A 109,715-nucleotide genomic window follows, 5' to 3' on the forward strand; every position below is an offset into this window, starting at 1 on the left:
GATCAGAGCGCGGCCGTCCACCTCCACCCGCAGCCGCCCGTTGGCCAGCACGTACCCGCCGCCCGGCCGCTCGGCGAGGGTGACCGGCTCCCCGGCCCGCTCCGGCACCCCGGCCCCGCCTGCCGGGATCCCGCGCCGGGCGTGCGGGGCGCAATTGAAGACCAGCCCCCGCGTCCCCTCCCCCGCCAGCGCGAGCTGGGCGGCCAAAGTGATCCCGCTGAGCTCCTCTCGTACCCGGCGGTACGTCTCGCGGGCCTCGCGGTGCACCCAGGCGATGGAGGAGCCGGGCAGGATGTCGTGGAACTGGTGGAGCAGCACGGTCTTCCAGATCCGCTCCAGGTCCTCGTACGGGTACGCGTACCCGGCGACCCGGACCGCGGCGGTCGTCGCCCACAACTCGGCCTCGCGCAGCAGTGATTCGGCGCGCCGATTGCCCTGCTTGGTCTTGGCCTGCGAGGTGTAGGTGCCCCGGTGCAGCTCCAGGTACAGCTCCCCGGCCCAGACCGGTGCGTCCGGGTACTCCGCGTGGGCCTTCTCGAAGAAGGCGTCGGGCCGCTCGATCTCCAGCCGGGGCGAGCCCTCCAGGTCGCGCAGCCGCCGGGCCCTCGCCAGGTGCTCACGGGTGGGGCCGCCACCGCCGTCACCCCAGCCGAAGGGCACCATGGAACGCGAACCGCGCCCCTTCTCGCGGTAGTTGCGGGCGGCGTGGGCCAGTTGCGCACCACCGAGATCGCTGTTGTAGGTGTCGACGGGCGGGAAGTGGGTGAAGACGCGCGTGCCGTCGATGCCCTCCCACCAGAAGGTGTGGTGGGGGAACGCGTTGACCTGGGACCAGGAGATCTTCTGGGTCAGGAACCAGGTGGAGCCGGTGAGTTTGACGATCTGCGGCAGGGCGGCGGTGTAGCCGAAGGAGTCGGGCAGCCAGACGTTGCGGGTCTCGATCCCGAACTCGTCCAGGAAGAACTTCTTGCCGTGGAGGAACTGGCGGACCATGGCCTCGCCGCCCACCATGTTGGTGTCGGACTCCACCCACATCCCGCCGACCGGCACGAACTGCCCGTCGGCGATCTTCTTCTTGATGCGCTCGAAGAGTTCGGGCCGGTAAGTCTTGATCCAGTCGAGTTGTTGGGCCTGCGACATGGCGAAGACGAACTCCGGGTGTTCGTCCATCAGGTTCACCACGTTCGACGCCGTCCGCGCCACCTTGCGGACCGTCTCGCGCAGCGGCCACAGCCACGCGGAGTCGATGTGCGCGTGCCCGACGGCGCTGATCCGGTGCGCGGAGGCGTGGGCGGGGGTGGCGAGCACCCCGGCCAGTCGGGCCCGGGCGGCGGCCGCCGTGCCGGGGACGTCGTCGACGTCCAGGGTGTCCAGCGCGCGGTCGACGGCGCGCAGGATCGCGTACCGCCGGGCGTCGCCCTCGTCCAGCTGCGTCATGAGGCCGTCAAGGACGTCGAGGTCCTGTACGAGTTCCCACACCTCGCTCTCGAAGACGGTGAGGTCCATGCGGGCGAGCCGGTAGAGGGGCCGGTCCCCGCTGGTCTGCAAGTCCCCCTCGTAGGTGGGCCGGTGCTCTACGAGGACGGGGTTGGCGGCGGCCTCGACGTACCACTCGATCCGCTCGCCGCCCTCGGCGCGGTCGGCGACGCGCACCCAGTCGTTGTACGGGTTGAGCGCCTTGATCTCGGCGCCGTTCGCGTCGTGGACCAGGCCCTCGCACTGGAAGCCCGGCATCATGCGGTCGAACCCGAGGTCGAGGACGGCTTCGACCGTGCGGCCGGCCCAGTCGGCCGGGACGGTGCCGGTGACCTTGAACCAGGTAGTGCCCCAGGCCGGCCCCCACGGGTCCCCGACCTCGCAGGGCTCGTAGCGGGCCGCGAGCCCCTCCCCCACCGGGACGGGCTCGCCCGGTGCGTCCCAGCGCTCGATGGTCAGCGGCAGGAAACGGGAGTGGACGGCGGGCGTGACGCGCTCCTTGAGGACCCGGCGGAGGCGGTGTTCGGCAACGCTGCGGTCGTCGTGCATGACGGCTGCTCCAGGAGGGGGAAGGGCGGGTGGTGGGGCCGGTGGTGGGGCGGGCGGCTCAGAGTTTGACGGCTCCCTCGCCCACGCCCTTGAAGAAGAAACGCTGCAGGGCGAAGAAGAGGAGCACCATCGGGATCAGCGCGGCCATCGCGCCGGCGGCGATGATCCGCTGGTCGTTGACGGTGGTGGCGCCGGCCAGGGTCTTCAATCCGAGTTGCAGGGTGTAGTGCTCGCTGTCGGTGAGGACCAGCAGCGGCCACAGGAAGTCGTCCCAGGCGCCCATGAAACTGGTGACGCAGACGACGGCGAGCGCGCCTTTGGCGGATGGCAGGAACACCCGGGCGAACCGGGTCCACTCGCCCGCGCCGTCCAACAGTGCGGCCTCCTCGATCTCCCGGGGGACGGCGAGGAAGGCCGCCCGCATGACCATGATGTTCAGGACGGAGACGGCGCCCGGCAGCCACACCCCGATGAGCGTGTCGACCAGCCCCATCCCGCGCACGGTGAGGAACATCGAGATCATGACGGACTCGAAGGGGAACATCAGGGTCGCCACCAGCAGGGTGAAGACGCTCCGGCGGCCCTTCCAGCCGGTGCGGGAGAGCGCGTAGCCGCCCATCGATGCGCAGACGACGTTCGAGGTGACGGCGAGGGCCGCCACCACCAGCGTGTTGCCGGTGTACTGGAGGAGCGGGAACGATTCGGCGACCCGGACGTAGTTGTCGAGGGTCGGCCGGGACGGCAGGACGCCGTCGTACACGTTCTCCGTGCGGCCGCGCAGCGAGGTCAGGAACTGCCAGACGATCGGCCCGAGCATGACCACGAGCATCAGGGTCAAGGTGGCGTACCGGCCGGTCAGACCGGCCAGGCGGCGCCTGCGTCCCGTGCGCCGGCTTGCGTCGGCCCGGTCCGCGGCCCGCGCGCTCACCTCTCGTCCCCCTTCGAGAGGCGGCGACCGAGCAGGCTGAAGACCAGCGTCAGGAGGAACAGCAGGAGGGATACGGCGGAGGCGTAACCGGTCTCGCCCGCGAAGCCGAGCCCGACCTGCCGGATCAGGAAGGGGAGCGTACGGGCTCCGCCGCCGGGGCCTCCGCCCTCGCCGCCCAGGATGTAGATCTCGGTGAACACGCGCAGCGCGGAGATCGCCGAGAGGGTACCGACGAGGAGCATCATCGGTTTCACCTGGGGGACGGTGACGCTGAAGAAGCGTCGGACGGCGCCGGCGCCGTCGAGGGCGGCCGCCTCGTAGAGGGAGACGGAGACGTTACCGAGGGCCGCGAGGTAGAAGACCATGTAATAGCCGAGGCCCTTCCAGACGGTCACGATCATGGCGGACACCAGCAGCAGGCCGCTGTCCGTCAGGAACGGGACGGGCTCCGAGACGATACGGAGCCCCCGCAGGACCGTGTTGAGCAGGCCGTCGCTGCGCAGCACCCACTGCCACATCAGGCCGACGACCACCGCGGAGGCGATCACCGGGGTGTAGAAGGCCGACCGGAAGAACCCGATGCCGGGAATCTCGGCGCGTACGAGGACGGCGAGGGCCAGCGGGAGCAGGACCAGGCAGGGGACGACGACCAGCAGGTACAGGACGCTGTTGCCGGTCGCGAGCCAGAAGTCGGGATCGGTGAGGGCCCGGCGGTAGTTGGCGAAGCCGACGAAGTGACCACCGCGCAGGATCCGCGCGTCGGTGAAGGAGAGGATCACGGTGTTCAGGAACGGCCAGACGCCGAAAAGGAGCACCGGCAGCAGCCCGGGGGCGAGGAAGAGGTACGGGGCCCACCGCGCGCGGCGGCGTGCCGCCGTGGGAGTCACGGCTTCTGTCGTGCGATTCGGCGATGCGGCTACGGGGGTCGGGGCTTCGTCCCCGGCGGTCGCGGCCGAACGGCCGGCCCTCATGGCCTGGCCGCTTGGGCGAGCAGCCTGTTCGCCTCCTCCCTCGCCTTGCGCACCGCCGTCCCGGCGTCCTGCTCACCCTTGATGGCCTTCTGCACCTCGCGGACGACGGCGTCGCCGACCTGGTTGGTCCACTGCACGGGGGTGTTGGCGTCGAGGTCGGCGGTCTCCAACTCCTCGGCGCCCACCGCCCGGGCCAGCGTCTCGGCGTCCTTGCCGTCGCCCCGGTCGGAGAAGTAGGGGTCCGTCAAGCCCTTGGCGTTGGACGGGTAGATGGTGGCCCTCTTGGCGAACGCGACCTGGTTGGGGCCGTTGGTGACCCACTTGGCGAATTCCGCCGCCGCGTCCGGGTGGGGCGTGTCCTTGCGGATGCCGAGCGACTGGGCGTAGACACCGATGTGGCCGAGCCGTCCGGTGACGGCGCCCGAGACCCGGGTGGTGGCGTAGACCTGGGGGGCGTTCTGCTTGATGTCCTTGACGAAACCCGGTGAGCCGGGGCCGAAGACGAGTTTGCCCGCTCCGTAGAGCTGGTTGATGTCGTCGGCCTTGAGGAGGGACTCCTTGGGCATGGCGCCCTTGGCGTAGAGGGACTTCATCCGCTCGACCCACTCGACGGCCTTGGGTGTGTCGAAGACGAACCCGTCCTTCGCCGGGTTCAGGATCGGGATGCCCATCTTCTGCCAGTCCCCGGGGAGCCGTCCCTTGGGATCGGCCATGAAGGCGGAGTACCGCCCGCCGGACGCCGCCGCGATCCGCTCGGCATAGTCGAAGAACTCCTCGACGTCAACGGGTGGTTTGTCCGGGTCGAGTCCGGCCTGCCGGAAGAGGTCGGTGTTGTACGTGAGGATCTCCGGAGTCACGTACCAGGGGTAGGCGTACACGCTGTCGCCCTTGCCGGGCAGTTTGAACTGCTCCCAGGCCCCGGGGACGTACTCCCGGGCCACCCCCGGGTCGAGCCGGGTGACGTCGGCGAGCATGCCGCGGTCACCGAGGAGTTGGAAGGAGTCGGTGGAGAGGTTGACGACATCGGGGAGCGCGCCCGCCTGGGCGTCGGCCACGAGTTTCTCGTTGTACCCCTCGCCCGGCACGTCCTCCCACTCCACCTTCACGTCGGGATGTGTCCGTCGGAAGGAGTCGATGACCGACTGGACGTACGTCGTGAACACCGGTTTCAACTGAAGGGTGCGGAAGGTGATCTCCCCCGCCACCTTGCCGGTCCTCGCCGCTTCCCTCGTGTCTCCCGGGCCACCACCGACCCCGCACGCGGCGGACGACAAGAAGGCGCCCACCGCGAGCGCGGCGAGGACCGTACGGGGCAGGGGGGAACGGGGCAGGGGGGAACGGGGCATCGTGGCGGCCTCCAGGGGGGATTCCGGCGGCGCTGCCGGAGAGCGGTGACCACGCTCGCCCGGATTCGGGGGTCCGTCAATGCGGCCCGGAACGCACTGGCCGGGCCGCTGTGGTGACGGCGTTTCGAAGTCGAACTCCAGGCAGAACCACGCCCTTTCGTCAACACCGCGACCACCTGGCCCCATGGGCTTCGGCCGGCGATCGTGCGGTCCCGGGCCCATTGCGAAACGCGGTGCCTTTCCCCGACGGAGTTGGCTCTTTGTGGCCGTTTCCCCGCCGGGGCCCGGGGCCGTGCGCTAATGCGCTTTAGCGGAGGGTCGGCGAAAGGTCGACCGGGTCCGTGTTGGCGCCACAGAGAATGACGGCGACCCGCCCCCCGGGCGCCCGCGGAATTCGGCGGAGCGCCGCCAAGGCCGTCGCGGCACCCGGCTCGACCACGATCCGATGGTCCTCCCAGAGGCCGCGGCGGGCCGCGGTGATCTCCGCGTCCGGTACGAGCACCGAGTCGACGCCTTCGTGCCGGGCCGCGGCCAGCGCGTCGACGGAGACCCGGGGCGCCCCGAGCGAGTCGGCCGCCACCGAGTCCACCGGCACGTCGACCGGCCGGCCCGCCTCCAGCGCCGCGTTGAGCGCCCGGCAGTGCTCCGGTTCGGCGGCGACGACCCGTACGCCGTGCTCGCGCGCGGCGGTCGCCACGCCCGCGAACAACCCGCCCCCGCCGACCGCCACGACGACCGTGTCCAGGGCGGGCAGGGCGATCCGGATCTCGTCGAGCAGGGTTCCCGCGCCCGCCGCGATCAGCGGATGGTCGTAGGCGTGGCTGCTCAGGGCGCCGCTGTCGGCCGCGAACTGCCGGCAGGCGGCCAGGGCTTCGGCGTACCGGTCGCCGACGAGGCGTACGTCGGCCCCGTAGCCGCGCAGCCGGTCCACCTTCACCAGGGGCGCGTTGACGGGCAGGAACACCGTGGCGGGCACGGACTGGGCGCGCGCCGCCCAGGCGCAGGCCAGACCGGCGTTGCCGCCGGAGGCGATGGTGACACCGGCGGGCGGGAGGGCGCCGGCGGCGCGGTGGGCGGCGAGGAAGTTGTGGGCGCCGCGCGCTTTGAAGGAGCCGGTGTGCTGGAGGTGTTCCAGCGCGTACCAGACGCCGTCGGCGGCGGGCACCACGGCGACGGGCCGGGTCACCCCCGCTATCCGGCCGGCGGCGGCGCGTACGGCGGCGTAGTCGAGCTGCTGTTCCATGGGGTCGGCCCTTCGGGAGGCGGCGGTTCAGGGGTGGCGGGCTCAGGAGGCTGCCGGTTCGGGGGGCGGCCGGCTCAGGAGGCCGCGGGACGGGAGGCTGCGGGACGGGAGGCTGCGGGACGGGAGGCTGCGGGACGGGAGGCTGCGGGACGGGACGCCTCGATGAGCCGGCGCAGGGCGCCGTAGTACACCTCGTGGTCGGTCAGGGCGGGCAGCACGTCGGCGATGCCCGCGGAGAGCACCGGGAACTCGCCCGGGTCCAGGGCGGCCAGCGCGGCGCGGGACGCCGCGGTGGCCCCCGCCGGGTCACGGTGGTCCACGAAGGCGGCACTGCCGAGGGTGAGCAGGTACAAGCGGCGGTACGCGGTCATCGCCTCGGCGACGGTCATGCCCGCGGCGACGCTGTCGGCGAGGGCCGGCTCGACGAGCCGGGCCAGCAACTGACGGCCGAGCCACGGCCGGCCGCCGCGCAGCACCAGCAGCCCGGGGTGCGCGACGAGCAACCGGTAGAGGGCGCTGAAGCGCGACTCGGTGGCCTCGGCCCAGTCGGTCCCGGCGGGGATCTCCGGCAGCCGGGCGGCCAGGTGTTCGGTGCACAGGTCCAGCAGGCCCGCGAGGTCGACGCAGCGCCGTTGGACGGTGGCGTGCGAGACGTCGAGCCGGTCGGCGAGGGCGCGGAAACTCAGGGCGCCGGGGCCCTGCTCGTCCAGGATCGCCAGGGCAGCCTCGGCGATCGCCCCGGGGGTGGCACGGTCGAGGGCTACTGATCTGCGCGGCATTGATACACCGTAACAGACACCGTCACACACAGCCCCCTGCCCTTCGGTCCGCCTCGATCGTGTGACGCGACTGCGCCCAAATTGCTGGTCATCGGGACGAAAGCCCCGAAGGCCGTTGACAGGGCGTAGGCGCACCGCTGCACTGAGCGCTCGACAGCCCGTCGGTACCTCCCCCACTCAAGGAGATCCCGTGCCGCCTCGCCTTCGCGCGTCGCTCCCCTGTCTGACCGCGGCCGCCCTGCTGGCGCTCGTCCTCGGCGCCGCCCCGGCGGCCGGCGAGCCCACCGCCACCTCCGACACCCCGCTCGCGCTGACCCCGCCGATGGGCTGGAACAACTGGGCGCACTACATGTGCGACATCGACGAGGCCAAGGTCGTCGCGAACGCCGACGCGCTCGTGTCCACCGGCCTCGCCGCCAAGGGCTACGACACCGTGACCGTCGACGACTGCTGGATGACGAAATCCCGCGACGCGCACGGCGACCTGGTCACCGACACGCGGAAGTTCCCGCACGGCATGGCCTGGCTCGGAGACCACCTCCACGCCAAGGGGCTGAAGTTCGGCATCTACCAGGACGCCGGCTCCCTCACCTGCGAGCGCTACCCCGGCAGCGGCGCCCCCGCGGGTGGCGGCCCCGACCACTACGCCGGCGACGCCCGGCTGTTCGCGTCCTGGCACGTGGACTACGTCAAGATGGACGGCTGCAACCTGTACGTGCCGCCCGGCGCCACCAAGGAACGGGCCTACCGCGACGCCTACCACGCCGTCGCCCGGGCCCTGCGCGACAGCGGACGCGACATGGTGCTGTCCGCGTCCGCGCCCGCCTACTTCCAGCAGGGCGAATGGGGCGGATCCGACTGGCACAAGGTGCTCCACTGGGTCGGCGAGACCGGCCAACTGTGGCGCGAGGGCAAGGACATCAAGGTCTACGACCCGAAGGCACCGAACGCCTCCCGCTGGAGCGCGGTCCTCGGCAACTACGGCTACAACCGCTGGCTCGGCCGGTACGCGGGTCCCGGCAACTGGAACGACCCGGACTTCCTCATCGCGGGCGCCCCGGGACTGAGCGACGCGGAGAGCCGCAGCCAGGTCGGCCTGTGGGCCATGATGGCGGCCCCCTTCATCCTCTCCTCGCAGGTCTCCGAGCTGACCCCGGGCGGACTCGCCGCCCTCGGCAACACCGATCTGATCGCGCTCGACCAGGACCCGATGGGCCGGCAGGGCGCCGTGGTGTCCTCCAACGCCACCTTCGACATCCTGGTGCGCCCGCTCGCCGACGGCGACCGGGCGGTGGCCGTCCTCAACCGCTCGGGTGCCGCCCGTGACATCAACGTGCCGCTCGGCGAAGTCGGGCTGCCCGGGTGCACCGCCGACGCCAAGAACCTGTGGAGCGGTCAACGGCAGCGGATCGAGAGCGCGTTGACCGGAAGGGTGGGAGCGCACGACACCGGCGTCTGGCGGCTCACCCCGCGCGACTGCGCGGGGGCGGTGCCGACCGGGCAGATCGCCGGCGCGGGCGCCAAGTGCGCCGACGGGGCCAACACCAGCGGGCCCGGCGCCGTCGTACTGGCGGCCTGCACCGGCGCCCCCGACCAGCGGTGGAGCCTCGACGACGGAGCGACGCTGAGGCTGGCCGGCGCCTGCCTGTCGGCGGGCGACGCGGGCCTGGTGGAACTGGCCCGGTGCGCGCCCGGCCGGCCGGGGCAGCGCTGGGAGCACGACCGCGCCGGGACGCTGACGGAGACCGCGAGCGGGATGTGCCTGACCGCCCCCACCACGACGACCGCCCCGGACGCCCCGGCCGAGCGGCTGCGCCTCACCGCGTGCGGTGACCACCGGGTCGACCAGACCTGGGCCCTGCCGGTCTGACGGGCGCCCCGCAGACCCCGCCCTCCTCGCAGACCCCGCCCGTCACAGGCCCCCTCACCGGACCCGACACAGAGGACGACGCACACCCGATGCCACGCGTTCCGCGCCCCCGCACGCGCCGCTCCGTCGCGCTCGCGACGCTTCCCACCGCGCTGCTGACCCTGACCCTCGCCGCCACCGTCCCCGGGGCCGCCACCCCCGCCGCGGCCTCGCCCCCACCGGCCCAATCCCCCGCGGCACGGGCCGGCGTACGCGAGCACCCGCGCCGCGCACCCCGCCCCCGCACCTTCGACACCGGCCCGGCGCGGGACGCCCTGCGGCGGCTGCTGCCCCGACACGCGGGCCAGTTCACCCTGGTCCCCGACACCTCCGCCGGGAGCGACGCCTTCACCGTCTCCGGCAGGCCGGGCGCGATCACCGTGCGTGCTTCCACCGGGGCGTCCCTGCTCACCGGCGTCGGCTGGTACCTGCAGCACGTCGCCGGCGTCGACATCGGCTGGCCCGGCGACAGCATCGGCATGCTGCCCGCCACCCTGCCGGCGGTACCCGCCCCGGTCACGCGTACCGCACGGGTCCCGCACCGGTACGCGCTCAACGACACCGACGACGGGTACTCGGGCCCGTACCGCACCTTCGAGGAACACCAGCGGCAGATCGACCTGCTCGCGCTGCACGGCGTCAACGAGGTGTTCGTACAGACCGGCGCCGAGTACCCGTACTACCGGGCGCTCCAACGGTTCGGCTACTCCCCCGACGAGCTGCGCAAGTGGATCCCCGCCCCCGGCCACCAGAGCTGGTGGCTGTTGCAGAACCTCAGCGGCTTCGGCGGCCCGGTCACGGAGCGGCTGATGCGCGAGCGCGCCGACGTGGGCGCGCGGATCGCCGACCAGTTGCGCGGCCTCGGCATGACACCGGTCCTGCCCGGCTACTTCGGCACGGTCCCGCCGGACTTCGCCACGCGCCACGAGGGCGCCTCCACGGTGCCGCAGGGCGACTGGGCCGGCTTCGACCGGCCGGACTGGCTCGACCCGGCCTCCCCGGTGTTCGGGGAGCTGGCGGCCGCGTACTACGCCGAGCAGCGGGCCGTCTTCGGCGACAGCGCCATGTACCGGATGAGCCCCCTGCACGAGGGCGGGCGGACGGGCTCGGTGGACGTCCGGGCCGCCGCCGGAGCCATCCAGCGCGCGCTGTGGGCGGCCCACCCGGGCGCCCTGTGGGCGGTGCTCGGCTGGCAGGACGACCCGACGAAGGAACTGCTGGCAGGGGTGGACACCTCGAAGCTGCTGATCCTGGACGGCCTGTCCGACCGGTACAACCGCCTGGACCGCGAAGCCCGTTGGGGCGGCACGCCGTACGCGATGGGCACCATCTACAACTTCGGCGGCCACACCACGATCGGCGCCAACACCTCGGTGTGGATCGACCGGTTCGGCGCCTGGCGCGACAAGCCGGACAGCGCGCTCCAGGGCACCGCGTACCTGCCCGAGGCCACCGGTACCAACCCGGCCGCCTTCGACCTCTTCACCGACCTGGCCTGGGAGCCCGGGCCGGTCGACCAGCGCCGGTGGTTCGCCGACTTCGCGGCCCGCCGCTACGGGCGTCCGGACGCCCACGCGGCGGCGGCGTGGGAGGAGTTGCGCAAAGGCCCGTACAGCACCTCCTCGGGGCTGTGGTCGGAGTCGCAGGACAGCCTCTTCACCGCCCGGCCGAGCCTGACGGCGACGGGCGCCGCGCACTGGAGCCCCAAGTCCATGCGCTACCAGGCGGATTCGGTACGCCGGGCGCTCGACCAGCTGCTGGCGGTGCCCCCGGCGCTCAGGTCGTCCAGCGCCTACCGCTTCGACCTGGTGGACACCGCCCGCCAGGCCCTCGCCAACCACTCCCGGGTGCTGCTGCCGAAGATCAAGGCCGCCTACGAGGCGAAGGACCTGACCGGGCTGCGCCGGCTGACGGCCCAATGGCGCGACGAAGAAGGAAAGTTGGACGCCGTGACGGGCTCCGACCCCAACTTCCTGCTGGGCCGCTGGCTGTCCGCCGCCCGCTCGCACGGCGCGGACCGGGCCGAGCAGGACCGGTACGAGTACGACGCGCGCTCGATCCTGAGCGTGTGGGGGCAGCGGAGCACCAGTGAGGGCGGCTTCCTGCACGACTACGCGAACCGCGAATGGAGCGGGCTGGTGTCGGAGTTGTACGCCGCCCGCTGGGACCGGTACTTCGCCTCGCTGGAGGAGGCTCTGGTCAAGCGCGCCGCCCCGAAGGAGATCGACTGGCACGCCTTCGAGGAGGCGTGGGCCCGGCGCACCACCCACCACCCGGCCGGCCCGAGCGGGGACCCGCACGCGCTGGCCGCCGCGGTGGCGGCGGCCCTGCCCAAGGCCCGCTCCTGAACCGCACCGGCCCCGGCGGTGACCGCCGGGGCGGAGGGGCAACCGTCACCCTCCCGTGGGAAATTCGGCACTCGTGCGAGGGAGAGGGCGCACAGCACGGCGACGTACGGCCCGGGTCGTCGGTTCACTGACCCGGACCCGACCGGGGCGGCCGTCGGGGAACTCCCGCCGGTCGCCCCTTCCTACGCCGTCAGGAGTGCATGGGGCATGTCCGAGACCGAACCGGAGCGGCCCTCCGCGACGCTGGAGCTGCTGGCGCTGCTCACGGCCGGCGCCGGCGACCCGGCCGTCGACGCGTCGGGCCAGGCCGGTGACCGGGCGCAGGGGGCGCTCCGGCGCTCCGATCCGCGCGACGTGATCACCGACGGGGTGGTGGAGCTGCGCAAGCGGGCCGCGCCGGCCGCGCGCCGGACCGCCGCCGACTCCGAGAACTGTCTGGAGACCATGGCGAGGCGGGCCGCCGAGCGGGCCGGTCACCCCCGGGCGTGACCACGTCGCCCCGCGCCCCGATGCGCCGGCCGCCCCGATGCGCCGCGCGCCCGAGCCCCGGCGGGCCGGGGCTCGTACAGTCGGAGGGGGGACGGTGCGAGCCCGGGCGGACGGTGACCCCTGATGAGCGGTGTGCAGACGGCTTCCGGGCGTCCGCGGGCCGGGGCGGCGTGGGGCGCGCTCTGCGGGGTGCTCGCCGCCTTCGCCGGGCTGGCCGCGGCGCAGCTGGCGACCGCGGCCGTACGGCCCGAGGCGTCCCCGGTGACCGCGGTCGGCGGGGCGGTGGTGGACCGTACCCCGCCGGCCGTCAAGGAGTGGGCGGTCCGCGACCTCGGAACGGCCGACAAGCCGGTCCTGACCCTCGGCATCGTCGTGGTGCTGGGTCTGGTCGCCGTGGCGGCGGGGGTGCTCGCCGTACGCCGGCCGCGCGCCGGAATAGCGGTCGCCGCGTGTTTCGGCCTCGTCGGCGCCGTGGCCGCGCTCAGTCGCCCCGAGGCGACCTGGAAGGACGCGCTGCCCTCGCTGGTGGGTGGTCTGGTAGCGGCCGGGGTGCTGTTCTTCCTGGTCAGGGCTTTGCGCCGGTCGCGTCCGCAGGGCGCCCCGGCCGGCGGGACGGGGTCGCTGGACCGGCGCGGCTTCGGGCGGCTGGTGCTGGCCACCGCGGCCGTCTCGGCGGGCGCCTGGTACGCCGGGCGGCGCCTGGGCGCGTACGGGTCGGCGGGCGCGACGGCCTCCCGAGCGGACCTGGTCCTGCCGCCGCCCGCGGTGCCGGCCCCGCCAGTGCCGGCGGGGGCTCAGGCGCGGGTGCCGGGGGTGTCGCCGTTCCTCACGCCCGCCCGGGACTTCTACCGGGTGGACACCGCGCTGGTCGTGCCGCGCGTGGACGCCGCCGACTGGCGGCTGCGGATCCACGGGGACGGGGTGACGAAGCCGCTGACCCTGGACCTGCGGGAGCTGCTCGCGCGCCCCCTGGTCGAGCACGACATCACCCTCACCTGTGTCTCGAACGAGGTGGGCGGCCCGTACGCGGGCAACGCCCGCTGGCTCGGCGTCCGGCTGGCCGACCTGCTGCGGGAGGCGGGGGTGCGGCCGCCGTCGCGGGGCGGCCCGGCCGACCAGTTGGTGGCGCGGTCGGTGGACGGGATGACGATCGGCACGCCGGTCGAGGCCGTGATGGACGGCCGGGAGGCGCTGCTCGCGGTCGGGATGAACGGCGAGCCGCTGCCCTTCGCGCACGGCTTCCCGGTGCGGATGGTGGTGCCGGGCCTGTACGGATACGTATCGGCGTGCAAGTGGTTGAGCGAGCTGCGGCTGACGACCTTCGCCGCGTACGACGCGTACTGGGTGCGCCGGTCCTGGGCCCAGCGGGCGCCCGTCAAGACGCAGTCGCGGATCGACACGCCGCGTCCGCTCGCGGAACCGGCGGCGGGCCGGGTGATGGTCGCCGGGGTGGCCTGGGCGCTGCACCGGGGCGTCTCCCGGGTCGAGGTACGGGTCGACGGCGGCCCGTGGCAGGAGACCCGGTTGGCGGACGCCGACGGCGACGACACCTGGCGCCAGTGGTCGTGGCCGTGGCAGGCGGCTCCCGGCCGGCACACCCTGGAGGTCCGGGCCACGGACGGCGCGGGCGCCTTGCAGACGGGCGAACGGCAGGGGACGGTCCCGGACGGGGCGACGGGGTGGCACTCGGTGACGGTGCGGGTGCGGGCGGGCGACACGTAGCGGTCCGCCGCCGACTCGGGCGGGGCGCGCCGTACATTGAGGCGGTGGAGCTGACCGGTACGGCGTTCCTGGTGACACTGGTCGTGGTCACCGCGCTCGCCATGCTCGCGGCGCTGCTGCTCTGGAACCGGCTGCCGGGACCCGGCTGGCTGCGCTGGATCGCCCGGGTGCTGATGATCGGGTTGTGCCAGTTGACCGCCATCTGTGTGGTGGCGACGTGGATCAACGGGAGCTACGGGCTCTACGCCTCCTGGGACGACCTGCTGGGCACCCCCGGCGACAACGGCTCCTCGATGACGGGCCCGCCGGTGGGGCGGGCCACCTTCACGCTCGGCGAGGACGGCACCCGCAGCACCTATTTCCGTGGCTCGCACTCCAAGCTGGCCGGGCAGGTCGTCGTCTGGACCCCTCCGGAGTACAGCGCCGCCGGCGCGGCGAAGACCCGCTTCCCGGTGCTGACGCTGCTGCACGGGTATCCGGGCTCGCCCCGGTCCTGGATGGAGCTGGGCGACATGCCGGGCGCGCTGGAGGACCTGGTCCGGCTCGGCGCGGCGCACCCCTTCATCCTGGTGATCCCGGAGATCTATCCGGGCGGGGTGAACACCGACTGCAGCGACGTGGCGGGGCACAAGGTGGCGACCTGGTTGGCGGACGACGTGCCGGCGCTGGTCGCGCGGCACTTCCGTACGCTGCCGCAGCCCAAGGGGTGGGCGCTGATGGGGATTTCGACGGGGGCGTTCTGCGCGGCGAAGCTGCCGCTCCAGTACCCGAAGGTGTTCGGCGCCGGGGCGGCCTTGGACCCGGACGCGCTGACGGGCGATCCGGGAGTGCTGGCGGACCGGGCCCTGCGGGAGCGCAACAGCCCGATGTGGCTGGTCACGCACGCGAGGAAGGCGGACGTCGCGCTGTTCCTCGCCACGTCCGCCCAGGACAAGGACAGCCCGCCGCGGCAGTTGGACGCCTTCGCCAAGGCCGCCGCGGGGACCGGCGTCCGGGTCAAGACGCTGGTCCGCCCGGCCGGCGGTCACAACTTCCAGACGTGGACGGGGATGTACCCGGACGCGCTGGGCTGGCTGAGCTCCGAGGTCCCGGCCCCGGCCGCTCCCACCAGATGACCCCGGCGGGATGACCGGGGACCGGGGCGTCCCCTCCTGGCCGGCCGGTTCAAGCCCGTGTGCCACCGGGGGCGAAGGTCAGCTCCCGGCCCTCGCCGAGGGGGGCGAAACAGCGCTCCACGTCCGCCCGGTCCACCTCGGGCAGGGTCGCGGGCCGCCAGCGCGGCGTACGGTCCTTGTCTACGACCTGGGCCCGGATGCCCTCGATCAGGTCCGGCGAGCGCAGCACGTGCGAGGAGACTCGGAACTCCTGCGCCAAGACCTTTTCCAGAGTGCCCAGTTCGCGTGCGCGGCGGACCGCTTCCAAGGTGACCTTGAGGGAGGTCGGGGACTTGGTCAAGATCGTCTCGGCGGTCTCCTTGGCGGCCGGTTCGCCCGACGCCAGCAGCCGTTCCACGATCTCCTCCACCGTGTCCGCGGCGTAGCAGTGGTCGATCCACCCGCGGTGGGCGGCGAGTTCGCCGGGCGGTGGGGCGTGACCGGCGTGGCGCGACAGTACCCGCGCCACGGGCGCGCCCGCGAGGTCGGCGGTCAGTTCGGGCAGCAGGCCCGCGGGGACGAAGTGGTCGGCGAGCCCGCACAGCAGCGCGTCGGCGGCCCCCACGGCCGCACCGGTGAGGGCGAGGTGGGTGCCGAGCAGGCCGGGGGCCCGCGCGAGCAGGTGCGTACCGCCCACGTCGGGGACGAAGCCGATGCCGGTCTCCGGCATGGCGACGCGGGAGCGTTCGGTGACGATACGGACCGCACCGTGCGCCGAGAGGCCGACGCCGCCGCCCATCACGATGCCGTCCATCAGGGCCACGTACGGCTTGGGGTAGCCGGCGATCCGTGCGTTGAGGCGGTACTCGTCCCGCCAGAAGTCGATCGAAGCGTTCCCGCCGGCCTTCGCGTCGTCGTGGATGGCGCGGATGTCGCCGCCCGCGCAGAGGCCGCGTTCCCCGGCGCCGCGGAGGAGGACCTGGGTGACGGCGGGGTCCTGCTCCCAGGCCGCCAGCGCCTCCGTGATCCGCAGCACCATGGGGTGGGTGAGGGCGTTGAGGGCCCGGGGGCGGTTGAGGGTGATCACCCCGGTGTGGCCCTCGACGGTGAACAGGGCGGTGGCGTCGGTGGCGGCGTCGGATTTCGTGGCGTCGTCGGTCTTCACATCGGCCAGTATGTAACGTGCGGGGGCATGCGAAAGATCATCCTGATGATGTCCATGTCCCTGGACGGCTTCATCGAGGGGCCCGAGCGGCAGATCGACTGGCACCTCGTCGACGACGAACTGCACCGGCACTTCAACGACGAGATCCGGCGGCTGGGCGGCTTCCTGACCGGCCGCGTCACCTACGAGCTGATGGCCGGCTTCTGGCCGACCGCCGACGCCGACCCCGCCGCGAGCGGCCCGGTGGCAGAGTTCGCCGGGATCTGGCGGGACATGCCGAAGTACGTCTACTCGCGCACCCTGCGCCGGGCCGACTGGAACTCCACGATCGTGCGCGACGTGGTCCCGGCGGAGGTAGCGGCCCTCAAGTCCGCGCCGGGCGGAGACCTGAGCGTGGGCGGCGCCGATCTCGCAGCCGCGTTCCTGCGCCACGACCTCGTGGACGCGTACCGGATCTACGTGCACCCGGTGCGCATCGGCGGCGGCACACCGCTCTTCCCACCCGGCTACGCGCCGACGCCGCTGCGCCTGGAGGGGACGCGGACCTTCGGCAACGGCGTCGTACAGCTCAGGTACGAGCGCCCCTGACCCTGCGCGAGAGGACGGGACCGAGACAATCGATAATCGCCGAACGGCTCAGCCCGGCGGAGCAGCGCCTGCCGGCCGAGGCCGTCCCCCTGCTGCGACGCCTGGCCGAGAACTGAACGTCCACCGATCCGAGGAGTTGCCATGACGTCCCCCGCGCCCGCCCTCACCCTGGACCGCGCGACCGCGCTGGTCCTCATCGACCTCCAGCAGGGCATCTTGGCCCTCCCCACCGCCACGCCCTCGTCGCGCGTCCTGGAGAACGGCATCGCCCTCGCCGAGGCGTTCCGGGCCCGCCGGCTGCCCGTGGTGCTGGTCAAGGTCGCCTGGTCCCCCGACGGCGGCGACCTGCCCAGCGTCAATGTCGACCGGCCCGGCCCCGCCTCCGCTCCGCCCGCCGCCTTCTCCGAGCTCCCGGAGCGGCTCGCGGCGCTCGCGGACGTGGTGGTCACCAAACGGCACTGGGGCGCCTTCACCGGCACGGAACTCGACCTCCAGTTGCGCCGCCGCGGTGTCCGCCGGATCGTGCTGGGCGGCATCTCGACCAGCATCGGCGTCGAGTCCACCGCGCGCACGGCCTGGGAGCACAGCTATGAGCTGGTCTTCGCCGAGGACGCCACCACCGACATGGACGCCGACTCGCACGCGCACAGCTTCGGGAAGATCTTCCCGCGCATCGGCAAGGTGAGTGCGACGGACGAGATCATCACGGCCGCCAAGGCCCTGGACGAGGGGCCCGTCACCCGGGACTGACCCGCTACCCCGGACCGACCTCCAGCCAGACGCACTTCCCGCCGTTGCCGGGGCGCGAACCCCAACTGCGGGACAGCCGGTCCACGATGAGCAGCCCGTGGCCGCCCGGCCGCCCCGGCTCGGGGGCCCGGGCGCGCACCGGCGGCGCGGGGTTGCCGTCGGTCACCTCGATCCGCAGCCGCTCGGGCGTCCAGTGCAGGAGCAGCGTGCCGGGCCCTCCGCCGTGCATACAGGCATTGGACACCACCTCGGACACCAGCAACAGGACGTCCTCGGCGGCCTCGGGAAGCCATTTCCAGGACGCGAGGGCCCGGCGGGCGAAGTCACGACTGCGGGTCACCGGGTCGGCCGCGCCCTCCAACAGCAGCAGCCGCACCCGGCCGGGGGACCCTCGCTGCTGCATGGCTCGTCTCCTCGTATCGCCTCGACCCTACGGGCCCCACGCGCCGTCCGCCCGCGGTCAGCGGGGCTGCCGCTCCAACGCTTCCGCCACGTCCGCGTACACCGGGAACACCCCGTCCGCCCCGGTGATGCGGAACATACGTGCCACCGGTCCGCTCAGACCGGCCAACTCCAGCGTGCCGCCGGCCTCCTGGACCGTGATCCTGCCGTGCAGCAGCACGTTGAGCCCGGTGGAGTCGCAGAACCCCAGCCCGGACACGTCGACCACCAACCGGCCACCCGGGGTGACCGCCGCGTCCAAGGCGTCCCGCAGGGGCTGGGCCGTGTCGTGGTCCAGCTCCCCGGCGAGGGCGAGGACGACGGTTCCGTCCACGGCCCGCACATCGACCGTGAACCGCTCATTGCCCGCTCCCGGCACCATCCGGCATCACCTTCCGTCCAGCTGTGGGTGCGCCTGCCCGCATCCCGCCGGGATACGCGTGCGCGGCTCCGGGCCGGGGCCACGGCAGGCCGACCTGGGCGTCTGACCCGGCGCGTGCCGGTCCGCCCTGATCACCGGACCCTACGCGCCGGTCCCCCGCCTGTCGCGGGCCCCCGGCCGTGTCGGCGGCAGTCGCACCCGACCCGACCGCCGCGCCCTCCGGGTCGCAAAACACTCAGGGACCGTTTCAGATTGCTCTGAAACGGCCCCTGAGCTGCGACTCTTTCGAGTCGGGACGACAGGATTTGAACCTGCGACCCCTTGACCCCCAGTCAAGTGCGCTACCAAGCTGCGCCACGTCCCGTTGTGCCTGGGCACTGTGCCCCCCACCAGGGGTTTCCCCTTCGCAGCGGGCACATGCAGAACATTACCGCACGCCGGGGGGTGTATGTGCACGGGTGATCCACGGGCGGCACGATGGACGGATGAAGGCACGGGATCGCGATGACGAGGGGCGGGCGCGCAGCGCGCGGCCGCGTGACGGCCTGGGGCGGCCGTTGCCGTACGGGGCGCCGGGGGTCGGACGGCAGCCCGAGGGGGTGGTGCGGAGGCCGGCCGAGACGGTGGCGGAGGCGCAGCGGCTCCTTGACGACGGGATGCCCTTCCACGCTCACGAGGTGTTCGAGGACGCCTGGAAGTCGGGGCCGGCGGTCGAGGCCCCGCTGTGGCGGGGGCTCGCGCAACTGGCGGTGGGGCTGACGCACGCCGCGCGGGGGAACACGGTGGGCGGGGCCCGGCTGCTGCGGCGCGGCGCCGTGGGCCTGGCCGGGGTGGACCCGGCCCACGGGATCGATGTCGCCGCACTGGTCCGGTGGGCCCGAGAGCTGGCCGACCGGGTGGAGGCCGGGGCGGTGGTGGACGCCGCCCGGGAAGCCCCCGTACTAGGCGGTGGCGGGCGCGGACGCCGGCTGGAGTAGGTCCCAGCGGTTGCCGTAGAGGTCCTCGAAGACGGCCACGCTGCCGTACGTCTCGTGGCGCGGCTCTTCCAGGAAACGGACGCCCTCGGCGGTCATCCGGGCGTGGTCGCCGGCGAAGTCGTCGGTGTAGAGGAAGAAGCCGACCCGGCCGCCCGTCTGGTCGCCGACCCGCGAGCGCTGCGCGTCGTCCTTGGCGCGGGCGAGCAGCAGCGCGGACTCGGTGGCGCCGGGCGGCCGGACCACGACCCACCGCGAGCAGTCGGGCCGGGCGGTGTCCTCGACGAGGGTGAAGCCGAGGGCGCGGGTGTAGAAGTCGATGGCCTCGTCGTAGTCGTGGACGACGAGCGCGGTGAGGGCGATGTGTGCGGACATGGCCCTCATTGTGCGGGCGCGTCGAGCAGGACCACTTCCAGGGTACGGGGGCCGTGGACGCCCTCCACCCGGTCGAGCTCGATGTCGCTGGTGGCGGAGGGTCCGGAGATCCAGGTCAGCGGGCGGGTGGGGTCGAGGCGTTCGAGCGCCTGCGGAACGGAGTCCACCACCTGCCCGGGGACGCGGACCACGCAGATGTGGTGGTCCGGGATCAGGGTGATCCGGCGCCGCCCCTGGTCGGGGCCGCCGTCCAGGACGATCGTGCCGGTCTCCGCGACGGCCAGCGCGCAGCCCGTGACCACGCTGTCCACGGCGTCGAGTTCGTACGGGGTGGAGTCGGCCCGGTCCGGGACCCGGGTCGCGCGCGCCGCGGCGAGCCAGGAGGCGGGCAGGCCGGGCGGTACGAGCACGGTCCGCGCGCCCCGGGCGGCGAGCAGCCGGGCCAGGAGCGGCGCGAGGCCGTCCGCGCCGGTGCGGTGGACCGTCGCGCGGTACTCGGCGAGATGGGCGGCGAGCATGTCCGCGGATTCGGCGGGCGTACGGGAGCCGTGGACGCGGAGGTAGCCGCGCGGGATCGCGGCCTCGGGGCCCGGGCCCGGCTCCCCCAGCGCCCGCCGAATCCGGCCCAGCACGCGGTCCTTGCCGCTCACGCGCGTCCTCCCCGCTCGCGGGCCCACCAGTCGCGGAAGGGCTCCGCCGGGGGCACGGGCAGCTCGCGGCTGTCGGTCCACGCGCCGCCGGGGCCGGGCAGCCGGCGCGGTCGCAGCCGCCGTGCCCGGGACAGCAGCCGCTCCCCCGCGCGCAGCGCGCCGGGGCGTTCCAGCAACAGCCGGGCGGCGCGCATCGCGGCCCGTTCGACGGTGTGGCCGCGCGCGGGGCGGATGCGTACGCGGATGCCCTCGCGTGTCGCCGGGCCGCCTTGGGCGACGCGTTCGCGCAGGTGGAGGAGGACCTCCGGGATGTCGATGGCGACCGGGCAGACCTCATAGCACGCGCCGCACAGGGTGGAGGCGTAGGGCAGCGAGGCGTCGATCTCGCTCCCGGTGCCGCGCAGTTGGGGGCTGAGGATCGCGCCGATGGGGCCGGGGTAGACGGAGCCGTAGGCGTGGCCGCCGGCGCGTTCGTAGACGGGGCAGACGTTCAGGCAGGCGGAGCAGCGGATGCAGCGCAGCGCCTGGCGACCCACCTCGTCGGCGAGGGTGTCGGTGCGGCCGTTGTCGAGGAGGACGAGGTGGAAGGCGGCGGGCCCGTCCTCGTCGGCCCCTTTCGACGGACCCAGCCCGGTCCACATCGTGGTGTACGGGTTCATCCGCTCGGCGGTGGAGGAGCGCGGCAGCGTCTGGAGGAAGATCTCCAGGTCCCGGAAGGTCGGCACGACCTTCTCGATGCCGACGACGGAGATGAGGGTTTCGGGCAGGGTCAGGCACATCCGGCCGTTGCCCTCGGACTCGAAGACGACCATCGTGCCCGTCTCGGCGACCATGAAGTTGGCGCCCGAGACGGCGACTTTGGCGCGCAGGAACTTCTCGCGCAGGTGCAGCCGGGCCGTTTCGGCCAGTTCGCGCGGGTCGTCGCCGAGACCCTCGGGAGCCGGCCGCCCCCACCGGCCCATCTCGGCGCGGAAGACGTCGCGGATCTCGGCGCGGTTGCGGTGGATGGCCGGGACCAGGATGTGCGAGGGCCGGTCGTGGCCGAGCTGCACGATCAGTTCGGCCAGGTCGGTCTCGTAGGCGGCGATCCCGGCCGCCTCCAGGGCCTCGTTCAGGCCGATCTCCTGGGTGGCCATCGACTTGACCTTGACGACTTCCCGCTCGCCGGTGGCCAGCACCAGCGCGGTCACGATCCGGTTGGCCTCGGCCGCGTCCGCCGCCCAGTGCACGGTGCCGCCGGCGGCGGTCACCGCCTCCTCCAGCCGCAACAGGTAGTGGTCGAGCCGGCGCAGGGTGTGGTCCTTGACGGCCTTGCCCGCCGCGCGCAGCCGGTCCCAGTCGGCGAGTTCGGTGACCGCTCGGGCCCGTTTGTCGCGGATGGTGTGCGTGGCGCGGCGGAGGTTGGCGCGCAGCACGTCGTCCCGTACGGCCTTCCCCGCGGCCGCGGGGAAGGCGGGCATGCCGAGGTGGGTGGCCGTCATCGTGGGCGTTCCTCCTGTGTCGCGGTGCCGTCCGTCACGCCTCCTCCGTCGAGGCGAGGATCTCGGCGAGGTGCAGGGTCCGCAGCGGGGCGCCGGCGCGGCGCAGAGTCCCGTCGAGGTGGGCGAGGCAGGAGTTGTCGGCGCCGCAGAGCACCTCGGCGCCCGTGGCCCGGGCGGCGCGGATCTTGTCGGCGCCCATCGCGGCCGATACGTCGGGATTCTTGACGGCGAAGGTGCCGCCGAATCCACAGCACTCCTCGGCGCCGGGCAGCTCGATGAGGTTCAGGCCCTTGACGGCGGCCAGGAGCCGGCGGGGGCGGTCGCCGAGTCCGAGGGCGCGCAAGCCGTGGCAGGAGGGGTGGTAGGTGACGGTGTGCGGGAAGTGGGCGCCGACATCGGTCACTCCGAGCACGTCGACGAGGAACTCGGTCAGCTCGTACACGCGCGGGACGAGGTCGGCCGCGAGGTCCGCCGGCTCGGTGCCGCGCCCCTCGGCCGCCGCCTTGGCGCCGATGCGCGGGTAGTGCTCACGGATCATGGCGACGCAGGAGCCGGACGGCGCGACCACGTACGGGTGTCCGGCGAAGGCTTCCGCGGTACGGCGCAGCAGCGCTTCGGCCTCGTGCCGGTAGCCGGTGTTGTACTGGGGCTGACCGCAGCAGCTCTGCGCCGCCGGGAAGTCCACGTCCACGCCGAGCCGCTCCAGCAGGCGTACGACGGCGACGCCGGTGCGCGGATACAGCGCGTCGTTGACGCAGGTGACGAACAGAGCGGCACGCATGACGGGCAGAATAGCCGGGTGAAGAAGTTCTCAGTGATCGGCATAGGCGCGGGCGACCCGGACCACCTGACCCTCCAGGCGGTCAAGGCGATCGGCGCCACGGACGCATTCCTCATCCTGGAGAAGGGCGAGGAGAAGGCTGACCTCACCGGGCTGCGGCGGGCGATGCTCGACGCGCACGCCCGCCCCGGCCACCGGCTGGTGGAGGGCCGCGACCCGGACCGCGACCGGACCCCGGCCGACTACACCCCGACGGTGGACGGCTGGCGCAGCGCGCGGGCCGAGATCTTCGAGCGGTTCATCGCCGAGGACCTCTCGGACGGCGAGACGGGCGCGTTCCTGGTCTGGGGCGACCCGTCGCTGTACGACTCCACCCTCGCGATCCTCGACGAGGTGCAGGAGCGGGGCCGGGTCGCCTTCGAGCACGAAGTGGTGCCCGGCATCAGCAGCATCTCCTCGCTGCTGGCCCGGCACCGCACCAACCTGAACCGGGTCGGGCGCCCGGTCCAGATCACCACCGGCCGGCGGCTGGCCGAGGGCTGGCCGCAGGACGTGGACGACGTGGTGGTGATGCTGGACGCGCGGCACGCCTTCACCGCCCACCTGGACCAGGACCTCTTCATCTACTGGGGTGCCTACGTCGGCACGCCGGACGAGATCCTGGTCTCGGGGAAGCTGGCGGAGGTCGCGGGCAGGATCGAGGAGCTGCGGACCGAGGCGCGCGCCCGCAAGGGCTGGATCATGGACACCTACCTGCTGCGGCGCGGCTGAATCGCTACCCCGCGAGGTACGCGGGGAGGCCGGCGGCGAGGCGTTCGTATTCCTCGGGGCGGGTGTAGATCTGCCCGCAGACACGGATGCCGCCGCCGCCCGGCCAAGGCCAGATCAGCACCCTGATCCGCAGCTCCCGCGCGATCCGCTCGCGCAACTCGCGGGCGGCGTCCGGGGTCTCGGCGGTGCCGGGCGGCAGCCGCAGGGCGCGCATGCCGACTCCCGGGGTGTACGGGAGCGGTGTGAGGCCGGGGAGTTCGGCGAGCAGGGTCGCGCCGTAGCCGGCGAGGGCGCTGTTGTGGGCCCGTACCTTGCCGGCGTCGAGCCGGTCGAGGAGGTCCAGTCCCTCGGGGGCGGCGAGCCAGCCGGTGTAGTCGGCGGTGGCCCGGTTCTCGACGGAGCGGGGGAAGCCCTCCCTGTCCTCCCAGGACGGCACGAGGGCCCGGACGCGGCCGCGGTGGCGGGGGGCGACGGCGAGGAGGGCACTGCCGGAGGGGGCGTACCCCCACTTGTGCAGGTTCCCGAACCAGAAGTCGGCGCCGCCCGCGAGCGGGTCGGCGAGCATGCCGGGCGCGTGGGCCCCGTCGACGATGGTGGTGACGCCCCGGGCGGCGAGGTCGGCGAGGAGCGCCGGGGTCGCGATGAGGCGGGCGGTGGGCGAGCTGATGTGGTCGAGCAGCGCCACCTTGGTGCGGGGCGTCAGGCCGGCCAGCACGGCTTCCCGTACGGCGTCCTCGTCCGGGAGCCCCGGGTCAAGGGAGACGGTGGTGACGGGGGCCCGGCGGGCGGCGGCCGCGGTGACCGTGCCATAGCCGTGGTCGGTCACCAGGATCTCGTCCCCGTCGGCCATTTCGACGGCGTTCAGGGCAAGGTTGGCGCCTTCGGTGGCGTTGGAGACGAAGGCGATCCCGTCGGATTCGGCGCCGAGGTGTGCGGCGACCCGGCCGCGGGCGGCGGCGATCCGGTCGGCCACGTTGACGAAGAAGGTGTCGGGGTCGGCGTGCGCCTCCTCCACCAGCGCCGCCTGGGCCTCTTGGACAGGGGTCGGAACGGCGCCGAACGAGCCGTGGTTGAGGTGGGCGATCGCCGGGTCGAGGCGGAAGAGCTGACGACCGCCGGGGAAGACCGGGGGAACGCTCGGTGGGGCGGTCGGCACGCTCTTCGGCTCGCTGTGCGGCTCGGTCACGATGCTCCTCCGGAGGGCGGTGGGACGGTCCCCCGGAGCATGCGGGGCCGACCGCACGTCCGGTAGGGCCAATTGCGCCAGGGTGGCCGGGGCCTCGGAGTCACTGCCGTCCGCTGGTCGCGCCGTAGTACTGGAGGTCCTGTACCCGCACCGTACGGTCCACCCGGTACGGGAGTTCCACCTCCGCCGCGGCGCGGCCGTCCCGGACCACCCGGGCCGACATGGTGCCCGGTCGCAGGGGCAGCAGCTCGGAGTGGAGGCCCGCCGGTGCCTCGTGCGTGTCCTGGACGGAGCCCACGGTCGTGCGGACCGTCGCGGACTCCGTGAGGAAGCTGAGCACCTCCGCCGTGTCGCGCGGGGCGGCGCCGCCCTTGCGCGGCGACATCAGCAGCGACTGGCCGCCGGTGGGGTCGGCGGCGGCGAACTGGGTGCGGGCCGTCACGTAGAGGGTGTCCCGCACGATCGGCGGCCGGCTGCCCGTCTTGAACCGGGTCAGGTAGTAGGAGGTCAGGTCCAGGTAGGTGAACCCGTTGTGGAGGGAGGGCGCGAACTGGGTGCCTTCGGAGTAGTCGTTCCAGGTGGTCAGCTGGACCCAGTCGGCGCCGTCGTCGATGGCGTGCTCCCACGTCGAGCGGAGGGTGGCGGTGTTGCCCGCCTCGTCGTACACGCCCTGGTTGGGGCGGCTGTCCTGGACGGATACGGGCTGCATCCAGACCTTGCCGGCCGTGTGGGCCCGCCGTACGTCGGCCGTGGCGCCCTCCTGGCCGACGTAGCTGCGGGTGCCCCATTCGGAGAAGCCGTGGCTGATCGGGGCGAACGCCGCGTGGTTCGCGTCGAAGTCGAGGAAGAGCGGGACGAGGGCCGTGCCGATGCCGTGCCGGGCCTTGAGGGACTCCATGACCCGGGACCACCAATCGGCGCTCTTGGCCTCCGCCTTGAAGGGCGACACGACGAGCCGTCCGTCCCCGAGCCGGTACGCGGCGGGGTGTGCGCCGAGTTCGGCGAGGGCGTCGGCGAGCACCGCCGGGTCGTCGGACGTCAGGGCGGTCATGTCGGGCATCAACATGATCTTGAAGGCGGGGTCCACGGCGTGGGCGGCGGACATCAGCAGTTCCGCCCGGTCCCTGTTGCTCCCGGACAGTGCGAGCAGGTCCAGGGTGAAGCCGTCGATGCCCGCGTCGCGCGCCGTGCGCACCTCCTGCCGGAGGTTGGCGGCCTCCCAGTCGCCGGATTTGGGCGGCACCGGCAGCGGGCGGTCGCGCAGCAGGCCCCCGTACCGCTGGTGTTTGCCGTTCTCGCCCGCGAGGCTGAGGTAGTTGCGGGTGTAGTAGTCGACATCGGCGCTCGCGTTGTCGAGGGAGAGCGGGTACGGGGTGAAGTAGTGCGCGAACACCAGCTTCTTGCCGGCGGCGCCGGAGCGCAGCGCGGCCGGCGCGGGCAGGTCGAAGGGCAGCGCTCCGGTGGGACGGGGCGCGCCGGTGTCGACCTCGCCGCGGGGCAGCGCCTTGTCCGGTGTCTCGGGGCCCGGAGCGGGGCTCCGGCTCGGAACCAGGCTCGCGGTGGCGGTGGGGCCGGTGGGCCGCGGGCCACTGCCGGACGCGGGTGCCCGACCGCCTTGGCGCGCCTCGGTGGTGAAGGGGTCCCAGGCGATGCCGGTCGCGGCGCAGACGCCGACCAGCAGGAAGGCGGAGATCAGGAGCACCAGGAGCGGCCTGCGCCCCCGGAAGCGGGGGCGACGCCGGTGCGAGGAGGGCCGTGCCGCCCGTTCTGCCCGCCGGTTCTCCCTCATCTGCCGCCCCTCCCGGAATATGCCCCGCGCCCGGGGCTGCACAGCAGTAGAGCCGATTCCCGGCGTAGGGACAACGGTTCGGGGCGCGCCGGGCCGCCGCGCGTACGTCACGGGGCCCAGCGCGCCTACGCCGAGCACCGGAGCCGAGCACCGCAGCCCGGTTCCGGAGACGGGGTTCCGCCGCCGGGTTCCGGAGACGGGTCCGCCCCGGCCGGGCGCTGGGCCGGCCGGGGCGGAACACGCGGAACGCGAAGGACTTAACCCAGCGTCGCGATCGCCTTGTTGAAGGAGGCGGACGGGCGCATCACCGCGGCGCACTTGGCCGGGTCGGGCTGGTAGTAGCCGCCGATGTCGACCGGGGAGCCCTGGACCGCGATGAGCTCGCCGACGATGGTCTGCTCCTGCTCGGCCAGCGTCTTGGCGAGCGGCTCGAAGGCCGCCGCCAGCTTCGGGTCGTCGATCTGGCGGGACAGCTCCTGCGCCCAGTACAGGGCGAGGTAGAAGTGGCTGCCGCGGTTGTCGATACCGCCCAGCTTGCGGCTCGGCGACTTGTCCTCGTTGAGGAAAGTGCCGGTCGCGCGGTCCAGGGTGTCGGCCAGCACCTGTGCGCGGGCGTTGCCGGTGGTGGTCGCGAGGTGCTCGAAGGAAACGGCCAGCGCGAGGAACTCGCCCAGCGAGTCCCAGCGCAGGTAGTTTTCCTTGACGAGCTGCTGCACGTGCTTCGGGGCGGAGCCGCCGGCGCCGGTCTCGAAGAGGCCGCCGCCGTTCATCAGCGGGACGACCGACAGCATCTTGGCGCTGGTGCCCAGCTCCAGGATCGGGAAGAGGTCGGTCAGGTAGTCGCGCAGCACGTTGCCGGTCACCGAGATGGTGTCCTCGCCGCGGCGAATGCGCTCCAGGGAGAAGGCGGTGGCCTCGACCGGGGAGAGGATCTTGATGGTGAGACCGTCGGTGTCGTGGTCGGCGAGGTACGTCTTGACCTTGGCGATCAGCTGCGCGTCGTGCGCGCGGCCCTCGTCCAGCCAGAAGACGGCCGGGACGCCGGTGGCGCGGGCGCGGGTGACGGCGAGCTTGACCCAGTCCTGGATCGGGGCGTCCTTGGTCTGGCAGGCGCGGAAGACGTCACCGGCGGCGACCTCCTGCTCCAGCACCACGTTGCCCTCGGCGTCGACGACGCGGACGGTGCCGGCGGCGGCGATCTCGAAGGTCTTGTCGTGGCTGCCGTACTCCTCGGCCTTCTGCGCCATGAGGCCGACGTTCGGCACCGAGCCCATGGTGGCGGGGTCGAAGGCGCCGTGCGCGCGGCAGTCCTCGATGACGGCCTGGTAGACACCGGCATAGCTGCTGTCCGGGAGGACGGCGAGGGTGTCGGCCTCCTGGCCGTCCGGGCCCCACATGTGGCCGGAGGTGCGGATCATGGCCGGCATGGAGGCGTCGACGATGACATCGGAGGGGACGTGCAGGTTGGTGATGCCCTTGTCCGAGTCGACCATGGCGAGGGCCGGACCGTGGGCCAGCTCGGCCTCGAAGGACGCCTTGATCTCGTCGCCGAGGTGCGGGACGCCGTCAAGACCCTTGAGGATCGCGCCGAGGCCGTCGTTCGGCGACAGGCCGGCGGCGACGAGCGCGTCACCGTAGCGGGCGAAGGTCTTGGGGAAGAAGGCGCGGACCACGTGGCCGAAGATGATCGGGTCGGAGACCTTCATCATCGTGGCCTTGAGGTGCACGGAGAACAGGACGCCCTCGGCCTTGGCACGCTCGATCTGGTCGTTGAGGAAGGTGCGCAGCGCGTCGACGTGCATCACGGACGCGTCCACGACCTCGCCGGCGAGGACCGGTACGGACTCGCGCAGCACGGTGGTCGTGCCGTCGGCGGCGACGTGCTCGATACGGAGGGTGCCGGCCTCGGTCATGACGGTGGACTTCTCGGTGGAGCGGAAGTCGTTCTCGCCCATGGTGGCGACGTTCGTCTTCGACTCGGGGCTCCAGGCGCCCATGCGGTGCGGGTGGGCCTTGGCGTAGTTCTTGACCGAGGCGGGGGCACGGCGGTCGGAGTTGCCCTCGCGCAGGACCGGGTTGACGGCGCTGCCCTTGACCTTGTCGTAGCGGGCGCGGATCTCGCGCTCCTCGTCGGTCTTCGGGTCGTCCGGGTAGTCCGGGAGCGCGTAGCCCTGGCCCTGGAGCTCGGCGACCGCGGCCTTGAGCTGCGGGATCGAGGCCGAGATGTTGGGCAGCTTGATGATGTTCGCTTCCGGCGTCTTCGCCAGCTCACCGAGCTCGGCGAGGGCGTCGGCGATGCGCTGCCCCTCTTCCAGGTGCTCGGGGAAGCTGGCGATGATCCGACCGGCCAGGGAGATGTCACGGGTCTCGACATTCACACCGGCCGTCGACGCGTACGCCTGGACCACAGGCAGGAAGGAATACGTCGCGAGGGCCGGGGCCTCGTCAGTGTGCGTGTAGATGATGGTCGAGTCAGTCACCGGATGCTCCGCTCCACAGTCTGCGTCTCTCGTCTGCAACATTGCTCGACATCAAGATATCTCGTGATCGGGCCGGTCTGGACAGCCCCCCGGCCGCGAGATCACGAGAGACATGTCACCCGGCGCGCGAAAGCGCCGCCTGCGGCTGTTTCCGGCCGGAGGCGGCGCTGGGGGTGCGGTGTAGTGGTGCGGTGTGGTGGCGCGCCGCGGTGTGGGTCGGGAGTCGATCAGGCGGCGACGACCTGCTTGGGGTCGGCCCCGTACTCGTTCGGGCCGCGGTGTCCCTCCGTGGCCATGAGGACGAGCAGCCAGATCCCGCCGATGAACGGAATCAGGCTGATCAGGTACCACCAGCCGGACTTGCCGGTGTCGTGCAGCCGGCGTACGGAGACGCCCAGGCTGGGCAGCAGGACGGCGAGGCTGTAGATCCAGGTGATGACGGGGTAGCTGCCGAGCGCGAAGTCGATCACCATCAGTACGGCGACGACCGGGATGTTCCACAAGACGAACATCCAGTACTCCTGCCGGCGGGCCCGGCCGTCGAAGTCCGCGTAGCGCTTGAGTATGTCCGTGTAGTAGTGCACGGGTCCCCCCAGGGAGCGGATTCGGCCACTCCTCCCGCAGGAGCGACCCCAGGCCGGACTTATGCCCTTCTTACGGCGACCTCAAGCCACTCGGGGGGCGGGAAGATGCGCGGGATTCCCTGTGCGGAAAGGGAGTTGACACTTCCGCCGCCGGGGGCTCCCGTCCGCCGGGGGCTGCGGAGAAGTGACGGAACCCTTACGGCGGCGCGCGGGAACCGCCGAGGGCGCGGCGGACTCCGTAGCGTCCGGTGCATGCGCGTACTCGTCACCGGAGGAGCCGGGTTCATCGGCTCGCACATCGTCACCGCCCTGCGCCGGCGCGGGCACCACCCCGTGGTCCTCGACGCCCTGCTGCCGGCCGCCCACCCCGTCCCGCAGCCGCCGGGGCCCGATGTCGTACGGGCGGACGTGCGCGACCCCGAGGCGGTGCGGGCGGCGCTGCGCGGGGTGGACGCGGTCTGCCACCAGGCCGCGATGGTCGGGCTCGGCAAGGACTTCGCCGACGCGCCGGCCTACGTCGGGATCAACGACCTGGGCACGGCGGTCCTGCTCGCGGCGATGGCCGAAAGCGGGGTCCGCTCCCTCGTCCTCGCGGGCTCGATGGTCGTCTACGGGGAGGGCCGCTACGAGTGCCCCCGCCACGGGGTGGTGCGGCCCGGGCCGCGCCGGGTGGCGGACCTGACCGAGGGCCGCTTCGAGCCGCGCTGCCCCTCCTGCGGGGCGGAGCTCGCGCCGGGCCTGGTGGACGAGGACGCGCCGGCCGACCCGCGCAACGTGTACGCGACCACGAAGCTGGCGCAGGAGCACCTGGCTGCGGCCTGGGCGCGGTGCGTGGACGGCCGGGCGGTGTCGCTGCGCTACCACAACGTGTACGGGCCGGGGATGCCGCGCGACACCCCGTACGCGGGGGTGGCGTCATTCTTCCGGTCGGCGCTGGCCAGGGGCGAGCCGCCGCGGGTCTTCGAGGACGGGGCCCAGCGGCGTGACTTCGTGCACGTCGGGGACGTCGCGGCGGCCAACGTGGTGGCGCTGGAGGCGCTGGGCCGCGCGGGTGTCCTCCCGCCGGGCGCCTGCACCCCGTACAACACGGGCAGCGGCGAGCCGCACACGGTCGGGGAGATGGCCTCGGCGCTGGCCGCCGCGCACGGTGGCCCGGAGCCGGTCGTGACCGGCGAGTTCCGCCTCGGCGACGTCCGGCACATCACGGCCGACTCGCGCCGCCTCCGCGCGGACCTGGGCTGGCGCCCGGAGGTGCCCTTCGAGAAGGGCATGACCGAGTTCGCCCACGCCGCCCAGCGCGCCACCTGAGCCCCGGCCGGGCGGTCTTCGGGGGCCGGGCCCGCGAAAACCGCCGCGGTGCGGCCCGGCCCGGCCGGACTCCGTGGGCGGCCCGTTCGCGGAAGAACTCGGCCGAGACGGCTGGTCACGGGCGGCGGCGACCACGCCGACGCGGCCACGTGCCGGGCGACCCGGTCCGGGGGTCCCCCGCCACGTGCGAAGGCCCGGCGTCGCACCGGACGGGCGCGGGCCCGGACAGCCCCGGGACACCCTGGCGGTGGCCAGGGGGGAGGCGCCGTAGACGCCCCCGGTGAACCGGGATGGCCGCCCAGACAGGGACGGGCAGCCGCCGGGCGCCGGGCGCGCTGGGCAAGCCGGTCCGTGGTTCCCCGCCACCGGCGGGGCGGGCTCCCCGCCCGGCGCGCGGCACGGCGAAGGACCGACTTCGCTCCGAACGGGCGCGGGCCCCAGACAACGCTGGGTGGCTGTCGGCGGAGACGGCTTGCCAGGCCACGGGGCACCTGCGGCGGTGGCCGGGGTCGACGCACCGTAGGCGACCCCGCTGAACCGGGGCCGCCACCCCGGACGGGAGCGGGGCAGCCGCCGCGGCGGGGCCGGGAGCCGGCGGCGGGCCGCGGCTCCCGCCCGGCGCGCAGCACGGTGCAACAACCGGCGTCGCACCGGACGGGGCAGGTCCCCGACAACGCCGGGGTACTTGCGGTGGGGGCCGGGCGACCCGGTCCGGGGGTCTCCCCCACGGGCGGGGCGGGCTCCCCCGCGCGGCAAGCGCGCACGCGGAGGACCGGCGTCCTGCCGGACGGGCGCGGGCGCCCCGAGAACGCGGGGCGGGGTGGCGCCCCGCTGGACCGACCCGGACAGGGCCCGGCGCGGGGTCATGCCGTGAGGGGCAGGGTCACCTCGAAGCGGCAGCCGCCGGGGACGTTGTGGACGGTGGCGCGGCCGGAGTGGGCCTCGACGATGCCCCGGACGATGGCGAGCCCCAGGCCCGCTCCGGCCGGGGGCGTACGGGCGGTCGTGCCGCGCCAGCCGGTGTCGAAGACCCGGGCCAGGTCCTCGGCCGCGATGCCGCCGCAGCCGTCCGTGACGGACAGGACGACCGCACCGGCCCGCTGTTCGGCGGCGATGGCGACGGTCCCGTCGGCCGGGGTGTGCCGGATGGCGTTGATCAGCAGGTTCGCCAGGACGCGGGTCATCTCCTTGCCGTCCACCTCCACCGGCACCCGCTCGACGGTGTCGCCCACCAGCCGTACGCCGTGCTCGCGCGCCAGCGGGTCCACCCCCGACAGCGCGTCCCCGACCAGGTCGTACACCGACATCCGGCTCGGGACCAGGCTGAGCGCGCCCGCGTGGATCCGGGACAGCTCGAACAGGTCGCCGACCATCGAGTTCATCCGTTCCACCTCGGTGCGGATCTGGCGGTGGTAGCGGGCCGGGTCGGCGGCCATGCCGTCCTCCAGCGCCTCCGACATCGCCCGCAGCCCCGCCAGCGGGGTCCGCAGGTCGTGCGAGATCCAGGCCACCAGCTCCCTGCGCGACGCCTCCAGCGCACGCTCCCGCTCCCGGGAGGCGGCCAGCTTCGCGCTGGTCGCCGCCAGCTCACGGGACAGCGCGTCCAGTTCGGCGGTGGTCTGCCCGGGCGGCGCCGCGAAGCTGCCGCCGTCACCGAAGTCGCGGGCCGCGAGGAACAGTTCCCGGCTGCGGGCGACCACCCACCGGCCCAGCAGCAGCGCGGTCACCAGGGAGACCACCGCCGCCATCGCCGCGACCAGGGTCACCACGCCGAGGTCGTGCGGGGACAGGAACATGGCCTGGGCGACGGCCAGGGTGCCGGCCAGCATCGCGGTGACGGTGACGGCGGCGATGACCGTGAGCGAGACGGCGACGGAGCGGTGCCGCACCAGCCGCAGGACGCCCGCGCCGAGCGCTCCGGCGCAGGCCGCGCCGCCGAGGGCGAACAGCGCGATGAGCAGGATGTCGGTCATGCCGGCTCCCCAGTCCCGGCCCACTCCGCGTCATCGGGGCCCGCGTCATCGGGCTCCGCGCCGCCGGCACTTGTGGAGTCGGCAACCGTGGAGTCGGCACCCATGGGGTCGAAGCGGTAGCCGACCCCCCACACCGTCTGGATCAGCCGCGGCCGGCCCGGGTCGGTCTCGACCTTCGCGCGCAGCCGCCGTACGTGCACCGTCACCGTCGACAGGTCCCCGAAGTCCCAGCCCCACACCTCGCGCATCAGCTCCTCCCTGCCGTGCGCCCGCCGGGGGTGCCGCAGGAAGTGCGCGAGCAGGTCGAACTCCCGCAGCGTCAACGTCAGTTCCCGCCCGTCCTTGGTGGCCCGGTGGGTCGCCGGGTCCAGCGCGAGCCCGGCGCCCGCGAGGACGCGCGGCACGCCGACGGGCCCCGCGGCCCGGCTGCGCCGCAGGACCGACGACACGCGCAGCACCAGTTCGCGCGGGCTGAACGGCTTGGTGACGTAGTCGTCCGCGCCCACCTCCAGGCCCGCGATCCGGTCGTCCTCGTCCCCCCTGGCGGTCAGCATGATCACCGGTACGGGACCGGCCTCGCGCAGCCTCCGGCACACCTCCAGCCCGTCCAGCCCCGGCAGCATCAGATCCAGGACCACCAGATCGGGGCGCGCCCGCCCGGCCAGGTCCAGGGCGGACGGTCCGTCACCGGCCTCCTCCACGGCGAACCCGGCGCGCCGCAGGTACTGGGCGACGACCTCGGAGACGGTCGGGTCGTCGTCCACGACGAGGATCCGGGCGGGGGGCGCTTCCATGCTCATGCGGCCCAGCCTCCCATCCTGCGCCCGTGCGCGGGAGCGCACGCCGGTCCGGTCGGGGTGACGTCCGCGTTTCGTAAGGAGTCCCGGACCCCATCGGCGACTCCCGCTTCCTACGGTGAACCCGTGACCCTGACCGCGACCGTAGACGTCGTACTCCCCTGTCTGAACGAGGCCGAGGCCCTCCCCTGGGTACTGGACCGCATCCCCGCCGGCTGGCGGGCCCTGGTCGTGGACAACGGCTCGACCGACGGCTCCGCCGACATCGCCCGGGCGCTCGGCGCGACCGTGGTGCGCGAGGAGCGGCGCGGGTTCGGCGCCGCCTGCCACGCCGGGCTGCTCGCCGCCGAGGCGGACATCGTCTGCTTCTGCGACTGCGACGCCTCCCTGGACCCGGGACTGCTGACCGGGTTCGTGGCCTCGGTGGCCGCCGACGAGGCGGACCTGGTGCTGGGCCGGCGTCGTCCGCAGGGCCGGGGCGCCTGGCCCGCGCACGCCCGGGCCGGGAACCTGGCGCTGGCCCGGATGCTACGTCGCCGCACCGGCCTGGGGCTGCGCGACCTGGGCCCGATGCGCGCCGCGCGGCGGACCGGCCTGCTGGGGCTCGACCTGGCCGACCGGCGTTCCGGGTACCCACTGGAGATGGTGGTGCGTGCGGCGGACGCCGGGTGGCGGGTCCGGGAGGTGGACGTGCCGTACCTGCCCCGGTCCGGGAAGTCGAAGGTGACGGGCACCTGGCGGGGCACCTGGCACGCCGTGCGGGACATGAGCCGGGTGCTGGCGGAGCCGGCCGCGGGCCGCCCGGTGTCGGGGGGTGCGCGGTGAGTACGTTGCTGGTGATCGCGAAGGAGCCACTGCCCGGCCGGGTCAAGACCCGGCTGACCCCGCCGTTCACCCCCGCCGAGGCGGCCGGGCTGGCGGAGGCCGCGCTGGCCGACACCCTGGAGGCGGTGGCCCGCACCCCCGCCGGGCGACGGGTGCTCGTGCTGGAGGGGCGGCCCGGTCCGTGGCTGCCGCCCGGCTTCGAGGTGGTGCCGCAGGCGGCCGGGGGCCTGGACGAGCGGCTCGCGGCCGCCTTCGCGGGGTGCGTCGGGCCCGCGCTGCTGATCGGGATGGACACCCCCCAGGTCACGCCGGAGTTGCTGGCGGTCGACTGGTCGGAGCGCGACGCGTGGTTCGGGCCGGCCGTGGACGGGGGTTTCTGGGCGCTGGGTCTGGCGGTACCCGACCCGGCGCTGTTGCTCGGCGTGCCGATGTCGGTGTCCTGGACGGGCGCCGTCCAGTACGAGCGGCTGCGCGCGGCCGGACTGCGGATCGGGCGGCTGCCGGTACTGCGGGACGTGGACACCGCCGAGGACGCCCGGCTGGTGGCGGCCCACGCCCCGGCGGGTGCCTTCGCGGCCCGGCTGGCGCGGCTCGCCCCGGCGGCCCGCCGATGAGCGCGCCGCGGGCGGTCGCGGCCTGGTCGGCGGACCCGTACACCGTCGCGCTGCGCAGCGGCCGGGGTCCGCTGTACCTGCGGCGCGGGGACGGCCGGCTGTTGCCGCTGGACGTGGAACGCTGGTGCGAGGAACCCGACGGGGCGGACCGGACGGTGCTGGACCGCTGTCTGGGCGCGGTGCTGGACATCGGCTGCGGCCCCGGCCGGCTGGTGTCGGCGCTGGCCGCCCGGGGCCACCGCTCGCTGGGGATCGACGTCAGCCCTGAGGCGGTGGCCCGTACGGCCCGCTCGGGGGGTACGGCACTGCACCGGTCGGTCTTCGACCCCCTTCCCGGGGAGGGTCGTTGGGACACGGCGTTGCTGATCGACGGGAACATCGGGATCGGCGGTGACCCGGCGACGCTGTTGCGGCGGATGGCCGAGGTACTGGCCGGGACGGGCGCGCTGATCGTCGAGTGCACGGAGGTGGAGGTGGACGAGCGCTGCGTGGTCCGGGTGGCGGACGGCCGGGGTGGCGTCGGCGCCCCGTTCCCCTGGGCCCGCGTCGGCCCGGCGGCGCTGTCCGCGTGCGCGTCCTCTTCGGGCTGGACGCCGACGCACCGCTGGTCGGTCCGGGGCCGGGTGTTCGTCGAACTCGCCCGCGCCCACCCACCCCGTCACCCCGTCCACCCGTAGCCCCGGCCCGCCCCTCGACCGCCGGGCTGCCCCCGCCATGGTGGCAGGGGGCCCGGCGTCAAGGCCGGGTGGGGAGGCGGAGGGCGTAGCGGACGGCCGGGCGGTCGCCGATGAGGGTCTCACCGGTGGCGGAGAAGCCGTTGCTTTTGAGTACGGCCATGGAGGCCGGGTTGTCGAGGGTGGTGACCGCCGTGAGGTCGCGGAGCCCGTACTCGCCCGCGGCCAGTGCCATCGCCCTACGGCGGTGGCGGTGCGGGCGTCGTGCAGGCGGCCGGAGAAGGAGGGCGGCCCCAGGGAAGAGGGCCGCAGGGAAGAGGGCCGGAGCGAAGGAAGGCGGGGCCGCCACCGGCTGCGCGGGGCCGGCGGAGTCATGTCCTCCATCACACCGCCGCGGGGCGCGGGCCGGGGGGTTCGACACCTTACGAAACGCGGACGTCGGGCCAGGTCACGCCCCTGGCTCAGGCGCCCACTGGGAGGCTGGCCCGATGAACGAGCCCCGCCGCCGCCCCCGTCGCCTCCCCTGGACCGCCGTCACCGTCCTGCTGCTCGCCGCCCTGACGGCCGTCCTCGTGCCGGCCGTCCGCGACGAGGGCTACGTCACCGACCCGGCGGGACTCACCCGGTGGTACGCCGCCGCGTGGGCGCTGTTCGGCGCCGCCGCGTGGACGGTGCGCCGGGTTCCGCGAGGGCGGGTGGTCCCGCTGGTGTGGGCGGGCGCGCTGGCGGTGGCGGTGGTGGGGCTGGCCGGGCCACCGTTGACCAGCACCGATTCCTACCGCTACGCGTGGGACGGCCGGGTACAAGCCGCCGGGATCTCCCCGTACGACCACGCCCCGGCGGATCCGGCGCTGCGCGGGCTGCGCGACGACTGGCTGTTCCCGCGCGGCGGGCCGGCCTGCGCCCGTCCGGACCGGGCCCCCGTCGAGCCGGGGGTGTGCACCCGCATCAACCGGCCGACCGTGCACACGATCTACCCGCCGGTGGCGGAGGGGTACTTCGCCCTCGTGTACGCCCTCTCGCCGTCCGGGGTCCGCCACAAGGCGCTCCAGGTAGGCGGCGCGCTCACCGCGCTCGGCGTCACGGGGGCCCTGCTGTGGGTCCGGCGGCGCGCGGGCGCGGATATGCGGACGGCCGCCTACTGGGCGTGGTGCCCGGCGGTCGCGGTGGAGGCGGTGAACGACGCGCACGTGGACACTCTGGCGGTGCTGCTGTCGGTGGTCGCGCTGGGGGTGGTGGTGCGCCGCCGGGCCGTGGGCGGGGCGCTGCTCGGGTTGGCGGTCGCCGCGAAGCTGCTGCCGGCCGTACTGCTGCCGGGCGCGCTGGCGGGCGTACGTCGGTGGCGGGACGCGGCGGCCCTGCTGCTGCCGGCGGCCGCGGTGGTGGGGCTGGTGTACCTGCCGTACGTGCTCGTGTCCCGCTCGTCGGTGTTCGGTTACCTCGGCGGATACGCGGCGGAGGAGGGGTACGAGGACCCGGGTGCGGGCGGCCGGTACGCGCTCCTGCGGCTGGTGTTCCCGGCGACCTGGGCGGTACCGGCCGTGGCGCTCGGGATGGCGGCGGCGGTGGCGTACGTCTGGTGGCGCGGTGATCCGCTGCGGCCGTGGAGCGGGGCCCTGACGGTGACCGGCACCGCGTTCCTGCTGATGACCCCGGGGTACTCCTGGTACGCGTTGCTGCTGGTCGCGCTGGTGGCGTTGGACGGGCGCGCGGAGTGGCTGGGGGTGGCGGTGGCGGGCGCCGCGGCGTACGTTTCCGCGCCGGCACTGGGCGGCGAGACGGCGCGGGTGGCGTACGGGCTGGCGGCCGCGGCGGCGGTGGCGGGGTGGGCGGCCCGGGCCGGGAAGGGGATGCGGTCCGGGCCGCCGCGGGTGGCTCAGCCGATGTGGAAGGAGTCCCCGTAGACCTTCCAGTCGAGCGGGGTGTCGAGGTTCAGGTTGCCCTTTTTGAGGAAGACCCGCTGGGCGGTGTCGACGCGGCTGGTGTCACTGTGCGCCTCCTCCTGCTTCATCGCCCAGACGCGGGCGTCGAGGAAGGCGTTGAGCCAGGTGGTCTCGTTGCCGCCTTGGGCCGGGGGCTTGACCTTGGTCAGGGCGCGCTTGCGAATGTTGCGGAAGCTGGTGGAGTCGCTGCCGTCGCCGTGCATGACGATGGCGTCGTAGTAGATGAACTGGCCGAGCGTGCCGACTCCGTCCGACTTCCCCTGCTTCACCGCGGGGTCGAAGTACACGCGGTCGCGCTCGTGGTCCTGGGCCTTTTTGGACTCCGTGTCCTGGGCGGCCTTCGCCCAGTCCTTGGTGAAGTTCGGGTCCAGGCCCTTGTGCGAGTCGGTGCCGTCGACCTTGCGCAGGGCCGGGAGGTACTTGGCGAGCACGTTGCCGGGCTTGACCTGCGTGTAGTACTCGACGAGGTCGAGCATGTCGCCGGTGCCCGAACAGAATCCGATGATGCCGGCCGTGTAGCCGCGGCCGTCGTCTATGTCCTCGATGTACTTGTACTGCGCCTTCCAGTCGAGCGAGGAGTTCTCGGCGCTGGAGACGATCTGCATGGCGACGTCCTTCTTCGCCGGGTCGTCGAGTCCGGTCGCCTTGGTGGCGGCCGCGGGGAGGGCGACGGCGGCCGGGGTGGCGGGCGCCCGGCCCGCGGTGGCGTGCGCGGCCACCGGGACGGCGAGCAGGGCGGCGCCCAGGATGGCTCCGGCGGCGACGGTTTTGCTCGGGCGGCGAGGGGTGAACACAGGGCCTCCATACGGTGGTTGAGGCTTCTGATTCCGTTAGGAAACTTTCCTACCAGATAACCGCGGCGTCGAACAGCCCGTTGTCATTTCCGGAGCAATCCAATCCGCGGGGGCCTCCGGCTCCGAATGCTGGTGGAGGACCCAGTACGACGCCCACCCCGGAGGCGAACCGCCATGACCCGTACGCGAAACGTCCGCACCGGCCGGCGAAGGAGGCCCGCGTGCGACAGCAACCGGTGACCGTCGGTGTGCCCCGGGCCGGCTCCGGACCGGACCTCCCCGCCCTGATGCAGCGGATCGCCCGCGGCGACCAGGACGCCTTCAGCGCGCTGTACGAGGTCATCGCCGGCCCCGTCCACGGGATCGTCGTCCGGGTCCTGCGCGACCGCGCGCAATCGGAGGAGGTCACCCAGGAGGTGCTGATCGAGGTCTGGCGGCAGGCCCCGCGCTACCGGCCCGACAAGGGCGCCGTCATGACCTGGGTGATGACCATCGCCCACCGCCGGGCGGTGGACCGGGTCCGCTCGGCGCAGGCCGCGACCGCCAGGGAGCGGGACAACGCCGCGCGGGAGCACAGCCGTGCCTACGACGAGGTGAGCGAGCGGGTGGAGATCCGGCTGGAGAGCGAGCAGGTACGCCGCTGCGTGCGCGGGCTCACCGAGCTCCAGCGGCAGGCCGTGCACCTCGCCTACTACGGCGGGCTCACCTACCGCGAGGTCGCCGAGACCCTGAGCACCCCGCTGCCCACGGTCAAGACACGGCTGCGCGACGGGCTGATCCGGCTGCGCGACTGCATGGGAGTCACCGTATGAGCAGCGGCACCGACCAGTTGCACGCGCTGTCCGGCGCCTACGCCCTGGACGCGCTGGACCCCGAGGAACGGGAGGCGTTCGCGCGCCATCTGCCCCGCTGCCCGCTGTGCGCGCAGGAGGTGCGGGAGTTCGCCGCGACGGCGGCCCGGCTGGGTGCGGCGGTCGCCCTGGCGCCGCCGGCCGCGATGCGGGCCGAGGTGCTGGCCCGCATCGACACGGTGCGCCAACACCCCCCGGTCCGGCGGGGCATGGTGGCCCTGCGCGGGCGGTCCCTCCCGCTGGCGCTGGCGGCCTGCCTGGCCGGGGCGTTGGCGCTGGGCGGCACGGCGCTGTGGCAGCGGGAGCAGGCCCGGGAGTCGGCGCGCGCGGTGCACGACCTGCGGGACCTGACCGAGGTGATCGCCGCCCCCGACGCCCGGACGGTCACCGGCCGCTCCGTGTCCGGCACGCGGGCCACCGTGGTGGTCAGCGCGGCGCGGGACCGGGCGGTGTTCCTGAGCTCCGGGCTGCCGCCCGCCCCGGCGGGCAGGACCTACCAACTGTGGTTCGCGGACGGCGGTGTGATGCGTCCGGCCGGCCTCGTCCCGGGCGACGGGGGCACCTTGATGAGCGGCCCGGTGGGCCGGGCCACCGCGGTCGGGGTCACCCTGGAGCCGGCGGGCGGCTCGCCGCGTCCGACCTCGGAGCCGCTGATGCTGATGCCCCTGGCCGCCGCCCGTGACCGTTGACCGGGCGCCCGGCGGCGGAACGTCCGACGGAGGGCGCCCGACCCTGGCCGCCCCACCCGTTCCGGCCGATGATCACTGACGACAGACGTCACCCGCCGCGCGACTCAGAGCCAGCCGTTGCGCCGGAAGCCGCGGTGGATGACGTAGCAGGCGAGCGCCATGACGACGAGCACGATCGGATAGCCGTACCGCCAGTGCAACTCCGGCATGTCGTCGAAGTTCATGCCGTAGACCCCGCAGACCATGGTGGGGACGGCGACGATCGCCGCCCAGGCCGTGATCTTGCGCATGTCCTCGTTCTGGGCGACGGTCACCTGCGCGAGGTGGGCCTGGAGGATCGAGTCGAGGAGGGAGTCGTAGGAGTTGATCTGCTCGGTGGCCCGGGAGAGGTGGTCGGCCACGTCGCGGAAGTAGGCGCGGATCTCGGGCGGGATCACCGGTATCGGCTGCGTGGCGAGCAGGTGGAGCGGGCGGGCCAGTGGCGCCACCGCCCGGCGCAGTTCGAGGAGTTCGCGCTTGAGCTGGTAGATCCGGCCGGCGTCGCCGCCGGCGCCGTTCTCGCTGAAGACGGCGGTCTCGACGGCGTCCATGTCGTTCTGCACGGCGTCCGTGACGGCCACGTAATCGTCCACCACGTGGTCGGCCATCGCGTGCAGCACGGCGGCCGGCCCCTTGCGGAGTTGGTCCGGCGCGGCTTCGAGGGCCTCGCGGACGGGGCCGAGGGTGCCCTGCCCCCCGTGCCGGATGGTGAGGACGAAGTCCTCCCCGGTGAAGGCCATCAGCTCGCCGGTCTCGACGACCTCGCTGGTCGCCGTCAGCTCCTCGTGCTCGACGTAGCGGACCGTCTTGAAGACGGCGAAGAGGGTGTCGTCGTAGCGCTCCACCTTGGGCCGCTGGTGCGCGTTCACGGCGTCCTCGACGGCGAGCGGATGCAGCCCGAACAGCGCGGCCAGGCCCGCGAGCTCCTCCTGGGAGGGCTCGTGCAGGCCGATCCAGACGAAGCCGTCGCCGCTCTTGCGGACCCGGCGCAGCGCCTCTTCGGCGTCGGCGCAACCGTCCTGGCGGACGCCGTCGCGGTAGACCACGCAGTTGACGACCGCGCTGCCGAGCGGGGAGCGGGCCGGGTGGCTGAGGTCGACGGCCCGGCGGTAGCCGATGCGCACGGCTCGGCGCAGGCTGCTGAACATGGACAACGGGGTACTTCCCTTCGGCGGATCAGCGGCCAGTCTGCCACCGCCGCCCGCGCCCCCCTCCACGCCCACCCCCCAGCGCGTCCGGGCGGGCCGGGCGGGCCGGGCGCCGTCAGCCGCGGTCGATGAAGACGCTGGTCGACTTGACGCGGGCGACGGCCCGGGCCCCGACCTCCAGGCCGAGTTCCTCCACCGCCTCCCGCGTCAGCAGGGAGACCACACGGTGCGGGCCGGCCTGGATCTCGACCTGCGCGTCGACGATGCCGAGCTTCACGGCGGTGACGATCCCCGGAAAGGCGTTGCGCGCCGAGGTGTACGGGGTCTCGTCGCCGTCCGCCCCCTCCTGCGCCAACTCGACGCAAAAGGCCGCCAGGTCGGGGCCGTCGACCATCCGCCGGAGCCCGTCGCGCCGGGTCGGGAACCGTTCGGCGTCGGCCCAGCGGCGTGCCGTGTCGACACTCACGCCGAGCAATCGGGCCGCCTGGCCGATCGTGTAGGAGTCCATGGCGCCCACCCTAAAGCGTCAGGTCCGGCGTCCGGCCCGGCGTCGCGCCCGGCGTCGGGTCCGCGGGCAGGAGCGCCTCCGCCGCCGCCCGGACGATCACCGTGGCGACGACCGCCAGCGCGGGCGAGTCCAGCTTCCACTGCTGCCAGTACAGCGGCACGTCCAACGGCCGCCGGGGCGTCAGCAGGACCAGCTCCCCCGTCCGCAGCAGCGGCTCGGCCTGCGGCTGGGGGACCATCCCCCAGCCGAGACCGGCCGCCACGGCGTCACGGAAGCCCTCCGAGGTCGGCACCAGGTGCCGGGTGGGAGCGGCCGAAGCACCCTGGGCGTCAGGGCCGCCGAGTGAGCGCACGAAGCGGTCCTGCAGTTCGTCCCGGCGGTCGAACACGATCGTCGGCGCCTCGCGGAGCCGATCGGCCGGACCGCGCGGCCCGGCCAGGTACCGGGCCACGAATCCGGGGCTGGCCACCGGCAGGTACCGCGCGAGACCCAGCGGCCGTACCGTGCAGCCCGCCACCGGATCGGGCGAGGAGGTCACGGCCGCCATCACCTGCCCCTCCCGCAGCAGGGCCGTCGTGTGTCCCTCGTCCTCCCTGTGCAGTTCGAAGCAGATCGGCGGGTCCTGCGGCACCCGCGTCAGCGCCGGCAGGAACCAGGTGGCGAGCGAATCGGCGTTGACCGCCATCGGCAGCCGCACCGCCCCCCGCCCGTCCGCCATGCCCATGCCCAGCTCGGCGCGGGCGTCGCGCTCAAGCCGGGCCAACTGCCGGGCGAAGCGGACCACCACCTCCCCGGACTCCGTGGCCCGCACCGGCTTGGTCCGCATCAGCAGCACCCGGCCGGTGCGCTGCTCCAGCGCCTTGACGCGCTGGCTGACGGCGGAGGGCGTCACGTGCAAGGCGGCCGCCGCCGCGTCGAAGGTGCCCTCGTCCACCACGGCGAGGAGCGTCCGTACCTGTTCCAGGGGAAGCTCGTCCATCACAACACCTAATGGTACGTAAAAATCTTTAGCTGTACTGCATGAGTCGACCGCGCCTACCGTCGAACACATGACACACGGCATCACCACAGCGGCCCTGGCGGGCTTCGGCACCGGCCTCTCCCTCATCGTCGCCATCGGCGCACAGAACGCCTTCGTCCTGCGCCAAGGCGCGCGCCGGCACGCCGTCCTCCCCGTCGTGGCCATCTGCGCGGTATCCGACCTGGTCCTCATCGTCCTCGGCGTCGCGGGCGTCGGCGCCTTCGTCACCGCCTGGCCGGCCGCGCTGACGGTCGTCGGTCTCGCCGGCGGCGGCTTCCTGATCTGCTACGGGGTCCTCGCGGCCCGCCGGGTGCTGCGGCCCGTCCCGGGCGCGGCCCTCGCCTCGGACGGCGCCGCCGCCGGATCGGCCCGCCGGGCCGTGCTGACCTGCCTGGCCATGACCTGGCTCAACCCGCACGTCTACCTGGACACCGTCCTGCTGCTCGGTTCCCTCGCCGCCGACCGCGGTGACCTGCGGTGGGCCTTCGGCGTCGGCGCCGGGGTGGCGAGCCTGACGTGGTTCACCACCCTGGGCTACGGCGCCCGCCTGCTCAGCGGGATCCTTGCGCGCCCGGCGGCCTGGCGGGCCCTGGACGGGCTCGTCGCCGCCACCATGGTGACGATGGGCGGCATGCTCCTGGCCCGGGCCTGACCGCTCGACGGCCCCCGGCGGCCACAATGGTGCCGCCCTTCCCCTTCCTCCCCCAGCAGACCAAGTGCCCGACCGGCCTTCCCAGGTGGTGGCCCGGGCCCGCACCGGGCCGCCCGGCACGCCCCGTTGCCGACAAGACCGCACTCGTCCGCATCCGCCTGCCGCGGAGCGAGCTGTCGGCTTGGCGCACGGCGGCGCGGGGCGAGCTGCGCGGCCTCGTCAAGCCCCTTCTGCGCCGGCAGATCGAAGCCTGCCTGACCGCGCGGGCCGACGGCACCGGGCCCCTGGAACTGCACGCCGGCCGTCCGTATGAGGAACCCTTGACCCAAGGTTGACCGCTTCCCTGGTGAGCCCACCGGTCCCGGCAACTACGGTCCGCTGCATGTCTCTACGACCCCCACCCCTCCCCGTACTCCCCTACCGCAAGCCGACGCGCGGCCGCGACTACTGGATACTCGACGACGTGCTGCCGGATCCGGACGCCGTCCGGGAGCGCTGCCTGGCCAGGGACGACTGGACGGAGGGCTACCCCCACAAGCCGGAGAGCTGGCCGGGCCTGCGCGCGATGCCCGCGCTGGAGCCGGCCGAACTGGCCCACGTCGAGCGCCTGGTGCGCAAGGCGACGGGCGCCCCGAAGATCTGGGCCGAACAGCCCTCCGGGGGCGGCACGTTCAACCACAACTGCGTCCAGGTCGTCGGCGCGGGGGAGTGCGAACCGCGCCCCCACACGGACTCCCGCACCCTGTGCCGTTACGCGGCCGTGCTCTACCTCAACCCGCGGGTCCCCAAGGACTACGGCACGAGCTTCTACCGCCAGCAGCTAGCGGGCGGCAGCCTCGGCGGCAATCAGGTGGCGGCCCCCCACAACAACCTCGTCGACGCCCTCGGCACCCGTTTCGTCTCCGCCGACTCCTTCGTCGAGGACGTCCGCGTCCCCCACAAGGCCAACCGCCTGCTGCTCTACTCCGCCAACCTCATCCACACGGCGACGGGCTACTGCGGCACCACCCTGGAGGAGAAGCGCATGACGGCGGTCTTCTTCTGGATGGCCTGACCCCCCGCCAACCCCCGCCCCGACCCGATCGCCCTGACCTTCGGTCGCCGGCACGGGCGGTATCGTCGGGCGCGGAGGTCGGGAGCATGAGCGCGAGCCGGAGTGGGCGGGCGGTGGGTGCCTGGGGGCATCTGCTGCTCGTCGTCGTGCTCGCGCTCGGGGTCTTCGTGATGCACTCGGTCGGGCACCCCGACAGTCCGTCCGCCCATCCAGCCGCGCATCCCGCCGCCCAGCCGGCCGAGCACGCGGCGGACGCGACGGTGCTCGCCGACCCGGAGCACGGCGCCCGGGTGGCGCCGCACGCCCCGGGCATGCGCATGGACATGGCTGCCCTGTGCGTGGCCGTGTTGGGCGCCGCGATCCTCCTCGTGCTGCTGCGCGCCGCCTTGGGCCGCTCCGGCCTTCTCCCGGCGCGCCCGCACCCGGGCTCGGCGCCCGGGCTCTCTCCCCGCCCGCCGCCACGGGCGCCCGACCTCACCCTGCTGTCGATCCTGCGCATATAGGCCGAACGCCGCCGCGGGCCGGTTCACCGTGCCCGCGGAACCCCGTTCGTCCACCGTCACGCAGTTCAGACACCACGAGGTTTCACCATGCCAAGCACCACTCTCCGCCGTATCTCCCTCGCCGCCACCATGACCGCCGCCGGGCTGCTCCTCGCCGCCTGCGGGGGTGGCGGCGGCTCGATGGACGGCATGGAGCACGGCGCCCCCACCGCCTCCCGGGCGGCGTTCGGCGCCGCGGACGTCACGTTCGCCCAGCAGATGATCCCCCACCACCGGCAGGCCGTGGAGATGGCCGCCCTCGCGGACGGGCGGGCCGAGGACACCGAGATCAAGACGCTCGCCGCCGCGGTCCGTACGGCACAGGACCCTGAGATCCGGACCATGAAGTCCTGGCTCGCGGCCTGGGGCAAGCCGGAATCGGGCAGCGCCATGCCGGGGATGGACCACGGCTCCGGCGGGCACGACGGATCGGGCACCGCCGGGATGATGTCCGACCAGGACATGAAGGACCTCGAAGCCGCCCGGGGCACGGACTTCGACAAGAAGTTCGCCCGCCTGATGATCGTCCACCACAACGGGGCGATCGAGATGGCCCGTGCCGAACAGAAGGACGGCCGCAGCCCCGACGCGAGGAAGCTGGCCGACGACGTGGTCAAGAACCAGTCGGCGGAGGTCGGTCGGTTGAACAGGGTCCTCGCCCGCCTCTGACCGTTCTCCCCGTCCGGCCGCCCCGCTCCGGGCGGCCGGACGGCCCACCTCGAAGCCGTCCGGAGCGCCCGGGCCACCGGCCGTGCCGCCGAATCCGGGTGCGCGCGGGCACCGGGCGCACCCGCCTACACCCGCGGCTCGGGGGCGGGGACGAGCGCCCAGGGGCCGGGGCCGGTCCCGGCGGACCAGGCGTGAAGGGCCTCACGGTCGAAGCAGAGGATGCCGCACTGCTCGGCGTACTCGACGGCCGGGGTGGTGAAGTCGCTCGTGGTGACCACGGCGGCCACCTCCGCCTCGTGGACGGCGAAGCAGGTGCCACCGAAGCGCTGCAGGTCCTGCGAGCCGACCTTGTTGGTGGCGCGGTAGCGCTTGCACTGGATGACGACGCGCCGCCCGTCGGGGGCGGTGGCGACGATGTCGGCGCCCAAGTCCCCCGCGCCCCCGACGACGCGCACGTCACGACAGCCGTCCCGTTCGCACAGCTCGGCCACGGCCCCCTCGAACGCGTCGCCGTCCAGCACGTCGTAGTCCGCGGGTTCCGCGGCCACCCACGCCGCCTCGGGCACGACCGCCCCCGCCACCGCCGCCGGTACCCCCACGGGCGCCGGTTCCACGATCTCCGCCGCCGCGCACTCCAGCGCCCGCGCCGCCCGTCGTGCCGCCCGGCGCAGGCGCAGCCGACGCCCCGCGCGGACGGAACTCCACGCCAACGGGAGACAGGCCGCCGCGGTCAGGGCGGCCGCGACCGGGTGCGCGGCGGCAGCCTCCGCCAAGACCCGTACGGCGAAGCCCGCTCCGCACACGAGCAGCGCCACGGCGGCGAACCACAAGGCCGTGACGCGCAGGCTGAACCGGGTCCGGCGCCCGGCCGGCGCCGGCACCGGCCCGGGTATGCGCTGGGTCGGTATGGTCATCGGCGCGTCGCCCCCCTGTCGTTCGCCTCGTCGTTGGCTTTGTCGTTCGCTTCGTCGCGAGGTCACTGCTGTGCAAGATCGTTGCTGACGTCTGCCCTGCCGCGCGCCGTTGAAGCGGCCTGCGGACCCCTGATCGGACCCTCCGGTCGAAGAACGAAAAGGAATGCGGCGAGCCCACGTTTGCGCCCCCGGATCCGGGCCATACGGCTTGATGTCGGTGGGCTGGCGCTTCGAGCGGTGTGGCAGGCCACCGGGATCGGCGCCCGCACGCGGCACCCCATCCCCCCGGGTGTCGTGTGCGGGCCACCGGACCGACAACGAGACACGAGACGCACGTCGCGCCACATGTCGCGCCACCCGTCGGACGCGACACGAGACCTGACCGGAACGACCCGCTGCCGTACCGGCCCCTCCCGGCACACCAGACCCCACCGGCTGCCTCCCCGCAGCGCCGAACAGCCTGGTCGAGGCCCCGAGAGGACGGTACGGCGGCTTCCGCTGCCCGAACGCGAACGCGAACGAACCGACCGCACGGGGAAGGTTGAGGGATGAGGCACGCAGAGGTGAACGTCCGGCACCACCCCGTGACGCGAGGTCCGGGCCGGTGAGCGCCACGGTGGCGGACGAAGGGGTGCGCGCCGTCTCCCGTGGCGGCGCCGCGCGCGAGGTCACGGCGCGCAGCGGTCTGGTGGCCCGGGGCGTGCTCTACGCACTGACCGGGCTGCTGGCCGTACGCGTGGGCCTCGGCACCGGCGGCGGGCGGGAAGCCGACCGGCAGGGCGCGTTGCAGGAGCTGGCCGGGAAACCGCTGGGTCCCTTCCTCGTCTGGGCCGTCGGCGTCGGCCTGGTCTGCATGATGCTCTGGCGGTTGTCCGAGGTCGCGTTCGGCGCCGCCGGTCCCAAGGGTGACGCGGCGACCAAGCGGCTTGCCTCGGCCGCGCGGGCGGTGTTCTACGCAGTCGCCGCCTACTCGGTCCTCTCCTTCGCCGCCGGCTCGGGCGGCGCCCGCTCCGGCGACGAGCAGTCGCGCGACGTGACGGCGAAGGTCCTCGGATGGCCCGGCGGCCAATGGCTGGTCGGCGCGGTCGGCGCCGCCCTGGTCGTCGGCGGGGTCGTCACCGCCGTACTCGCGGTGCGGCGCACGTTCCGCAAGCACATGAACCTGAGCGGCCTCTCTCCCCAGTGGCGGCGGGCCGTCGAACTCCTCGGCGTGGCGGGCGGCGTGGCGCGCGGTACGGTCTTCGCCGCGGCGGGCGGTTTCGCGGTGCACGCCGCCGTGCGGTACGACCCCGCGCAGGCGAAGGGCATGGACGACACGTTGCGTACGCTGACGCGGACCCCGGCCGGGCCCTGGCTGCTGGTGGCGGTGGCCATAGGGCTGATGTTGTTCGGGGCGTTCTCCTGGGCCATGGCCCGGTGGCGCGAGGTCTGACCCACGCCGGTGGGCCGGTCCTTCCCTCCTCCCCCGTGGCAGGACCCCCCGTACCTACGCGTCCCCCGGCCGGTTCGGCCGGGGGACGCGGGGTGGGCCCGCCGTGGCGGGGTTCCGGTCGGCGTCAGGTCATGTAGCCCGGGCCGTCCTCGGTGGCCTCCCGGCCCGTGGGCGCACGGTTCTCGCCGCCGGTCGCGCCGGTGGAGCCCGTGGTCCCGCCGGTGGCGCCGGGGGTCCCGCCGGTCGTGGCACCGCCGGTGGCCGTCCCGGCCTGGGCCGCCCCCGCCGTTTCGCGGCCGGCGCGACGCAGTTCCTCGGCCGTCTCCTGTCCCGCGTCCTTGGCCTGTTCCTGGGTGGTGGACACGGCGTCCTGCGCGGCGGACCTGACGGACTCGACCGCCTCGGCGGCGGGCTCCCGCAGTTCGTCCCTGACCTCCTGGGCCGCCTGGAGGGCCGTCTGCTTCACGGGTTCCAGCAATTCCTGCCCGTGCTCCCGCAATTGCCGCCCCGCCCGTTCCTCCGTCTCGGTGGTCGGCAGCAGACCTCCGGCGAGCAGACCGGCTCCGAAGGCGATGAGGCCTGCGGCCAGGGGGCTGCCCTGGGTCTGCCGCCTCGCCTGGGCGGGCGCCTGCTGGAGGGTCTCGGTCAGACCGCCCACCGCCTCCCGGGCGGTGTCCGCCACGCTCTCCGCCGCCTGGCCGGTGCCCTCGGTGAGGCCCCGTGCGGTCTCGTGCGCCGTGCCCATCACGCGCTCCTTCACGCCGCTCAGTCCCCGTCGCATCGAGCCGACCCGCCGCTGCGCCACCCGGCGCGGTGTCACCCTGTCGGCGAGGCGGTCGACGTTGTGCGCCAAGTGGGCGCGCCTGTACTCCACATCGGTTCTCAACTGATCGGGTGTCGTGCCCATCGGGCGTCCTCCTTCACCGTTTCCACGGTCTGCTCGGGCTTGAGGTTGACGGTGCGCAGTTGTTTGCGCCCATTGACGTAGAGGATCGCGCCGGCCACCGCCCACACGGCCGTGACGATGAGCGCGGCCCAGGCGATGTCCATGGCGTGGGCCAGGGCGAAGACGACGGTCAGACTGCCCAGCAGCAGGACCAGGTGACCGGCGTAACCCGCGCCGCCCAGCATTCCCACCGCTTTCCCCGCCTTCGTCGACTCCTGCTTGATCTCGGCCTTCGCCAGTTCGATCTCGTCGCGGACCAACTGCGACAGGTCCGCGCCGATCTCGGCGATCAGGTCTCCGATCGACGGTTCGGTCGGCGGCTCGGTCGACCGCTGACCCGTCGTGGTCCACCGGGGCGTGGTCGCGGGGGCCGGCGGCCGTTCATGTGCGGAGATGGCCACGGTCAACCGCCTTCCGTCGGGTGGGCGCCGCCGGTTTCCGGCCGGGAGGCGGGCGGGTAGGCCGGCGGGGCGGGCGCGCCCTGCGGGGCCGGGGTCACGTGCGGTGGCTGCGACTGTCCGTAGGTGTCGAGGGGGTCGGCGTACGGCCCTGGGCCTGCGCCGGGCGCCGTGTCCGCGCCGTCGCTCCCGGGCTCGACGGCGGGCCTCGCGGCCGGCGACACCGCGGGCGATACGTCAGGCGGCACGGCGGGCGCGGGTGCAGGGTAGTCGTCGCCTCCCGCCGCCGGGACGGCCCGCGGGCCGGTCCCGTCGCTCCCCGCCGCGTTGAGTCCGTGGACCACGCGCGCGGCCGCGAAGCCGGCGAGTGCGGCGCCCGCGAGGAACACGCCGGGGCGGCGCCGGGCGAAGTCCTGGAGGTCGCCGATCAGCCCTTCGGGACCGCGCTCCTCCAGCCGGTCGGCGACCTGCCGGCCGCCGTCCGCCACCCGACCGACCAGTCCGGCGGCCGTGGAATCGGCCCTGCCGTTCTCGCTCATCTCCCGCAGTTCGTCCGAGAGTCGGCGTACGTTCCCGGCGAGGCGGCGCGTCTGCGACCCCGCCTGGTCCTGGAGCTGGTCCTTGAATTCGCCGATGAGGTCACGGGCCTGGCCGGTGGCCTCGCCGACGACCTGACCCGCCTGCTCCTTGGCCGTCTGGGCCACTTCGGTCGCCTTGTCACCGACCGTCGCGGCGCTCTCCCCCAGTTTGTCCTGGGCCGTTCGCGCTACCGCCGCCGACGTGCTGTCCGGACGGCGGCCTGAGTCCTGGATGTGAGTCAAGGCTCCTCCTGGTCGATCGAAGTAATCAATCGGTCCTCCATCCGCGCGTACCCGGCCGTCCGCACTGAACCCCAAACATGAGCAAAAAAGACATAACCAACTGAGGGTGGAATGCCCGCGGAAACGGGTAGCAGAACCGTCCAGTCGCAGACGACGGCGAAGTGGTGCGTGATCGGTGATGGCCGACTGCAAAGTTCCCGACTACCGCACGGGCAGGCGCGGGCGCCATTGGACGCACGCCTTGCGCAGTGCGCAGCGAGCCGGCGCCGTGATCGTCACGGATGACGCCGGGGAGCCGGTCGCCTATGCCCACACCGACAGCGGACCGGGCCGCCTGCGTCCCTGGGTCGGCGCGGACGGCATGCGGTACGACAGCTACGAGGTCCACCCGGAGTGGTAACCCGCTCACGGCCCGGGCGCCGCGACGGAAACGCCCGGCATCACATGAGGGGAGGGGGCCACCCCTCACGGGACGGGCCCGCGGCCGACGGGAAAGGGGTACGCGCTACCAGCGGTACCAACGACCGCCACCGCCGCCACGCGGCCTGGCCAGGAAGCCGACCAGCCAGATCACCAAGACGGCCAATGCGACCCACCAGAGGATCTTGACGGCGAATCCGACGCCGAAAAGGATCAGCACGAGCAGAAGAACGAGGAGCAGCGGGACCATAATCGTCCACCTCCGGCAGGCGCCTGCCCGAGCCGGAACCATCCATGCGCGCTCTTATGCATTTCTTATCCACGGCACTCGCCCGCCTGCGCGACTCCCCCCGGCTCCACGACCCCCGGGCCGCTCAGGCCACCGACATCCCGCCCCGCCCGTGCCAGTCGAGGCAGACCACCAGCGCGTCGTCGTCCGCGTCGGCGTCGCGGTAGTCCCGGAGCGCCCGCAGCACCGCGCTGGGGACCTCCGTGGCGGGCAGCAGGCCGGCGGAGGCGATCGCCCGGGACAGGGCCTGCTCCTCGTACGCCTCACCCCCGGGTGAGGAGACGGCGTAGACCCCGTCACTGACGAAGACCAGCCGGTCGCCCGGCAGGACGCGGAATTCCTGGAGCGTGTACTCCGATTGGTCGAACATGCCGAGCGGGAACTGGGCCTCGAAGGGGATGCGCTCGACGACCTTGTCCCGCTGGCGCCACAGCTGCGGTGAGCCCGCGTCGACGACCTGGACCCTGCCCGTCGCCAATTCGAAGGAGAGCAGGAGGGTGGAGACGTACGCCTCGCCGCGGTGGGCGGCGTACAGGGCCTGATCGGCCAGGGCGGCCTGGTCCGCGATGCCGATCCCGGCCCGCCGGGCATTGCGCAGGGCGTTGACCGCGAGGTTCGTGAGCAGGGCCGCCCGGATGCCCTCGCCCATGCCGTTGGTGATGGTGAGGGTGAGGTTCTCGGCCGTACTGGCCCAGTCGAAGTTGTCCCCGTGGATGGCGTACGCGGGCTCCAGCTGGGCCCCGATGGAGTACTCGGCCCGCGCGCAGGCCCGGGCCGGCAACAACTGCCACTGCATCTCCGCGGCCAGGGTGAGCCGGCTGACGCGGCGGGCCTGGAGGTAGATGTCGGTGTCCCGTTCCGCGACGAGGATCTCGTGCCCGAGCAGACCGGCGGTCTCCGCGAGGTCGTTGCGGCTCTCGGGCGTGCAGAGATCTTTGGGCAGGGACACCGACAGGATGCCGAGCCGGTCCCCCCGGACGGTCACCGGCAGGTGGAGGACCACCGTGCCGCGCCCGGCGTCCTCCTGGCAGGGCACCTGACTTCCGAAGGCCCGCCCCGCGACGGTGCTGTGGACGGACAGTCCGGCGGCGGTCCGGGGTACGGCGGTGACCGGGTGCAGGGTGGTGAGGCTGTAATCGGCCATCAGCAGTTCCACGGCGTGCGCCCCGTAGTGGGTGGCGAGGGAGGACCGCGCCGCCTCGATCAGTGCATGCGGGGCGGCGGCGCGCAGGGCGCGCTCGACGGCCAGGAAGTTCGTCATCGTCGGGTGAGGCTCTCTTGGGTCACAGGGGAGGCGCCGGTGGTCGAGGGTCGCGGGGGCGGAAGGCACAACGGTCGGCGCGGATCGGGCCGGGCGGGGGAAACGGCGGCTCGGGCAACGGCCCGGAGCTGCCGGGATGGCTGGGACAGGGTGCGGGATGACACAGTAGGCCAATGCCCGCCCCCGGCCAGCCCCCCGACCACTTGGCGGCCGCCCATGCCCTGAGCACGGTCTCGCAACTGCTCGACGTGCTGTGGGCCCGCGGGCAGGAGGCGGTGGCGACCGGCTCGGTCCCCCCGTCCCAGCTCCGCGCGCTCGTCGTCATCGAGGGGAACCAGGGCACGAACCTACGGGCGCTGAGCGAGGCCTTGGGTTCCCGCCCCTCGGCCGTGAGCCGCCTGTGCGACCGCCTCGAAGCCGTCGGGCTGCTCCGCCGGACGGCGAGCGCCCACAGCGCGCGCGAGATCGAACTGCACCTCACCCGGGCCGGGCGGAACACCCTCGATCAGATCCGCGCCTTCCGCCGGCGCGAGGTGACCGACGTCCTGGCCTCCATGCCTGCCGCGCAACTGGCCGCCCTGACCTACGGACTCGCGGCCTTCGAGGACGCCGCCGGCGCCCGCATGGGAGTGCCCCGTCGCGATCCCGGCTCCCCGGCGGCCATGACGGACACCGCCTGAGCCGGTCCCCGCTGCGCACTCGCCCCGGAACCGGGGCTTTCGGTACGCACGCCCCCACCAGCAATTGTTGCCATGTGGAAACTATATCGCTAGCGTGGAGATCCTGGTCGCGCATCAAGGCCGGAGCTGCGCACCGGTCACCGACGAGGTGGCGGCGCCGCAGAACGCCGAAGCGGGAGACGACCGTCCGGTCGGCCTCGCCGTAGCCCATGAGAGGCCATCTGTGCCGACGACTCGTATCCACCACCTGAACAACGACCTGTTGAGCGTCACCACCGTCCGGACCGAGAACGCCTGGGTCATCACGGTCAGCGGAGAGGTCGATCTCGACACGGCCGATCCCCTTCGACTCACCCTGGAAGCAGCGTCTTCCCCCCGCCAGCCCCTGCCCGTCCTGCTGAACCTCAGGGACGTGCGCTTCGGCGGCTCGGCCCTGGTCAACCTGCTGCTGCGGGCCCGCAGCAGCCTCGGGCCGGACCGGCTCACCCTCGCGGACCCGGCCCCCCGGGTGATCCGGCTGTTGCGCCTGACCGGCCTGGACGCCCACTTCGAGGTCGGCCCCCGCCCGGCGGCGGCCCGCGCCGAGCCCGACTCCGTCGCGAAGGTCACGTACCGCCCCTGACCCTGCTCCCTCGCGACCGCCCCTGACCGCTCACGACCGCACACGCGAGAATTCCCCGCCGTCGGAGATGGTCCCGCCGACGAGCGGGGTAGTCGGACGTTATGACCGACCTGAACCCGAACGAACAGCAGCCGGACAAGGACGTCGACGAGTGGGTGACCGGCGACGAACCGGCCACCGGCCCGCAGCTGAGTTATCTGCACACCCTGGCCCGGGAAGCGGGCGAGGACGTGCCGGAAACCCTCACCAAAGCGGAGGCGTCACGGCTGATCGACCACCTCCAACAGGCGTCGCCCCGCACCGCCGCGCCGCACGGGGCGGTGCCCCGTACCCCCGCCGACGAAGCGGCCACCCGGCCCGGCGACACCGAAAGTCCGTGATCGGAAGCGCGTGATGCGAGCCCCGCCACGGCTACGGGCCGCGGAGCGGCGCCTCACCCGGCGCATGGCCGGCTGGGACTCGCTCTGGGCGCGACGCGTGCTGCCCGCCGTCGAGGACGCCGCGCGGCGGACCAAACTGTGGTGGGGCGTCGCCCTGCTGCTGGCCGTCGTGGGCGGGCGGCGCGGCCGCGCGGCCGCGACGGCCGGCCTGGCCGGGATGGCGGTGGCCGAAGTGCTCTCCAACGGCGTCGCGAAGCGGCTCGTACCCCGGGACAGGCCGCCGAAGGAATGGTTCCACGCGGACGAGGTACGGGACCGGCCCGACTCCTCGTCGTTCCCATCGGGCCACACCGCCGCCGCCGTCGCGTTCACCGCGGCCGTGACCGAGAAGTGGCCGGGCGCCGGTGCGCTGTGCCTGGCGGCGACCGCCGCCATCGCCGTCGAGCGGGTCCACAGCGGCGCCCACTACCCCAGCGATGTCGCGGCGGGCGCCGTCATCGGCCTCGCCTCCCGGGCCCTGCCGCGCGCCGTTCCGGCCGCCTGGCGCCGCGGCCGGCGGCTCCTTCCGCGGGCGGCCCCGCGCGTCAGTGGCCCGGGCCGACGCGGCCGTGGCCCTCGTGACGGCCGTCGGCGCCTTCCTCGTTGAACCAGTAGTCCCCGGCGGCGAGGTAACGCCGGCGGGCCTCCCCGGCCCGGCCGACCGCGGCGCGGCGGGGGGCGTCGGCCGTGGCGGCGAGGGGGAGTTCGGAGCGGTCCTGACGGGGCTGGCGTTCGAACACAACGGGCTCCTGACGGGGCTGGGGTGGGATCTCCCTCATGATGGCGCCGCACCCCGCGTCCCGCAGGTCGAGGCGGCCCCGTCCCCCGCCGGAGCCACCTGCGGATGCGCCGCGAGCCGTTCCGTGGCAGCCTGAACGGCCCCTCGACGCGCGGTGCGCCGGGAGCCGAAGGGAAGCGCGAAGCCGAGGCCGGGAGCCGACGCCGAGGCCGGGCCGCGTCCCGGGGCCGGAACCGGCCCCGGGCGCCGCGCCGTATCCGGTCAGGACGCCCTGCCGCCGCGCCGGAGGCCGAGCGCGATGAGGGCCGCCGTGGCGATCACCGTCACCGCGTCGATCAGCAAGACCGTGCGCACCCCGTCGAAGAGCGATGCCCGCGTGGTCGCGAGCACGCCGAGGAGCGGGATACCGATGGTGATGCCGACCTGCTGCGTGGTGGTGACGAGGCCGGTCGCCAGGCCCTGTTCCTCGTCCGGGACGCCGCTCGTGACGGTCAGCCCGTACGAGATGATCGCGCCGAGGTGGAACATACTGGCCACCGATACCGCGACGGTCGCCACCAGCGCGCCCGATCCCGCGCCCACCGCCAGCAGCCCGGCGGTGAAGACGCCCTGGCCGAGCAGCGAGCCGATCAGGGTGCGCCGGGCTCCGAGCCGGCCGATGACCCTCGGGGCGTAGGAGCCGGCGACCGCGGACGCGGCGCCCTGGACACCGAAGATCAGGCCCGTGGCGAGGGAGGACAGCTCCAGCGTCTCCTGGAGGTAGAGCGTCAGGACGAACACCACCGTGGACATCATCGAGAAGGTGACCAGACCGCCGAGGTTGCCCCAGGCCACCGTCGGCCGCCTCAGCATCGGCAGCGACACCAGCGGGGCCGCCGACTTCGACTCGACGGCGGCGAACGCGACGAGCAGGGCCGCTCCGACGGCCAGCGTGCCCCATACGTCTGCTCCGCCGAAGCCGCGCTGGGCCGCCGTCGAGAGCGAGTAGATCAGGGCGAGCAGACCTCCGGTGACGGTGACCGCGCCCGGAACGTCCAGTCGGGGCCGGTGCGGAGTGCGCGATTCGGGCAGCAGTCCGGGGGCGAGGACGAGGACGATCACCGCGGTGGCCGCCAGGAGACCCATCGTGGAGCGCCAGCCGAGGGTGTCGGTCATGACGCCGCCGAGGACCATGCCGACGGTGAAGCCGAGGGACAGCAGGGTGGCGGAGATGCCGAGCGCCTTGTCGCGCAGTGGGCCCTCGGGGAACGTGGTGGTGAGCAGGGACATGCCGGTGGGCACGATGGCCGCCGCCCCGAGGCCCTGGATGGCCCGCGCGGCCAGGAAGACCGCCGGGCTCCAGGCCAGCGAAGCCAGCAGGGAGGCGGCTGCGAAGAGGGCGAGGCCGGTCAGGAACAGCTTCTTGCGCCCGTAGAGGTCGGCGGTTCGGCCGAACAGGAGGAGGAATCCGCCGGAGGGCAGCGCGAAGGCGGTCACCGCCCACTGGAGGGCGGACCGGTTCAGGCCCAGGTCCTCGCCGAGCACCGGCAGGGCCACGTTCAGTACGGAGAAGTCGAGCGCCACCATGAACTGGGCGGCGCAAAGCACGAAGAGGACGAGCTTGGCCCGGCCGGTCAGCCGGTCCGCGCCGGGGGCCACCGGCTGCGGCCCGGTGGTTGTCACTTGGGTATCGATCGCCATGCCCATCACCCTGGCGCGCGGGGAACGCCCGTGGAGAGTGGGCACTTATCCTGTTGGTGGCACCACCAGGCAGCCGACAGGGGGAACGAGTGGCTACACCGACCGACCATCACCGCCGTTCGGAACTGCGGGGGTTCCTGATGAGCAGGCGGGCCAAGGTGAGCCCGACGGAGGCCGGACTGCCCGTCGGCGGGGGCCGCCGGCGTACGCCGGGCCTGCGCCGCGAGGAGGTGGCGGTACTCGCGGGGGTCGGGGTGTCCTGGTACCAGTGGTTGGAGCAGGGCCGCGACATCACCGTGTCGCCCCAGGTCCTGGACTCCGTCAGCAGGGTGCTGAAACTGACCAGCGCCGAACGCAGACACCTGTACGTGCTCGCGGGACTGAACCCGCCCGCCTTGGCGGTGGCGCCGGGCGACCAGGACATGTGCAACGGCCTGAAGCGGCTGATCGACGCGTGGATGCCGTTTCCCGCGCACATCATGGACGCGTACTGGAACACGGTGATGTACAACGACTCGGCGGCGCTGGTGCTCGGTATGCGCCCGGAGATCGTGCAGAACTGCCTGATCGCGTTCTTCACCGACCCCGTCTACAAGTCGCGGTCCCGGCACTGGCAGGAGAACGCCGGTCCGGTGGTCGCCCAGTTCCGGGCGGCGTACTCCGAGTTCCCCGATGACGACGGGTTCCGCGCGGTCGTCGAGGAGGCCCGGGAGTTGAGCCCGGAGTTCGCCGAGCTGTGGGACCGCCGGGACATCCGGCCCGGCGGTCAGTTGCGGAAGGAGCTGGAGCACCCGGTCGTGGGCACGCTCCACGTCGAGTCGACCCAGCTGCGGGTCCCGGCCCGCCCCGACCTGGCGATCGTGCTGCACACTCCGCTGCCCGGCACCGGCACGGCGGAGAAGCTGGAGTGGCTGACCTCACCGGAAGCCCGCCGGGGCTCGATGTACCCGATCGCCGGCTGACCGTCCGCGACACCCCGCGCCCGCCCCCGTCACGGATCGCGGGGCGCGGGTCGCGAGGCGCGGGTCGCGGGTCGCGGGTCGCGGCCTCAACCGGCGTGGACGTGCGGGCGGCGCCGCCGGTCGGGTTCGGCCCCGCGGATGACCTCACGGGTGACGGGGGCGACCTCGCCCTGGCCGAAGAGGAAGAAGCGCAGGAAGTTGGCCATCGGGTTGCCCTCCGTCCACTCGAAGTAGATGTGCGGGCGCCGTCCCGTCTCGTCGCGTACGTACAGGAGCAGCGCGGCCAGGGCGTTGGGGATGCTGGAGCTCTCCAGCGTCAGCACCCGGTAGCGGTCGTGCAGCACTTCGCCGCGCACGCGCAGCCCCGACTCGAACTCGGACGCGTCCAGGACGGTGACCTCGACGAACGTGATGTCGTCGCCGGGCGGGATGTCGTTGTCCTCGTGGATCTGCGCGGTCTTGTCCCGGTACTCCGCCCGGTCGCGGCTGCCGGGCTCGTTGGCGACGAAGCGGATCGTGCGGTTGGCGGCGTCGCGGACGAATCGCCGCGCCATGGGGTCGAGTTCCACGTCGGTGACCCGCAGCTCGAAGACGCGGGCGAGACGGGACAGCAGGGAGAGCGCCATGATGCCGGCGATGAAGCAGGCGCCGATCTTCACGCCGTCAGGGCGTTCGGCGACGTTGACGGCGGTCGTGTAGAGGAGGACCGCGGAGATGACGCCGAAGCCGATGGTCCAGCCGCCTTGGCCGGCCTTGCGGGCGGCGATGGTCACTGCGACGGCCGCGGAGGTGATCAGGACGAGCACGCCGGTGGCGTAGGCACCGCCCTGCGCGTCCACGTCGGCGTCGAAGAGCCAGGTGACGAGGAACGCGACGAGGGTGAACACGATCACCATCGGGCGCAGGGCCCGGGCCCAGTGCGGGGCCATGCCGTAGCGGGGCAGGTAGCGCGGCATCAGGTTGAGCAGTCCGGCCATCGCCGAGGCGCCCGCGAACCACAGGATGAGGATGGTCGAGACGTCGTAGACCGTGCCGAAGGCGGAGCCCAGGTGCTGGTGGGCGAGGTAGGCGAGGGCTCGGCCGTTGGCCGCGCCGCCCGGCTCGAACGCGTCGGCGGGGATGAGCAGGGTGGTGACGAAGCTGCTCGTGATGAGGAAGACGCTCATGATCGCGGCCGCGGTGGTCAGGAGCTTCTTGGTGCCGCGCACGCGTCCCGCGGGCTCGTCGGCCGTGTCGTCCCGCTCGCCCCGTACGTGCGGCATGACGGCGACGCCTGTCTCGAACCCGGACATGCCGAGCGCGAGCTTCGGGAAGACGACGAGCGCGATGGCGATCATCATGAACGGGTTGCCGTGCTCGGCGGTCAGGGCGCGCGACCAGTCGACGATGACGTGCGGCTCGGAGAGCACCTGCCACAGGCCGACGCCGATGACGACGACGTTCAGGGCGAGGTACGAGCCGACCAGGACCACGGCCACGCCGATGGCCTCGCTGAACCCCTTGAGGAACACCGCCCCGAGCAGGGCGACCAGCAGCAGTGTGATGACCACCTCGTGGCCGTGCAGCACCCCGGTCAGGTGCGGGTTCTCCACCAGGTGCGCGGTGGCGTCGGCGGCGGAGAGGGTGATGGTGATCAGGAAGTCGGTCGCCGCGAAGCCCAGCAGGGTCAGGACGAAGAGCTTGCCCTTCCAGAAGGAGAGCAGCCGTTCCAGCATGGCGATCGAGCCTTCGCCGTGTGGGCTCTCCTCGGCCACCCGCCGGTAGACGGGCAGGGCGCCGAAGAGGGTGAGCAGGACGAGCACGATGGTCGCGACCGGCGACAACAGGCCGGCGGCGAGGGCCGCGATGCCGGGCTGGTAGCCGAGGGTGGAGAAGTAGTCGAGACCGGTGAGGCACATGACGCGCCACCACGGACGGCCCTCGTGCTCGGCGTGCGCCTGCTGTTTGGGGCGGTCGGTCAAGCCTTCCAGCAGCCACGCGCGCAGGCGTGACGTGCGGGCAGGGGTGGCCATCGTGGTGCTCCTGTCGTACGCATGGATTCGGCCATCACCTCGACGGCGGAGCAAGCGTACGCAACCCGAGCATTCGTTACCGTTCGGGGTCCGATCCTGACACTTTCTTAACGCTGTCGTCCGTGGCACCTTCGGATGTGTGGTCGCGCACCCGCGACCGGGGCGACGCGTATGAAGACGGGCACCTCGGCCGCCAAGGAGGCCGGGAACATGGTGGACCCGGACTCCGACCCCACCAAACTCATCGAGATCGTGGAGATCGGCAAGCAGCTCCTCATCAGGCGGGGCGCGCTGACCACGCTCTCGGTCGCGAAGTACTTCGCGATCATCCCGGCCATGTTCTCGGTGGCGCCTGATCGCCCCGTTCGTCGGCATCAAGATCATCGACCTGCTCCTCTCCCTCGTCCCCGGAATCGGCTGAGCCACCATGAACAACCCAGTAGGCACCACCGCCCGGCTGCTCGGCGCGGGACTGCGCGCCCTGCTCGCCCTCACCGTCATCTGCGGCGTCCTCTACCCCCTCGCCGTGACCGGGATCTCGCAGGCCGCCTTCCCCGACAAGGCCAACGGCTCGGAGATCCGGGACGGCGGCGGCCGGGTCGTGGGCTCCTCCCTGATCGGCCAGACCTACGACCTGGCCAAGCAGGACCCCAACGACCCGGAGGAGGCGGCCGCGCCGGACCTGAGGTGGTTCCAGCCGCGACCCTCCCTCGGCCTCGGCTCCAACACCGTCAACAGGCAGTACTCCCTCCTCGTCTCGGGCGCCACCAACGAGGCGGCCGACAACCCCGACCTCGTCCGGCGGGTCACCGCGGCGAAGGCGGCCGTGGTCGGCGCCAACTCCACGGCCGGCTTCAAGGTCAGGCCCGAGGACGTACCGGCCGACGCCGTCACCTCCTCCGGCTCCGGCCTCGACCCGGACATCTCCCTCGCCTACGCCGAGCTCCAAATCCACCGCGTCGCCGAACGCAACCACCTCGACGTGCTGCGAGTGAAGCACGTCCTGGAACTCAACACGGCGCTCAAGGCACTCGGAACTGTCTGACACGGCTTGTACTTGCTTAAATGGAAAGTAGAAGCCATCCTGGACAGTAACGGCTGCGAGCAGGGGGATGGCGATGGACGGAGCGGGGAACGGTGTCGATGCCTTGGGCAGGGCGGCCGCGGCGGAGCGGGCGGCCCTGCGGGGCAGCGATTGGTACGCGCGCTACCTCGCGGTGTTCGGTGGTAGCCAGTTGCTCGTGGTGCCCAGCGCCCTCCTGTGGCACGGCCGCGTCGCCGCCGCCGTGTTCACCGTGGCGCAGGTGCTTCTCGTCGGCGGACTGAGCGTGTACGCCGTGCGGCAGCGGGTGGTCCGGCGGGGCTTCGGTGTCCGGCACGGGTTGATCATCGGGACCTGGGGGGTGTTCTTCGCCGCGACACTCATCGTGGGCTTGACCGTCTTCCCGGGGAGCGCGGCCTTCGCCGCAGTCGGCGCCGTGGCCTGTGCCCTGCCGCCGACGGTCGGTGTCCGGCTCGAACTGCGGCGGCAGTCATGACCCCCGGCCCGGGCTCCCACCCACGTCACGAGCTCGACCCGCTGCTCAACGCCCCCGTCCGGCTGTCCCTGGTCGCCGCCCTGGCTCCGCTGGACAAGGCGGAGTTCGGCTTCCTCCGTGACCTGGTGGAGATTAGCGACTCGGCCTTGTCGAAGCAGGTCGCGGCCCTGGAGGAAGCGGGCTACGTTGACGTCCACAAGGGCCGCGTCGGCCGGCGCCCGCGGACCTGGCTGTCCCTGAGCCCCGAGGGGCGTGCCGTCTACCAGCGCCACCTGGCCGCCCTGCGCGCCATCGCCGCCGACTGGTCGTAGCGGGTGACCGCCGGGCGGCGGCGGCCCCGCGCACCTTCAGACCGTGTCTTCGAGGAAGCCGCCGGACTGGTGCTGCCACAGCTTCGCGTAGGCGCCGTCCGCGGCGCGTAGTTCCTCATGCGTGCCCTGCTCGATGATCCGGCCGCGGTCGAGGACGACGAGGCGGTCCATGGTGGCGACCGTGCTCAGGCGGTGCGCCACCACGAGCGCCGTCCGCCCCTCCATGAGCCGCCACAGGGCGTCCTGGACGAGGATCTCGCTCTCCGAGTCCAGGGCGCTGGTCGCCTCGTCGAGCAGCAGGATCGGGGCGTCACGCAGGATCGCCCTGGCGAGGGCGACCCGTTGGCGCTGGCCGCCGGAGAGCTTGACGCCCCGTTCACCCACCATCGTGTCGAACCCCTCCGGCAGCCCGTCGGCGAACTCCGTGACGTGCGCGGCCTCCGCCGCCCGGCGGATCTCGGCATCGGTCGCGGCGGGCCGGGCGAACGCGATGTTGTCCCGTAGCGTGCGATGGAACATCGCCGGGTCCTGGGGCACGTAGGCGATCAGGCTGCGCAGGTCGGCCTGGCGCAGCCTGCTGATGTCCTGTCCCCCGATCAGGATGCGGCCCGCGTCGATGTCCGTCATGCGCAGCAGCAGCCGGGTGAGGGTGGTCTTGCCCCCGCCGGACCGGCCGACAAGGCCGATCTTCGTCCCGCCGGGCACGGCCAGGTCGAGGCGTTCGAAGAGCGGCTTCGCCCCCGCGTGGGTGAAGGTGACGTCCTCGAAGCGGACGTCGGCGGTGGTCTTGGACAGCAGCGGCTCCGGGGACGGCGGGTCGAGCACGGTCGGCCGCTCCAGCAGCAGCTCCGTGAACTGGGCGGCCTCCGTCATCGAGCTTTCCAGGCGGCGGTAGATCTGGTTGAACTCGAACATGATCCGGGTCGCGTTGGAGTAGTAGGTGAAGGCGACGACGACCGCCTCCACCCCGTGCCCCGACCCGGCGAGCGTGACGGCGAGGAGCAGGCCCAGCGCGTTGGTGACCACGGACATCGGGGCGACCAGCGTGTCGATGCGCAGGTTGCCGTAGTCCCAGGAGCGGAGCGTGAGGCGCCGCGATTCGGCGACCCGGGCCCGGTGCTCGGCGGCCTCGCGTTCCTCGGCCCCGAACGCCCGGATCGTGTCGATGTTCATGAGGCTGTCCGCGACATGGCCCGAGACCCGGGCGATCGCCTCCTCCCGCTTCCTGACGAGGGCCTGGCGTCGACGGATCAGCGGCGCCACGCAGAGCGCCGTCAGTGCGATCATCGACAACAGGGTGACGACGAGCAGAGGTTCGTACTGCCACAGCACCACCGATCCGAAAGCCAGCGGCACGAAGCTGCCCACGACGGAGAAGGTCAGCGTGTCGACGAACTCCTCGAAGCGGGAGGCGAAGCTCAGGACCCGCTTGGTCAGCGAGCCCGCGAAGTTGTCGTGGAAGAACGCGGCGTCCTGGGCGAACAGTTCGTCCATCCCGATCACGTAGAGGCGCTCGATGCCGCGGGCGTCGAGACGGTTCAGGCAGTGCAGTCCCACGCGCCACAACGTCTCGGCGAGCAGCAAGGTCCCCCCGAACGCCAGGACGTAGGGCAGCATCGGACCTATCCCGGCGCCGGCGCCCCCCGCGATGTGGGCGATGAGCTTGGCGACGACCAGCGGCGCGATGTAGTTGATGCCGATGTTGCCCAGCGCGGGGAGCAACATCGCGGGCGCGGTCAGCCACCTGAGGCGGACCAACTCCCGTCCGTAGTACCGGAGGGCGAGGTGCGTGGCGCCCGCGCCCGGCGAACCTTCCCGTAATTCGAGCGATGCCATGTCAACCCTGCGTCGTAGAACCGGCGGAGGATTGGCAGTGTCCTGCACCCACGCCCACCCAGTCCAAGCGTTTTCCCGCCCCGCCCCGGCTTCCGCCCCGGCGACCGCCGACCGGCCGGGCATGGGAAAAGGCCGCCCTCTCACGGATGAGAGAACGGCCTCCGACGTGCGTAAAGCACAGTCGGGACGACAGGATTTGAACCTGCGACCCCTTGACCCCCAGTCAAGTGCGCTACCAAGCTGCGCCACGTCCCGGTGCCCGCTGACCTGGGGTTTTCTCCCTGGCCGAACGTGCAGGGAAACAATACCGCACTTCGCCGGGTGGTCGCGCGCACATTGCGGCGGGGTGGGCGGTCTCACGGATCGGGGTGGGGGCGCTTGACCTCGACCGGGCTTGAGGTTGCACGGTAGGTGCATGACGCAAACAACGGCGGACACGGAGCTCCGCTACCACGACCTGGGTCGGCTGATCGCGCTCATGACGGGCGCCGAGAAGCACGGGCCCGCCGCCACCTCCACGCTCGACGTGCTGTGGGTGCTGTACGACCGGGTGCTGCGGGTGGGGCCCGGGTCCGTCGACGACATGGGGCGCGACCGGTTCCTGCTGTCCAAGGGGCACGGCCCGATGGCGTACTACGCCATCCTCGCCGCCAAGGGGTACTTCCCCGTCGAATGGCTCAGCGGCTTCGGCGGGTTCGACTCCCCGCTCGGCCACCACCCGGACCGCACCTTGATCCCCGGGGTCGAGATCGGCAGCGGCTCCCTCGGCCACGGGCTGCCGCTGGCCGTCGGCACCACGCTGGGGCTGCGGGCACAGGGGCTGGACGACCCGGCGGTGTGGGTGCTGATCGGAGACGCGGAGCTCGACGAGGGCAGCAACCACGAGGCGCTGGCCTACGCGGGTTCGGCCGGCCTGGAGCGGCTGCACACCGTGGTGATCGACAACGACTCGGCGACCCACGGCTGGCCCGGCGGGATCGCCTCCCGCTTCGAGGCCGCCGGCTGGTCGGCGACCACCGTCGACGGGCGGGACCACGCAGCGCTGTACGCCGCCTTCACGGCGCCGCACCCGGGCCGGCCGCACGCCGTCGTGGCCCGCGTGGAGAAGAAGCTCTGAGACCGGCACACCATCAAGGGGCAGGGGAGAAATGGACACGATGCGGGAGCGGTTCATCACGGTCACGTCGAAGATGCTCGACGAGGACCCCCGGCCGGCACTCGTGCTCGCCGAGATCACCATGGACGGGTTCCGGCCCGCCCAACAGCGCCACCCCGACCGGGTGGTCAACGTCGGGATCCGGGAGCAGTTGCTCGTCGGAGTGGGCGGCGGCCTCGCCTTGACCGGGCTGCGGCCGATCATGCACACCTTCGCCAGTTTCCTGGTGGAGCGGCCGTTCGAGCAGGTCAAGCTGGACTTCGGGCACCAGGGCACGGGCGGCGTCCTCGTCAGCGCGAGCGCGAGCTACGACTGGCCGGCCGGCGGTTTCACCCATATGGCGCCCGGCGACGTGGCCCTGCTGGACACCCTCGACGGCTGGACGGTGCACGTGCCGGGCCACCCCGACGAGGCCGAGGCGCTGTTGCGCGCCGCGTACGCCGCCGGGGACGACAAGGTGTACGTCCGCCTCAGCGCGCAGTCCAACGCCGAGCCGCGCCCCGCGACCGGCCCGGGCCTCCACACCGTACGGGAGGGACGCGCGGGCGTGGTGCTGGCGGTCGGACCACTGCTGGACAACGTGCTCGCCGCGACCGGGGGCATGGACGTGAGCGTGCTCTACGCGACAACCGTACGGCCCTTCGACGACGCGGCCCTGCGCGCCGCCGCCGCACGGGGGACGGCGGCCGACGTGGTGCTGGTCGAGCCGTATCTCGCCGGAACCTCCACCGCCGCCGCCAACGACGCCCTCGGCGACCGCCCGCACCGGGTCCTGGGCCTGGGCGTCGGCCGCGCCGAACTGCGGCGCTACGGAACCATCGCCGAGCACACCGCCGCCCACGGCCTGGACCCCCGCTCGCTCAGGGAGCGGATCTCCGCCTTCCTGCGGCCGGGCGCCTGAGATCCCGGCTCAGCGGCACCGGTCCTCCCGTTCCCGCAGCAGCTCCCCCAGCTCCGCCGCGAGGGCCTTCACCGTCCCCAGCCCCTCCGTCCCCCACCGCCTGGGCACCACGTCCACCGCGCACACCGTCCCCAGGACGAGCCCCCGCCGGTCCGTCAGCGGCGCCCCCGCGTACGAGCGCACTCCGCTCCCGTCCACGACGGCGTTGCCCGCGAAGCGCGCGAAGTCCCGTACGTCCTCCAGCACCAACGCCCGCCGCCGGACCACCACGTGGGGGCAATATCCCAGGTCGCGGGTCAGCACGCGGGCCGGGTAGCCGCTCGGCGGGGCGTCGGGACGGTGGTGGAGGCCCGAGAAGAACTGCCGTTCCTCACCGACGAAGTTGACCCCCGCGTACGGTGCCTCCAGGGTCTGCGCGATCCGCCGCGCGAAGGCGTCGAGTTCCGCGTCGGGCCGCTCCCCGAGGTCCAGTTCGCGCAGCCGGACCGCCCGGCCGGGCGCCTCCCGGTCCACCGGGGTGAGCAGCAGGTGGCCGGTCGATTCGTAGTACGTCATGACGGTTCCCCCGATCCTCCTAGGTGGCCGGGTCCGTCGGCCGCCCGGACCCGGCGTTGAACAGCAGGTGGTGGACGAGGGCGGCCAGCGCCCCCGTACCGGAACTGGTCAGCCGCGCGTCACAGCGCACGACGGGTACGTCCGGCCCCAGCCCCACCGCCTCCCGGACCTCCCCGGGCGTGTAGCGGTGGCAGCCGTCGAACTCGTTGACGGCGACGACGAAGGCGATCCCGCGCCGCTCGAAGAAGTCCACGGCCGGGAAGCAGTCCCCGAGGCGGCGCGTATCGGCCAGGACCACCGCCCCCAGCGCGCCCGCGCACAGCTCCTCCCACAGGAACCAGAAGCGCTGCTGCCCGGGCGTGCCGAAGAGGTACAGGACGTGGCCCCGGTCGAGGGTGATCCTGCCGAAGTCCAGGGCGACCGTGGTCGTCGTCTTCGCCTCCACCCCTTCGAGGGGGTCGGCGCTCTCGCCGAGGTCGCTCAGCAGCTCCTCCGTGCACAGCGGTTCGATCTCGCTCACCGCGCCCACGAAGGTCGTCTTCCCCGCCCCGAACCCGCCCGCGACCAGGATCTTCAAGGTCGTGGGAAGGCCCCGGTCGTCACAGCCTTCGGCGTAGGCCATCGAGCACCGCCCGCAGCAGGTCCAGGTCGTCGGTGGCGAGCGAGTCGCCGCCCGGGAACCTCGGGGCCCGCGCCTCGACGGCTCCGTGTTCCATCAGATCGGACAACAGCACCTTCACCACCCCCGCCGGGAGCCTCAGCTGCCCGGCCACCTCGGCGACCGTCACCGCCGACGCGCCGGCGCACAAGCGCAACGCGAGGGTGTGTTCCGCGCCGAGCGGCGCGCGCGGGCGTACGCCCGTCGCCGTGACCAGCGAGAGCAGGTCAAGCGCGACGGCGGGCCGGGTCCGGCCGCCGCTCGCGGTGTACGGCCGCATGACCCGGCCCGCCGTGTCGTCCAGCCAGGGGGCGGTGTCCCGCCCCGGACCGGACCCGTACGCCCCCCGCGCCCTGGCCCTCATCGCTCCGGATCGGCGACGGGCCGACGCGGCGGCGCCGCCAGGTAGGGACGTACGCTCTTCACCAGCATCGCCATCTCGTAGCCCAGCACCCCCGCGTCGGCCTCCCGGTCGGCGAGCACGGCGAGGCAGGTGCCGGACCCGGCCGCCGAGACGAACACCAGCGCCGTGTCGAGCTCCACCACCACCTGCCGGACCTCGGCGCCGGCCGCGAACCGGGAGCCGGCGCTGCGGCCCAGCGAATACAGGCCCGAGGCCAGCGCCGCCATGTGGTCCGCGCTGTCGGCGTCCAGGCCGTGCACGCAGCTCACGAGCCCGTCCGCCGTGAGCAGCACCGCGCTGCGCGTGTACGGCACCCGTTGGACCAGGCCGCCGAGCAGCCAGTCGAGATCCGAGAGCCGGCTTGTCCTGGTGGCCACTTCGCCGCTCATGAGGGTGTGCTCCTTGCCGGGGTGGGGGGTGGGGTGAGGAGTGGGGTAGCGAGGGGACGCGGGCCGGGGAGCCGGGCGGGGTCACGCCCGGGGCTCCGACTGGGCCCGGTCGAATCCGCGTTGGAAGGCCGCCATCAGGCCCGGGTCGTGTACGGGCGGCTCGGCTTCCGGGGTGCGGCGCGGGGCCGGGGCCTCGCGCAGCTCGGGCACGACGTGCTCCTGGGCGCGGCGCCGGGGCAGCAGCGGCCGGTCGGGGTCCGTGCGCGCGGCGGGCACCGTGAAGGCGACCGGAACCGTGTCGGCGGCGGGTCCGGGGTCGGCGGGGGCGGGGGCGGGGGCGGGGGCGGGCTCCACCACTGCATACGGAACCGATACCGGAACCGGCTCCGGCCGCCACACTGGTTCCGGCTCCCATTCCCCGACCGGCTCCCCCACCGACTCCCGAACCGGCTCCGCAACTCGCTCCGGTACCGGCTCGGCCCACGTCGGTACCGTCGGAGCCGCGTCCGCCGCCTCGGGCCGGCGCGGCGCGGGCGTGGTCGTGCGTACGGGTTCCAACGGGGGCATATGCGCCCCCGCCCCGGTCCCCCACGAGGTGGCCCGCCCGACATCGTGCGCGTCGGCGGCGTTCGACGCCTCCGTGCCCAGGAGTTCCTGCGGCAGGACGAGCACCGCGAGCACACCGCCGTAGATGTTGGACTTGAGCTCGACGGCGACCCCGTGCCTGCGGGCCAGCGCCGACACCACGAACAGGCCGATCCGGCCGTCCGCCAGCAGGTGCCGCACGTCGACCTGGTCCGGATCGCCCAGCAGGGCGTTCATCCGGCGCTGTTCCTCGGCCGGCATGCCCAGTCCCCGGTCCTCCACCTCGACCGCGATCCCGGCGGTGACGCGTTCGGCGCGCACCACCACGTCGGTGTCGGGCGCGGAGAAGACGGTGGCGTTCTCGACGAGTTCTGCCAGCAGGTGGACGACGTCGGCGACGGCGTGCCCACGGACGGTGCCGCCCGCCGGGGGCACCACCTTGACCCGCGTGTACTGCTCGACCTCCGCGACGGAGGAGCGGAGCACCTCGCTCAGGTCGATGGGCCGGGTCCACTGCCGCCGGGAGGCGGCGCCGCCGAGCACGGCGAGGTTCTCGGCGTGGCGTCGGATCCGGGTCGCGAGGTGGTCGACGTGGAAGAGCTCCTTCAGCAGGTCGGGATCCTCGACCGTGTCTTCCAGGTCGTCCAGCAAGGAGATCTCGCGGTGCACGAGGGATTGCAGCCGACGCGCGAGGTTGACGAAGACCTCGACCTTGCGGTCGCTGTCGGACGGGGCGGCCCGTCCGGCGAGCCGGACGAGGACCCCGTACGCCTGCTCGCGCGCACCGCGCAGTTCCTGCCCCAGCAGCCAGAACTCGTCCAGCCGGGTGGGGTCTCCGTCCGGCGGCGGCCCGCCGGCACCGCCGCGCACCGGGCGGGGCGGCGTCTCGCCGCGCTCCAGCCGGTCGAGGGCCGCCCGCAGTTCCTGGCGGCCGCGCAGGCTGGAGCGGCGAAGGGACTCGCACCGTTCGCGTACGGCCCTGGCCGCGCGCTGGGCGCCGAGCAGGGCGGCGGCGAGCGCGCCGACCACTAGCAGCCCGCAGCCGGTGAGGACGGGCCAGAGCCGGGGGTCCCGGGCGCCCGACCCGCCTCCGAGCTGCAAGGTGAAGATCACGGCGGCCGCGCCGCTGAGTCCGGCGGCGAGGGTGGGCAGGACGGCGGCCCGGACCAGCTGGGGGCGTAAGTGCCGGCCGGGGCCGGTGACGGCGTTTCTCGACGGAGCGTGGCGGGCGGCGCGGTATCCGGACATCGGGGTCCTCGGTACGTGGGGCCCGGTCCCCGGCACTGCCGAGGCCCGGTGTTGATCACCGGGTACCCACGCTAGACCGCACGCTCCCACCCGGGGCGCCGAGTCGGCCAACTTCACCGGGCTGCTTACCGCCTGGGAAGGAGCGCTCGCACGAGAGCCCGAATCCACCGCCGCCTCGGATCCGCCCGCGCTTCCGCCCGGCCGTCCGCTTCACCGCCACCGCCCGCCACGCAGCCACGCAGCCGCTACGAGCCCACCGCCTCCGGCTCCTCGTGGGCCGGCGCCGGCTTCGGCGCGGTGGCGGTCGGGTGGGAGGGGGACGGGGTCGCGGCGGGGGCGGCGTTCACGACGAAGGGACGCCACCACGGCTCGGCCGGCGCGTCGGCGGCTCCCGGCTCGAAGGGCCGGCCCGGTACGGGCAGGGCGATCACCGCACCGGCCGCCTCCGCCGCCGCGAAGGTGCCCTCGCCCGGCTCGTCCCACGGGTGCGGTGCCAGGTTGAAGGTGCCCCAGTGGATCGGGAGCATCGTGCCGCTCGGCGTGCCGCCCTGGAGGTCGAGGTGGGCTTGCATGCCCTCCTCCGGGGTCATGTGGATGTCGGGCCAATACTCGGAATACGCGCCGATCTGGATCATCGTGGCGTCGAACGGGCCGTGCGCGGCGCCGATCTCCTGGAAGCCCGGGAAGTAGCCCGTGTCGCCGCTGTGGTAGATCCGGTGCGCGTCGCCCGCCACGACCCAGGACGCCCACAGGGTGAACTGCTGGTTGCGCAGACCCCGCCCGCAGAAGTGGCGGGCGGGGGTGGCGGTGAGGGAGAGCCCGGCGACCTTGGTGCTCTCGTTCCAGTCCAGCTCGCGCAGCCGGTCCGCCGGGACTCCCCAGCGCTCCAGGTGGGCTCCGACGCCGAGCGGGACGGCGAACACCGTGTCCGTACCGGCCAGCGCCTTGATCGTCGGCAGGTCGAGGTGGTCGTAGTGGTCGTGCGAGATCACCACGACGTCGACCTTCCCCAGCGAGGCCAGCGGTACCGGTACCGGGTGCAGCCGCTTCGGTCCGGCGAACGGGAAGGGAGAGCACCGCTCTCCCCACACCGGGTCGAACAGCACCCGGCGGCCGTCGATCTCGGCGAGGACGCTGGAGTGCCCCATCCAGGTCAGTCGCAGCCCGCTCACCGGTGGCTTGGCCAGCTCGGCCAGCGTCGTCGGGTAGACCGGGATCGGCGCACCCGGGCTGCGCCGCAGGCGCTGCTCCTTGTGGAAGTAGATCTTGGCGAACTCCGCCATGGAACCGGACGGCCTGGTCCGGGCCCCCACCGGGTTCTGGAAGACCCCGTCGGCGAAGTGGGGCGAGCGCAGGATGCGCTCCAGCCGCGCGCCGGACGGGTCCGCGCCGAAGGCTTCGGGCCGCAGGGCACGCAGCCGCGGACGCAGAGGACGGGAGCCGGACAAGGCGCCTCCTGTGAGGATGGGGGCAGGACGATCGTGCGTGACTACGATCATCCCAACGCACACCGGGCCCCGAGGATTCCGCTCGCGGCCCCCGGCGTGTCGCGATACTCCGGTCCCGCCCGCCCCGCCGCCGCCCCGGCCCCCCTTGCGCCGACCCGCCATCCCGACCCCCGCCACCCCGACCCCGCCGCCCCCGTCGGCGCGTACGCCCTACAGCGGCAGCAGGTCCGGCCGCTTCGCCTCGACGTGGTCCCCGGAGGACTCGCCGCGCAGCCGCCGTCCGATCCAGGGCACCAGGTGCTCGCGCGCCCACTGGATGTTGTCCCGTGTCACGTCCACCGAGCCGCGCGGCCGCTCCGGCGGCCACGGCTGGTCGGGGTCGGCCGGCACGTCCAGGCCGAGGACCTGGGCCGCGCGCAGCGCCACCCGGGTGTGCCCCTCGGGCGAGAGGTGCAGCCGGTCGGCGTCCCACGCCCGCCTGTCCTGCACGGACTTGAGGGACCAGAGGTCGAGCACCGGGCAGTCGTACCGGTCGGCGATGGCGCGCACGTGCGCGCTGTACGTCGCCACCTTGCCCCGGAGGTGCTTGAGGACCGGCACGCCCCGGGTGTCGAAGCCGGTCGTGATCATGACGCGGCCCACGGAACCGGCGAGGTCGGCGACGGCCGCCTCGAAGCGCTCCGCCACGTCGTCCGGGTCGGTTCCCGGACGGATGATGTCGTTGCCCCCCGCGCAGAAGGTGACGAGGTCGGGCGCGAGGGCCTTCGCCCTCGGCACCTGCACGGCCACGATCTGGTCGAGGAGCTTCCCCCGGACGGCCAGGTTCGCGTACCGGAAATCGTGTTCTTCCCGCTGGTCGGCCAGGAGTACGGCCAGCCGGTCCGCCCAGCCGAGGTACGAATCCCCGGGTCCCGGGTCCCCCACGCCCTCGGTGAAGCTGTCCCCGATCGCCGCGTACGAGCCGATGGTCTTGAGTGTCGTCGTCGTCGCTGCCACAGCACCACATCCTTCACCCCCACGGGCGACCTACGCCAACGTAAGCAGGGTTTGACGGACCGTGATCTACGCCACGATGCACATGAGGAATAAGAAACGCGTGAGGCCGGAACCCTCCCGGGGTCCCGGCCTCACGCGTCTGCGGGCTCACGCTCTGGCGCGTCAGATGGTGACGCCCTTGGAGCGCAGGTACGCCAGCGGGTCGATGTCGGAGCCGTACGCCGGGCCGGTGCGGACCTCGAAGTGGAGGTGCGGGCCGGTCACGTTGCCGGTGGCGCCGGAGAGTCCGATGCGCTGTCCGGCGGTGACGCTCTGGCCGACCGAGACGGAGATCTGCGAGAGGTGGCCGTACTGGGAGTACTTGCCGTCGGCGTGCCGGATCACGACCTCGTTGCCGTACGCGCCGCCCCAGCCGGCCGTGACGACGGTGCCGGCGCCGACCGCCTTGACGGTGGTGCCGGTGCTCGCGATGAAGTCGACGCCGGTGTGATAACCGGAAGACCACATGCTGCCCGCCTGCTTGTACGGGGTGGAGGTCCCGCCGTCGACCGGGGCGACGAATCCGGACGCCGAGACCGCGCCGGTGGAGGAGCCGGAGCCCTGCGCGGACGGTGCGGCCTGCTGCGCCTCGGCGGAACCGCTGCCGGAGCCGGACTCGGAGGGTGCCTGAGCCTTGGCGGAGGAGCGGTCGGGGGAGGCCGGGGCCGAAGCCGCGCCGGAGTCCCGGGAGGCCGTCTTGGCAGAGGTGCGGTCGCCGTGTCCGTCATGGTCCGCGCGGGCGCCGAGGGTCAGCTTGAGGCCCGGGTGGATCAGGGAGGGATCCGCGCCGACGGCCTCGCGGTTGTCGGCGTACAGCCGCTCCCAGCCGCCGGAGAGGTGGCGTTCGGCGGCGATCTTCGAAAGGTAGTCGCCGGGGACGACGGTGTAGACGCCGGGGGCGGTCGCCGGGGCCGAGGCGGGCGCGGCCTGGTGGGAAACCGGGAGCAGTGGGGCCTGGACGGGCAGTGCGGCGGGGGCGGCGGCCGGGGCGGCGTGGGCGCCGGCGGCGCCCATCAGCGGGAGCGCCAGGGCGGCGCCACCGGTGCCGGCGGCGGCCAGTCCGCGGGACATGGCACGGGACTTAGGGCGGCGGTGCTTGCCGTGTGCGGGCATGACGAATTCCTCTCCGTCGCCTGCGAGGTGAGCTGTCGGGTTCGGACTGGAGATGTCCGGCCGTACGCAGCGGTGTACGACTTCACCCCGAGCCGTTCCGGCGGGAAGATCCGGAACAGCGGCTTACCTGGTTCCCCCGCTCCTGCCGCGCGCGTGAATAGTCGGGTGCGGTTCCCGGGCGGCGGCAGGATTCGGCGGTCCACCCGGATCGATCGCGAAGGTAATCGAGTGGGGGCACACACAACAAGCCATGAATTCCCTGACGCAATAGCAGATTTGGGAGGGCGACTGAATTCCCGTCACCCTCCGTCCATTCCGGCCCCTCAACGACCGCCTGGACAAGGGAATTCGGGTTTCGCGATCAGGCACGCTCGGTCACCGTATGATCTGGCTCACGGGATCCGGCGCGATCTCGCCCCCGGATACGGCAAGTTGTTCTCAACCGGCTTAATTCGGACAGCGTGGCGTCGGCCCGACGGTCGCGGCCACACCCCGGCCGCGAGCCCACGACGAATGCGGAGGACCCGACCCGTGACCCAGCAGATAGCCGCCGACCCACCCACCGGGCCCGAACTGTCCGGAGTGCGCAATTTCCGTGACGTGGGCGGGCTGCCGACCACCGACGGACGAAGGGTCAGGTCGGGACTTCTCTTCCGAAGCGGACATCTGGCGCATGCCACCGAAAACGACGTGGAATTCCTGTCCTCGCTCGGCCTCCACACCGTTTTCGACTTCCGCAACGGGGCCGACCACGCGCTGGAAGGACCGGACGTCGATCTGCCCGGTGTCCGGAACGTGAACATTCCGCTGACGGACCCGGCGGACGGCCGGGAGTTTTGGAAAATGGTCCGCGACGGAGATCTGGGGCAGCTCCGGGGTCTCCTGGGCGAGGGAAGGGCCGCCGCCCGGATGAGGACCTCGTACCGGGCGATCATCAGGGATCGGACGGCCGAGCACAGCCGGGTCGTACACGCGCTCGCCGAGGACAGCGTCCCCGCCCTGATGCACTGCGCGGCCGGCAAGGACCGGGCGGGACTGTCGATCGCCGTCACGCTCCTCGCCCTCGGCGTGGAGCGCGAGGCGATCGTGGCGGACTACCTGGAGTCGAACGCCCCGCACAACCGCTACCGGGTGCGCCGCAGCGACGACTCCGCCGACGCGCGCTCCCCCGAGGTGATGGAGCTGCTGGCTCCGCTGTTCGACGCCCGCGCCGAGTTCGTGACCGCGGCCTTCGAGACGATCGACGAGACCTGGGGCGGGGTGGTGCCCTACCTGGCCGAGGGACTCGGACTCACGTCCGCGACCCTCGGCCGGCTCAGGGACCGGCTCCTCGACTGAAGCGACTCCCGGGCGGGTCGTCAGCGGTTGCCGACGGCCTGCTTCACCAGCGTCCTGCCGAAGTCCCACATCAGGGCCCCCCCGCCGTGCGCCTCGTCCATGACCTCGCGGAAGGCGCCGACGAACCGGTCCACGTCCTGCTCGTCGATGATCAGCGGCGGGATCAGTTTGATGACCTCCAGGTGGTCCCCGGAGACCTGCGTGAGGATCCGGTGCTTCTGGAGCAGCGGCACCACGACCATCTGCGCGAAGAGCCCCTTGCGGGCCGCCTGGAGCATCGTCCAACGGCTGCGCAGCCCGAGCGAGGAGGGCCGGCCGAACTCGATGCCGATCATCAGCCCGCGGCCGCGCACCTCGTGCAGCAGCTCGTACTCGTCCACCAGCGCCGCGAGCCGGCCGCGCAGCAGGTCGCCCGTCGCCCGGGCACGGGCCACGATCCCCTCGTCCTCCATGACACTGAGCACGGCCAGTCCGGCCGCCATCGCCTGGGCGTTGGACCCGAAGCTGGCGGAGTGCACCAGCACCCGGTCCATGGAGGAGTAGACCTTCTTGAAGATCCAGTCCTTGCCGAGGGTCGCCCCGACCGGTACGTAGCCCCCGGAGAGCGCCTTGGCCACGCACACCAGGTCGGGTTCCACCCCCGGTTCGTTCTGGTACGCGTAGAAGTCACCGGTACGTCCGAGGCCGGTCTGCACCTCGTCGGCGATCAGCAACGCCTTGTGGCGGCGCAACAGGTCCTGCGCGGCGAGCAGGAAACCGGGTGGGGGCGCGAGGACCCCCTTGCCCTGGATGGGTTCCACGACGAACGCGGCCACGTCGCCGCGTTCCAGTTCCCGCTCCAGCGCGGCCAGGTCGCCGAGCGCGATCTTCGTGTCGGGGAGGAGGGGCGCGAAGCCGTCGCGGAAGCCGCCCTCCCCGTTGACCGAGAGGGAGCCGGTGGTCAGGCCGTGGAACGCGTGGTCGCAGTAGAGGACCCTGGGGCGTCCGGTGGCGTACCGGGCGAACTTGAGGGCCGTCTCCACCGCTTCGGTGCCGCTGTTGCCGAAGAAGACCCGGTCCAGGTGGGGGCTGTGCGAGAGCAGCTTCTCGGCGAGCAGGCCGGGCAGGGGCTGGCAGTCGAAGCGCGTGAGGTCGGCGAGCTGGGCGTCCAGGACGTCGTGCAGCGCCCGGCGGACCACCGGGTGGTGCCGGCCGAGGCCCATCACGCCGAACCCGGCGAGCATGTCGAGGTAGTCGTTGCCCTCGGCGTCCCAGAAGTGGGCGCCTTCGGCCCGCTCGTAGACCTTGTCGAAGCCGATGGTGCGCAGCATCCGGGGCAGCTGGTGGTTGAGGTGCCGGGCGTGCAGCTCGTACCGCTCGGCACCGCGTTCCGCGAGCAGGGCCCCGAGGTCGAAGCCCTTGCCCCCTCCGGTCGCGGACGTCATGCCGACGTGCCGCGGTTGCCGCCGATCGTCTCCCTGGCCGCGCGGAGGGACTCCTTGAGGGAGCCCATCGTGGCGAGGACGGCGGTCGGCTCGTACCCGCAGTGCGCCATGCAGTTCGCGCAGCGCGGGTCCTTTCCGCGGCCGTACTTGCTCCAGTCGGTGTCGTTGATCAGTTCCCGGTACGTCGGGACGTATCCGTCGCTCATCAGGTAGCAGGGGCGCTGCCAGCCGAAGAGGGAGTAATTCGGAATGGCCCAGGCGGTGCAGGGGAAATCGACCTTGCCTTCCAGGAAGTCCAGGAAGAGCGGGGAGTGGTTGAGCCGCCAGCGTCGCCGGTTGCCGCCGGCGAATGCCTTCTTGAAGAGTTCCCTGGTCTGTTCGACGCCCAGGAAGTGTTCCTGGTCGGGGGCCTTTTCGTAGGCGTAGGCGGGCGAGATCATCATTTCGTCGACCTTGAGGTCGTCGTTGAGGTAGTTCAGCACCTCGATGATCGTCTGCGGGGTGTCGGTGTTGAAGAAGGTGGAGTTCGTGGTGACCCGGAAGCCACGCCTCTTGGCCTCCTTGATGGCGGCCACCGCCTCGTCGAAGACGCCTTCCTTGGCCACGGACTCGTCGTGCCGCTCGCGCAGCCCGTCGATGTGCACGGCGAAGGCGAAGTACGGGGAGGGGGTGAAGTTCTCGATCTTCTTGCGGAGCAGCATCGCGTTGGTGCAGAGGAAGACGTACTTCCTGCGGGCCACCAACTGGCGCACGATCTCGTGGATCTGGGGGTGCATCAGGGGCTCGCCACCGGCGATGGACACCATGGGGGCCCCGGACTCCAGCACGGCGCCGACGGCCTGGGCGACGGGCATGCGCTGCTTGAGCACCCCCGCCGGGTGCTGGATCTTCCCGCAGCCCTCGCAGGCCAGGTTGCAGGCGTAGAGCGGTTCGAGCTCGACGATCAGCGGGAACTTCTCACGCTTGCGGAGCTTCTGTTCGAGAAGATAGGTCCCGACCCTGATGGACTGTCGCAACGGCATGGCCATCTGGCTCACCTCCTGGGGAGCGGCAAAGAACGGTGCCAGTCATAAAACGCGGGCAGTACGGCACGCAACACGCGGAAGGCCGATATTCCTCCGCGAACCGTGCCGATTCGGACGAGCTCATGCTCCGGAGCGTCCACGATCACCCGGACGGCCGCAACCGGACGGCTCGCGCCGCTGGTGGCGGTCCACAGGGTGGCCGCGGATTCCATGTCGACGGCGATGGCGCCGGTGGCGCGCAGCTGGGCGCGCTCCTGGCCCCGTACGACGTGGTCGGATCCGGTCAGTGCGCCGGTGTGCACGGTCCGGCCGGGAAGGGCCCGGGCCAGTGCCTCGGCGAGCAGGGGGGCGCCGTCGCAGACGACGGTGCCGCGGGGGTCCCGGGCCTCCTCGGCGACGACCAGGTCCCCCGGGTTCATGCCGGGGGCGAGGCCGGCGCAGAAGCCGGTGGCGAGGACGGCGGCGCCGGCCATGCCGGTCGGGGCGAGTGCCCGGGTGACGGCGCGGTCGGCGGCGCGCGGGCCCATGCCGGTGCGCAGGACGGCGTACGCGCGCGGCGAGCCGCGGTCGCCACCGCTGCGCAGGGCCAGCCGTTCGATGCGCAGGGCGCAGGCGATCAGCAGCGGTACGCCGGAGGGGGCGGCGCGGTCGCCCGTCACGTCTCCTCCGCCAGGATCGCCGTGGCCTCGCGCACGGGGTCCGCCACGGCCTCGCCCGCGGACGTCGCCGCGGTCTCGTGCGCGGGGCGAGCGGGGACCTCGCGCGCGGGCCCGACCGGGGTCTCGTTCGTGGGCCGCACTGTGGCCTGACCGGTGGGCACCGTCGTCTGACCGGTGAGCCGCGCCGTGGCCTGACGGGCGGGGCGCACCGTGGCCCCGGCCAGGGGCCGCGTCCTGCCGTCGGGGCCGAACGGTTCCCCGTACAGGTAGCGGCCGAGCGCGGTCAGCGGGAACACCTGCCGGTACAGGTGGTAGTTGATGGAGAAGTCCCAGGGGAAGCCGGTGCCGGTGAAGTACGGCTCGTCCCAGGAGCCGTCCTCGCGCTGGGTGTGCACGAGGTGGGCGATGCCGCGTTCCACGGCCTTGCCCTCGCGTTCGCCGGCCGACAGCAGGGCCATGAGCGCCCAGGCGGTCTGGGAGGGGGTGGACGCTCCCTTCCCCGCCCAGGCCGGGTCCTTGTAGGACCGCTGGTCCTCCCCCCACCCCCCGTCCGCGTTCTGTACGGACTCCAGCCAGGCCACGGCCCGTCGGATCGCGGGGTGTCGGGTGGGCATTCCCGCGGCGGTGAGGGCCGGGACCACCGAGCCGGTGCCGTAGACGTAGTTGGTGCCCCAGCGTCCGAACCAGGCGCCGCTGGGCTCCTGTTCGGCCAGCAGCCAGTTGATGCCGCGCCGGGTCCGGGGGTCGCCCGCCTTGCCCTCGACGGCCAGCATCTCGACGACGTGGGCGGTCACGTCGGCCGAGGGAGGGTCGATGACCTCGCCGAAGTCACAGAAGGGGAGCCGGTTGGGGTACGGGCTGGTGTTGTCGGCGTCGAAGGCGCCCCAAGCACCGTTCCTCGACTGCATACCGAGGTTCCAGGACACCCCGCGGGCGATGGCGGCCTCGACCCTCGCCGGTTCGGGGTGGGCGATCCGGCGCAGGGCCAGGACCACCTCGGCGGTGTCGTCGATGTCGGGGTAGGTGTCGTTGTGGAACTCGAACGCCCAGCCCCCGGGGGCGAGTCCGGGCCGTCGCACGGCCCAGTCGCCGCTCCGGGTGATCTCCTCCCCGAGCATCCAGTCCGCGGCCTTGAGGAGCGCCGGGTGGTCGGCCGGGACTCCCGCGTCGGCCAGGGCGATGGCGGCGAGGCAGGTGTCCCAGACCGGCGACTGGCACGCCTCGATCATCCGCGAGCCGTCCTCGCGCCAGACGGCGAACCGGTCGAGGGATTCCAGGCCGGCCCGCATCACGGGGTGGCCGAGGTCGTACCCGAGCAGGTGCAGCGCGATGACGGAGTAGACGGCCGGCGGCTGGATCCCGCCCCAGCAGCCGTCGTTCTCCTGGCGCTCGATGATCCAACGGGCGGCGGTGTTCATGGCGGCCTTGCGCAGCCGGCGCGGGGCGAAGCGCCGGTAGAGGTGCAGGGCCTTGTCCATGCGCTGGAAGGCCCCGTCCCAACTCGTCACCGGGGCCATGGGTTTGACCGGATTCGGGTGGCGCGCGTCGGTGTGCAGCTCGTCCAGCGCGAACGGCGCCGGACGGACCGGGCGCAGGGCGGAGACCACGGTGAGCGGGACGATGGTCTGGCGGGCCCAGCAGCCGAAGTCGTAGATGTTGAGGGGCACCCAGGGGGGCAGGAAGATCAGTTCCGGCGGGAGTTCGGGCAGGTGGTCCCACTTCCACCAGCCGAACAGGGCCAGCCAGATCCGGGTGAAGACCCGGGCGGCGGCGATCCCCCCGTGGGCCCGGATCCAGGCGGAGGCGCGCGCCATGTGGGGGGCGTCGGGCGGGTCCCCGGCGAGTCGCAGCGCCACGTACGCCTCGACGGTGGCGGAGAGTTCGGGCGGTCCGCCGTGGAAGGTGGCCCAGGTGCCGTCCTCGCGTTGCCCGCCCCGGATGAATTGGGCGGCGGCCCGCGTGGTGGCCTCGTCCCGGATGCCTAGGAACTGCCGCAGCAGCAGGTCCTCGGCGTCCATGGTGACGTTGGTCTCCAGGTCGCCCTTCCACCAGCCGGCCGGGTCCTGCAAGTCGAGCAGGTGGCGGGTGGCGCGCTCGGTGGCGTCCCGGACCCCGGGCAACGGGCCCGGGGTGGCGGCCGGCTCGCGCGCGGGCCCCGCGCCCGGGGTTCCGCCGCCGTCGGTCGTCGCTGTCATGGCTTCCCCTTCGTGCAGTGGTCTCTGCTGTGCTGGGGTCTGCCGTCGGCCGGTGCACGCCTAGGCGGTGCCGAGTGGGTGGGCGGCGCCGGCCGGCGACTCATGATTCATATCCGCGCCCAGGCGATAATCACCTCTTGCGCACGACGACGAAGTCGGCGAGGGCGACGAGTTGGTCGCGCACCCGCTGCGGCATGTCGACGTCGTCCAGCGCGCGGATCGCCACCGTGTGCTGGCGGCGGGCCTCGTCGGCGGTCCACAGGCGTCCGCCGGCCTCCTCGATGAGGGCGGCTCGGGCGGCGAACTCCTCTTCCGAGAAGTTCTCGAAGTCGTTGCTCTTGGCGTCGGCGGCCAGCAGCCGGGCCAGTTCCTCGCAGGCGGGTCCGCCCGCCGCGAGGGCGGCGACGACCGGCAGGGACTTCTTGCGCTGGCGCAGGTCGCTCCAGGTCTGCTTGCCGGTGGCCTCCGGGTCGCCCCAGATACCGAGGAGGTCGTCGACGGCCTGGAAGGCGAGGCCGAGGTGGTACCCGTACTCCTCCAGCTTGTCGGCGGTCCGGTCGTCCGCGCCGCCGAGGACGGCGCCGATGGAGACCGCGCAGGCGAGCAGGGCGCCGGTCTTGTTGCCCTCCATCTCCAGGCACTCCTCGACGCTGACGCGCTCGCGGTGCTCGTAGGAGATGTCCTGCGCCTGCCCGTCGATGAGCTTGCGGGTGGCGGTGGTCAGTCGGCGCGCCGCGCGGCCCGCCTCGACGGTGCCCAGCTCCAGCAGGACCTCGTTGGCGAGGGCGAAGAGCGCGTCGCCGACGAGGATGGCCTGCGCCGGTCCGTGCACCTTCCACACCGTGTCGCGGTGGCGACGCTGCTCGTCGCCGTCCATCAGGTCGTCGTGCAGCAGGGAGAAGTTGTGGACGAGTTCGACGGCGACGGCGCCGGGGATGCCGACTTCGGCCGCGACGCCCGCGGCTTCGGCGGAGAGCAGCGCGAGGGCGGGGCGCACGGCCTTGCCCTGGTCGCCGTCGGCGGGGTTGCCCTGCGCGTCGATCCAGCCGAAGTGGTAGGCGGCGACGGTGTCCATGGGCGCCGCGAGCCGGTCCACGGCGGCGCGGAGCACGGGGGTGGACAGCGTGCGGCCGCGTTCCAGGAGGGCGAGCGTGTCCGCTGCCTCTCCACCGGCCGCGCCCACACTGCCGCCGGTGTTCTCGACAGCCGGATTCCCCGGGTTCACTGGCTCTCCTCTGGTTCCTGTACGTGCTGCTGAGCGTGGAGCGGGTGTGCCGCTGGTGCTGGTGGTGGTCATGCCGCCTCTTGCAGGGGGTGTTCGCGGTGGCGGCCGAGCGCGGCGAGTGCGGCGTGTGCCGCGCCCAGTCCGCTGCGGACGGCGCTCTCCATGGTCGCGGGCCAACCGGTGGCGGTCCACGCACCGGCGAGAAACAGCCCCGGCGTGTCGGTCCGGAAGCCGGGGCGCAGCCGGCCGACGCCGGGGGTGGGGGCGAAGGTGGCGGTGCGTTCCCGGGTGACGAAGAAGTCCTTCACCTTGGCGCCGCGTGCGGCCGGCAGCAGCCGTTCCAGTTCGGGCAGGTACTTGGTCCGCAGGACGGAGACGGGCTCGTCGATGTCCTGCTGGGCGACGGACTGGGACAGGGCCAGGTACTGGCCGCCGTCGGTGAGTCCGGAGGCGTCGGTGCGGTCGAAGACCCACTGGACCGGGGAGCCGAGCGCGGCGAAGAAGGGCCGCTTGAGCACTTTGCGGTCGTAGACGACGTGGACGTTGAGGATGGGGGCGGTGCCGATGTCGAGGAGCTTGTCGGGGTCGGCCAGGGCGCCGGGCGGAAGCAGGCCGTGGGCCTCGCGCTGCGGGACGGCGAGGACGACCGTGGCGGCGTCCAGGGTCTCGGTCTCGGTGTCCACCCGCCAGTTCCCGTCCTCGGAGCGGGTGATGTCGGTGACCCGGGCGCGCAGTTCGGTGCGTACTCCGGCGGCGTCGAGTTGCTTGCGGGCGAGGGTGTCGTGCAGCTCGCCCAGCGGGACCTTGGCCCAACCGATGTCGGCGGCGCCGTTCTCCGAGAGCAGGCCGGTCTTGAAGACCATGGCGGCCAGGCCCAGCGAGGACTGGTCGGCGGTGGCGTTGAGGGTGGCGATGCCGACGAGGTCCCACAACGCCTCGATGGCGCGCGGCGACTGGCCGTAGCGGCCCAGCCAGGTCGCGAAGTCCAGGCCGTCCAGCGCCGGGTCGGCGGGGTCGAGGCGGCGCAGCGCGAGGGCGGCGCGCCCGACGGACGCCCGTTCGGCGAGGGACAGGTGCGGGTAGCGCGCCAGGGACGAGGCGAGGTGCAGGGGTACGGGCAGGGCGCTGCGGCGCAGTCGGCCCAGGCGCGGGCCCCCGGGGTGGGCGACGTCGAGCACGGGGACGTCGAGTCGCTCCTGCAGCGGCGCGAGGGCGGCGCCGCCGACCCGGTCGAGGAACCAGCGGTACGCGGTGCAGCAGCGGAGGTAGACGTGCTGGCCGTTGTCGACGGTGAGGTCGCCGCGTTTGAAGGAGAAGGCGAGGCCGCCGAGGCGGGGCCGGCTCTCCAGGAGGGTCACCCGCAGTCCGGCGTCGGCGAGTTCGAGGGCGGCGGTGACCCCCGCGAGGCCACCGCCGATGACCACCGCGTGGTTCGAGGTCATGCGCGCTCCCTTGTCGCCCCGAAGGACGCCGGGGCGTCGCAGGGGGTTGCTCCGGCGGCCATCAGGTCCGCCTCCTGGTGCTCTGGCGGGAGATGGTCCGCGCGTCGAGGCCGGAGAGGCCGCGGACGGCGACGTAGGCCTTCTCATGGGTCGGCAGCGAGACCCGTCCGCGCAGGACGGCCTCGGGTTCGCGTTCGATGCGGTCCAGGAGGCGCCGGTAGATGCCGGCCATGGCGGCGACACAGGCGCCGCTGCGCCGGTCGAGCATGGGCAGCAGCCGGTACCCCTCGACGAACAGGGCGCGGGCGCGGCGGACTTCGTGGTGGACGAGTCCGGCGAAGTCGGCGCCGGCGGGTGCCCGGTCGGCGTGGAAACCGTCGGAGCAGCCGAACTTGGCGAGGTCCTCGGCGGGCAGGTAGGTGCGTCCGCTGCCGGCGTCCTCGCGAACGTCGCGGAGGATGTTGGTGAGTTGCAGCGCGAGGCCGAGGGTGTCGGCGTACTCGGGGGCCCGGGCCGCGTCGGCGGCGCCGGGGGCCGTGCCGAACACGCCGAGGGAGAGCCGTCCGATGGCGCCGGCCACGCAGCGGCAGTAGACCTTGAGGTCGTCCCAGGTCTCGTAGGTCTGGCCGCGGACGTCCATCAGGACCCCGTCGATGAGTTCGTCGAGGCCGCCGAGGGGGATCGGGAAGCGCCGGGCGGCGTGGGCGAGGGCGACGGCGACCGGGTCGGTGTCGTCCTCGTCGATCGCCTCGGCGCGGATCCGCCCGAGCAGGGCGCGGGTCTCTTCCAGCCGGGCGAGCTTGGCGTCGGCGGGCAGCGTGCCGTCACCGATGTCGTCGACGCGGCGGGAGAAGGCGTACAGCGCGGACATCGCCTGCCGCTTGTCCGTGGGCAGCAGGCGGATGCCGTACGCGAAGTTGCGCGCCTGGGCGCCGGTGACGGCCTCGCAGTAGCTGTAGGCCGCGGAAATCGGTGCGGACAGCACGGTCGGTGCGGACGGTGCGGACGGTGCGGACGCGTGTGTGGGGCCCTCCACGTTCGGGCTCACCCCTTTCTCGGCGCTGTGCGCAGGACGGCGGCCACCTCGCGGAGCAGGCCGCTCCTGGTGGGCTTGGGCGGGCCGGGGGCTACGTCGAAGCCGGCGGCCGCGATGGCGTTCAGGGCGGCACGCCCCCCTCCCACGAAACCCGCGAGCAGCAGCCGGAGCCTGCCGCGCACGCTGCCCACGAGCGGGGTGCCCTCGTCCAACAGCGCGCGGGCGCGTTCGGTTTCGAATGCGATCAGGGAGCGTACGGACGCTCCGGCGGTGGGCGCCTTAAGGTCGGTCTCCTCGACGTGGAAGCGGCGCATGTCCCGGCCGGGGAGGTAGATCCGGTCGCGGCCGAGGTCTTCGGTGACGTCCTGGAGGTGCTCGGCGATCTGCAGGGCGGTGCAGATCGCGTCGGAGTGGCGGACCCGCTCGGGGGTGCTGGTCCCGGTGAGGGAGAGGACGAGCCGGCCGACCGGGTTGGCGGACAGCTCGCAGTACGCGACGAGGTCCTCGTACGTGTCGTAGCGCGCGACCCGCTGGTCCTGGCGGTTGGCCTCGATGAGCCCGAGGAAGGGTTCGGGCGTGAGGCCGTGGGCGCTGACCACGGGCTGGAGGGCCTGGAGCAGCGGGTGGCGCGGGGGGCCGTCGGCGGCGCCGAAGACGCGCTTGAGGTCGGCTTCGAAGGCGTCGAGCATGGCGAGCCGGTCGTCGGTGGCGGCCGGGTCGAGACCCAGCAGTACGGCGTCGCGTCCGCCGGGGGCGAGGTCCCCGTCGCCGATGTCGTCGACCAGCCGGGCGTACCCGTAGACCGCCATCAGGCCCGTGCGCCAGGCGCGCGGGAGGAAGGCGGGGGCGACGGGGAAGTTCTCCGTCCGGGCCTTGCCGAGGGTGGCGCGCGCGTGGGCCTCGGAGGCTGTGGGGGCCGTGTGCCGCCCGGGTCGGGTGCCGTGCCCCGGGGTCACCGCCCGCCGCCCGGGGCGGGGACGGCCGCCGTCCCTGTGGGCCGGAGAATTCCCATAGCCATTGCCGTCACATCTCCCGTTCTACACTGCCGACCCAAGTCATCCTATTTCGGACACGCCGCCGGACTTTACCCGGGGGTACCCCCGGCTTTTTCGACTGCGGGGAAACGTCCCCTCTTGGCGCGATTGGAGAACCGGTCCAGCTTACGCTGTACAACGCCGCGAGGGCCTATCGGGTATTCGTCCGAGAGGAAATGTCGAGGACCGGAATACACGCCTCACGCCGAGGCCCCCACCGCGCGGAACGGCAGGGGCCCGAGGCCGTCACACGGGGTGCGCCGTCAGTGGCTGGTGGCCTTCTCGTACGCCGAGACGACTTCTTCGGTGGGCCCGTCCATCAGGAGTTCACCCTTCTCCAGCCACAGCACCCGGTCACAGGTATCGCGGATGGACTTGTTGTTGTGGCTCACCAGGAAGACCGTGCCGGCCTTCTCGCGCAGCTCACGGATGCGGGCCTCGGAACGGACCTGGAACTTCCGGTCACCGGTCGCCAACGCCTCGTCGATCATCAGCACGTCGTGGTCCTTCGCGGCGGCGATGGAGAAACGCAGGCGCGCGGCCATGCCGGACGAGTAGGTGCGCATCGGCAGGGAGATGAAGTCGCCCTTCTCGTTGATGCCCGAGAAGTCCACGATGTCGTCGTAGCGCTCCTGGATCTGCTCGCGCGTCATGCCCATCGCGAGTCCGCCGAGCACCACGTTGCGCTCGCCGGTCAGGTCGTTCATCAGCGCCGCGTTGACGCCCAACAGCGACGGCTGGCCGTCGGTGTAGACCCGGCCGGACTCGCAGGGCAGCAGGCCCGCGATGGCGCGCAGCAGCGTCGACTTCCCCGAACCGTTGGAGCCGATGAGGCCGATGGCCTCGCCGCGGTAGGCGGTGAAGGAGACACCGCGTACGGCGTGCACCCGACGGACGCCCGGGGAGTCCCCCTTGCCGCGGCGCATGATCTTGCTGAGCGCCGCGGTGGCGCTGCCCTTGCCGGCGCTGCCGGTGTTGACGCGGTAGACGATGTGGACGTCGTCGGCGATGACGGTGGGGACTTCGCCCCTGTTGTTCTCAGCCACGGCCGTAACGCTCCTCAGCCTTCCAGAAGTACACGAAACCACCCACGCCGATGACGACGGCCCAGCCCACGGCGAAGGCCCAGACGTGCGGCGGCAAGTGGTGCGGACCGTAACTGTCGATGAGCGCGAAGCGGATGAGGTCCATGTAGATCGCCGCGGGGTTCCACTGGAGCACGTCCGCGATCCAGTGCGGCCTGCCCTTGAGCATCTCGCCGATCGAGAACATGACGCCCGAGGCGTACATCCACGTGCGGGTGATGAACGGCATGAGCTGCGCGAGGTCGGGGGTCTTGGACCCCATTCGACCGAAGATCAGCGCGAGACCCGTGTTGAAGACGAACTGCAGCGCCAGCGTCGGGATGACCAGCAGCCAGGACAGCCGCGGGTGGTTCCCGAAGGCGATCACGACGACGAGCACCACGATCATCGAGTACAGCAGTTGCCCGAGCTGCTGCAGCGAGAAGGAGATCGGCAGCGAGGCGCGCGGGAAGTGCAGGGCGCGGACCAGGCCGAGGTTGCCCGGGATCGCCCTGACGCCCGCCATCAGCGAGCTCTGGGTGAACGAGAAGACGAAGATGCCGATCACCAGGAAGGGGATGTACGCGCCCTTCGGCATGCCGCGTCCCGCGTTCAGGATCAGGCCGAAGATCAGGTAGTACACCAGGGCGTTCAGCAGGGGGGTCGCCACCTGCCAGATCTGGCCGAGCTTCGCCTCGCTGTACTGCGCGACGAGCTTCGCCCGGGAGAAAGCCATGATGAAGTGGCGCCGCCCCCAGAGCTCGCGCACGTATCCGCCCAGGCTGGGCCGGGCGCCGCTGACCGACAGGCCGTACTTCCTGGCGAGCTCGGCGGGGGTGAGCCCCGCGTCTTCGGACGGCGGCTTGCTCGTGGCGAGGGCGCCGTCGTGGGTTGTGTCACTCACAAGTTGAAACTTTCCGTCTTCAAGATGCGGCAGAAGGGGGCATCGGACCCTGGGGCGCGGGCCCGGTGGTCGGGCCCATGCTCCCAGACCCGAGCTTGTCAGATGACAGGTGGTCGGCCCAGCCGGGTCAACCGCCAGACCGTACGCCACTTCATCGGGCGGCGGCGACCGCAGGGAACGGTCCAGCCCTCCTTGAACCCGCCGAACCAGGCTTTGAGGGCCGGGGCGGAGGGCTTGCGCACGAGGGTGAGGGCCATCCAGACGCCCAGGTACACCGGCACCAGGGGGACGGGCAGGTTGCGGCGGGCGAGCCACACACGGTTACGGGCCACCATACGGTGGTAGACGGCGTGCCGGGAGGGGGCCGTCGTCGGGTGCAGCAGCACCATGTCCGCGCGGTAGTCGATCAGCCACCCGGCGTCGAGCGCCCGCCAGGCCAGGTCGGTCTCCTCGTGGGCGTAGAAGAACTCCCCCGGCAGGACGCCGACCTGCTCGAAGACCTTGGTGCGGACGGCGTTGGCGCCGCCCAGGAAGGTCGTCACGCGGGACGAGCGCAGGGGGTCCGAGGCGCGCAGCCGCGGTACGTGGCGGCGCTGCGTCTCGCCCGTGTCCGGGTCGGCGATCCGGAAGCTGACGATCCCCAGCCGGGGGTCCTCGGCGAACGCCTGCCGGCACAGTTCGGCGGTGTCGGTCCGCTCCAACAGCCCGTCGTCGTCCAGGAAGAGCAGGGCGTCCACGTCTCGGCCGCCGGGGCCGAAGGCCTCGATGCCGACGTTGCGGCCGCCCGGGATGCCGAGGTTCTCGGGCAGCTCGACGGTACGCACGCCCGCCGACGGGTCGGCGAGGCCGGGGAGCTCGACCCCCTGGCCGACGACGACGACCTCGATGCGGTCGCCCTCCTGCCGGGCCACGGAGTCGAGGAGCGCCTTGAGCTCGTCGGGCCGGTTGCCCATGGTGATGACGACGGCGCCGAGCCGCATCGGGGCACTCACCGCAGCCTGCTCGACGCGAGGACCGACACCAGGTGCAGCACGGTCTGCAGCAGGGCGATGCCGGCCAGCACCGCGACGCCGAGCCGTGAGTAGAACAGGTCGCCGCGAACCTGGTCCAGGACGGCCAGCAGCAGGATCAGCAGGGACGCCTCGATGCCGAGGACGAGCCGGTGGAACTTCAGCGCGGCGGCGGCCCGGCGGGCCAGGGCCACGCCGGCGGAGCGCGGCTCGGCGGCCGCCTCCTGCACCGGCGGGAGGCCGCCCTGGTGCCGGGCGACCCCGACCAGGTCGGTCTCGGCCTTGATCAGGATAGCCCCGAGCGCCGCGAGGGTGCCGAGGAAGGCCCACAGCCAGTCGATCCGTCCGCTCCCCCACAGGTCGGCGGCGCGCAGGCCGAAGCCGACCAGGACCGCCGCGTCACAGAGGTAGGCGCCGACCCGGTCCAGGTAGACCCCGGAGAGCGAGAACTGCTGCTTCCAGCGGGCCACCTCCCCGTCGACGCAGTCGAGGAGCAGGTACAGCTGGACGGCGACGACGCCGAGGACGGCGCCCCAGACGCCCGGCACCAGCAGGGCCGGTGCGGCCAGGACGCCGGCGAGGGTCATCACGTAGGTCAGCTGGTTCGGCGTGATCTTGGTGGTGACCAGGACGCGGGTGATGCGCAGGGAGATCTCGCGCATGTAGAGGCGACCGCCCCAGTGCTCGCCACTGCGCCGGTCCTTGACGCCCGCCGGGTGCACGACGGGCCGGAGTTCAGCTACGGATGGTCTTGGCATAGTCGGCGTAAGCGTCCCTGATCTCGGCGGCGGACAGGTTGAGGTGCTCCAGGATGGTGAAGCGTCCCGGGCGGGTCTGGGGGGCGTACTCGACGGCCGCGACGAACTCGTCCTCGCTGAACCCGATCTCCTCGGGCACGGTCGGCAGGCCGTGGCGGCGCAGCACCTCCACGAAGAGCCCGGACTGTTCCCCGGCCCCCCGCAGGTGCATAGCGAAGGCGGCGCCGATGCCGACCTGCTCGCCGTGGAGCGCGGAGCGGCCGGGGTAGAGCAGGTCGAAGGCGTGGCTGATCTCGTGGCAGGCGCCGGAGGACGGGCGGCTGTCGCCGCTGATCGACATGGCGATGCCGGAGAGGACCAGGGCCTCGGAGAGCACGGTGAGGAACTCGTCGTCGCCGCAGTCCCCGGGGTGGCGCAACACGGACTCGCCGGCGGTGCGCGCCATGGCGGCGGCGAGGCCGTCGACGGCCTCGCCGGTGATCCGGTGCGACAGCTCCCAGTCGGCGATGGCGGAGATGTTGGAGATCACGTCGCCGACGCCGGCGCGGATGAACCGGACGGGCGCCTCCTTGATCACGTCCAGGTCGATGACCATCGCGATCGGGGTGGGCACCCCGTAGGAGCCGCGGCCGTTGTCGTTGTCCAGGATGGACACCGGGGAGCAGATGCCGTCGTGGGAGAGGTTGGTGGCGACGGCCACCATGGGCAGCCCGACCCGCGCCGCGGCGTACTTGGCGACGTCGATGATCTTGCCGCCGCCCAGGCCCACGACGGCGTCGTAGCGGCGACCCTTTATGTCGTCGGCCAGCTTGACCGCGGAATCGATGGTCCCGTCCACGACCGAGTACCAGTCGGCATGCGGCAGGACGGGCTCCAGCTTGGTGCGCAGCGCCACGCCGGAACCGCCGCTGATCGCGATGGCGAGCTTGCCGGAGGCGGAGATGCGCTGGTCGGCCAGGAGGCCGGCCAGATCGTCCATCGCCCCGCGGCTGATGTCGACGACAACGGGCGAGGGGATCAGCCGCGTCAGTACTGGCATGCGATGGTCCGGCCCTTGGCGAGGTCGTCGTGGTTGTCGATCTCGACCCACTTGACGTCACCGATGGGGGCCACGTCGATGGTGAAACCGTCGTTGACGAGCTGCTGGTAGCCGTCCTCGTAGTAGAGGTCGGGGTCGCGCTCGAAGGTGGTCTTGAGGGCCTCGGCCAGCGCCTCGGCGGCCTCGGGCTCGATGAGGGTGACGCCGATGTACTCGCCCGTGGCCGTGGCCGGGTCCATCAGCTTGGTGATCTTCCGGACGCCCTCGCCGTCGGCCGTGATGACCTTCATCTCCTCGTCGGCCAGGTTCTTGACCGTGTCGAGGGCGAGGATGATCTTCTGCCCGTGGCCGCGGGCGGCCAGCAGGGTCCGCTCGACGGAGACCGGGTGGACGGTGTCGCCGTTGGCGAGGATCACACCCTGCTTGAGGACGTCACGCGCGCACCACAGGGAGTAGGCGTTGTTCCACTCCTCGGCCTTGTCGTTGTCGATCAGTGTGATCTTGACGCCGTACTTGGCCTCCAGGGCCTCGCGGCGCTCGTACACGGCTTCCTTGCGGTAGCCGACCACGATGGCGACCTCGGTCAGCCCGACCTCGGCGAAGTTGCCCAGGGTCAGGTCGAGGACGGTGAGGCTCTCCTCGTCGCCTTCGGGGCCGACGGGCACGAGGGCCTTGGGCAGGGTGTCGGTGTAGGGACGCAGGCGGCGTCCGGCACCGGCAGCGAGTACAAGGCCGATCATGCTGGTTCTCCTTCGTCGTGAACGGCGGGTGCCCCGGAGGAGACCCAGAAGCGGATGCTCTCCACGAGCACCACGAGTGCCACGGCCACGGCCAGGGCCGTGAGCGCGACGGGGAAGTCCGCGGCGCGCGTCGCCAGTACGGCGGCCAGGACGGCGGTGAGGAGCACCCGGCCTTCGTGACCGCCGGTCGTCCGCACCAGCCAGTGCGGGGGCGCGCCGGTGCCACCGCGGATGCGGTACACCGTGTCGTAGTGATGGTAGGCGACCGCCGCTACCAGTCCGAATGCCGCCGGAAGCGCTCCGGGGACGTCCGCCTTGACGGCGAGGATCAGCACGGTCGTGTACTCGGCGGCCCGGAAGACGGGCGGGACGAGCCAGTCGAGGGCGCCCTTGAGGGGGCGGGCGACGGCCACCCCTGCGAGCACCGTGTAGATGACGGCTGCGATCACGGTCTGGCGGGCGCCGAAGGGCTGGGTCGAGGCTGTCCACAGCAGGGCGACCGCGCCGACCACGGCGGCGGCGAGACCGGCGCCGGGGGCCTTGCGGCCGACGGACCGGGCCACGAGGTCGGCGAGCGGGCCGGAGTCGGCGAGGTCGGCCAGCGCCCGGGCGGCGCGGTCGGTCCTGTCGGCCTTGCGGGTCAGCGAGCGCAGGACGCGGCCTGCGGTGGTGTAGAGCGCGCCGAACGCGCAGCCGACGAGGAGGGCGTAGAAGACGATCCTGGGGCTGGTCGTGGCGGTCAGCACGGCGATCATCGCCCAGCGCTCACCGATCGGGAGGATGATCATCCGTCGGACCCAGACCGTCCAGCCGACGCTGTCGAGGCGGTCGGAGAGCGCGGCCGTCGGGCTCGTGTTGGCCGCGGCGTCGTGGTTGGCCTCGTTGAAGGCGAAGTCGACGACGTGCCGGCAGGTCATGAGGATCATCGCGCCGAGCGCGAGGGCCCACACGTCGTCGCCGTGGCGGGCTGCGCCGAGGGCGAGGCCCGCGTAGAAGGCGTACTCCTTCGCCCGGTCGAAGGTCGCGTCGAGCCAGGCGCCCATCGTCGAGTACTGGAGCGAGTAGCGGGCGAGCTGCCCGTCGGTGCAGTCCAGGACGAAGGAGACGAGGAGCAGCACCCCGGCCGCGACGTACCCACCGCGTTCTCCCGTGGCGGCGCAGGCCGCCGCTATGAGCGCGGTGATCAGGGAGGCGGTGGTGACCTGGTTCGGGGTCAGGCCGCGGCGCGCGCACCAGCGGGCGATGTAGCGCGAGTACGGGCTGATGAAGAAGGTGGTGAAGAACCCGTCGCGGGACTTGACGGCGGTGCGCAGGCGCACGGCTTCGTCGTCCACGGCTGCGACGGCGGCGACGGCCGTGTCGCGCTCGGCCGCGGTGGCGGGAACCGTGGCGACGAGGGTGCCGAGGTCGGGGCGCTGGACCGGGGTCCCGGCGGCCTCGACGGCGGCCGCGAGGCGGTCCGCGTAGGGGCCCGGTCCGGCGGACGCGAGGGCCGCGGCCGCGTCGAGGGCGGCTCTGGCGCCCGGCTGGACGGCGAAGGCGCCGGTCACGGCGCAGGCGTCGAAGCGCGGGTCGGTGAGCGCGAGGCGCAGCGCGTGCCGGTGGCCGACGAAGTCGCCGTCGACGACGGCGACCCGCTGGTCGGCCGGGACGGCGGCCAGGGCGGTCGCGGTCTCTTCGGGCCCGGCGACGGGCCGGACGTCGAAGCCGAGCGACCGCAGCTCGTCGGCGAGCGGTGATCCGGGGACCGGCAGGCCGGTGAGGATGACGGTCGGCAGACGAACCCACTCCTTGCAGCGAACACGGGACGGCCGCGGCGCGGGGCCGCGGCACGACGGCAGAGGCTATCGGATGAACGGAAGCCGGGGTTCACCAGCCGTTTGGGCCCGTACAAGCCGAATGTCCCGGGCGGTGGCCCGGGCCCCGCCATCATTGACGATCACGCGGAGGGACTACAAACCGTGTATGTGTTCCCTCGCCGGGTGCGTGAGTGCGTGCCCCGGTGGGCCGGGTAGTGCTCAGGTGCCCCGCACCTGCCCGCTCGGCCCCGCTCGACCCGTTCCGTCCCACCGCGTATCACGCGTCGGGGGCCAGACATGCGCGGATCGACGAAGTGGGGACAAGCCGCTTTTGTACGGCAGACTTGCAAGCCGAAGTCCGAAGCGAAGGATGGGTATGCCGATCACACCAGCCACCGCCGGGAACAGCGCGTCCGCCGGCACCGGGACCCAGGAACCGATCATGCTCGAACTGGTCGACGAGTCCGGCAACACCATCGGCACGGCGGAGAAGCTCTCGGCGCACCAGGCGCCCGGCCTGCTGCACCGGGCGTTCTCCGTGTTCCTCTTCGACGAGCAGGGCCGTCTGCTGCTCCAGCGGCGGGCCCTCGGGAAGTACCACTCCCCCGGCGTCTGGTCGAACACCTGCTGCGGTCACCCCTACCCCGGCGAGTCGCCGTTCGCGGCCGCCGCCCGACGGACCCACGAGGAGCTGGGGCTGTCGCCGTCACTGCTCGCGGAGGCGGGGACGGTGCGATACAACCACCCGGACCCCGCGTCGGGGCTGGTGGAGCAGGAGTACAACCACCTGTTCGTGGGATTGGCGCAAGCCGCGGTGCGGCCGGATGCGGAAGAGGTCGGGGACACCGCGTTCGTCACCGCCGAGGAGCTGGCCAAGCGGCACGCGGAGGCTCCGTTCTCCGCCTGGTTCATGACCGTGCTCGACGCGGCCCGGCCCGCGATCCGCGAGCTGACCGGCGAGGCCGCGGGCTGGTAGCCCTCACGCCCCGCCCTCACGCCCTCGGGACGGGGGCGGCGACCGGGGCGGTGAGGGGCAGGGCCGCCCAGATGACCTTGCCGCCGGTGGAGGTGTGCTCGACGTCGCACACCCCGCCGGCCTCCCGGGTGATCTCCCGGACGAGCAGCAGGCCCCGGCCACCGGTCTGGCCGAAGTCGGCCTCCAGCGCCTTGGGGCGGTACGGGTGGTTGTCCTCGACGGCCACCCGTACCCACCCGCGGCCCACGGCCACCTCGACGGCGACCTCCGGCGAGAGCAGGGCGGCGTGCCGGACGGAGTTCGTCACCAGCTCGGAGACGATCAGCAGCAGGGAGTGGACCAGGTCCTGGTGGGCCGGCACCCCCTGCCGGCCGAGGAGGTCGCGGACCGCGCGGCGGGCCTGCGGAACGGATTCTTCAACCGCCGGCGCGGTGAACCTCCACACTCCCTCGTAAGCGAGAGGGTCCGCCGGAGCCTCCGGCTCACCTCCCCTGGCCTGCGGGACACTCCCGCTGTCGTCCATCTTCACGCCCCCGTCTTCGCGCTCGATCGTCTCCACGGTTCAAGAGTGGACAACAGCCAGGTCCGGACCGCGTGGCTGAACAGAAGTCAGCGTCAATCGTGCACTTTCTGACCACTGGCGTATGACAGCGTCAGTTGTTCGACCGTTCCTGATCCACCGGCGCGCTGTTCCCGGCCGCCGTCCCGGCGGCCCCGCCCGTCCCGTCCGGCCCGATGGTCGGGTCCCGCACTTGGTCCGCTGCCACCTGGTCCTCCCTCACCTGGCCGAGGATCCGGCGGGCGGCCAGACCGAGGGCGAGCAGGCTCAGCCCGTCGAAGAGCAGGGCCAGCGAGAAGAAGGTGCCGATCACGTACAGGCTGTTGCCGGGCCAGTTGGCGAGGATCAGCAGGCCCAGCAGAATGCCGAAGGCACCCTGGACGAGGGTCAGCCCGAAGTTCGACCCGCGCACCACCAGGGCGCCTGCCAGTCGGAACACGCCGCCGGTGAGGAAGAGCAGGGCGGCGAACATGGTCAGGGCCTCCGCGCTCGCCTCGGGACGGCGCAGGATCACGAAACCGGCTGCCATGTTGACGGCGGCGACGATGACCGCGAGCCAGAAGTAGTTGCTCTTGCGCGCCTGCACCGCCTGGGCGAGGCCGACCACACCGCCCGCCAGGAGGAGCCAGCCGAAGAGGAACATCGAGGTCAGGGTGGCCACGCTCGTATAGATCAGGCCCACGAGCCCGGCGATCACCAGCAGCAGGCCGAGCAGGGCCAGCACGCCGAAGCGGCGGCTCAGCTTCTTCTTCTCCTGCTGGGGTTCGGTTCGGCGCCGGTCTGCGCGCATGGAGATGCCACCTTTCCGTGCCCCCGGCCGACTCCACCGATCATAGGTTCGGCCGGCCCGGATAGCATCCGGCGCATGGACGCAGCCCTCCTTCACACGGTGGCCGACGGGGTCGCCACCGTCGTCATCTCGCATCCGGCGAAGCGCAACGCCATGACCGCCGCCATGTGGCGGGCGCTGCCCGGGTTGCTGTCCGCGCTGGCGGACGACGTGTCCGTACGGGTGGTCGTGCTGACGGGGGCCGGGCCGACCTTCTGCGCGGGAGCGGACATCACGTCGTTGACGGGTGACGAGGACCCGCAGGCGCTGTCGGTGGCGGCGGAGGAGGCCCTGGCGGCCTTCCCCAAGCCGACGATCGCCGCGATCCGGGGGTACTGCGTGGGCGGCGGGAGCCAACTGGCGGCGGCGTGCGACCTGCGCTTCGCGGAGGCGGGGGCGCAGTTCGGGGTGACCCCGGCGAAGCTGGGCATCGTCTACCCGGCGTCCTCGACACGGCGATTGGCCGCGCTGGTCGGGCCGGCGACCGCGAAGTACCTCCTCTTCTCGGCGGAGTTGATCGATGCGGAGCACGCCTTGCGCGCGGGGTTCCTGAACGAGCTGCTGCCGGCCGGGGAACTCGAAAAGCGGGTCGCGGAGTTCGCCCGTACGCTGACCTCCCGCTCGCGGCTGACGCAGGCCGCGGCGAAGGAGTTCGCGGACGGCCGGACCGACCGGGACGCGTACTGGGCCGCCCGGGCTGCCGCGAGCGGCGACACCGCGGAGGGTGTCGCCGCGTTCCTGGAGCGGCGGGCGCCCGTGTTTACCTGGACCCTTCCGACAGACTGACCCCGCGCAGCCGCGCGACGAGTTCGGCGGGGGCCTTGGCGGGGGACCCGGCGTCGTAGGGCGGCTGCGGGTCGTACTCGGTCATCAGCTGCACCGTGCGGGCCACGTCGTCGCCGGCGGCGCGACCGAGGAGCGTGAGGCCCATGTCGATGCCGGCCGACACTCCGGCCGCGGTGACGTACTTGCCGTCGAAGACCACGCGCTCGCCGGTCGGCTCGGCCCCGAACGCGCGGAGCCGGTCCAGGAACAGCCAGTGGCTGGTGGCGCGGCGCCCGTCGAGCAGTCCGGCCGCGGCGAGCAGGAGCGAGCCGGTGCAGACGGAGGTGGTCCAGGTCGTGGTGGCGTCCACGGACCGCAGCCAATCGAGGACGACGGGGTTGGCCATCTCGATCTCGGGGTGCGGGCCGCCGGGCACGATGACGATGTCGGGCCGGGTGACCTCGTCGAGCCCCTTGTCGGCGACGAGTGCGAGGCTCCCGGCGTCGGTCCGCACGGGCCCCGGCCGCTGGGAGACGAAGACGACCTCGGCGCCGGGGAGCCGTCCCAGGGTGTCGTACGGACCGATGGCGTCGAGCGAGGTGAAACGGTCGTAGAGCAGTACGGCGATCTGCATGGTTCCTCCGGAGTGGTCATGGTTCTGGTGGTGATCGCCCGGGTGGCTACGGGCGCGCCCGCCGGGGCCCTGCGCCGGGGCCGAGCCCGGGCGGGGGCGACCCCCGCCCGGGCAACGCCCGGTGGCTGCGCCCCGGCGTCGTCGGGCGACGCCGCCGGGTGCGGCAGCGTCGGCCCGGCAGCGCCCGGCGGGGCGGAGCCCGGTGACCCCGACCCCGCGGGGGTGGTCGGGCCGGCGGCCCGGGTGCTGGGTGCTCGGTGCTCGGTGCTCGGTGCTGGGTGCTGGTCGGGGGGAGGCCGAGGTTCCGGCAGGGGTCGGGCGGGGTCATGGGCCGAAGCGGCGGCGGTATTCGGTCGGGGGTTGGCCGAGGGTGCGGAGGAAGGCGCGGCGGAGGGCCTCCGGGGTGCGGTAGCCGGAGGCGCGGGCGACCCCGGCCACGCCCTCGCCGCCCTCCTCCAGCAGCCGCCGCGCATGCTCCACCCGCACCCGCTCGACGTACCGCCCCGGCGTCACTCCCGTCTCCGCCTGGAACGCCCGCGTGAAGTGGCGCGGCGACAGCGCGGCCCGCGCCGCGAGTGCCTCCACGCTCAGGTCCTCGCCCGGGTGCTCGGTGATCCACTGCTGTACGTCCCGCAGCGGTTCCCGCCGCGCCGTCTGCGCCGCCAGCTGCGCGCTGAACTGCGCCTGGTTCCCCGGCCTGCGCAGGAACACCACGAGGTGCCGGGCGATCAGCAGCGCCGCCTCCCGCCCGACGTCCTCCTCCACCAGCGCCAGCGCGAGATCGATGCCGGCCGTGACCCCGGCCGAGGTCGCCACCCGCCCGTCCCGCACGTAGATCGGGTCGGGGTCGACCGTGACAGTCGGGTAGTCCCGCGCCATCCGCTCGCAGGCGTCCCAGTGCGTCGTGGCCCGGCGGCCGTCCAGGAGTCCCGCCTCCGCCAGGAGCAGTCCTCCCGTGCACACGGACACCACCCGCTCCGCGCGCCCCCCGTACGCGCGGAGCCAGTCGGTGAGCCTCGGTTCGAAGGAGCCCGTGTACCGGCCGCCCGGCACCAGCAGGGTCGTCCCCGGCCCGGGGCGGGCGCTCTCCAGATCACCGTCGGGGACCAGCGTCAGTCCGCTGCCGGTGCGTACGGGAGCGCCTCCGGGGGACACCGTCCTGATCCGGTACCCGGGGTGCTCCGGGAACCGGCCGACCCCGGCGAACACCTCCACCGGGCCGGTCACATCCAGGCTCTGGACCCCGTCGTAGAGCAGGACGAGCACATTTCGCGACGACATGCCTCCATCCTGTGACGCCGCCGCGATGGCCGCAATGACGTGCTTCCCACCTATCCGGCCACCGTCGGGGCGCCGCCGGCCGCGCGGATAGGATCGACAGATCATGACTGCCACTCTCGTCGCCAAGAACCTCACCGCCGCGCACGGTGAGCGCACGCTCTTCGCCGATCTCGACCTCGTCGTCGCACCCGGCGACGTCATCGGACTCGTCGGCGTCAACGGCGCCGGGAAGTCCACCCTGCTGCGCCTGCTCGCCGGGCTGGACACCCCCGAGACCGGTGAGCTGCGCCTCTCCCCGCCCGGCGCCGCCGTCGGGCACCTCCCGCAGGAGCCCGAGCGCCGCCCCGGGGAGTCGGTCCGCGCGTTCCTCGCCCGCCGTACCGGCGTCGCGGCGGCGCAGGCCGAGCTCGACGCGGCCACGCAGGGCCTCGTCGACGGCACCCCCGGCGCCGACGACGCCTACGGGGAGGCCCTCGACCGCTGGCTGAACCTCGGCGGCGCGGACCTCGACGAGCGGGCCCAGGAGGTCGCCGACGACCTCGGTCTGTCCGTCGGCCTCGACCTTCCGATGACGGCCCTCTCCGGCGGTCAGGCGGCCCGCGCCGGCCTCGCCTCCCTCCTCCTGTCCCGGTACGACGTGTTCCTGCTGGACGAGCCGACCAACGACCTCGACCTCGACGGTCTGGAGCGGCTGGAGCGGTTCGTGAAGGGGCTGCGCGCGGGCACGGTCGTCATCAGCCACGACCGCGAGTTCCTGGCGCGCACCGTGACCAAGGTCCTCGAGCTCGACCTCGCGCAGCAGGAGATCAACCTCTACGGCGGCGGCTACGAGGCGTACCTGGAGGAGCGCGAGCGGTCCCGTGCGCACGCCCGCGAGGAGTACGACGAGTACGCGGACAAGCGCTCCGCGCTGGAAGGCCGGGCCGCGATGCAGCGCGGCTGGATGGACAAGGGCGTCAAGAACGCCCGTCGCAAGGCCACCGACAACGACAAGATCGGCAAGAAGTTCCGCAGCGAGGCGAGCGAGAAGCAGGCCGCCAAGGCCCGCCAGACGCAGCGCGCCATCGAGCGGCTCGACGTGGTCGACGAGCCCCGCAAGGAGTGGGAGCTGCGGATGGAGATCGCGGCGGCCCCGCGCTCGGGTTCGGTGGTGGCCACGCTGCGCGAAGCGTCCGTCATCCGGGGGGAATTCCGCTTCGGCCCGGCCAGTTTGCAGATCGACTGGGCGGACCGGGTCGCGATCACCGGTGCCAACGGGGCCGGTAAGTCCACCCTGTTGGCCGTGCTGCTCGGCCGCCTCGCGCCCGATTCCGGTGCGGCCACCCTCGGTTCGGGCGTATTGGTCGGCGAGGTGGACCAGGCGCGGGGGCTGTTCCTCGGCGACGAGCCGCTGTTGGAGGCGTTCTGCGCCGCCGTACCGGACACCGAGCCCGCGGAAGTACGTACGTTGTTGGCCAAGTTCGGGCTCAAGGCGGCCCACGTGGTGCGCCCGGCGGCCACCCTCTCGCCCGGCGAGCGCACCCGCGCGGCGCTGGCGCTGCTCCAGGGCCGCGGGGTCAACCTGCTGGTGCTGGACGAGCCCACCAACCACCTCGACCTGCCGGCGATCGAGCAGTTGGAGTCGGCGCTGGACGCGTACGAGGGCACGTTGCTGCTGGTCACCCACGACCGCCGGATGCTCGACGCCGTGCACGTGACCCGCCGACTGGAAGTCGCGGACGGCAAGGTCACCGAGCTCTGAGCCGTCAGACGCCCCAGGTCTACAGGACCTCGGGCGCCCGCCGGGTGCGGGCCATCCGGCGGGCCACGAAGTCGCGCGGGAGGTGGCGGGCCGCGAGGGCGTACGCCTGGTAGCGACGGCTGGTGATGCTGACGGGGCGGCGCCGGGCCAGGTCCTTGAGGGCCTTGGCCACCACCGCTTCGGGCTCCAGCCACACGGCGTCGCGCAGGGCGCTGACGTCCATGCCGGCCCGCTGCTGGAACTCGGTCCGGGTGAATCCGGGTGCCACCGCCAGCACGCGCACCCCGTACGGCTCCATGTCGATCCGTACGGATTCGCTGAAAGCGGTGATCCACGCCTTGGCGGCCCCGTAGGTCCCGGTCGGCAGAAGGCCGGCGACCGACGAGACGTTGAGCACGGCGCCGCGGCGGCGTTCGCGCAGGCCGGGCAGCACCGCGTGGGTCAGCCGCAGCGGGACCTTGACCAGCAGGTCGAGCATCCGCTCCTCGTCGTCGACCGGGCTGTAGGGGAAGGGCGCGGGCAGTCCGAAGCCGGCGTTGTTGACCAGGACGTCGACGGGCCGCGTCCGGTCGGCGAGCCGCCCGGCGACCTTCTCGCACTGCGCGGCATCGAGCAGGTCCGCGGGCAGTACCTCGCAGGACGCCCCGAAGGCGCGGGCGAGTTCGTCGGCGAGGGCGGTGAGCCGCTCCTCGTCCCGGGCGACGAGGACGAGGTCGCAGCCCTTGGCGGCGAGGCCCCGGGCGAAAGCCGCGCCGAGGCCGGCACTGGCCCCGGTGATCAAGGCGGTGGTCACGAGGGTGTCACTCCTTCGGTGGTACGGGCGGGCGGCCGTTTTACGCGGGCCGCGCCGTGAACGCGGTGGTCGAGGGCGAGCCGTACGCCTCCGCGACGTGCACCAGGAAGCGGGCCTCCTCGTCCAGGTCGCCGCCTTCCGCGGAGGTCTGGAGCGCGGCGGGCAGTTCAAGGGCGGACGCCTCCCCCGCCTGCCGGACGGGCAGCCCGGCCAGTTTGGCCTGCCGGGCCTCCTTGAGCAGGCAGGCCAGCGCGGCCGCGGACCGCCGTTGCTCGGGCACCCCGCTTCCGGTCACGTGGCTGCGCGCCGACTCCGCGAGGCCCGGGGCGACGTACTCCCCCAGGATCAGGATCGCGTCGCGCGTTTCGATCACCTTGCGGTACACCAGCAGGTTGCGCGGCAGGGGCGGCCACAGCAGTTCGACGACCCGCCCGGCGCGCGGCTTCGACAGGACGACGTGCGGTACGGCGTGGACCAGGTCGCGCCACAGCGGCCACAGGCGCCACGCGGTGGCGATGTCGGCCGTCGTACGGCGCAGGGTGAACAGGGTCGGGACGACGATCGCGGCGGCCCGCAGCAGCCCGTGCAGGTTCATCATCAGCGGCAGGGCGGGCATGGCCCAGGTGCTGCCGAAGAGTGCCTTGAGCAGGTACACGAACCAGAACAACCCGGCGAGGGCGGTGCCGAGGCCGAACAGCCGCAGCCCGAAGGCCAGTCCGCGGCTCTCGGTGCGCCGGCTGTAGCGGGCGCACACGTACACGCAGGTGGTGTTGGCCACGAGGTGGGCCGAGATCAGCACCAACCAGTAGGCGAGGGAGGGCACCGGATCACCCACGGGCGGCATGGTGTGCGTCCCGTGGTCGGGCGCGAGGGTGTCCAGCACGATCAGGGTCGTCAGCCAGAGCACCGTGCCGGTCCAGGAGGCCAGTTGGAGCCGGCGGCCCCGGGTCGCGGCGGCCACGAAGTAGAGCACGGCGCCGGCCGAGAGGACGCCGATGAGGTTGCGGACCAGGCCGATCGCGTGCGCGTAGCCGGCGTCGCGGCTGGTCGCGTAGGCGACGACATCGGGCAGGTTCAGGGTCATCGCGGCGGCGGCGGTCGCCACGGCGAGCCACAGACCGCGCTGTTGCGGGGAGCGCAGGGCGCCGGGTGCGCGCAGCAGGACCGCGATCCACAGGCACACCACGCTCGGGACGGCGAGCCAGTCGCCGAACGCCGTCAGGTCAGCCGCCATCGTGGGCGCCCCGTCCGTATCCCATCGCGGACTCCAGCCGGGCGAGGGCGCCGCGCGGCGCGGTCCGTATCCGCGTCCCGTTCCCGGCGGTCCGCATGCGGATCATGCTCGCGAGCATCTCCGCCTCCTGCTCCTGATGGGTGGTGTAGTTGGTGCGTCCGAGGACGACGGGGGCCTTGCCGTCGGTCTCCTCGCCCTCCAGCGAGTGGTGGCCGAACAGGATGTGGCCGATCTCGTGGAGCACGATGTGCTCGCGGTGCAGGGGGGTGGTCTGGGCCTCGTAGAAGACGTAGTCGACGCCGGCGGTGCCGACCCACAGCCCGCAGACGCCCGATTCGGCGGCCTCCTTGGGCAGCGGGTGGAGCCGGATGGGGCGTCCGCGCTGTTCGGCGATGTCCGTGCACAGGTGCTCGAGCGAGAACGGGCGGGTCAGGTCCAGATGGCCGAGAATCATCTCGCACCGTTTACGCAGGTTGAGATTCCGATAGGGCATGTGTTCCCTCTTCGGACCCTTTCTCGGGCAGCGTCGGTAGGCGTGCGTGGGCATGGGTGTACGTCCTGTGCCTTGAGGCGGCCTTCGGAGTGCGGGCCCGAAGGGGAATGCGGACGCCCGTCCGCGTCAGGACGAACGGGCGTTCCACCCATGCCTACAGATCTTGTACGGGAGTTGGCAAGGCCGTGCGACCGGCCGGGGAACCTATTCGGCCAACCCGTACGGGATCACACGTCCGGTCGCCCGGCGCGCGGCCTACCGCTTGCGGCGCTCCTCCTTGCCGGTGAGGCCGGCCCGGCGCAGGGCGTCCGCCATCGCGCTGTTGGCCGGGGCCGGGGCGTTGCCGCCACCCTGGCCGCCGGTCCGGCCCTGGGCGCCGCCACCGGTCCTGCCCTGTCGGTTCTGGGCGCCCTGAGTGCCTTGGCCGCCCTGGCCGCCTTCGCCGCCCGTGCTCCGCCGGTCGCCCTGACCGCGCTGTTGCGGCGGACGGCCGCCGCCGCGCCGCTCCTCGCGCTGCCTCGGGGCGCCCGGGGCGCCCGGGGCGCGGTCGCCCGTCGCCTCGTCGTCGATCCGCAGCGTCAGGGAGATCCGCTTGCGCGGGATGTCCACGTCCATCACCTTCACCCGGACGATGTCGCCGGGCTTGACCACGTCGCGCGGGTCCTTGACGAAGGTCTTCGACAGGGCGGAGACGTGCGCGAGGCCGTCCTGGTGGACGCCGATGTCGATGAAGGCCCCGAAGGCGGCCACGTTGGTGACCACGCCTTCGAGGATCATGCCGGGGGCGAGGTCGCCGATCTTCTCCACGCCCTCCTTGAAGGTGGCCGTCTTGAAGGCGGGGCGCGGGTCGCGGCCCGGCTTCTCCAGCTCGCGCAGGATGTCGGTGACCGTCGGCAGGCCGAAGGCGTCGGTGACGAACTGCTCCGGACGCAGTGAGCGCAGTACGCCGCCGTTGCCGATCAGGGCCGCCACCTCGCTGCCGACCGTCTTGGCCATGCCCCGCACCACCGGGTACGCCTCGGGGTGCACGCTGGAGGCGTCCAGCGGGTCGTCCCCGTCGCGGATCCGCAGGAAGCCGGCGCACTGCTCGTACGCCTTGGGACCGAGCCGGGCCACGTCCTTGAGCCCCTTGCGGCTGCGGAAGGGACCGTTGGCGTCGCGGTGGGCGACGATGTTCTCGGCGAGGCCGCCGCTGATGCCCGACACCCGCGAAAGCAGCGGCGCGGAAGCGGTGTTGACGTCGACGCCGACGCCGTTCACACAGTCTTCGACGACCGCGTCCAGCGAGCGGGAGAGCTTCACCTCGGACAGGTCGTGCTGGTACTGGCCCACCCCGATGGACTTGGGGTCGATCTTCACCAACTCGGCCAGCGGGTCCTGGAGGCGGCGGGCGATGGAGACCGCGCCGCGCAGCGAGACGTCCATGCCCGGCAGTTCCTGCGAGGCGAAGGCGGAGGCCGAGTACACCGAGGCGCCCGCCTCCGAGACCATCACCTTGGTCAGCCCGAGCTCCGGGTGCCGGGAGACGAGGTCGCCGGCGAGCTTGTCCGTCTCGCGGGAGGCCGTGCCGTTGCCGATCGCGACGAGTTCGACCGCGTGTTCCTTCGCCAGCCGGGCCAGTTTGGCGAGCGACTCGTCCCACTTGTTGGCGGGGACGTGGGGGTAGATCACGTCGGTGGCCACGACCTTGCCGGTGGCGTCGACGACGGCCACCTTCACGCCGGTTCGAAAGCCCGGGTCCAGACCGAGGGTGGCGCGGGTGCCGGCGGGCGCCGCGAGGAGCAGGTCGCGGAGGTTGGCGGCGAAGACCCGTACGGCCTCGTCCTCGGCGGCGGCGCGCAGCCGGGTCCTCAGGTCGATGCCGAGGTGTACCTGGATCTTGGTGCGCCAGGCCCAACGGACGGTGTCGGCCAGCCACTTGTCGCCGGGGCGGCTCTGCTCCGAGGGGGCGGTCACGCCGAAGCGGCGGGCGATCATGCCCTCGTACGCGGAAGGGCCGGGCGCCGCCGTCCCCTGAGACTCGTCGGGCTCGTCGGGCTGCAGTTCGAGGACGAGCACCTCCTCCTTCTCGCCGCGGAGCATGGCGAGGACGCGGTGCGAGGGCAGCGCGGTGAAGGGCTCGGCGAAGTCGAAGTAGTCGGCGAACTTGGCGCCCGCCTCCTCCTTGCCCTCGCGCACCTTGGAGGCGAGCCGGCCGCGGCTCCACATCCGCTCGCGCAGTTCGCCGATCAGGTCGGCGTCCTCGGCGAACTTTTCGGTGAGGATGGCCCGGGCGCCCTCCAGGGCGGACGCCACGTCGGCGACGCCCTTGTCCGGGTCGACGAACGCGGCCGCGGCGGCGGCCGGTTCCACGGACGGGTCGGCCAGCAGGCCCTCGGCGAGCGGTTCGAGACCCGCCTCGCGGGCGATCTGGGCCTTGGTGCGCCGCTTGGACTTGAAGGGCAGGTAGATGTCCTCCAGGCGGGCCTTGGTGTCGGCCTCCCGGATGCGGGCCTCCAGCTCGGCGTCGAGCTTGCCCTGCTCGCGTACGGAGTCGAGGATCGCCGCGCGCCGGTCCTCCAGCTCGCGCAGGTACCTCAGCCGCTCCTCCAGGGTGCGTAGCTGGGCGTCGTCGAGCATCTCGGTCGCTTCCTTGCGGTAGCGAGCGATGAACGGCACGGTGGAGCCGCCGTCGAGCAGCTCGACGGCGGCCTTGACCTGCCGTTCCCGTACGCTGAGCTCCTCGGCGATCCTGCCTTCGATGGACATCGTCACGGTGCGGTCCTGCCTGCCTTCGTACGTGTGCGTGGGATGCGCGGAAGGCTGCCAATTGTGGCAGGTGGCGGTGACGGACGCCCGGAGACCCGGCTCAGCCCTTGCCGAAGAGGCCCTGGGGGAAGGCTCCGGCGCCGATGGCCTTGGCGACGAGGGCACCGCCGAGTTCGGCGAGGCGGGCCAAGCCGTCCGCGCCGAGGTGCTCGTAGGGGGCGGCGTCGAGGCGGTCGGTCTCCGTCTCCAGTCGCTCGCGGACGGCGGCGCCCTCCTCGGTGAGCGCGCCGGTCGCGTCGAGGATGCCGCGTGCGCGCAGCCGCTCGGTGGCGGCGTCGAGGTCGCTCTGCTCCCAGCCCCGGATCGCCTTGATCCACTTGGGGGCCATGCCGCGACCGGTCGCGGTGTGGCTGATCAGGGCCTCCACCGGGTCGAGCTCGGCGAGGAGGAGCGCGGCGAGGTGGCCGTCGCCGCGGTGTTCGCGCAGCAGGGTGGTGGCGTGCCACAGCCGCAGGTGCGGCTCCTCGGGCACGGGGAGGTCGGCGTGGGCGGCGTAGAGGGTGCGGGCGTGCCGGGTGCAGCCCTCGGTGGCCCGCATCGCCAGGTCGGCGGCTTCGGCGACCTCGGGCGAGGCGACGGTCTCGTCGCCCAGGAGGCGGCGCAGCGTGCTGTCGACGGCGCGCAGCCGGGCGGCGAGCGCCTGCTCGGGCGTGGTCGTCTCCCAGACGGCGGGCAGGTGTTCGGCGACCAGGTCGTGACGGTAGTTGTAGAACGTGGCGGTCACCGCGCCCGCACCGACGGCGCCCATGGCGGCGGAGCGGGAGGCGAGGTTGACGGCGGCGCGATGCGTGACGCCGAGGGCGGCGTACTCCTTGCCGAGGTCGGGCGAGAAGTAGACGGTGGCGTGCAGCGGGTTGATGGCACCATGCCAACAGCGGCGGGCGGCGCGCGGGGGAAGAGTCATGCGCAGCAGGTTACCGACTGCTTAGTATGCGGACCAGACCCCGGCCCGGCCCCGGGCGGTGTGCGGGCTTCGAGGACCCACCAGATCCGGCCGATCTTCGCCCACCCGACGCCTGGACCCGGCTGTTCGCGGCGCTGCGCCGTGCCCTGTGACGTCCGAATGGCGATCATGTGACAACAGGCGCCATGGACATGACGCGGGCCGTCACGGGTGAATACGGTCGCAACACGCATCCGCGAAACGGAACTGTCTCCCCTACCCCTTGGAGCTCTTCGTGCACCGCAAAGTCCTCGCCCCGAGCGTGCTCGCCGCTTCCCTGCTGCTGGTGACCCCGGCGTCGGCGGCCGGTTCCGTCCCGGGCGCCCCGGGCATAGGCGACTCCTACTACCCGACCAGCGGCAACGGCGGATACGACGTCTCGCACTACGACCTGCGCCTGAAGTACGAGCCGAAGACGGACCTGTTGGAGGGCACCGCCACCCTCCTGGCCACCGCCACCCAGGACCTGTCCCGCTTCAACCTGGACTTCGGCCTCAAGGTCAGCGAGATCCGCGTCAACGGCGCCAAGGCGACGTTCGCCACCTCCGGCGCCCACGAGCTGGAAGTGACCCCCGCGCGGGCCCTGGAGAAGGGCAAGTCGGCCTCGGTCGTCGTCAAGTACGCCGGAAAGCCCTCGGAGTTCAAGGTCGACGGGTGGTCGGCCTGGCAGCGCACCCCGGACGGCGGCATCGCGGCGCAGGAGCCGGACTCGGCCGCCTGGTGGTTCCCGAGCAACGACCACCCCCTCGACAAGGCCACCTTCGACATCTCGGTCAACGTCCCCGACGGCACCCAGGCGATCAGCAACGGCGTGCTGCTGTCACAGAGCTCGAAGCTCGGCTGGACCCGCTACAACTGGCGCTCGAACAAGCCGCAGGCCACGTACCTCGCCACCCTGGCCGTCGGCAAGTTCGACATCACCACCGACAAGACGGCGAGCGGTCTGCCCATCCTCAACGCGTACAGCCCGGATCTGGGCGACAACGCCGGCGCGGCGCGCGCGAGCGTGGAACGGACCGGCGAGGTCGCGGAATGGCTGGAGGGCGTCTTCGGCCCGTACCCCTTCAACGCGCTGGGCGGGTACGTGCCGAACGTACCGTCCGGCTTCGCCCTGGAGACCCAGACCCGGCCGTTCTACAGCCCGCGCCAGTTCTCGAACGGCGCGAACGTCTCGGTGGTCGTCCACGAGCTGGCGCACCAGTGGTACGGCGACAGCGTGTCCGTGAACAACTGGAAGGACATCTGGATCAACGAGGGCTTCGCCCGCTACAGCCAGTGGCTGTGGTCCGAGAAGGAGGGCGAGGGCACGGCGCAGGAGCTCGCCGACTGGGCGTACGCCACGCGTCCGGCGGACGACCCGTTCTGGCAGGTCAAGCCGGGTGATCCGGGAGCTGACAACCAGTTCCACGGCGCCGTGTACGACCGGGGCGCGATCGCCATCCAGGCGCTGCGCAACGAGGTCGGCGACGAGAAGTTCTTCAAGATCCTCAAGGGCTGGCCGACCGAGCACGCCTACGGCAACGCCAAGGTCGGGGACTTCGTGCGGTACGCGGAGAAGGTCTCCGGCAAGCCGCTGGCCCAGCTCTTCGAGACCTGGCTCTACACCCCGGGCAAGCCCGCCTTCGCCCCGCCGGCCGCGGGTCAGTCCCCCGCCGCGCGGTCCTCGAAGGCCCCGGCCGCCGAGCCGGTGGAGCCGAAGTCCTGGAAGAAGATCGCCGAGACGAACTCGATCCACGAGCGCTGACGGGGCCCCACCGTCCGCCCGCGCGCCGTCGCCCCTCAGCGGGCGGCGGCGCGCCGCCGTGCCCGCGCCGCCCGGGCGATGGGCAGGTAGCGCAGTCGCTCGGGCAGCAGCGGTACGAGAATCCGCACGACCGCGCTGAACTGCCGGAGCCTGCGTTCCTGCGCGGGGGTCCACTCCAGTCCGATCGCGGCGCGCGCCTCGGGCGGCATGTAGCCGACGGTGACGAAGGCCCGCAGCCGCAGGAACGCGGCCCGCAGCACCGGCCAGGTGAGCCGCAGCAGCAGCCGCACCGGCAGGGAACCGCCCTCGGGCCGGGGCAGCGCCACATCAGTGGCGACCAGCTCGCGGGCGATCGGGGTGGACTCGATCTCCTCGGCCAGCATCCGGCGGTAGTAGACCCAGTACTCCTCGATGCTCTGCGGCATGTCCCGGTCGTGGAGGCCGAGGATCCGGCCCACCTGGAGCCACTCCCGGTACAGCTGCCGTTCCTGGGCGGGGGTGAAGCGGCGCAGCAGGTACCGGCCGGCGTAGAGGTAGACCGGGAAGCCGGTGGCGTGGACCCAGGCGTAGCAGGCGGGATCCAGGGAGTGGTAGCGGCGCCCGCGGGTGTCGACGCCCTCGATCTCCTTGTGCAGGCGACGTACCCGGCGCCCCTCCTCGGCGGCCCGCTCGCCGCCGTACACCCACAGCTGGACGGAGCGCAGCGAGCGCTCGCCGCGCCCCCAGGGGTCGGTGCGGAAGACGGAGTGCTCGTCGACGCCGGCGCCGATGGCGGGGTGCGCGACCTGCATGGTGAAGGCCGCCGGCAGCATCAGCAGGGCGCGGACGTCCCCGGCGATGGTCCACAGCACCCCGCCGGGCGGGGGTGGCTCGGGGTCGCGGCGGCGGGCGAGCGGCCGGGCGGCGGGCTCCGTGTTGCTCATGGTTCAAGTATGCGAGTCCATACGGTCGTCCTGCGGACAGAAAGTCTCCGCATGGGTGTTACCCAGAGGTAACCGCGGCTGCTTGGATGACGGCGTCGCTCTTCCCCCGCAGGATGACGGAGTCCCCATGACGCACACTTCGAACCGCCGAGGACGCGCCGCCGCCACCACCGCCGTCGCGGCGATCGCCGCCGGCGCGCTGACCCTGGCCACCGCCCCGGCCGCCTCGGCCGCGCAGAGCGCCGGCGCTCCGCGCCTGAGCGTCCTGACGTACAACACGTTCCTCATGTCCACGAACCTCTACCCCAACTGGGGCCAGGGGTACCGGGCTTCGGCGATCCCCAGGGCCCCCTTCTTCCAGGGGCACGACGTGGTGGTGCTGGAGGAGGCTTTCGACAACAGCGCCTCGGACGCGCTGAAGTCCAACGCCTCGGCGCAGTACCCGTACCAGACGCCGGTGGTCGGCCGTTCCACGAGCGGCTGGGACGCCACCGGCGGCTCGTACTCCTCCACCACCCCGGAGGACGGCGGGGTCACGGTCCTGAGCAAGTGGCCGATCCTCCGCAAGGAACAGGTGATCTACAAGGACGCCTGCGGCTCGGACTGGTGGTCCAACAAGGGCTTCGCCTACGTGGTCCTGAACGTGAACGGCACCAAGGTGCACGTGGTCGGCACCCACGCCCAGTCCACCGACTCGGGTTGCGGCGCGGGCGGGGCGGCGGACATGCGCGCCCGCCAGTTCCGCGCGATCGACGCCTTCCTGGACGCCAAGAACATCCCGGCGGGCGAAGAGGTCATCGTCGCGGGCGACATGAACGTCGACTCGCACGGCGCCGAGTACGCCTCGATGCTGACCAACGCCGACCTGGCCGCCGCCGACTCCCGTACGGGGCACCCGTACTCCTTCGACACCGCCCTCAACTCCATCGCCCACTACCGCTACCCGACGGATCCCCGCGAGGACCTCGACTACGTCCTCTACCGCAACGGCAACGCCCGCCCGTCGGGCTGGGGGAACACGGTGGTCAAGGAGGAGTCCGCCCCTTGGACGGTCTCCAGCTGGGGCACCTCGTACACGTACACCAACCTCTCGGACCACTACCCGCTGGTGGGCCACTGACCCGGCACACGACCCCGCAGCAGTACACAACGACCTGGCTGTGGGCTCCTCAGCGGCGCCTCCGCCGGAGAGCCCACATCGGTCGCAGGTGTCCGGTGATCCTGGCAGCTTAGGGGTCCCTCTTCCACGGCCTGTCGTCAGGCCGCAGCAACGTCTCTGGCGGTCGGCCCTTGCCCGCCTCTCTCCAGCCGTGGACGCACCGACGAAGAGAATCATCAAAGCGCCCAGCACGGACAAGGGCCAGGTGACCAACCAACCGGTGATCAGCAGCAGTAGGCCAACAACAGCAAGCCACGGGCAAGTTCCTTCTCGATCTGCGCGACGTGCGGGCCGGGATCCTGCTTCGGCACCGTCCACCGTAGGCGGGACTGCAGAACTAGGACGTGCCCCCTCTCGCCCTTCGGGCCGCGAGGGGGCGATTTCGATGTCCCGGCGGTCACGCCTTCTCTCCGATCGCGGCCCGCAACCAGTCGAGCGTCCCCTGGCCGAGCAGCTCGTCCGCCAGTCGCTGCCCGGTTTCCGTCGTCAGCCGGGCCCTGCTGTTGTCAATCCATCGCTGCGCGTTCTCGTAACCCTGGGCCTTGTACTCGATTCCCTGGAGCATGCATTCCAGCTTGTCAGCGTCGCGCGCGCAGATGGCCTCCGGTGAGTCCTTCGCCTCGTACTCCGCCACCAGGTCACGGATTGCGGCTGCGAGAACCTCGGGCATGCCGGCAGTCTGATCCGCCGTCACGGCTGCCGGGTCGGCACTGGTGGCGTACTTCTTGCCGAGGTGGTTCATGTCCCCGGTGCGGCTTTCCTGGGTGTCGTGCCATACGGCGAGGAACGCTGCTCGTGCGGGGTCGGCACCTTCCAGCTTCGCGATGATCGACGCGATGAGCGAGGTACGCCAAGAGTGCTCCGCGACGCTCTCCGGCTGGGTGATGCCGGCCATCCACCAGCCCGTGCGGCGCGCGTTCTTAAGCGTGCCCGCTTCGTAGAGGAAGCGCGCTACCGCGGACAGGTCGTCAGCCACTGTGTCTCTCCTTCACGCCTCGGCGAGGCGGATCGCGTACCGGATGCCCTCCAGCTCTCGGCGCGCAAGCGTCGAGGCCGTGGTGCTATCCAACAGCAGAGGCAGTTGTAACCGCAGCGCCCGCCCGGCCGTCGAGCCGGTGTGGAGGAGGCCGGGGCGCACCGCGAGCAGCGCCCACAACGTGTGCACGGTGAGATCGAAGAATCCATGTTCTGGGCCAAGCCCCCTGACGAGGTGCTGGAACAACCGGTGGCCGTGCCAGGTCATCGCACCGTTCACGGCGATGAAGTCGTCCGACAGTTCGGGGTGCGCCGATTCCCCGATCCAGTAAGCCCAGTAGCTCAGGTTGGCTGCCTCCCCCGCCTCGTCGTCTTGCAAGGTCGTGGCGATGAAGTGCTGCATGCGATCCCGATCGCCCTGTCTCGCAACCACGGTGGCGACGGAGCGGGACGTCAGCCACCGGGTAAGCCAGTCAGACGGCCACTCGGTCCTACGCTGCTGGGCCAGCCAGTCGACAGTGTCCGGAGCATCGTCGTATCCGGCCAGGTAGAGGGCCTGCCTACGTAGAAGGAACTGTCCTCCGACTCGGGCCTCCTCGGCCATCCGCCGCATGTGGCCGAAGAACCTGCGGCGCTCTTCCCCGGAGAGAAGCGGTCGGCCGGCTGCCGGGCCACGACGAAGTTGTGTGGGGGGTGGGAGGGTACGCATGGTTTCTGGCGTCACTCCGGTCAAAGGCCATGCGAGCACCTCAACGAGATCACGCTGCATGACCCAGGACCCCATGGGGCTCTCGTGGGGCGATACCTCGTCGTCCAGCGCGCCGGCGAGTAGGACGTCGGCTTCCAGGGCCCTGTCCAAAGCCACGAGTAGGGTGGGGCTGGCGCCCATCCGCATCAGCCGGTGCCGGTGTAGCAGCACCTGGCCGACAGCCAGAGCAGTCAGCGGGCGGCGCCCGGTTTCCCACCCGGCGACGGTGTCGGCCGAGACGGCGAACAGCTCCGCGAGGCTTTCCTGTGTGTGGCCAAGCTGCTCACGGCTGACA

At 72.7% G+C, this 109,715-nt stretch carries 109 protein-coding genes, 2 tRNA genes, 1 pseudogene and 1 riboswitch (2 of these 113 only partly in view); of the genes and pseudogenes, 41 read left to right on the forward strand and 71 right to left on the reverse strand.

The window, feature by feature from the left end:
* From ABZ934_RS02445 to ABZ934_RS02470, 6 genes are all read right to left on the reverse strand, one after another.
* Positions 1–2,025 carry the 5' portion of a glycoside hydrolase family 38 C-terminal domain-containing protein gene (locus ABZ934_RS02445; protein WP_361307646.1) on the reverse strand. Its footprint begins 999 nt before the window's first position, so the window shows 2,025 of its 3,024 coding nt (coding positions 1–2,025); its start codon is at positions 2,023–2,025; its stop codon lies beyond the left edge, outside the window.
* 58 nt (positions 2,026–2,083) lie between these two features.
* Positions 2,084–2,953, reverse strand: a complete 870-nt coding sequence (locus tag ABZ934_RS02450) for a carbohydrate ABC transporter permease (RefSeq protein WP_361307648.1) — start codon at positions 2,951–2,953, stop codon at positions 2,084–2,086.
* Positions 2,950–3,840 carry a sugar ABC transporter permease gene (locus ABZ934_RS02455; RefSeq protein WP_361307650.1) on the reverse strand — a complete coding sequence of 297 codons (891 nt, stop codon included), beginning with the start codon at positions 3,838–3,840 and terminating at the stop codon, positions 2,950–2,952. Before ABZ934_RS02455 ends, ABZ934_RS02450 begins: the two co-directional genes overlap by 4 nt.
* 80 nt (positions 3,841–3,920) lie before the next feature.
* Positions 3,921–5,270: a sugar ABC transporter substrate-binding protein gene (locus ABZ934_RS02460; protein WP_361307652.1), complete on the reverse strand. Its 1,350-nt coding sequence runs from the start codon at positions 5,268–5,270 to the stop codon at positions 3,921–3,923.
* A 307-nt stretch (positions 5,271–5,577) separates the two neighbouring features.
* Positions 5,578–6,513 carry a serine/threonine dehydratase gene (locus tag ABZ934_RS02465; protein WP_361307654.1) on the reverse strand — a complete coding sequence of 312 codons (936 nt, stop codon included), beginning with the start codon at positions 6,511–6,513 and terminating at the stop codon, positions 5,578–5,580.
* A gap of 74 nt (positions 6,514–6,587) precedes the next feature.
* On the reverse strand, positions 6,588–7,292 hold the full coding sequence (locus ABZ934_RS02470) for a TetR/AcrR family transcriptional regulator C-terminal domain-containing protein (RefSeq protein ID WP_361307656.1): 705 nt from the start codon (positions 7,290–7,292) through the stop codon (positions 6,588–6,590).
* A 190-nt stretch (positions 7,293–7,482) separates the two neighbouring features.
* On the opposite strand from ABZ934_RS02470, the gene ABZ934_RS02475 reads away from it, so the two are divergent.
* The 5 genes from ABZ934_RS02475 to ABZ934_RS02495 all read left to right on the forward strand — a co-directional run bounded on the left by ABZ934_RS02475 (position 7,483) and on the right by ABZ934_RS02495 (position 14,875).
* Positions 7,483–9,162, forward strand: a complete 1,680-nt coding sequence (locus ABZ934_RS02475; RefSeq protein WP_361307658.1) for a ricin-type beta-trefoil lectin domain protein — start codon at positions 7,483–7,485, stop codon at positions 9,160–9,162.
* Between the two features lie 89 nt (positions 9,163–9,251).
* On the forward strand, positions 9,252–11,549 hold the full coding sequence (locus ABZ934_RS02480; RefSeq protein WP_361307660.1) for an alpha-N-acetylglucosaminidase: 2,298 nt from the start codon (positions 9,252–9,254) through the stop codon (positions 11,547–11,549).
* A 207-nt stretch (positions 11,550–11,756) separates the two neighbouring features.
* Positions 11,757–12,038: a hypothetical protein gene (locus tag ABZ934_RS02485; protein WP_361307662.1), complete on the forward strand. Its 282-nt coding sequence runs from the start codon at positions 11,757–11,759 to the stop codon at positions 12,036–12,038.
* A 123-nt stretch (positions 12,039–12,161) separates the two neighbouring features.
* Positions 12,162–13,760, forward strand: coding sequence for a molybdopterin-dependent oxidoreductase (locus ABZ934_RS02490; protein WP_361307664.1), 1,599 nt, complete (start codon positions 12,162–12,164; stop codon positions 13,758–13,760).
* Between the two features lie 44 nt (positions 13,761–13,804).
* Positions 13,805–14,875, forward strand: coding sequence for an alpha/beta hydrolase-fold protein (locus ABZ934_RS02495; protein ID WP_361307666.1), 1,071 nt, complete (start codon positions 13,805–13,807; stop codon positions 14,873–14,875).
* 49 nt (positions 14,876–14,924) lie between these two features.
* Here ABZ934_RS02495 and ABZ934_RS02500 read toward each other — a convergent pair whose 3' ends face one another.
* The gene (locus tag ABZ934_RS02500) at positions 14,925–16,019 is read right to left on the reverse strand and encodes an enoyl-CoA hydratase/isomerase family protein (RefSeq protein WP_361307668.1); all 1,095 of its coding nucleotides are present in this window, start codon (positions 16,017–16,019) and stop codon (positions 14,925–14,927) included.
* Positions 16,020–16,046: 27 nt separating this feature from the next.
* Here ABZ934_RS02500 and ABZ934_RS02505 point away from each other — a divergent pair, with 27 nt between their 5' ends.
* Both ABZ934_RS02505 and ABZ934_RS02510 read left to right on the forward strand, forming a co-directional pair.
* On the forward strand, positions 16,047–16,607 hold the full coding sequence (locus ABZ934_RS02505; RefSeq protein WP_361307670.1) for a dihydrofolate reductase family protein: 561 nt from the start codon (positions 16,047–16,049) through the stop codon (positions 16,605–16,607).
* 141 nt (positions 16,608–16,748) lie between these two features.
* The gene (locus tag ABZ934_RS02510; RefSeq protein ID WP_361307672.1) at positions 16,749–17,357 is read left to right on the forward strand and encodes a hydrolase; all 609 of its coding nucleotides are present in this window, start codon (positions 16,749–16,751) and stop codon (positions 17,355–17,357) included.
* A 4-nt stretch (positions 17,358–17,361) separates the two neighbouring features.
* Here ABZ934_RS02510 and ABZ934_RS02515 read toward each other — a convergent pair whose 3' ends face one another.
* The 3 genes from ABZ934_RS02515 to ABZ934_RS02525 form a co-directional block, all read right to left on the reverse strand.
* The gene (locus tag ABZ934_RS02515) at positions 17,362–17,760 is read right to left on the reverse strand and encodes an ATP-binding protein (protein WP_361307674.1); all 399 of its coding nucleotides are present in this window, start codon (positions 17,758–17,760) and stop codon (positions 17,362–17,364) included.
* A 57-nt stretch (positions 17,761–17,817) separates the two neighbouring features.
* Positions 17,818–18,180 carry an STAS domain-containing protein gene (locus tag ABZ934_RS02520; protein WP_361307676.1) on the reverse strand — a complete coding sequence of 121 codons (363 nt, stop codon included), beginning with the start codon at positions 18,178–18,180 and terminating at the stop codon, positions 17,818–17,820.
* A gap of 290 nt (positions 18,181–18,470) precedes the next feature.
* Positions 18,471–18,544: transfer RNA gene (locus ABZ934_RS02525), tRNA-Pro, on the reverse strand.
* Positions 18,545–18,665: 121 nt separating this feature from the next.
* On the opposite strand from ABZ934_RS02525, the gene ABZ934_RS02530 reads away from it, so the two are divergent.
* Positions 18,666–19,157 (forward strand): DUF309 domain-containing protein, encoded by a 492-nt coding sequence (locus tag ABZ934_RS02530; protein ID WP_361307678.1) that lies wholly within the window; start codon positions 18,666–18,668, stop codon positions 19,155–19,157.
* On the opposite strand, the gene ABZ934_RS02535 is transcribed toward ABZ934_RS02530, so the two are convergent.
* The 4 genes from ABZ934_RS02535 to ABZ934_RS02550 are packed head-to-tail and all read right to left on the reverse strand — an operon-like array spanning position 19,122 to position 22,441.
* Complete coding sequence (locus ABZ934_RS02535; protein ID WP_361307680.1) at positions 19,122–19,529, reverse strand: VOC family protein; 408 nt, start codon at positions 19,527–19,529, stop codon at positions 19,122–19,124. The genes ABZ934_RS02530 and ABZ934_RS02535 overlap by 36 nt on opposite strands.
* Positions 19,530–19,534: 5 nt before the next feature.
* Positions 19,535–20,179 (reverse strand): LUD domain-containing protein, encoded by a 645-nt coding sequence (locus ABZ934_RS02540; RefSeq protein ID WP_361307682.1) that lies wholly within the window; start codon positions 20,177–20,179, stop codon positions 19,535–19,537.
* Positions 20,176–21,660, reverse strand: a complete 1,485-nt coding sequence (locus ABZ934_RS02545) for a lactate utilization protein B (RefSeq protein ID WP_361307684.1) — start codon at positions 21,658–21,660, stop codon at positions 20,176–20,178. The genes ABZ934_RS02540 and ABZ934_RS02545 overlap by 4 nt, the downstream gene beginning before the upstream one ends.
* Positions 21,661–21,694: 34 nt before the next feature.
* Positions 21,695–22,441: a (Fe-S)-binding protein gene (locus ABZ934_RS02550; RefSeq protein ID WP_361307686.1), complete on the reverse strand. Its 747-nt coding sequence runs from the start codon at positions 22,439–22,441 to the stop codon at positions 21,695–21,697.
* A gap of 18 nt (positions 22,442–22,459) precedes the next feature.
* On the opposite strand from ABZ934_RS02550, the gene cobF reads away from it, so the two are divergent.
* Positions 22,460–23,212, forward strand: coding sequence for a precorrin-6A synthase (deacetylating) (gene cobF, locus ABZ934_RS02555; RefSeq protein WP_361307688.1), 753 nt, complete (start codon positions 22,460–22,462; stop codon positions 23,210–23,212).
* A 4-nt stretch (positions 23,213–23,216) separates the two neighbouring features.
* On the opposite strand, the gene ABZ934_RS02560 is transcribed toward cobF, so the two are convergent.
* The 4 genes from ABZ934_RS02560 to ABZ934_RS02575 form a co-directional block, all read right to left on the reverse strand.
* A complete protein-coding gene (locus tag ABZ934_RS02560) occupies positions 23,217–24,398 on the reverse strand; it encodes an aminotransferase class V-fold PLP-dependent enzyme (protein WP_361307690.1) in 1,182 nt (393 codons plus the stop codon).
* Positions 24,399–24,498: 100 nt separating this feature from the next.
* The gene (locus tag ABZ934_RS02565) at positions 24,499–26,187 is read right to left on the reverse strand and encodes an endo-1,3-alpha-glucanase family glycosylhydrolase (RefSeq protein ID WP_361307692.1); all 1,689 of its coding nucleotides are present in this window, start codon (positions 26,185–26,187) and stop codon (positions 24,499–24,501) included.
* Between the two features lie 257 nt (positions 26,188–26,444).
* Complete coding sequence (locus ABZ934_RS02570) at positions 26,445–28,667, reverse strand: NADP-dependent isocitrate dehydrogenase (protein ID WP_361307694.1); 2,223 nt, start codon at positions 28,665–28,667, stop codon at positions 26,445–26,447.
* A gap of 227 nt (positions 28,668–28,894) precedes the next feature.
* Complete coding sequence (locus tag ABZ934_RS02575) at positions 28,895–29,251, reverse strand: DUF805 domain-containing protein (RefSeq protein WP_361307696.1); 357 nt, start codon at positions 29,249–29,251, stop codon at positions 28,895–28,897.
* 252 nt (positions 29,252–29,503) lie between these two features.
* Here ABZ934_RS02575 and ABZ934_RS02580 point away from each other — a divergent pair, with 252 nt between their 5' ends.
* Positions 29,504–30,559 (forward strand): NAD-dependent epimerase/dehydratase family protein, encoded by a 1,056-nt coding sequence (locus tag ABZ934_RS02580; RefSeq protein ID WP_361307698.1) that lies wholly within the window; start codon positions 29,504–29,506, stop codon positions 30,557–30,559.
* 863 nt (positions 30,560–31,422) lie between these two features.
* On the opposite strand, the gene ABZ934_RS02585 is transcribed toward ABZ934_RS02580, so the two are convergent.
* Complete coding sequence (locus tag ABZ934_RS02585) at positions 31,423–32,532, reverse strand: HAMP domain-containing sensor histidine kinase (RefSeq protein ID WP_361307700.1); 1,110 nt, start codon at positions 32,530–32,532, stop codon at positions 31,423–31,425.
* On the reverse strand, positions 32,529–33,332 hold the full coding sequence (locus ABZ934_RS02590) for a response regulator transcription factor (protein WP_361307702.1): 804 nt from the start codon (positions 33,330–33,332) through the stop codon (positions 32,529–32,531). Before ABZ934_RS02590 ends, ABZ934_RS02585 begins: the two co-directional genes overlap by 4 nt.
* A 123-nt stretch (positions 33,333–33,455) precedes the next feature.
* Between ABZ934_RS02590 and ABZ934_RS02595 the strand changes: the two genes are divergently transcribed.
* Genes ABZ934_RS02595 through ABZ934_RS02605 form a run of 3 tightly spaced genes read left to right on the forward strand, consistent with a single transcriptional unit; the run spans position 33,456 to position 35,445 of the window.
* On the forward strand, positions 33,456–34,154 hold the full coding sequence (locus ABZ934_RS02595; RefSeq protein ID WP_361307704.1) for a glycosyltransferase family 2 protein: 699 nt from the start codon (positions 33,456–33,458) through the stop codon (positions 34,152–34,154).
* On the forward strand, positions 34,151–34,768 hold the full coding sequence (locus ABZ934_RS02600) for a DUF2064 domain-containing protein (protein WP_361307706.1): 618 nt from the start codon (positions 34,151–34,153) through the stop codon (positions 34,766–34,768). The genes ABZ934_RS02595 and ABZ934_RS02600 overlap by 4 nt, the downstream gene beginning before the upstream one ends.
* Positions 34,765–35,445 carry a class I SAM-dependent methyltransferase gene (locus ABZ934_RS02605; RefSeq protein WP_361307708.1) on the forward strand — a complete coding sequence of 227 codons (681 nt, stop codon included), beginning with the start codon at positions 34,765–34,767 and terminating at the stop codon, positions 35,443–35,445. Before ABZ934_RS02600 ends, ABZ934_RS02605 begins: the two co-directional genes overlap by 4 nt.
* 58 nt (positions 35,446–35,503) lie before the next feature.
* Here ABZ934_RS02605 and ABZ934_RS02610 read toward each other — a convergent pair whose 3' ends face one another.
* A complete protein-coding gene (locus ABZ934_RS02610; RefSeq protein WP_361307710.1) occupies positions 35,504–35,677 on the reverse strand; it encodes a hypothetical protein in 174 nt (57 codons plus the stop codon).
* Between the two features lie 253 nt (positions 35,678–35,930).
* On the opposite strand from ABZ934_RS02610, the gene ABZ934_RS02615 reads away from it, so the two are divergent.
* Positions 35,931–37,346: a glycosyltransferase family 87 protein gene (locus tag ABZ934_RS02615; protein WP_361307712.1), complete on the forward strand. Its 1,416-nt coding sequence runs from the start codon at positions 35,931–35,933 to the stop codon at positions 37,344–37,346.
* On the opposite strand, the gene ABZ934_RS02620 is transcribed toward ABZ934_RS02615, so the two are convergent.
* A complete protein-coding gene (locus ABZ934_RS02620) occupies positions 37,319–38,179 on the reverse strand; it encodes a chitosanase (RefSeq protein ID WP_361307714.1) in 861 nt (286 codons plus the stop codon). The two genes, ABZ934_RS02615 and ABZ934_RS02620, sit on opposite strands and share 28 nt — an antisense overlap.
* Positions 38,180–38,466: 287 nt before the next feature.
* Here ABZ934_RS02620 and sigK point away from each other — a divergent pair, with 287 nt between their 5' ends.
* Both sigK and ABZ934_RS02630 read left to right on the forward strand, forming a co-directional pair.
* Positions 38,467–38,991, forward strand: coding sequence for an ECF RNA polymerase sigma factor SigK (gene sigK / locus ABZ934_RS02625; RefSeq protein ID WP_361308687.1), 525 nt, complete (start codon positions 38,467–38,469; stop codon positions 38,989–38,991).
* Positions 38,988–39,719 (forward strand): anti-sigma factor, encoded by a 732-nt coding sequence (locus ABZ934_RS02630; protein WP_361307716.1) that lies wholly within the window; start codon positions 38,988–38,990, stop codon positions 39,717–39,719. Before sigK ends, ABZ934_RS02630 begins: the two co-directional genes overlap by 4 nt.
* Positions 39,720–39,823: 104 nt before the next feature.
* On the opposite strand, the gene corA is transcribed toward ABZ934_RS02630, so the two are convergent.
* The 3 genes from corA to ABZ934_RS02645 form a co-directional block, all read right to left on the reverse strand.
* Positions 39,824–40,906, reverse strand: coding sequence for a magnesium/cobalt transporter CorA (corA, locus tag ABZ934_RS02635; RefSeq protein ID WP_361307718.1), 1,083 nt, complete (start codon positions 40,904–40,906; stop codon positions 39,824–39,826).
* Between the two features lie 115 nt (positions 40,907–41,021).
* Positions 41,022–41,414: a TOBE domain-containing protein gene (locus ABZ934_RS02640; protein WP_361307720.1), complete on the reverse strand. Its 393-nt coding sequence runs from the start codon at positions 41,412–41,414 to the stop codon at positions 41,022–41,024.
* 10 nt (positions 41,415–41,424) lie between these two features.
* Complete coding sequence (locus ABZ934_RS02645) at positions 41,425–42,393, reverse strand: LysR family transcriptional regulator ArgP (protein WP_361307722.1); 969 nt, start codon at positions 42,391–42,393, stop codon at positions 41,425–41,427.
* Positions 42,394–42,463: 70 nt separating this feature from the next.
* Between ABZ934_RS02645 and ABZ934_RS02650 the strand changes: the two genes are divergently transcribed.
* The 5 genes from ABZ934_RS02650 to ABZ934_RS02670 all read left to right on the forward strand — a co-directional run bounded on the left by ABZ934_RS02650 (position 42,464) and on the right by ABZ934_RS02670 (position 45,352).
* Positions 42,464–43,087 (forward strand): LysE/ArgO family amino acid transporter, encoded by a 624-nt coding sequence (locus ABZ934_RS02650; RefSeq protein ID WP_361307724.1) that lies wholly within the window; start codon positions 42,464–42,466, stop codon positions 43,085–43,087.
* A 26-nt stretch (positions 43,088–43,113) separates the two neighbouring features.
* Positions 43,114–43,422 carry a hypothetical protein gene (locus ABZ934_RS02655; protein WP_361307726.1) on the forward strand — a complete coding sequence of 103 codons (309 nt, stop codon included), beginning with the start codon at positions 43,114–43,116 and terminating at the stop codon, positions 43,420–43,422.
* Positions 43,423–43,469: 47 nt separating this feature from the next.
* Positions 43,470–44,141: a DUF6445 family protein gene (locus ABZ934_RS02660; RefSeq protein ID WP_361307728.1), complete on the forward strand. Its 672-nt coding sequence runs from the start codon at positions 43,470–43,472 to the stop codon at positions 44,139–44,141.
* Positions 44,142–44,227: 86 nt separating this feature from the next.
* Positions 44,228–44,644 carry a hypothetical protein gene (locus tag ABZ934_RS02665; RefSeq protein ID WP_361307730.1) on the forward strand — a complete coding sequence of 139 codons (417 nt, stop codon included), beginning with the start codon at positions 44,228–44,230 and terminating at the stop codon, positions 44,642–44,644.
* Between the two features lie 87 nt (positions 44,645–44,731).
* A complete protein-coding gene (locus ABZ934_RS02670) occupies positions 44,732–45,352 on the forward strand; it encodes a DUF305 domain-containing protein (protein ID WP_361307732.1) in 621 nt (206 codons plus the stop codon).
* A gap of 125 nt (positions 45,353–45,477) precedes the next feature.
* Here ABZ934_RS02670 and ABZ934_RS02675 read toward each other — a convergent pair whose 3' ends face one another.
* Positions 45,478–46,266, reverse strand: coding sequence for a restriction endonuclease (locus ABZ934_RS02675; RefSeq protein WP_361307734.1), 789 nt, complete (start codon positions 46,264–46,266; stop codon positions 45,478–45,480).
* Between the two features lie 616 nt (positions 46,267–46,882).
* On the opposite strand from ABZ934_RS02675, the gene ABZ934_RS02680 reads away from it, so the two are divergent.
* On the forward strand, positions 46,883–47,698 hold the full coding sequence (locus tag ABZ934_RS02680) for a DUF1206 domain-containing protein (protein WP_361308689.1): 816 nt from the start codon (positions 46,883–46,885) through the stop codon (positions 47,696–47,698).
* 124 nt (positions 47,699–47,822) lie between these two features.
* Here the strand turns inward: ABZ934_RS02680 and ABZ934_RS02685 are convergent, their stop codons facing one another.
* Genes ABZ934_RS02685 through ABZ934_RS02695 form a run of 3 tightly spaced genes read right to left on the reverse strand, consistent with a single transcriptional unit; the run spans position 47,823 to position 49,863 of the window.
* A complete protein-coding gene (locus ABZ934_RS02685; RefSeq protein WP_361307736.1) occupies positions 47,823–48,605 on the reverse strand; it encodes a DUF3618 domain-containing protein in 783 nt (260 codons plus the stop codon).
* Positions 48,581–49,045, reverse strand: coding sequence for a phage holin family protein (locus tag ABZ934_RS02690; RefSeq protein ID WP_361307738.1), 465 nt, complete (start codon positions 49,043–49,045; stop codon positions 48,581–48,583). The genes ABZ934_RS02685 and ABZ934_RS02690 overlap by 25 nt, the downstream gene beginning before the upstream one ends.
* A gap of 2 nt (positions 49,046–49,047) precedes the next feature.
* A complete protein-coding gene (locus ABZ934_RS02695; protein ID WP_361307740.1) occupies positions 49,048–49,863 on the reverse strand; it encodes a hypothetical protein in 816 nt (271 codons plus the stop codon).
* A gap of 178 nt (positions 49,864–50,041) precedes the next feature.
* Here ABZ934_RS02695 and ABZ934_RS02700 point away from each other — a divergent pair, with 178 nt between their 5' ends.
* The gene (locus tag ABZ934_RS02700; RefSeq protein WP_361307742.1) at positions 50,042–50,263 is read left to right on the forward strand and encodes a hypothetical protein; all 222 of its coding nucleotides are present in this window, start codon (positions 50,042–50,044) and stop codon (positions 50,261–50,263) included.
* Positions 50,264–50,368: 105 nt separating this feature from the next.
* Here the strand turns inward: ABZ934_RS02700 and ABZ934_RS02705 are convergent, their stop codons facing one another.
* Positions 50,369–50,533 (reverse strand): hydrophobic protein, encoded by a 165-nt coding sequence (locus ABZ934_RS02705; RefSeq protein ID WP_361307744.1) that lies wholly within the window; start codon positions 50,531–50,533, stop codon positions 50,369–50,371.
* A 124-nt stretch (positions 50,534–50,657) separates the two neighbouring features.
* A complete protein-coding gene (locus ABZ934_RS02710) occupies positions 50,658–51,833 on the reverse strand; it encodes a PP2C family protein-serine/threonine phosphatase (protein WP_361307746.1) in 1,176 nt (391 codons plus the stop codon).
* A 173-nt stretch (positions 51,834–52,006) separates the two neighbouring features.
* Between ABZ934_RS02710 and ABZ934_RS02715 the strand changes: the two genes are divergently transcribed.
* The 4 genes from ABZ934_RS02715 (at position 52,007) to ABZ934_RS02730 (ending at position 54,161) form a co-directional block, all read left to right on the forward strand.
* Entirely contained in the window at positions 52,007–52,513 is a 507-nt protein-coding gene (locus ABZ934_RS02715) for a MarR family transcriptional regulator (RefSeq protein ID WP_361307748.1), read from the forward strand.
* A 223-nt stretch (positions 52,514–52,736) separates the two neighbouring features.
* Entirely contained in the window at positions 52,737–53,135 is a 399-nt protein-coding gene (locus ABZ934_RS02720; RefSeq protein WP_361307750.1) for an STAS domain-containing protein, read from the forward strand.
* A 101-nt stretch (positions 53,136–53,236) separates the two neighbouring features.
* Entirely contained in the window at positions 53,237–53,515 is a 279-nt protein-coding gene (locus ABZ934_RS02725; RefSeq protein ID WP_361307752.1) for a DUF3072 domain-containing protein, read from the forward strand.
* A gap of 13 nt (positions 53,516–53,528) precedes the next feature.
* The gene (locus ABZ934_RS02730) at positions 53,529–54,161 is read left to right on the forward strand and encodes a phosphatase PAP2 family protein (RefSeq protein WP_361307754.1); all 633 of its coding nucleotides are present in this window, start codon (positions 53,529–53,531) and stop codon (positions 54,159–54,161) included.
* On the opposite strand, the gene ABZ934_RS02735 is transcribed toward ABZ934_RS02730, so the two are convergent.
* Positions 54,100–54,294 (reverse strand): hypothetical protein, encoded by a 195-nt coding sequence (locus ABZ934_RS02735; protein WP_361307756.1) that lies wholly within the window; start codon positions 54,292–54,294, stop codon positions 54,100–54,102. The two genes, ABZ934_RS02730 and ABZ934_RS02735, sit on opposite strands and share 62 nt — an antisense overlap.
* A gap of 260 nt (positions 54,295–54,554) precedes the next feature.
* The gene (locus ABZ934_RS02740; RefSeq protein ID WP_361307758.1) at positions 54,555–55,973 is read right to left on the reverse strand and encodes an MFS transporter; all 1,419 of its coding nucleotides are present in this window, start codon (positions 55,971–55,973) and stop codon (positions 54,555–54,557) included.
* 140 nt (positions 55,974–56,113) lie between these two features.
* Here ABZ934_RS02740 and ABZ934_RS02745 point away from each other — a divergent pair, with 140 nt between their 5' ends.
* The gene (locus ABZ934_RS02745) at positions 56,114–56,935 is read left to right on the forward strand and encodes a helix-turn-helix transcriptional regulator (RefSeq protein ID WP_361308691.1); all 822 of its coding nucleotides are present in this window, start codon (positions 56,114–56,116) and stop codon (positions 56,933–56,935) included.
* Positions 56,936–57,021: 86 nt separating this feature from the next.
* On the opposite strand, the gene ABZ934_RS02750 is transcribed toward ABZ934_RS02745, so the two are convergent.
* A complete protein-coding gene (locus ABZ934_RS02750) occupies positions 57,022–58,947 on the reverse strand; it encodes an amino acid transporter (protein WP_361307760.1) in 1,926 nt (641 codons plus the stop codon).
* Between the two features lie 171 nt (positions 58,948–59,118).
* On the opposite strand from ABZ934_RS02750, the pseudogene ABZ934_RS02755 reads away from it, so the two are divergent.
* From ABZ934_RS02755 to ABZ934_RS02770, 4 genes and pseudogenes are all read left to right on the forward strand, one after another.
* Positions 59,119–59,368, forward strand: a pseudogene (locus tag ABZ934_RS02755) (hypothetical protein); the annotation flags it as partial.
* Between the two features lie 6 nt (positions 59,369–59,374).
* Positions 59,375–59,992, forward strand: a complete 618-nt coding sequence (locus ABZ934_RS02760) for a potassium-transporting ATPase subunit C (protein WP_361307762.1) — start codon at positions 59,375–59,377, stop codon at positions 59,990–59,992.
* Positions 59,993–60,065: 73 nt separating this feature from the next.
* Positions 60,066–60,485 carry a hypothetical protein gene (locus ABZ934_RS02765; protein ID WP_361307764.1) on the forward strand — a complete coding sequence of 140 codons (420 nt, stop codon included), beginning with the start codon at positions 60,066–60,068 and terminating at the stop codon, positions 60,483–60,485.
* Positions 60,482–60,796, forward strand: coding sequence for a transcriptional regulator (locus tag ABZ934_RS02770; RefSeq protein WP_361307766.1), 315 nt, complete (start codon positions 60,482–60,484; stop codon positions 60,794–60,796). Before ABZ934_RS02765 ends, ABZ934_RS02770 begins: the two co-directional genes overlap by 4 nt.
* A 36-nt stretch (positions 60,797–60,832) precedes the next feature.
* Here the strand turns inward: ABZ934_RS02770 and ABZ934_RS02775 are convergent, their stop codons facing one another.
* Positions 60,833–62,632 (reverse strand): ABC transporter ATP-binding protein, encoded by a 1,800-nt coding sequence (locus tag ABZ934_RS02775; RefSeq protein WP_361307768.1) that lies wholly within the window; start codon positions 62,630–62,632, stop codon positions 60,833–60,835.
* Positions 62,633–62,813: 181 nt separating this feature from the next.
* A tRNA-Pro gene (locus ABZ934_RS02780) sits at positions 62,814–62,887 on the reverse strand.
* A gap of 160 nt (positions 62,888–63,047) precedes the next feature.
* Between ABZ934_RS02780 and ABZ934_RS02785 the strand changes: the two genes are divergently transcribed.
* The gene (locus ABZ934_RS02785) at positions 63,048–63,749 is read left to right on the forward strand and encodes a transketolase (protein ID WP_361307770.1); all 702 of its coding nucleotides are present in this window, start codon (positions 63,048–63,050) and stop codon (positions 63,747–63,749) included.
* 31 nt (positions 63,750–63,780) lie between these two features.
* A complete protein-coding gene (locus ABZ934_RS02790) occupies positions 63,781–64,689 on the forward strand; it encodes a transketolase (RefSeq protein ID WP_361307772.1) in 909 nt (302 codons plus the stop codon).
* Positions 64,690–64,698: 9 nt separating this feature from the next.
* On the opposite strand, the gene ABZ934_RS02795 is transcribed toward ABZ934_RS02790, so the two are convergent.
* The 8 genes from ABZ934_RS02795 to ABZ934_RS02830 all read right to left on the reverse strand — a co-directional run bounded on the left by ABZ934_RS02795 (position 64,699) and on the right by ABZ934_RS02830 (position 72,123).
* Positions 64,699–65,244 carry a GAF domain-containing protein gene (locus ABZ934_RS02795; protein WP_361307774.1) on the reverse strand — a complete coding sequence of 182 codons (546 nt, stop codon included), beginning with the start codon at positions 65,242–65,244 and terminating at the stop codon, positions 64,699–64,701.
* A 19-nt stretch (positions 65,245–65,263) separates the two neighbouring features.
* The gene (locus ABZ934_RS02800; protein ID WP_361307776.1) at positions 65,264–65,866 is read right to left on the reverse strand and encodes an ATP/GTP-binding protein; all 603 of its coding nucleotides are present in this window, start codon (positions 65,864–65,866) and stop codon (positions 65,264–65,266) included.
* Positions 65,844–66,266, reverse strand: a complete 423-nt coding sequence (locus ABZ934_RS02805) for a DUF742 domain-containing protein (RefSeq protein WP_361307778.1) — start codon at positions 66,264–66,266, stop codon at positions 65,844–65,846. Before ABZ934_RS02805 ends, ABZ934_RS02800 begins: the two co-directional genes overlap by 23 nt.
* A complete protein-coding gene (locus ABZ934_RS02810; protein ID WP_361307780.1) occupies positions 66,263–66,694 on the reverse strand; it encodes a roadblock/LC7 domain-containing protein in 432 nt (143 codons plus the stop codon). Before ABZ934_RS02810 ends, ABZ934_RS02805 begins: the two co-directional genes overlap by 4 nt.
* Positions 66,695–66,775: 81 nt before the next feature.
* On the reverse strand, positions 66,776–68,527 hold the full coding sequence (locus tag ABZ934_RS02815; RefSeq protein ID WP_361307783.1) for an ATP-binding protein: 1,752 nt from the start codon (positions 68,525–68,527) through the stop codon (positions 66,776–66,778).
* 245 nt (positions 68,528–68,772) lie between these two features.
* Complete coding sequence (locus tag ABZ934_RS02820; RefSeq protein WP_361307785.1) at positions 68,773–69,975, reverse strand: MBL fold metallo-hydrolase; 1,203 nt, start codon at positions 69,973–69,975, stop codon at positions 68,773–68,775.
* A 210-nt stretch (positions 69,976–70,185) separates the two neighbouring features.
* Positions 70,186–70,971, reverse strand: coding sequence for an SGNH/GDSL hydrolase family protein (locus ABZ934_RS02825; protein ID WP_361307787.1), 786 nt, complete (start codon positions 70,969–70,971; stop codon positions 70,186–70,188).
* 162 nt (positions 70,972–71,133) lie between these two features.
* The gene (locus ABZ934_RS02830) at positions 71,134–72,123 is read right to left on the reverse strand and encodes a M23 family metallopeptidase (protein WP_361307789.1); all 990 of its coding nucleotides are present in this window, start codon (positions 72,121–72,123) and stop codon (positions 71,134–71,136) included.
* A gap of 4 nt (positions 72,124–72,127) precedes the next feature.
* Positions 72,128–72,297: riboswitch (cyclic di-AMP (ydaO/yuaA leader) on the reverse strand.
* Between the two features lie 357 nt (positions 72,298–72,654).
* Between ABZ934_RS02830 and ABZ934_RS02835 the strand changes: the two genes are divergently transcribed.
* Positions 72,655–73,461: a tyrosine-protein phosphatase gene (locus ABZ934_RS02835; protein ID WP_361307791.1), complete on the forward strand. Its 807-nt coding sequence runs from the start codon at positions 72,655–72,657 to the stop codon at positions 73,459–73,461.
* A 20-nt stretch (positions 73,462–73,481) separates the two neighbouring features.
* Here the strand turns inward: ABZ934_RS02835 and ABZ934_RS02840 are convergent, their stop codons facing one another.
* From ABZ934_RS02840 to ABZ934_RS02910, 15 genes are all read right to left on the reverse strand, one after another.
* Positions 73,482–74,885, reverse strand: coding sequence for an aspartate aminotransferase family protein (locus tag ABZ934_RS02840; protein ID WP_361307793.1), 1,404 nt, complete (start codon positions 74,883–74,885; stop codon positions 73,482–73,484).
* Positions 74,882–75,913 (reverse strand): adenosyl-hopene transferase HpnH, encoded by a 1,032-nt coding sequence (gene hpnH, locus ABZ934_RS02845; protein WP_361307795.1) that lies wholly within the window; start codon positions 75,911–75,913, stop codon positions 74,882–74,884. Before hpnH ends, ABZ934_RS02840 begins: the two co-directional genes overlap by 4 nt.
* A gap of 5 nt (positions 75,914–75,918) precedes the next feature.
* Complete coding sequence (locus tag ABZ934_RS02850) at positions 75,919–76,569, reverse strand: 1-hydroxy-2-methyl-2-butenyl 4-diphosphate reductase (RefSeq protein WP_361307797.1); 651 nt, start codon at positions 76,567–76,569, stop codon at positions 75,919–75,921.
* On the reverse strand, positions 76,566–78,764 hold the full coding sequence (gene shc / locus ABZ934_RS02855) for a squalene--hopene cyclase (RefSeq protein WP_361307799.1): 2,199 nt from the start codon (positions 78,762–78,764) through the stop codon (positions 76,566–76,568). The genes ABZ934_RS02850 and shc overlap by 4 nt, the downstream gene beginning before the upstream one ends.
* A gap of 130 nt (positions 78,765–78,894) precedes the next feature.
* The gene (locus ABZ934_RS02860; RefSeq protein ID WP_361307801.1) at positions 78,895–80,061 is read right to left on the reverse strand and encodes a polyprenyl synthetase family protein; all 1,167 of its coding nucleotides are present in this window, start codon (positions 80,059–80,061) and stop codon (positions 78,895–78,897) included.
* Positions 80,058–81,431 carry a hydroxysqualene dehydroxylase HpnE gene (hpnE, locus tag ABZ934_RS02865; protein ID WP_361307803.1) on the reverse strand — a complete coding sequence of 458 codons (1,374 nt, stop codon included), beginning with the start codon at positions 81,429–81,431 and terminating at the stop codon, positions 80,058–80,060. The genes ABZ934_RS02860 and hpnE overlap by 4 nt, the downstream gene beginning before the upstream one ends.
* Positions 81,432–81,492: 61 nt before the next feature.
* Positions 81,493–82,413 (reverse strand): presqualene diphosphate synthase HpnD, encoded by a 921-nt coding sequence (hpnD, locus tag ABZ934_RS02870; RefSeq protein WP_361308693.1) that lies wholly within the window; start codon positions 82,411–82,413, stop codon positions 81,493–81,495.
* A gap of 62 nt (positions 82,414–82,475) precedes the next feature.
* Complete coding sequence (hpnC, locus tag ABZ934_RS02875) at positions 82,476–83,423, reverse strand: squalene synthase HpnC (RefSeq protein WP_361307805.1); 948 nt, start codon at positions 83,421–83,423, stop codon at positions 82,476–82,478.
* A 341-nt stretch (positions 83,424–83,764) separates the two neighbouring features.
* Positions 83,765–84,547, reverse strand: coding sequence for an ABC transporter ATP-binding protein (locus ABZ934_RS02880; protein ID WP_361307807.1), 783 nt, complete (start codon positions 84,545–84,547; stop codon positions 83,765–83,767).
* A complete protein-coding gene (locus ABZ934_RS02885; protein ID WP_361307809.1) occupies positions 84,540–85,469 on the reverse strand; it encodes an ABC transporter permease in 930 nt (309 codons plus the stop codon). Before ABZ934_RS02885 ends, ABZ934_RS02880 begins: the two co-directional genes overlap by 8 nt.
* Before the next feature lie 98 nt (positions 85,470–85,567).
* Positions 85,568–86,461: a glycosyltransferase gene (locus tag ABZ934_RS02890; protein ID WP_361307811.1), complete on the reverse strand. Its 894-nt coding sequence runs from the start codon at positions 86,459–86,461 to the stop codon at positions 85,568–85,570.
* The gene (locus ABZ934_RS02895) at positions 86,458–87,237 is read right to left on the reverse strand and encodes a CDP-alcohol phosphatidyltransferase family protein (protein ID WP_361307813.1); all 780 of its coding nucleotides are present in this window, start codon (positions 87,235–87,237) and stop codon (positions 86,458–86,460) included. The genes ABZ934_RS02890 and ABZ934_RS02895 overlap by 4 nt, the downstream gene beginning before the upstream one ends.
* On the reverse strand, positions 87,215–88,276 hold the full coding sequence (locus ABZ934_RS02900; protein WP_361307815.1) for an iron-containing alcohol dehydrogenase family protein: 1,062 nt from the start codon (positions 88,274–88,276) through the stop codon (positions 87,215–87,217). Before ABZ934_RS02900 ends, ABZ934_RS02895 begins: the two co-directional genes overlap by 23 nt.
* On the reverse strand, positions 88,264–89,016 hold the full coding sequence (locus tag ABZ934_RS02905; RefSeq protein WP_361307817.1) for a phosphocholine cytidylyltransferase family protein: 753 nt from the start codon (positions 89,014–89,016) through the stop codon (positions 88,264–88,266). The genes ABZ934_RS02900 and ABZ934_RS02905 overlap by 13 nt, the downstream gene beginning before the upstream one ends.
* A complete protein-coding gene (locus tag ABZ934_RS02910; RefSeq protein WP_361307819.1) occupies positions 89,013–90,566 on the reverse strand; it encodes a DUF5941 domain-containing protein in 1,554 nt (517 codons plus the stop codon). The genes ABZ934_RS02905 and ABZ934_RS02910 overlap by 4 nt, the downstream gene beginning before the upstream one ends.
* A gap of 45 nt (positions 90,567–90,611) precedes the next feature.
* On the opposite strand from ABZ934_RS02910, the gene ABZ934_RS02915 reads away from it, so the two are divergent.
* Positions 90,612–90,755: a hypothetical protein gene (locus tag ABZ934_RS02915; protein WP_361307821.1), complete on the forward strand. Its 144-nt coding sequence runs from the start codon at positions 90,612–90,614 to the stop codon at positions 90,753–90,755.
* A 436-nt stretch (positions 90,756–91,191) separates the two neighbouring features.
* Entirely contained in the window at positions 91,192–91,791 is a 600-nt protein-coding gene (idi, locus tag ABZ934_RS02920) for an isopentenyl-diphosphate Delta-isomerase (protein WP_361307823.1), read from the forward strand.
* Between the two features lie 16 nt (positions 91,792–91,807).
* Here the strand turns inward: idi and ABZ934_RS02925 are convergent, their stop codons facing one another.
* The gene (locus tag ABZ934_RS02925; RefSeq protein ID WP_361307825.1) at positions 91,808–92,350 is read right to left on the reverse strand and encodes an ATP-binding protein; all 543 of its coding nucleotides are present in this window, start codon (positions 92,348–92,350) and stop codon (positions 91,808–91,810) included.
* 94 nt (positions 92,351–92,444) lie between these two features.
* Positions 92,445–93,140 carry a DUF308 domain-containing protein gene (locus tag ABZ934_RS02930; RefSeq protein ID WP_361307827.1) on the reverse strand — a complete coding sequence of 232 codons (696 nt, stop codon included), beginning with the start codon at positions 93,138–93,140 and terminating at the stop codon, positions 92,445–92,447.
* 75 nt (positions 93,141–93,215) lie between these two features.
* Between ABZ934_RS02930 and ABZ934_RS02935 the strand changes: the two genes are divergently transcribed.
* Complete coding sequence (locus ABZ934_RS02935; protein ID WP_361307829.1) at positions 93,216–93,965, forward strand: enoyl-CoA hydratase/isomerase family protein; 750 nt, start codon at positions 93,216–93,218, stop codon at positions 93,963–93,965.
* Here the strand turns inward: ABZ934_RS02935 and ABZ934_RS02940 are convergent.
* Together ABZ934_RS02940 and ABZ934_RS02945 are read right to left on the reverse strand one after the other, a co-directional pair.
* A complete protein-coding gene (locus tag ABZ934_RS02940) occupies positions 93,940–94,578 on the reverse strand; it encodes a DJ-1/PfpI family protein (RefSeq protein ID WP_361307831.1) in 639 nt (212 codons plus the stop codon). The two genes, ABZ934_RS02935 and ABZ934_RS02940, sit on opposite strands and share 26 nt — an antisense overlap.
* A gap of 324 nt (positions 94,579–94,902) precedes the next feature.
* Positions 94,903–95,859: a DJ-1/PfpI family protein gene (locus tag ABZ934_RS02945; RefSeq protein ID WP_361307833.1), complete on the reverse strand. Its 957-nt coding sequence runs from the start codon at positions 95,857–95,859 to the stop codon at positions 94,903–94,905.
* A 103-nt stretch (positions 95,860–95,962) separates the two neighbouring features.
* Between ABZ934_RS02945 and ABZ934_RS02950 the strand changes: the two genes are divergently transcribed.
* Positions 95,963–97,600: an ABC-F family ATP-binding cassette domain-containing protein gene (locus ABZ934_RS02950; RefSeq protein WP_361307835.1), complete on the forward strand. Its 1,638-nt coding sequence runs from the start codon at positions 95,963–95,965 to the stop codon at positions 97,598–97,600.
* Between the two features lie 19 nt (positions 97,601–97,619).
* Here ABZ934_RS02950 and ABZ934_RS02955 read toward each other — a convergent pair whose 3' ends face one another.
* The 5 genes from ABZ934_RS02955 to ABZ934_RS02975 form a co-directional block, all read right to left on the reverse strand.
* Positions 97,620–98,393 (reverse strand): SDR family oxidoreductase, encoded by a 774-nt coding sequence (locus ABZ934_RS02955; RefSeq protein WP_361307837.1) that lies wholly within the window; start codon positions 98,391–98,393, stop codon positions 97,620–97,622.
* A gap of 40 nt (positions 98,394–98,433) precedes the next feature.
* Positions 98,434–99,627 (reverse strand): MAB_1171c family putative transporter, encoded by a 1,194-nt coding sequence (locus ABZ934_RS02960; protein ID WP_361307839.1) that lies wholly within the window; start codon positions 99,625–99,627, stop codon positions 98,434–98,436.
* Positions 99,617–100,081, reverse strand: a complete 465-nt coding sequence (locus ABZ934_RS02965; RefSeq protein WP_361307841.1) for a hypothetical protein — start codon at positions 100,079–100,081, stop codon at positions 99,617–99,619. Before ABZ934_RS02965 ends, ABZ934_RS02960 begins: the two co-directional genes overlap by 11 nt.
* Positions 100,082–100,375: 294 nt before the next feature.
* Positions 100,376–102,874 (reverse strand): Tex family protein, encoded by a 2,499-nt coding sequence (locus tag ABZ934_RS02970; RefSeq protein ID WP_361307843.1) that lies wholly within the window; start codon positions 102,872–102,874, stop codon positions 100,376–100,378.
* Positions 102,875–102,968: 94 nt separating this feature from the next.
* A complete protein-coding gene (locus ABZ934_RS02975) occupies positions 102,969–103,832 on the reverse strand; it encodes a hypothetical protein (RefSeq protein ID WP_361307845.1) in 864 nt (287 codons plus the stop codon).
* Positions 103,833–104,106: 274 nt separating this feature from the next.
* Here ABZ934_RS02975 and ABZ934_RS02980 point away from each other — a divergent pair, with 274 nt between their 5' ends.
* On the forward strand, positions 104,107–105,615 hold the full coding sequence (locus ABZ934_RS02980; protein WP_361307847.1) for a M1 family metallopeptidase: 1,509 nt from the start codon (positions 104,107–104,109) through the stop codon (positions 105,613–105,615).
* Between the two features lie 35 nt (positions 105,616–105,650).
* Here the strand turns inward: ABZ934_RS02980 and ABZ934_RS02985 are convergent, their stop codons facing one another.
* Positions 105,651–106,538 carry an oxygenase MpaB family protein gene (locus ABZ934_RS02985; RefSeq protein WP_361307849.1) on the reverse strand — a complete coding sequence of 296 codons (888 nt, stop codon included), beginning with the start codon at positions 106,536–106,538 and terminating at the stop codon, positions 105,651–105,653.
* Positions 106,539–106,665: 127 nt separating this feature from the next.
* On the opposite strand from ABZ934_RS02985, the gene sph reads away from it, so the two are divergent.
* Complete coding sequence (gene sph, locus ABZ934_RS02990; RefSeq protein ID WP_361307851.1) at positions 106,666–107,658, forward strand: sphingomyelin phosphodiesterase; 993 nt, start codon at positions 106,666–106,668, stop codon at positions 107,656–107,658.
* Between the two features lie 436 nt (positions 107,659–108,094).
* On the opposite strand, the gene ABZ934_RS02995 is transcribed toward sph, so the two are convergent.
* Both ABZ934_RS02995 and ABZ934_RS03000 read right to left on the reverse strand, forming a co-directional pair.
* On the reverse strand, positions 108,095–108,673 hold the full coding sequence (locus ABZ934_RS02995; RefSeq protein WP_361307853.1) for an HD domain-containing protein: 579 nt from the start codon (positions 108,671–108,673) through the stop codon (positions 108,095–108,097).
* Positions 108,674–108,685: 12 nt separating this feature from the next.
* On the reverse strand, positions 108,686–109,715 hold the 3' portion of the coding sequence (locus ABZ934_RS03000; protein ID WP_361307854.1) for a helix-turn-helix transcriptional regulator. It continues 89 nt past the right edge of the window; the window shows 1,030 of its 1,119 coding nt (coding positions 90–1,119); the start codon falls outside the window, past its right edge; its stop codon occupies positions 108,686–108,688.

The sequence above is a fragment of the Streptomyces sp. NPDC046557 genome, from assembly GCF_040645975.1.
GTDB lineage: Bacteria > Actinomycetota > Actinomycetes > Streptomycetales > Streptomycetaceae > Streptomyces.

What these genes read in the sequence shown, in the direction of transcription:
- ABZ934_RS02900 (WP_361307815.1), bottom strand. Translation starts at nt 88,276, where the DNA reads ATGCCAGTACTGACGCGGCTGATCCCCTCGCCCGTTGTCGTCGACATC.
- ABZ934_RS02685 (WP_361307736.1), bottom strand. Translation starts at nt 48,605, where the DNA reads ATGGGCACGACACCCGATCAGTTGAGAACCGATGTGGAGTACAGGCGC.
- ABZ934_RS02565 (WP_361307692.1), bottom strand. Translation starts at nt 26,187, where the DNA reads ATGAGGGAGAACCGGCGGGCAGAACGGGCGGCACGGCCCTCCTCGCAC.
- ABZ934_RS02785 (WP_361307770.1), top strand. Translation starts at nt 63,048, where the DNA reads ATGACGCAAACAACGGCGGACACGGAGCTCCGCTACCACGACCTGGGT.
- sph (WP_361307851.1), top strand. Translation starts at nt 106,666, where the DNA reads ATGACGCACACTTCGAACCGCCGAGGACGCGCCGCCGCCACCACCGCC.
- ABZ934_RS02610 (WP_361307710.1), bottom strand. Translation starts at nt 35,677, where the DNA reads ATGGCACTGGCCGCGGGCGAGTACGGGCTCCGCGACCTCACGGCGGTC.
- ABZ934_RS02930 (WP_361307827.1), bottom strand. Translation starts at nt 93,140, where the DNA reads ATGCGCGCAGACCGGCGCCGAACCGAACCCCAGCAGGAGAAGAAGAAG.
- ABZ934_RS02765 (WP_361307764.1), top strand. Translation starts at nt 60,066, where the DNA reads ATGGACGGAGCGGGGAACGGTGTCGATGCCTTGGGCAGGGCGGCCGCG.
- ABZ934_RS02665 (WP_361307730.1), top strand. Translation starts at nt 44,228, where the DNA reads ATGAGCGCGAGCCGGAGTGGGCGGGCGGTGGGTGCCTGGGGGCATCTG.
- corA (WP_361307718.1), bottom strand. Translation starts at nt 40,906, where the DNA reads ATGTTCAGCAGCCTGCGCCGAGCCGTGCGCATCGGCTACCGCCGGGCC.
- ABZ934_RS02470 (WP_361307656.1), bottom strand. Translation starts at nt 7,292, where the DNA reads ATGCCGCGCAGATCAGTAGCCCTCGACCGTGCCACCCCCGGGGCGATC.
- ABZ934_RS02640 (WP_361307720.1), bottom strand. Translation starts at nt 41,414, where the DNA reads ATGGACTCCTACACGATCGGCCAGGCGGCCCGATTGCTCGGCGTGAGT.
- ABZ934_RS02650 (WP_361307724.1), top strand. Translation starts at nt 42,464, where the DNA reads ATGACACACGGCATCACCACAGCGGCCCTGGCGGGCTTCGGCACCGGC.
- ABZ934_RS02715 (WP_361307748.1), top strand. Translation starts at nt 52,007, where the DNA reads ATGCCCGCCCCCGGCCAGCCCCCCGACCACTTGGCGGCCGCCCATGCC.
- ABZ934_RS02815 (WP_361307783.1), bottom strand. Translation starts at nt 68,527, where the DNA reads ATGTCCGGATACCGCGCCGCCCGCCACGCTCCGTCGAGAAACGCCGTC.
- ABZ934_RS02485 (WP_361307662.1), top strand. Translation starts at nt 11,757, where the DNA reads ATGTCCGAGACCGAACCGGAGCGGCCCTCCGCGACGCTGGAGCTGCTG.
- ABZ934_RS02515 (WP_361307674.1), bottom strand. Translation starts at nt 17,760, where the DNA reads ATGCAGCAGCGAGGGTCCCCCGGCCGGGTGCGGCTGCTGCTGTTGGAG.
- ABZ934_RS02800 (WP_361307776.1), bottom strand. Translation starts at nt 65,866, where the DNA reads ATGGCCTACGCCGAAGGCTGTGACGACCGGGGCCTTCCCACGACCTTG.
- ABZ934_RS02795 (WP_361307774.1), bottom strand. Translation starts at nt 65,244, where the DNA reads ATGACGTACTACGAATCGACCGGCCACCTGCTGCTCACCCCGGTGGAC.
- ABZ934_RS02775 (WP_361307768.1), bottom strand. Translation starts at nt 62,632, where the DNA reads ATGGCATCGCTCGAATTACGGGAAGGTTCGCCGGGCGCGGGCGCCACG.
- ABZ934_RS02530 (WP_361307678.1), top strand. Translation starts at nt 18,666, where the DNA reads ATGAAGGCACGGGATCGCGATGACGAGGGGCGGGCGCGCAGCGCGCGG.
- idi (WP_361307823.1), top strand. Translation starts at nt 91,192, where the DNA reads ATGCCGATCACACCAGCCACCGCCGGGAACAGCGCGTCCGCCGGCACC.
- ABZ934_RS02940 (WP_361307831.1), bottom strand. Translation starts at nt 94,578, where the DNA reads ATGCAGATCGCCGTACTGCTCTACGACCGTTTCACCTCGCTCGACGCC.
- ABZ934_RS02830 (WP_361307789.1), bottom strand. Translation starts at nt 72,123, where the DNA reads ATGCCCGCACACGGCAAGCACCGCCGCCCTAAGTCCCGTGCCATGTCC.
- ABZ934_RS02585 (WP_361307700.1), bottom strand. Translation starts at nt 32,532, where the DNA reads ATGACCGACATCCTGCTCATCGCGCTGTTCGCCCTCGGCGGCGCGGCC.
- ABZ934_RS02465 (WP_361307654.1), bottom strand. Translation starts at nt 6,513, where the DNA reads ATGGAACAGCAGCTCGACTACGCCGCCGTACGCGCCGCCGCCGGCCGG.
- ABZ934_RS02770 (WP_361307766.1), top strand. Translation starts at nt 60,482, where the DNA reads ATGACCCCCGGCCCGGGCTCCCACCCACGTCACGAGCTCGACCCGCTG.
- ABZ934_RS02590 (WP_361307702.1), bottom strand. Translation starts at nt 33,332, where the DNA reads ATGAGCATGGAAGCGCCCCCCGCCCGGATCCTCGTCGTGGACGACGAC.
- ABZ934_RS02840 (WP_361307793.1), bottom strand. Translation starts at nt 74,885, where the DNA reads ATGACGTCCGCGACCGGAGGGGGCAAGGGCTTCGACCTCGGGGCCCTG.
- ABZ934_RS02905 (WP_361307817.1), bottom strand. Translation starts at nt 89,016, where the DNA reads ATGATCGGCCTTGTACTCGCTGCCGGTGCCGGACGCCGCCTGCGTCCC.
- ABZ934_RS02535 (WP_361307680.1), bottom strand. Translation starts at nt 19,529, where the DNA reads ATGTCCGCACACATCGCCCTCACCGCGCTCGTCGTCCACGACTACGAC.
- ABZ934_RS02730 (WP_361307754.1), top strand. Translation starts at nt 53,529, where the DNA reads ATGCGAGCCCCGCCACGGCTACGGGCCGCGGAGCGGCGCCTCACCCGG.
- ABZ934_RS02740 (WP_361307758.1), bottom strand. Translation starts at nt 55,973, where the DNA reads ATGGCGATCGATACCCAAGTGACAACCACCGGGCCGCAGCCGGTGGCC.
- ABZ934_RS02660 (WP_361307728.1), top strand. Translation starts at nt 43,470, where the DNA reads ATGTCTCTACGACCCCCACCCCTCCCCGTACTCCCCTACCGCAAGCCG.
- ABZ934_RS02805 (WP_361307778.1), bottom strand. Translation starts at nt 66,266, where the DNA reads ATGAGGGCCAGGGCGCGGGGGGCGTACGGGTCCGGTCCGGGGCGGGAC.
- ABZ934_RS02615 (WP_361307712.1), top strand. Translation starts at nt 35,931, where the DNA reads ATGAACGAGCCCCGCCGCCGCCCCCGTCGCCTCCCCTGGACCGCCGTC.
- ABZ934_RS02960 (WP_361307839.1), bottom strand. Translation starts at nt 99,627, where the DNA reads ATGGCGGCTGACCTGACGGCGTTCGGCGACTGGCTCGCCGTCCCGAGC.
- hpnE (WP_361307803.1), bottom strand. Translation starts at nt 81,431, where the DNA reads ATGACCTCGAACCACGCGGTGGTCATCGGCGGTGGCCTCGCGGGGGTC.
- ABZ934_RS02945 (WP_361307833.1), bottom strand. Translation starts at nt 95,859, where the DNA reads ATGTCGTCGCGAAATGTGCTCGTCCTGCTCTACGACGGGGTCCAGAGC.
- ABZ934_RS02745 (WP_361308691.1), top strand. Translation starts at nt 56,114, where the DNA reads ATGAGCAGGCGGGCCAAGGTGAGCCCGACGGAGGCCGGACTGCCCGTC.
- ABZ934_RS02675 (WP_361307734.1), bottom strand. Translation starts at nt 46,266, where the DNA reads ATGACCATACCGACCCAGCGCATACCCGGGCCGGTGCCGGCGCCGGCC.
- ABZ934_RS02520 (WP_361307676.1), bottom strand. Translation starts at nt 18,180, where the DNA reads ATGGTGCCGGGAGCGGGCAATGAGCGGTTCACGGTCGATGTGCGGGCC.
- ABZ934_RS02965 (WP_361307841.1), bottom strand. Translation starts at nt 100,081, where the DNA reads ATGATTCTCGGCCATCTGGACCTGACCCGCCCGTTCTCGCTCGAGCAC.
- ABZ934_RS02860 (WP_361307801.1), bottom strand. Translation starts at nt 80,061, where the DNA reads ATGACCACCACCAGCACCAGCGGCACACCCGCTCCACGCTCAGCAGCA.
- ABZ934_RS02545 (WP_361307684.1), bottom strand. Translation starts at nt 21,660, where the DNA reads ATGACGGCCACCCACCTCGGCATGCCCGCCTTCCCCGCGGCCGCGGGG.
- sigK (WP_361308687.1), top strand. Translation starts at nt 38,467, where the DNA reads ATGCAGCGGATCGCCCGCGGCGACCAGGACGCCTTCAGCGCGCTGTAC.
- ABZ934_RS02810 (WP_361307780.1), bottom strand. Translation starts at nt 66,694, where the DNA reads ATGAGCGGCGAAGTGGCCACCAGGACAAGCCGGCTCTCGGATCTCGAC.
- ABZ934_RS02950 (WP_361307835.1), top strand. Translation starts at nt 95,963, where the DNA reads ATGACTGCCACTCTCGTCGCCAAGAACCTCACCGCCGCGCACGGTGAG.
- ABZ934_RS02705 (WP_361307744.1), bottom strand. Translation starts at nt 50,533, where the DNA reads ATGGTCCCGCTGCTCCTCGTTCTTCTGCTCGTGCTGATCCTTTTCGGC.
- ABZ934_RS02700 (WP_361307742.1), top strand. Translation starts at nt 50,042, where the DNA reads ATGGCCGACTGCAAAGTTCCCGACTACCGCACGGGCAGGCGCGGGCGC.
- ABZ934_RS02605 (WP_361307708.1), top strand. Translation starts at nt 34,765, where the DNA reads ATGAGCGCGCCGCGGGCGGTCGCGGCCTGGTCGGCGGACCCGTACACC.
- ABZ934_RS02750 (WP_361307760.1), bottom strand. Translation starts at nt 58,947, where the DNA reads ATGGCCACCCCTGCCCGCACGTCACGCCTGCGCGCGTGGCTGCTGGAA.
- ABZ934_RS02670 (WP_361307732.1), top strand. Translation starts at nt 44,732, where the DNA reads ATGCCAAGCACCACTCTCCGCCGTATCTCCCTCGCCGCCACCATGACC.
- ABZ934_RS02480 (WP_361307660.1), top strand. Translation starts at nt 9,252, where the DNA reads ATGCCACGCGTTCCGCGCCCCCGCACGCGCCGCTCCGTCGCGCTCGCG.
- ABZ934_RS02935 (WP_361307829.1), top strand. Translation starts at nt 93,216, where the DNA reads ATGGACGCAGCCCTCCTTCACACGGTGGCCGACGGGGTCGCCACCGTC.
- shc (WP_361307799.1), bottom strand. Translation starts at nt 78,764, where the DNA reads ATGACAGCGACGACCGACGGCGGCGGAACCCCGGGCGCGGGGCCCGCG.
- ABZ934_RS02630 (WP_361307716.1), top strand. Translation starts at nt 38,988, where the DNA reads ATGAGCAGCGGCACCGACCAGTTGCACGCGCTGTCCGGCGCCTACGCC.
- ABZ934_RS02655 (WP_361307726.1), top strand. Translation starts at nt 43,114, where the DNA reads ATGGTGCCGCCCTTCCCCTTCCTCCCCCAGCAGACCAAGTGCCCGACC.
- ABZ934_RS02550 (WP_361307686.1), bottom strand. Translation starts at nt 22,441, where the DNA reads ATGCGTGCCGCTCTGTTCGTCACCTGCGTCAACGACGCGCTGTATCCG.
- ABZ934_RS02710 (WP_361307746.1), bottom strand. Translation starts at nt 51,833, where the DNA reads ATGACGAACTTCCTGGCCGTCGAGCGCGCCCTGCGCGCCGCCGCCCCG.
- hpnH (WP_361307795.1), bottom strand. Translation starts at nt 75,913, where the DNA reads ATGGCCATGCCGTTGCGACAGTCCATCAGGGTCGGGACCTATCTTCTC.
- ABZ934_RS02760 (WP_361307762.1), top strand. Translation starts at nt 59,375, where the DNA reads ATGAACAACCCAGTAGGCACCACCGCCCGGCTGCTCGGCGCGGGACTG.
- ABZ934_RS02580 (WP_361307698.1), top strand. Translation starts at nt 29,504, where the DNA reads ATGCGCGTACTCGTCACCGGAGGAGCCGGGTTCATCGGCTCGCACATC.
- ABZ934_RS02985 (WP_361307849.1), bottom strand. Translation starts at nt 106,538, where the DNA reads ATGAGCAACACGGAGCCCGCCGCCCGGCCGCTCGCCCGCCGCCGCGAC.
- ABZ934_RS02645 (WP_361307722.1), bottom strand. Translation starts at nt 42,393, where the DNA reads ATGGACGAGCTTCCCCTGGAACAGGTACGGACGCTCCTCGCCGTGGTG.
- ABZ934_RS02460 (WP_361307652.1), bottom strand. Translation starts at nt 5,270, where the DNA reads ATGCCCCGTTCCCCCCTGCCCCGTTCCCCCCTGCCCCGTACGGTCCTC.
- ABZ934_RS02490 (WP_361307664.1), top strand. Translation starts at nt 12,162, where the DNA reads ATGAGCGGTGTGCAGACGGCTTCCGGGCGTCCGCGGGCCGGGGCGGCG.
- ABZ934_RS02790 (WP_361307772.1), top strand. Translation starts at nt 63,781, where the DNA reads ATGGACACGATGCGGGAGCGGTTCATCACGGTCACGTCGAAGATGCTC.
- ABZ934_RS02505 (WP_361307670.1), top strand. Translation starts at nt 16,047, where the DNA reads ATGCGAAAGATCATCCTGATGATGTCCATGTCCCTGGACGGCTTCATC.
- ABZ934_RS02975 (WP_361307845.1), bottom strand. Translation starts at nt 103,832, where the DNA reads ATGACTCTTCCCCCGCGCGCCGCCCGCCGCTGTTGGCATGGTGCCATC.
- ABZ934_RS02510 (WP_361307672.1), top strand. Translation starts at nt 16,749, where the DNA reads ATGACGTCCCCCGCGCCCGCCCTCACCCTGGACCGCGCGACCGCGCTG.
- ABZ934_RS02725 (WP_361307752.1), top strand. Translation starts at nt 53,237, where the DNA reads ATGACCGACCTGAACCCGAACGAACAGCAGCCGGACAAGGACGTCGAC.
- ABZ934_RS02895 (WP_361307813.1), bottom strand. Translation starts at nt 87,237, where the DNA reads ATGCCAAGACCATCCGTAGCTGAACTCCGGCCCGTCGTGCACCCGGCG.